Here is a 107,163-nt window from a genome sequence, read left to right as displayed (position 1 = left end):
GTTACGGTGCGGTGGCCCGTTCCCGACGTCGTGGGGGCCACCGTGCCGATCGTCGCCCGTCCGCCGCTGCTCGTGGCGCTCCTCGCGTTCGTGACGGCGGTGGTGACCGCGCCCGCGGTGAACGCCTCGCCCGCCGGGCGCACGCCGGTGGTCTTCGTGCACGGCCAGCAGGGGTCGGCGCAGCAGTGGCAGTCGACCGCGAAGCGGTTGTCCACCAACGGGTACCCCGACCGGCTGCTGCACGCCTACGAGTACGACACCAGCGTGGCCACCAACGACGCCGCGGTCGCCGGCCTCGACGGGTTCCTCGCGGACGTGCTGGCCCGCACCGGAGCGCGGTCGGTGGACGTCGTGGCGCACTCCCGCGGCACGACCGTCCTGCACGCCTTCCTGGGCACGCCCGAACGGGCGGCGCTGGTGCGCCGGTACGTCAACGTCGACGGCAGGTCCAGCGCCGCCCCGCCGGGTGGCGTGCCGACGCTCGCGCTGTGGGGAAGCCTGCAACCGACCGGCTCCATCGGCGGCGCGACCAACGTGTACCTGACCCACCTGGGGCACACGGAGACCGCGACGTCGGCGGAGAGCTTCGCCCACGTCCACCGCTTCCTCACCGGCCGGGACGCGGCCACCACCGACGTGCGGCCCGAACCGCCCGCGCTCGTCCGGATCGCGGGCCGGGCGGCGTACTTCCCGCAGAACCAGGGGGTCGCGGGCCGGCTGCGGGTCTGGGCGCTCGACGGCCGGACCGGGGCGCGCCGCGCCGTCCGGCAGAGCGTGGAGGTCGGGGCGGACGGCGCGTTCGGGCCGCTGCGGGTGAACGGCCGCGAGCACTACGAGCTGGTGCTCGAACGCGAGGGCGAGCGCACGTACCACTACTACTTCGAGCCGTTCGAGCGCAGCGACCTGTTCCTGCGCCTCCAGGTCTCCGGTCCGGGCGGCATCGGCGACCTGATCGACCAGTGCCCCGGCAGTTCGGCGTTCACCGTGCTGCGCAACCGGGAGTGGTGGGCCGACCAGCCGACCGACAACGACCGCCTGGAGTTCGACGGGGTCGACGTGCTGGCACCCGCCGTCGCGCCGCGCGCCCGGCAGGTGCTCGCGGGCTTCGTGTTCGACGACGGCTGCGACGGCGTGTCCGTGCCGGGGACCCCGCCCGCCCCGTTCGGCTCACTGCCGTTCCTGACCGGCGTGGACACCTACCTGCCGGCCCAGCCCAGCGGCACCGTCCGCCTCACCCAGACCGCGCGCGGAAGCGACGGCCGGTCGCGGACCCTCGCCGTGCCGAACTGGCCGTCGGACCTGCACACGATCAGCGTGCAGTTCAAGGACTACCTCGATCACGCGTTCGGCGACGGCCCGCACCGGTAGGGTCGGCCGGGTGGTCGACTGCGGAGACGTGCCCGCGCCCGTCCTGGCCCGGCTGCGGTCGCTGTGCCTCGGGCTGCCCGACGCCTACGAGGAACAGGCCTGGCGGGGCACGCGGTGGATGGTGCGCAAGCGGACCTTCGCCCACGTCCTCACGGTCGAACCCGAGCACCCGGCGGCGTACGCGAGGGCCTCGGGAGCGACGGAGCCGATCGTCGTCATGACGTTCCGGGCGCCCGGTTCCGAACTCGACGCGCTGGTCGGCACCGGCCACCCGTTCTTCAAGGCCGGGTGGGGAACCGACGTCGTCGGTCTGGTGATCACCGACGACGTCGACTGGGAGGAGGTCGGTGAGCTGCTGACCGACAGCTACTGCGTGCTGGCGCCGAAGAAGCTGGTCGCCCTGGTGGACCGGCCGGACTGAGCTACGCCACCCCCAGCACCAGCCCGCTGGTCGGCACGCCGGTGCCCGCCGTCACCAGCACGTGCCCCACGCCGCGCACCTGGTTCACCGCCGTGCCCCGCACCTGCCGCACCGCCTCGGCGATCCCGTTCATCCCGTGCACGTACGCCTCCCCGAGCTGGCCGCCGTGCGGGTTGAGCGGCAGTCCGCCGTCCAGCTCCAGCATCCCGTCCGCGATGAAGTGCCTGGCCTCGCCGCGCTCGCAGAACCCCAGCTCCTCCAGCTGCACCAGGACGAACGGCGTGAAGTGGTCGTAGAGCACGGCGACGTCCACATCGGACGGACCGAGGCCCGACTGGCGCCACAGCGCCGTCGCGACGACCCCCATCTCCGGCAGTCCGGTGAGGTCGTCGCGGTAGTAGCTGGTCATGGTGAACTGGTCGGCGCCGCTGCCCTGCGCGGCGGCCCTGATCACCGCGGGCGGCCTGCGCAGGTCGCGCGCCCGTTCCGCGCTGGTCACGACGATCGCCACGCCGCCGTCGCTCTCCTGGCAGCAGTCGAGCAGCCGCAGCGGTTCGGCGATCCACCGGGACGACTGGTGGTCCTCCAGGGTGATCGGGCGCTCGTGGAACCACGCCTTCGGGTTGGTGGCCGCGTGCTTGCGGTCGACGACGGCGACGCGGCCGAAGTCCTCGCTGGTGGCGCCGTGGACGTGCATGTACCGGCGGGCGAACATGGCGACCATCGCGGCGGGCGTGCCCAGACCCATCGGGTAGGACCAGCTGTTGTCGACCGAACCGGCCGCCGCCGTCCGCACCTGGCCGAACCGGTGCCCGGACCGCTCGTTGAACGCGCGGTAGCAGACGACCACCTCGGCCACCCCGGTCGCGACGGCCATCGCCGCCTGCTGCACCGTCGCGCACGCGGCGCCGCCGCCGTAGTGGACCCGGCTGAAGAACCGCAGCTCCGGTATCCCCAGTTCCCGCGCCACGGCGATCTCGGCGTTGGTGTCCATGGTGAAGCTCACCAGTCCGTCCACGTCGGACGGTTCGAGCCCGGCGTCGGCGAGCGCGTCGCGCACGGCCTCGGCGGCCAGCCCCAGCTCGCTGCGGCCGGAGTCCTTGGAGAAGTCGGTGGCCCCGATCCCGACGACCGCGGCGGCCCCGGACAGGCTCATGCGGGCACCTCGATCCGGACGGTGGCGACGACGTGGTCGCCGTGGGCGGTGCGGCCCACCACCTCGACCACGTAGCCGTCGTCGCCGAAGCGGTCGACGACCTGGCCGAAGAACTTCAGCGTGTCGTGGGCGTAGCAGGGAGCGCCGAGCCGGACGTCGACCGCGCGCACCAGCGCCGCCGGACCCGCCCAGTCGGTGACGTAGCGCTGCACCAGACCGGTCGTGGTGAGGATGTTGACGAAGATGTCCTTCGAGCCGCGCGCCACGGCGAGGTCGCGGTCGTGGTGCACGTCCTGGAAGTCCCGCGTCGCGAGGGCGGTGCTGACGACGAACGTCGGGGTGGCCTCGACGTGCACCTCCGGCAGCGAGTCCCCGAGGGTCGGTGTCCCGGTCATGAGCGGCCTCCCGCGCGTGGTCGCCAACTCGGCATGGTCAGGTCGTCGTCGACCCGCGTGAACACGACCTCGACGGGCAGGCCCACGCGGACGTCGTCCGGCGCGATCCCGGTCAGCTCGCCCAGCATCCGCACGCCCTCGTCCAGCTCGACCAGCGCGACGACGAACGGCGTCTCCCGGCCGGGCACGCGGGGGTGGTGGTGCACGACGTAGCTGTAGACCTCGCCGACGCCGTCGGAGACGAGGTGGGTCGGCTTGGTGGCGCCGCACTCCGGGCACATCGGCCCCGGCGGGTGCCGCAGCAGCCCGCACCCCCCGCACCGCTGGATCCGCAGCTCCCCCAGCGCCGTGCCCTCCCAGAAGTACTCGGTGTCGAGGGTGGTCGCGGGCCGGATCACCGGCGCGGGCGCGACCCGCGCCGTCTCGGCGGGTTCGGCGGCCGGGCGGAACTTCAGCACCCGGAACCGCATCTCCGCGACCACCTCGTCCCCGACGTACCAGGTGTTCCCGGTCGTCACGAACCAGCCCTCGCCCAGCGCCGTCCGCTTGGGCCCCACCACGTCCTCCAGCCGCGTCGTCACCGCGACGTGCTCGCCGTGCCGCAGGTAGCGGTGGTAGGTCTGGTCGCTGTTGGTCGCCACGACGGAGGTGAACCCGGCCTCGTCGAGCACGGCGATCATCGCGCCGAGCGGGTCGTCCGGGGCGCGCCGCCCGTGCAGGCCGCCCATCGTCCACACCTGGATCATCGCGGGCGGCGCGACCAGCCCTCCGTGCCCGGCCGCCACGGCCGCCCCCCGGTCGGTGTAGACCGGGTTCGCGTCGCCGAGGGCCTCCACCCAGTTGAGCACCATCGGCAGGTTCACCGGGTCGCGGGCGAACCGGCGTTCGCTCTCGCCCGCCGCGGCGATCCGGGCGGCCTCCCGCTCCACGGCGCTCATCGCGGCACCCTCGGCAGTCCCAGCCCGATGGACGCCACCAGCTCGCGCTGGACCTCGTTGACGCCGCCGCCGAAGGTGAGCACGAGGTTCCGCTTCGCCTGCACGTCCAGCCAGAGCGCCAGCTCGGCGGTCTCGGGGTCGGCCGGGTCGCCGTGCCTGCCGACGACCTCCTCCAGCACCCGCCCGACCCGCTGGGTCCTCTCGGAGGAGAACACCTTGGTCGCCGAGGCGTCGGCGACCTCCCCGCCGGGGGACGAGGCCACCTGCCAGTTCAGCAGCTCGTTGACCCGCACCACGGCCCGCACCTCCGCGAACGCCCGTCGCACGTCGGGTCGCGCGAGCAGCGGCCCGCCGTCCGGGCCCGTCCTGGTCGACGCCCACCGGCGTACCCGGTCGAGCTGCGCGGCGATCCGGCCCGCCGGTCCGAGCATGACCCGCTCGTGGTTGAGCTGGGTGGTGATGAGCCGCCAGCCCGCGTCCTCCTCGCCGACCCGCATCCCGACCGGCACCCGCACGTCGGTGTAGTAGGTCGCGTTGACGTGGTGGGCGCCGTCGCAGGTGATGATCGGCGTCCACGAGTAGCCGGGGTCGGTGGTGTCGACGATCAGGATCGAGATCCCGCGGTGCCGGGAGCCCTCCGCGCCGGTCCGGCACGCCAGCCACACGAAGTCGGCGTCGTGCCCGCCCGTGGTGAACGTCTTCTGGCCGTTCACCACGTAGTGGTCGCCGTCGCGAACGGCCCTGGTGCGCAGCGACGCCAGGTCCGTGCCCGCCTCCGGCTCGGTGTAGCCGATCGCGAAGTGCACCTCGCCGGACAGGATGCGCGGCAGGAAGAAGTCCTTCTGCTCCCGCGTCCCGTGCGCCTGCAACGTGGGCCCGACGGTCTGGAGGGTCACGTAGGGCAGCGGCACGTCCGCTCGCGCGGCCTCGTTGACGAAGACCTGCTGCTCGACCTCGCCGAACCCGCGTCCGCCGTACTCCTCGGGCCAGCCGACGCCGAGCCACCCGTCGCGGCCCATCCGGCGCACCAGCGCGCGGTAGACCTCGCCGTGGCGCTCGGTGAGCATCGCCGCGCGGTCGTCCGGGGACAGCAGCCCGGCGAAGTAGGCGCGCAGCTCGTCGCGCAGCGCGCGCTGGCCGTCCGTGAGGTCAACGAACACCGGGCTCCTCCTCGTGCCGGGCGAGCAGGTCCAGCCGGTGCTCCGCGCCGCCGACGAACCGGGTGAGGTCCTTGGCCAGCCCGTAGAACCGGTGCATCGGGTGGGTGATGTCCACGCCCAGCCCGCCGTGCAGGTGGTGGCACGTGTGCACGGCCACGAGCGCCTCGCCCGCGAGCCAGTGCGCGGCGGTGTCCAGGTCGAGGTCGGCGTCGCGGCCGGTCGACAGGCGCCAGCACGCGGCCAGCGCGGCCAGGTGCAGCGTGCGGGCGGCGACGTAGACGTCGGCGACCTGGCCCGCGACGGCCTGGAACGCCGACAGCGGCTTGCCGAACTGGTGCCGCGTCCCCACGTGCGCCACGGTCAGGTCGAGCGCGCCCGCCAGGACGCCGTCGCCGAGCGCGCAGGCGCCCGCGAGCGCGAACCGGCGCAGTCCGGTCACCGCGCCGTCGCCCAGCAGGGCCGCGGCGGGCACCCGGACGTCGTGCAGCCGCACGGTGGCCTCCGGCGCGCCGCCGGAGGAGCGGGTCGGCACCAGCGACACGCCGTCCGCCGTCGGGTCCACGACCAGCACGCCGGGTCCGTCCCGGAGCGTGGCCGTCACCAGGACGCGGTGCGCGGTCCCCGCGAACGGCACGCCCACCTTCGTGCCGGACAGCACGTACTCCGCGCCGTCGAGCCGGGCCGCGGTGCGGGGCTCGGAGGGCAGCGGGTCGGAGGGCTCGCTCTGCGCCGCGGTGAGCACACCGCCGTGCGCCGCCACCACCGGCAGGAGTTCGTCCTGCTGGTCGGGGGTGCCGTAGCGGACGACCGGCAGCACGCCCAGCGCCAGCGCGGCGAACGCGGGCACGGCCGCGGCCCGGCGGCCGACCTCGGTCAGCACCGCGGCGACCTCCAGGAGGCCCAGCCCGTCACCGCCGAGCCGTTCCGGCACCGCGAGCGCGGTCAGCCCTGCCTCGCCCATCGCCTTCCACGCCGCGTCGTCGTAACCGGGGTCGCCGCGCTCGCCGGTCTCCCGGTCCAGCACCCGCGCGCACAGGCCCCGCACCTCGTCCTGGGTCTCGTCGGGGGCAAAGTCCACGTCGACTCCTCGTCAGTGCGCGTTGTCCCTCGGCAGGCCGAGGATCCGTTCGCCCGCCAGGTTCAGCAGGACCTGCGTGGTGCCGCCCGCGATGCTGAGGCACCGGCTGAGCAGGAACTCGTGCACGGCCTCCCGCGCCGGGCCCTCGGTGGTCGCGCCGTCCGGTCCGAGCAGGTCGACGGCGAACTCCGCCACGGTCTGCCGGTGCCGCACACCGACCAGCTTGCGCACGCTGGACCCCGCGCCGGGGTCCTCGCCGCCCAGCCGCCGCAGGCTCGCCCGCAGGTCGAGCAGCGACACCGCGAGCCCTTCGCCGACCAGCGCTCCCACGCGTTCCCGCACGTCCGGGTCGTGGGCGGCGTCCCCGGCGAGGAGCCGTTCCAGCGACTCCCCCAGCGACGACCCGCGCCCCATCGCCACGCGCTCGTCGGCCAGCGTCGAGCGGGCGAGCTTCCAGCCGCCGTCCACCTCGCCCACCACGCGGTCGTCCGGCACGAACACGGCGTCCAGGAACACCTCGTTGAACACCGACTCGCCGGTGATCTCCCGCAGCGGCCGCACGTCGAGGCCCGGCGTGCGCATGTCCACCAGGAAGTAGGTGATGCCGCGGTGCTTCGGGGCCTCGGGATCGGTGCGGGCCAGGCAGATCGCCCAGTCCGCCTCCCTCGCCAGCGACGTCCACACCTTCTGGCCGGTCAGCAGCCACCCGCCGTCGGTCCGCACGGCCCTGGTGCGCAACGACGCCAGGTCCGACCCGGCCTCCGGCTCGCTGAACATCTGGCACCAGGTGATCTCGCCGAGCAGCGTCGGCCGCACGAACCGCTCGCGCTGCTCTTGCGTCCCGTGGCGCAGGATCGTCGGCGCCGCCCAGCCGCCGATGACCAGGTCCGGCCGCCGCACGCCGACGCGGTCCAGCTCCTCGTCGATCACCAGGAGCCGCGCGGGTGACGCGTCGAGCCCGTACGGCTCCGGCCAGTGGGGCACGAGGTAGCCGGTGTCGACCAGCCGGGCGCGCCGCCGCTCGGGCGGCAGCGCCGCGACCTGCTCGGCCACCGCGCGGGCGGCGGCGCGGTCCTCGGCGGAGTCGTCGTCGAGGTCGATGCGCAACGACCGGCGCGCGCCGCCGAGCACCAGGTCCGCGGCCCGCCTGCGCCACCTGGCGGAGCCACCGGCGAGCTGCCGCAGGGCCAGGGCGCGGCGCAGGTACCGGTGGGCGTCGTGCTCCCAGGTGAACCCGATGCCGCCGAGCACCTGGACGCAGTCCTTCGCGTTGTCGACCGCGGCGTCCAGCGCGACGGCGGCGGCGACCGCCGCGGCCAGCGGGTGCTCCGCGGGGGCCTCGTCGGCCGCGCGCGCCGCGTCCCACGCGACGGCGCTCGCCCGTTCCACCCGGCACAGCATCTCGACGCACAGGTGCTTGACCGCCTGGAACGACCCGATCGGCCTGCCGAACTGCTCGCGGTGGCGGGCGTGCTCGACGGCGGTGCGCAGGCACCACCCGGCGATCCCGCTCGCCTCCGCGGCGAACAGCGTGACGGCGAGGTCGAGCGGGTCGGGCGGGTCGACCAGGACGTGGTCCGGCGGCACCTCGACCCCGTCCAGGGTCACGCCGCCCAGCGGTCGGGAGAGGTCGACGGCCGCGCGCTCGGCGGTGGTCACGGCCTCGGCGGGCACGACGAACCAGACGTCCCCGTCGGTGAGCAGCAGGTGCGTGGTCGCGCCCGCGCCGAGGACGTGCTCCACCGCGCCGCTCACCACGAGTCCGCCGTCGGCGCGCCGCACCGCGTCCACCGCGCCGCCGGAGAGCGCCAGCCCGACCGTCGCGGTCCCGTCCGCGAGGCGCCGGGACAGCTCGGCCTCCCGGCACAGCACGCCCGCCAGCGCGGTGGGCAGGACCGGGCCGGGCACCAGGGAGTCCGCCGCCTGTTCGAGGACGGCCGCCAGGTCGACCACGCCGCCGCCCTCCTCGGGCCGCGTGAGGGAGAAGACCCCGAGGCGCGCGAGGTCGGGCCAGTGCACGGGGCGCTCGGCCTTGGCGGCCCACTCGCGCACGCCCGCCTGCGCCGCGCGCTGCTCGTCGGTCATCGCGATGGGCATGCGACCTCCTCCGGTACCCGAGGTCGACTATAGAACGTGTTCCAGTTTTGCCGACAGCCCCAGAACGGTAGAAAGTGGAACGAGATCGTCTCGAATAGTTCGCGGCAGAGAGGGTGACACAGGCCACCGCCCGGCTCGCGGGCGCGATGCGGTCAGGTATCATATTCGCACTACTGGAACAGGTTCCTATCAGACCGTGCAGGGGGATCACCTCGGTGGCAGCCGCATCGAAACCACGCGCGACCGGCACGGTCGCGCTCGGCACGCTGGCGGGCGAAGAGCTCGGGTCGGCCGCCCAGCGCGACCGGCGCAAGCGGATCATCGACGCGACCATCGCGCTGGCGTCCAAGGGCGGGTACGACGCCGTGCAGATGCGCGCGGTCGCCGATCGGGCCGACGTCGCCCTGGGCACCCTGTACCGGTACTTCCCGTCCAAGGTCCACCTGCTGGTGTCCAGCCTCGCCGCGGAGTTCGAGCGCGCCCAGGAGAAGATGGACCGCACCACGATCCCCGGCGAGAACCCCTACGAGCGCGTGCTCTTCGTCCTCGGCCGGATCACCCGCGGCCTCCAGCGCAACCCGCACCTCACCGAGGCGATGACCCGCGCGTTCACCTTCGCCGACGCCTCGGCGAGCGCGGAGGTCGACACCGTCGCGCTGCTCATGGAGCGCATGTTCACCGGCGCGATGAGCGACGAGGAGCCGACCGAGGAGCACAAGGCCATCGCCAGGGTGATCGGTGACGTCTGGCTGTCGAACCTGGTCGCGTGGGTGACGAGGCGGGCGACGGCCACGGACGTCGCCACCCGCCTCGAACTCACCGTTCGGCTGCTGCTCGCCTGACCGGCGCGTACTCGACCACACCGTCCACCACGGACGACTCCAGCTCGCCGCGGACCACCAGCACGTCCAGGTGCGCCCCGGTCTCGCCGGTCGCCAGGATCCGGTCGAACAGGCCCAGGTCCTCGAACCGGCGCTGCCTGCTGGTCCAGCCGAGCTTGCGCGCGGCCTCGTACGTCGTGACCGCGCCGGAGAGCACCGCCTCCAGCGTCGCCCCCAGGCGGTCCTCGTGGTGCGCCACCAGCTCGTCGACGCGGGCGTGCACGCTGGGCGCGACGGGCCCGTGCGCGGGCAGCAGCCGCATGTCCGGATAGGACCGCACCAGCCGCAGCGAGTCCAGGTAGTCGCCGAGCGGGAGCGCCGACCGCGCGGGCTCGAACCCGATGGACGGGGTGATGTGCGGCAGCACGTGGTCACCGGCGAAGAGCAGCGACGACCCGGCGTCGACGTAGACCACGTGGCCGTTGGTGTGGCCGGGGGTCGGCACCGCCCGCAGCACCCGGCTCCGCAGCGCCACGTCCACCGTGCCGTCGAGCCACTCGTCCGGCTCCTCGTACCCCCGCCGCGCCTCGTCCCGGTCGAAGTTCCGGTACGCCACCCGCAGTTCCTCGGCCACGCCCTCCGCGCCCCAGCGGGCCAGCTCGGCCAACTGGCCGTCCGCCTGACCGCTGAGGATCTTCGCCAGCGACGGCTGCTCGCCGATCCCCAGCGCGACCTTGGCCCCGAACAGCTTCCGGAGCGTGACCGCCATCGTGTAGTGGTCGCGGTGCAGGTGCGTGACCAGGAACCGGTGCACCTGCTCCAGCCCGTACCCGATGGCGTCGAGCGACTCCTCCAACCGCGCGCGGGCCTCGTCCAACGCCCACCCGGAGTCGATCAGCACGAGCCCGTCGCCGTCCTCGACGGCGTACACGTTCACCGCGCGCAGACCGTCCATCGGCAGGGGAAGCGGTATCCGGTGCACGCCCGGCGCCACCTCGTAGGTCCCCTGCTCCGTCCAGGCGTGCTTGGATTCCGGCATCCGCACCTCCGCGTCGTTCGGAGGCCGATGCTATCCGGGACCGGTGGCGCGGCACGGTGTCCGGACACGGGAAAACCTGGTGGGCGCGGTCGGGAACGCGCCCACCAGGCGTCGGGGACCCGGTCGTCTCAGCTGCCGGTCAGCGAGATGGCCAGGTCGGGGAACGCGAACGGGTGCCTCCCGATGGCGGTGGCCTCACCGTTGAGCAGGTTGACGCTGTACAGGCTCGTCGAGCCGTTGGGCGCCGTGAGGCTGGCGAACCCGAGCACCGAGGCGGCCTTGCCGCCGTTCAGGACGCTGAAGATGTCGAAGCCGGCCTTGAGGCCCGCGTCCACGGTGAGCGACCCGGTCGGGACCAGGCTCCCCAGGTTGGGCGGCGACTGGATCACGACCTGGTCCAGGATCGTGCCGATGTCGAACAGCGTGGTGGCGCTGTCGGGGTTCAGGTCGTTGTTGGTGTACGCGGCGGCGGTGACGCCCTTGGTCGTCGCGGGTGACGGCGGGGTGTTCAGGTTGCCGTCCTCGTCCGTGGTGTGGGTGGCCAGGTTGTGGCGCAGGTTCTGGCCGTTGTCGCTGATCACCCGCAGGCGGTCGGCCGCCGGGTTGAAGTCGACGCCGAAGGTCGTGCCGTACAGCGCGACCGACAGCTGCGACACCTTCGTGAGGACCGGTTCCGGGGTGAACTTGACCGTGTACACACCGCCCTTGTTGCCCACGACGTACAGCAGGCCGTCCTGCACCCGGTAGTCGAGCCCGATCGCGGCGTCGTCGCCGACGAAACCGACGATCTCCTTGACCCAGTCGAGCCTGTCCGGCCGGTCGGTGGTGTAGGTGGCCATCACCCTGCCGTCGGGCGAGATTCCGTACGCTCTCAGGCTGGGCACCGCGGCGGAGCTGCTGCCGGGGCTCCCCACGACCACCGCCGCCACCACCGACACCGCCACGGCCGCTGCCGTGAGCCCCTTCTTGATCCGTGCGTGCATGTCCCTCTCCCCTTCTCGGACCGTTCGCCGCCCGACGCTATTCGGCGCGACTGGACATCCGTTGGACGCCGGCGCGGCTACTCGGATCAGCCCCTTGTCCCCGTCCTGAGCCGGCACCACAGTGGAGTCACGAACCAGGAGGGGGACGTGCGATGAGGATCAGGCGAGGGGTGGCGGTGCTCGCGGGGTGCGCCGCGGTCCTGGCGGCAGCGGTGTCGCCCGCCGCGGGCAGCGCGCCCGGGGGTGCGGCCCTGACGTGCTCCGGGGACGTCAAGACCACCGGACCGCTGCCGATCGAGGACGCGTCGTGGACCTACGTCTACACGCTGACGTGGTGCGTGGAGGGCGGGAGGATCGTCGACGCGGTGCAGGAGGTGAGCCACGTCCTGCACACGGCGAGCTGCGCGTGGGTCGGGCGGAAGGAGGAGAAGATCGAGCCGGGCGTCGCGGCGTGGACCGCCTTCGACATGAGCGAGTTCCGGTGCGTGGACGGTGACGGCAAGACCGAGGGCGTGAACCCGTGGGTCGACGTGACCTTCTACCCGAACGGCCACTTCGACCCCGCCGACGGCGTCGAGCGGTCGGCGCGGTAGCCGGTGCCCGGCACCGGGTCAGACCGGGGACCGCCCCCGTGCCCGTTGGAGCAGGGCCAGGGTGCGGGCCGCGCCGCGGCGGTCACCGGTCCGGCGGTGGACGGCGAGCGCGCGACTGGCGTGCCGGAGCGCGGCTCGCCGTTCACCCGACGCCAGGAAGATGCCCGCGAGGGCGGTCATCGCCTGGCCCCGCAACGCCTGGAAGCCCGCCTCCTCGGCCAGCGCGAGGGCGTGCCGGGCCCGACCCGCGTCCCCGGTGACCGTCGCCAGACCGATGATGATGTCGACCTCGGGGTACCGGTCGCCGGTCTCGCCGATGAGGTCGAGCGCCTGCTGGTAGCGGTCGACGGCGTCCTTCCGGTGGCCGAGGTGGTGGTGCAGGGACGCGAGGGTGGCCAGCGCCTCCGCCTCGGTCCTGGGGTCACCGGTCTCCTGGGCGAGCGTGAGACCCGCGCGAGCGTGGTCCAGCGCCTCGGAGCGGCGGCCGAGGTCGAACAGGGCGGCCGCCAGCCTGCTGTTCGCCTCGGCCTCACCGCTGCGGTCACCGCCCTCGCGGTGCAGGGTGAGCGCCCTGGTGAGCAGGTCGGCCGCTTCCTCGGGCAGCCCTCGGGCCCGCTGCGCCTGCCCGAGGTTGCACAGGTTGATCGCCTCGCCGTACTGCGACCCGATCCGCCGGTACCGGCTCAGCGCCTGGCCGTAGTGCTCCGCCGCCAGGGAGAGCCTGCCCATCTCCCAGTGGACGAGCCCGAGGTTGCCGAGCGCGACGGCCTCGCCCGCGACCTGGCCGATCCCGCGGCTGAGCGCCAGCGCGCGCTCGAACCGGGCGGCGGCGACGCCCAGCTTCCCGGACTGCCAGTACACGCACCCGAGGTTGCCGAGCACGGCCGCCTCGGCCTCCACCCACCCGGCTCGGCGCGCGAGCAGCAGCCCGTGGGTGTAGTGCCGGACGGCCTGCCGGTACCGGCCCTGGCGGAAGTGCACGTCGGCGAGGCTGAGCCGGGCCGCCGCCCCCGCGCGGTGCTCGCCCGCCTCCTCGCCCGCGTCCTCGGCGGCGGCGAGCCCCGCCTCCGCGGTGGCCAGCCAGTCCACCCGCCGCATGCTCATCCAGAAGTAGCCGCGCAGGGCGTCGGCGAGCCGCCACGCCATGGGCCGGGGTCCGCTGCGCGCCGCCTCCCGGACGGCCGCGACGAGGTTGCCGCGCTCGGAGTCCAGCCAGTTCGACGCCGAGACCAGGTCCGTGACGGCGGAGGGCGTCCGCGCGCCGCTGTCGGGCGCGGGCAGCCGCAGCATGTGCGGGTAGAGCCTGCGGGCGGCGCTGTCCACCGCGTGCAGGTACCAGTCGTAGAGGCGGTGCAGGGCGGCGTCGCGGTCCTCCTCCGGCTCCCTGGCGTCCAGCTGTTCGGCCGCGTAGCGGCGGAGGAGGTCGTGGAAGCGGTGGCGGTCGGGTCCGTTGCGCTCGACGAGGTGCGCCGAGGCGAGCCGGTCCAGCAGCCGACCGGCGTGCTCCGGGTCCGCGCCGACGAGGGCGGCGACCGCCTCGGTGCTGAAGTCGGTGCCCGGCACCAGGCTCAGCAGGCGGAACAGCCGCCGCACGCCAGCGGGCAGCGCGGCGCAGGACAGGTCGAAGGCGGTGCGCACCGCGGCGTGCTCGTCGCCCCGCACCGACAGGGCCGCCAGCAGGTTGCCCTCCCGCAGCCGCGCGACGTAGTCCTCGACCCCGTGGCCGGGGTGGTCGGCGAGGTTGGCCGCCGCGATCCGCAGCGCGAGCGGGAGGTAGGCGCACAGCTCGGCCAGTTCGGCGGCCGCCGCGTGGTCGGTGCCGAGCACCGACGCCAGCAGCTCCAGCGCGTCGCCGGGGCTGAGCACGTCGAGCGTGAGCTGGCGGGCTCCGTGCGTGGCGACCAGGCCCGTCATCCGGTCGCGCCCGGTGACCAGCACCAGGGAACCGGGACCGGCGGGCAGCAGCGGCCGGATCTGGTCCGGCCCGACAACGTTGTCCAGCAGCACGAGCGTCCGGCGGTCCGTCATCAGCGTCCGGTACATCGCCGACGCGGTCTCCAGGTCGAACGGCACGCGCTCCGCCGGCACGCCCAGCGCGGACAGGAACTGCGCGAGCACCTCGACCGGCGTGGCCGCCGGGCCCGGCGTGTGGCCGCGCAGGTTGGCGTAGAGCTGCCCGTCGGGGAACCGGTCGCGGACGCGGTGGGCCCAGTGCACGGCGAGCGCCGTCTTGCCGACGCCCGCGGTCCCGGAGATCGCGGCGATCGTCACCGCGCCGCCCGTCCGCTCGCGGTCCAGCAGCAGGTCGTCCAACGTGGACAGCTGTGCGGTCCGGCCGGTGAACCCGGCGGGTTCCGCGGGGAGCTGCTTCGGGATCCGCAGCACCGACCGGGGTTCGGCGGTGCCCGTCGCGCTCGCGGTCGGGGCGCCGTTGTCGTGCAGCAGCGCCGTGTGGGCGTCGCGCAGCTCCGGTCCGGGGTCGATGCCGAGCTCGTCGACGAGCCGGTCGCGGACGTCGTGGTAGATCTGGAAGGCCTTCGCCCGCTGGCCCACGGCGTGGTAGGCGCGGATGAGGCGGGCCTGGGCGGGTTCGTCCAGCGGTTGCTCGGCCGCGGCCTCGGCGACCTCGGGGAGGATGTCGGCCGCCGATCCGATCTCGATCATCGCGTCGCCGTAGCGGGCGAGGACCTCCCACCGCTTGGCGACCAGCGCCACGACCTTCGGGTACGTGGACAGGAACGGGACGTCCGCCAGCGGGCGCCCCTGCCACAGCCGCAGCGCCTCGCCGAGCAGCGCCGCCACGCCGACCGCGTCGTCCTTGCGCTGCGCGATGCCCGCCTCGGCGACGAGCCCGCGGAACTCCACCAGGTCGATGTCCACCGCGTCCTGGTTCACCGCGTAGCCACCGCCGAGGTGCGGGAGGACCTCGCTGCTGGTCCGCCGCGGCCGGTCGGGCTCCAGCAGCCTGCGCAGGTGCTTGATGTGCGTCTGGAGCACGTTGACCGCGCTCCGCGGCGGGCGGTCGCCCCACAGCGCGTCGACCAGTTCGAGCTTGGTCATCGCCTCGCCCTCGGCGAGCACCAGCAGTCCCAGCACGGCTCGCCGGGCGGGTGGACCGAGGTCGACCTCGACACCGTCGTTCCACGCCCGCGACGAACCCAGCACCTGGATGCGCACAGACTTGGCCACTGGGCGGAACGTATCCAAACGACCGGACCCCGGCAAGAACATCTCGGTAAACCTCGTCGCCCCGAACGACATTGGGTCCGCTCAGGCTAGCGCCACCGCAACCGAGTGGTCCGTTCCGACCAGGGGCGGGCGGGGAGGAGGGGCGGTCGCCGGAGGAAGCCGACGGCCGCCGCCCCGAAGTATCCGGCATCCTCCCCCGCGCGACCACCCGCCCGCCGCCGGGGCGACCCGGTGCGGTGACCGCGATCCGCACCGGGTCCCGCGCGTCCCAGGTGGACTCCTCGCGCCGGGCGGCGCGGAACGGGGTCGGCGGCGACCGCGCTAGCGGCTGGCGACGAGGCCGTCCATCAGCAGGTCCAGCAGGCGTCCCGCCAGGTCCGGCTGGGGTGGTTTGCCGCACGTGACGGCGATGCCCATGAGGCTCGCGACGACGTCGGAGGCCGCGACGTCGGCCCGGAGGGCGCCGTCGGCGACCCCGGCCTCCAGCAGGGTCGTGACGGAGTCGCGCAGCATCTCGCCGGTGTGGTCGTACGGGTTGACGCCGGAGTCGACGAGCGAGCGGAGGGCGTCGGCCATGCCGATCTTGGCGTTCACGTAGTCCATGAACCGGCCCATCCACGCCCGCAGCGCCTCGCGCGGCGGGAGCGCGGCGAGGAGTTCACCGGCGGCCTCGCAGAGCTTGGCCAGCTCGCTGCGGTAGGCGGCCTCGATCAGCGCCTCGCGGGTCGGGAAGTTGCGGTACAGGGTGGCCGGGCCGACGCCCGCCTCCTTGGCGATGCGGTCGAGCGTGGCGTCGAGGCCGTCCCTGGCGAACATGCTGACGGCCGTGCAGAGGATCTTGTCGCGGTTGCGCTGGGCGTCGGCGCGCAGCGGGCGGCCCTCGATCCTGCCCATGCCGACCGTCCTCTCCTGCCCCACTTGCAAGTGGAGACTGCTATCACTTAGCCTCTCAAGTGAGAGCGATCTCCACTTTAGTCGGCGTGCGCCCTCTGAACACGCACGATGGGAAAAGGGGATCGCCCGACCCCTGAGAGGACATGCTGTGCCACCCACCACGCGCAGTGACATCTCGTTGCGGGTCAACGGGGAGACTCACGCGCTCACCGTCGACAACCGCACCACCCTCCTGGACGCGCTGAGGGAGAACCTCGGGCTGACAGGTACGAAGAAGGGCTGCGACCAGGGCCAGTGCGGCGCGTGCACCGTGCTGGCCGACGGCAGGCGGGCCGTCTCGTGCCTCCAGCTCGCCGTCGCGGCCGAAGGCTCCGACATCACCACGATCGAGGGAATCGCCGAGGGCGAGGACCTGCACCCGGTCCAGGAGGCGTTCCTCGAACTCGACGGCTACCAGTGCGGGTACTGCACCTCCGGCCAGATCTGCTCGGCCGTCGCCGTCATCCGGGAGCACGCGGCGGGCTGGCCGAGCGCGGCCACCGCCGACGTGCGGCCCGACGCGGAACCCGCCCCGCTGGACGAGGCGGAGATCCGCGAGCGCATGAGCGGGAACCTGTGCCGGTGCGGTGCGTACCCGGCCATCGTGCGCGCGGTCGCCCGCGCCGCCGACGGATCGAAGGTGACGGCGTGAAGGAGTTCGGCTACAGCCGCGCGACGGGGGTGCGGGACGCGGTCGCCCTGCTCGCGCACGAGCCCGAGGCCCGGTTCCTCGGCGGCGGCACCAACCTCGTCGACCTGATGAAGGCGGGCGTGGAGACGCCCGACCTGCTGGTCGACGTCCGCGGCCTGCCGCTCGGCCGGATCGAGGTGCGCGCCGACGGTGCCCTCACCATCGGCGCGACGGTCACCAACAGCGACCTCGCCGCGCACCCCGAGGTGCGGCGGCGCTTCCCGGCGCTGGCCGAGGCCGTGCTGGCGGGTGCGTCCGGCCAGCTCCGCAACGTGGCCACGGTCGGCGGCAACCTGCTCCAGCGCACCCGCTGCGGCTACTTCACCGACACCGCGTTCGCGTGCAACAAGCGCGAGCCCGGCAGCGGCTGCCCGGCCATCACCGGGGAGCACCACAACCACGCGATCCTCGGCGCGTCCGACCACTGCGTCGCCACGAACCCGTCCGACATGGGCGTGGCGCTCGCGGCGTTCGACGCGGTCGTGTCCTACGAGACCGTCGACGGCCCTGGCGAGCTGCCGCTGACCGGCTTCTACCCGCCGGTCGGCGACACCCCGCACGTGGAGACGGCGCTGCCCGCGGGCGCGCTGATCACCGCCGTCACGCTGCCCGCGGCCCCGGTCGCGGAGCGGTCGCGGTACCGCAAGGTCCGCGAGCGGGCGTCCTACGCGTTCGCCAACGGCTCGATCGCCGCGGCGCTGCACGTCGAGGACGGCGTGGTGCGCGACGTCCGGATCGCCTTCGGCGCCGTGGCGTCGCGCCCGTGGCGCGCCCACACGGCCGAGCGGGCGCTGACCGGTGGTCCCGCGACGGCCCAGGCGTTCGGCGCCGCGGCCGACGCCGAGCTGGCCGCCGCCGCACCGCTGGCGCACAACGGCTACAAGGTGCCGCTCGTGCGCAACCTCGTGGTCTCCGTGCTCACCGAACTCGCCGAGGAGGCGTCCCGATGACCGACCTGACGGACAGCCCCACCCGCACGTCACCCGGATCGATCGGCACGTCGACCGTGCGGCTGGAGGGCAGGGAGAAGGTCACCGGCGCGGCACGCTACGCGGCCGACGTCCCGTTCGAGGGCCTCGCGCACGGGTCGCTGGTGCTCGCGACGGTGGCGCACGGCCGGGTCCGCTCGGTCGAGGTCGCCCCCGTGCTCGCCATGCCCGGCGTGATCGGCGTGCTGCACCACGGCAACGCCCCGCGCCTCAACCCCGACGCAGGCATCTTCGGGATGCCCGACGGGACGCTCCAGCTCCTCCAGGACGACCGGGTGCCGCACGTCGGCAGGCCGGTGGCCCTGGTCGTCGCGGAGACCCTGGAGCAGGCGAGGGCGGGCGCGGACGCGCTGGTCGTCACCTACGACGAGGAACCGCACGACATCGCCTTCTCCGCCGACCACCCCGGTCTCCGCTCCCCCGCGTCGGCGCCGGTCGAGGCCAAGGGCGACGTGGACGCCGAGATCGCCGCCTCCCCGGTGGTGGTGGACCAGTGGTACGCCACGCCCGAGGAGCACCACGGGTCGATGGAGCCGCACGCCTCGATGGCCCGCTGGGAGAACGGCCGCCTGGAGGTGGTCGACTCCAACCAGGGCTCGTACCTCGTGTCGTCCGTGCTCGCCATGCTGTTCCACCTGGACGAGGGCGTCGTGCGGGTGCGCGCCGAGCACGTGGGCGGCGGGTTCGGCTCCAAGGCGGTCGGACCGCAGCTCATCACCGCGGTGATGGCCGCGACCACGTTCGACCGCCCGGTCCGGGTCGCGCTGACCCGCCGCCAGGTGTTCACCCTGACCGGCATGAGGCCCGCGACGCGGCAGCACATCCGGCTGGGCGCGGACTCCGCCGGACGGCTGCGGGCCGTCGACCACGAGACGGCCACCCACACGTCCACGATCCACGAGTACGTGGAGCGCGGCGGCGAGGCCACGCACGCGCTGTACGCCGCGGACGCCATCCGCATCAGCACCAAGCTGGTGCCGGTGAACCTGCCGACGCCCACGTGGATGCGCGCTCCGGGCTGCGCGCCCGGCTCGTTCGCGCTGGAGTCGGCGATGGACGAGCTGGCCGAGGCGACCGGGATCGACCCGGTGGAGCTGCGGCTGCGCAACGAGCCGCGGGTCGGGCCGATGACCGGTCTGCCGTTCAGCAGCCGCAACCTCGTGGGCTGCCTGACCGAGGGCGCCCGCCGCTTCGGCTGGGCCGACCGCGACCCCCGGCCGGGCGTCCGCCGCGACGGCCGGTGGCTGCTCGGCACCGGCATGGCCGCCGGGATCTACGGCGCGGGCTCGCTGCCGTCCACCGCGGCGATCAGGGCCGACGCCGACGGCGGGTACACGGTGTCCATCGCCGCCGCCGACATCGGCACCGGGGCGCGGACGGCGCTCGCGCTCGTGGCGGCGGAGGCGCTGGACGTGCACCCGTCGGCGGTGCGCATGGAGATCGCCGACAGCGACCTGGGCCAGGCCTGGTTCGCGGGCGGCTCCAGGGGCACCTCGTCCTGGTCGTGGGCCATCACGGCCGCCGCGGCCGACCTGCGCGACCGGCTGGTCGGCGTCGACCGGATCCCCGCCGAGGGGATCACCGGCCGCGCCGACACCGCCGCGCAGATCGCCGCCCTGGAGCAGCAGGAGCGGTACGCGCACGGCGCCCAGTTCGCCGAGGTGGCCGTCGACCCGCTGACCGGTGAGGTGCGGGTCAGGCGGATGCTCGGGATCTTCGCCGCGGGCCGGATCGTCAACCCGCTGACCGCGCGCAGCCAGCTCGTGGGCGGCATGGTCATGGGTCTGTCGATGGCGCTGCACGAGGAGGGCGTCCGCGACGGGCGGCAGGGCCGCCAGGTGAACGGCGACTTCGCCGGTTACCACGTCGCCGCGCACGCCGACGTGCCGGACATCGAGGCCGACTGGGTCGACGACCACGACCCGAGCCACCCCAGCGGCATCAAGGGGGTCGGCGAGGTCGCCATCGTGGGCACCGCGGCGGCGGTCGCGAACGCCGTGTGGCACGCCACCGGGGTCCGCCACCGCGAACTGCCGATCAGCGTCGGCCGGGTGCTCGCGCACCAGGCGTGAGGTCAGCGGTGGGCCCGACCGTCCGGGCCCACCCCTGACTCCGTGGAGGTCATCGTCGAAGAACCACCTCGACCCGGATCGCCACGCCGTTCTGCCTGCCGCGTCGGGGTTGTGGTCGACCGACACGGGCAGGTGTTCGCGAAGGCGTCGCGGAGACCTGCGAGCGGACCGCCGCTCCCCCGCCGGAACCGCCGCACTTCGCCGGGACGTCGGCGCCGCTGTCGGTCGACGCGACACCCACCCGGACCACGTCGATCGCCCGCCGCGGCGAGGCTGGCGGTGCGGAGTCCGCCGGCTCGGCCTCGCGGTACCCGTCGCCGAACACCACCGGGTTGTAGCGGGTCCGGGGTCGCCCGCGTCCACGATCCTCGTGGTCCCGACGACCCCGCCGTCCTCGGTGGTCACGAGCCACCTCCGAGCGGGAAGCGGGCAGGCTCCGTCGCACCCTCCGCCCAGACCCCGAGGTGGCCGTCGAGCTGGTCGGTCGGGGGCACGAGCACCTCGACCGCCTCCCGCGACCACACCCGCACCTCGCGGCCCCCGTGCTCGAAGACCAGCCGCACCGCCCGCGGCGCCGGTTCGTCCGACGCCGTGGGGTTCCCCTCTCCCGGCTCACCCCTCCCGGCGTTCCACCCCCGTTCCAGTCCGCTCCGCGGTCAGAGCACGAACCCCTCGGGGAACGGGTCGGTCGGGTCGAGGAGGTACTGGGCGGTGCCGGTGATCCACGCCCGACCGGTGATGGTCGGGACCACGGCGTCGACCGGTCCGACCCGCTCGGCGCGCACGAGCCTGCCGGTGAACCTGGTGCCCAGCAGGGATTCGTTCACGTAGTCCACTCCGAGGGCCAGTTCGCCGCGCGCGTGGAGCTGGGCGAGGCGGGCCGACGTGCCGGTGCCGCACGGGGAGCGGTCGAACCAGCCGGGGTGGATGGCCATCGCGTTGCGCGAGTCGCCGCCGTCCACACCGGGCGCGGTGAACTGGACGTGCTTGCAGCCCGAGATCGCCGGGTCGACCGGGTGCACGGGCCGGTCGACGGCGTCGATCGCGGCCATCACGTCCAGTCCCGCGGCGAGGATGCGGTCCTTCTCCGCGCGGTCGAACGGGATGCCGAGGTCGGCCAGCGGCAGGATCGCGTAGAAGTTGCCGCCGTAGGCCATGTCGTAGCGGACGGTCCCCAGGCCGGGCACGGCCACGGTCGCGTCCAGCCTGGTCGCGAACGACGGCACGTTCTCGATCGTCACCGACTCGGCGCGGCCGTCGCGCACGGCCACGCTCGCCTCGACGAGACCGGCCGGGGTGTCCAGGCGGACCACGGTCTCCGGCTCGGTCACGGGCACCATGCCGGTCTCCACCAGGACCGTCGCCACGCCGATCGTGCCGTGCCCGCACATCGGCAGGCACCCGGACACCTCGATGTACAGGACGCCCCAGTCGGCGTCGGGGCGGGTCGGCGGCTGGAGGATCGCGCCGCTCATCGCCGAGTGGCCGCGCGGCTCGTTGACCAGGAACCGGCGCAGGTGGTCGAGGTGCTCGACGAAGTGCAGCCGCCGCAGCGCCATCGTGTCGCCGGGGATCACGCCGACGCCACCGGTGATCACCCTGGTGGGCATCCCCTCGGTGTGCGAGTCGACGGCGGTCAGGCAGCGGGTCGAGCGCACGTCACGCCTCCCGCAGGTGGTCGAACGCCCGGCGCAGGTCCGCGTCGAGCACGTCCAGCTGGGCCTGGGACAGCGGTCCGCGCGGCGGCCTGCACGGGCCGCCGAAGCGCCCGGCCGCGTCCATCCCGCGCTTGATGGCCTGCACGAACTCCGTGCGGGAGTCCCAGCGGAACGCCGCGACCAGCGGTTCGTACAGCGCCCGCGCCTCCTCGACCCTCCCGGCGCGCGCCAGCTCGTAGAGCCGCGCCGACTCGGCCGGGAAGACGTTGGGGAACCCGGCGAACCACCCCGTCGCGCCCATCAGCAGCGACTCCAGCACCACGTCGTCCGCGCCCGCGACCACGGTCAGGCCCGGCGCGCGCTCGCGGATCTCCAGCACCCGCCGCACGTCGCCGGAGAACTCCTTGACCGCCACCACGCCGTCGATCGCGGCGATCTCGGCGAGCAGGTCGGGGGTGAGGTCGACCTTGGTGTCGAACGGGTTGTTGTAGACCATCACCGGCAGGCCGACCGCGGCCACCTCGGTGAAGTGGGCGACGACCTCGCGCGGGTTGGCCCGGTACATCGTCGGTGGCAGGCACAGCACACCGTCCGCGCCGTCCTCGGCGGCCAGTTCCGCCCAGTGGCGGGCCTGGTGCGACCCCGGTCCGTGCACGCCGACCACGACCACCGCGTCCGCTCCCACCGCGGCCACGGCGGTGCGCACGACCTCCCGGCGCTCGGCGTCGGTGAGCGAGGAGTACTCGCCGAGCGACCCGTTCGGGCCGACGCCGCGGCAGCCGTTGTCGACCACCCACCGGCAGTGCTCCGCGTAGCGGTCCAGGTCCGGACGCAGGCCCGCGGGCGCGCTCGGGTCCTCGGCGTAGGGCAGCGCGGTCGCCACGATCACGCCGTCGAGACGTTCGGTCACGGGTCCTCCTCGGGGTCCTGGGCCAGTTCGCCCAGCCGCAGCGGCGTGGCGAAGGGTCTGCGGTGGAACGCGTCGGCGTCGGGCAGCGGGTGCCCGAGCCGGGCGGCGGCCAGGTCGGCGACCTCCCGGCCGCACACCCGGCCCTGGCAGGAGCCGAGCCCGGCGCGGCTGACGAGCTTGAGGGTGCGGCCGTCGGCGGCACCGAGGTCGAGCGCGGCGTCCAGGGCGCGCGCGGTGACCTCCTCGCACCGGCACACCAGCGTGTCCGGGGTGAGCCAGCCGTGGCGGCCGGACGGGAGGGGGTGCGCGGCGGCCAGCGCGGCGGCGAACGCCCTCCCCCGCCGGACGGCCCGCAGCGCGCCCGGTGGCGGCTCCGGCGCACCGGCCGCCGCCGCGCCCGCCACGGCGCCCTCGGCGGCGGCGAGGGCGGCGCCACCGATGCCGGTGATCTCCCCCGCCGCGTACACGCCGGGGACGGTCGTCGCGCCGACGGCGTCGACCCGCACGAACCCGTCGCGCAGGGCGCAGCCCAGGCTGACGGCGAGGTCGAGGCGCGGGGTGAAGCCGTGGCCGACGCACACCGCGTCCACGGCGACCCTGGTGCTGTCGCGGACGGACCAGTCCGGGCGGAGCCGGGCGACGGTCACCCCGGTGACCCGGTCGGTGCCGTGCGCGGCCACCACGGCGGTCCTGGTGCGCACCCGGCGCAGCAGCGCCGCGTACCCGGCCAGCTCCCCCAGCTTGCCCGCCGCCGCCAGGGGGTGCCGCAGCCAGCCGCCGGGCCCGTTGGCCTCCAGCACGGTGACCTCCGAGCCGACCCGCAGCAGCGAGGCCGCCACGGGCAGCAGGAACGGCCCGGTGCCCGACACGACGACCCGCCTGCCGACCGCCACGCCGTGCTCCTTGGCCAGCGCCTGCGCCGCGCCCGCCGTGTACACGCCGGGCAGGTCCCAGCCGGGGAACGGGACCACGCGGTCGTGCGCGCCGGTGGCCAGCACGACGGCGTCGGCGTCGAGCACGCGGCCGGTCCGGTGTGGACTGTCGGCCGGACCGCGGCGCACGTGCAGCCGCAGGCCTTCCGCGGCCCACGCGGTGCTCTCGGCCAGGTGGCGCACCCCCTGGTCGACGGCCTGCGGGGTGCCCCGGTGGTACTGGCCGCCCGCGTGCCGCTCGGCGTCCACCAGCACGACGGCAGCGCCCGCCCGCGCGGCGGCACCGGCCGCGGCGAGCCCGGCGGGGCCGCCGCCCACCACGACGACCCTCATCCGGGCAGCTCCGCCCCGTGCTGGGTGCGCACGGCGTCGCCGTCGGAGGGCACCCGCTGGCACGCCCGCACGTCCGGCACGCCGTTCACCACCACCAGGCAGTCGAAGCACACACCGATGCCGCAGAACACCCCGCGCGGCCTGCCGCCGTTCCTGGTGGTGCGCCAGGACGACCGCCCGGCGGCGATCAGGACGGCGGCGATCGTCCGCCCCTCCGGCACGTCGTGCGGCTCGCCGTCGACGGTGATCCTCATGCGCACACCCCCGGTCTGTCCACTCGGAACGGTCGTGGGTCGACGTGCGGGTCCGCGCCGGTGACCAGCTCGGCGAGCAGCCGCCCGGTCGCCGCCGCGAGCCCGATGCCCGCGCCCTCGTGGCCGGTCGCGTGCCAGAGTCCGGGACGGCGCGGGTCGGCGCCGATGACGGGCAGGTGGTCGGGCGCGTACGGGCGGAACCCGCCGTAGGAGCGCAGGACGGGGACGTCCCGCAGCACCGGGAACAGCCCGACCGCGCGGCGGGCGAGCGCGCGCGGCACCTCGACCCGCGGCGACGCGTCGAAGCCGACCCGCTCGCGGCTCGACCCGATCAGGACGGTGCCGCCCGCCGTCGCCTCGACCACCGTCGAGACCTGGAGGTCGGCGTCGCCGCTCGCGACCGCGCCCACGTAGTCGGCGTCGTACACCTTGTGCCGCACGGTGCCCGGCGGCAGCGCGGCCGTCACGAGGACGACGCCCCGGCGCGGCAGCACGCTGACCGGCGCGCCGAACGCGGCCGACACCTCGCCGGACCACGGTCCGCAGGCGATCACCGCGGCGCCGCACGGCACGTCGCCGTCGGCGGTCCGCACGGCCGCGACCGCGCCGTGCGCCAGCCTGACCCCGAGCGCCCGCACGCCGGGCCGCAGCACCCCTCCCCGGCGGCGGACGGCCGCGAGCAGGGCCTTCGTCACGAGCACGGGCTGGACCTGCGCGTCCTGCGGGTAGTGGACGGCCGCGACCACGGCGCGGGTGAGGTGCGGTTCGAGGTCGAACGCCTCGGCGGGGGTGAGGGGCCGCGCGTCCACGCCCGCGCTCCGCTGGGCGGCGGCGAGGTCCAGCAGCGGCTCGACCGCCCCGGTGGCGACGACCAGGCCGCCCTTGGCGTCCCACTCCACGTCCGCGCCGAGGTCGGCGAGCAGGTCGGGCCAGCGGCGCAGCGACGCCAGCGCGAGGTCGAGTTCGGGGCCGGGCCCCTTGTCGGAGACCAGGACGTTGCCCTCGCCCGCGGCGGACGTGCCCGCGCCGAGCGGGCCGCGGTCGAGGACGGTGACCCGCAGTCCGGCCGCGCTCAGCGCCTCGGCGCACGCCGCGCCGATGACGCCCGCGCCGACCACGACCACGTCCGGGTTCCGCACTCGCACTCCAATCGTTCATTGAAGTGAACGATCCGAGCCTAGGCTCGGGGCAGGACCGGGGTCAATCCCCGTGCGAGGCGTGCACGCCGTCCGGGTACTCCAGCAGCAGCACGGACTCCACCGGCCCTCCGACGGTCTCGTAGGTGTGCGCCGCCCGCGCGGGGAAGCACACGTAGTCGCCCGGCCCCAGCTCGTGGGGCGCGTGCGCCGGGCCGACCCGGAGCGAGCCCGACGTGACCAGCACGTGCTCCCGACCGGGGTGGCCTGCCGAGTACTGGGTCTGGCCGGGGCGGACGCGCTGGTCGTAGACCTCGACGACCGTGTCGCCGAGCGTCAGCCTGCGGACCATGCGGAGGTCGACGGCGTTGCTGGAGAGCACGTCGAGGTCGGCGGCGCGCACCAGCACGACCTCCGAGTCGGCGGGCGCGGTCAGCAGGTCGGACACCGGCACCCCCAGTGCGTTCGACAAACTGAACACCGTGTCGATGGTGGGATTGCCCGACCCCGATTCGAGCTGGGACAGCGTGCCCTTGGCGATGCCCGACCGGCGCGCCAGTTCCGACAGCGACAGACCGCCGCGGTCGCGCAGCGCGCGCAGGTTCGCCGCGAGCACCTGACCGGCTTGCTCCCTGACCACCTCGGGACCTCCTCCTCGCAGGCGAGCACCGTACGGGTGATGGCGGGCGCCCGACCACCCGACGCCGTTGACCCGTCACTCTGCCTGTTGTAGTACAGGAGGACTCGACCTCCAGGAGCTGCCGTGGACGGGGAAGCGCGCGGACGCGTGCTCGGCGCGCTGCCCGCCGACGACGGCCCCCACCGGACGGGAACGTGGCGGGGGCGCCCGCCCGAGCGGGTGTCCGGCGGGACGCGCACGACGTGGGCGGCGGGCGCGGGGCCGCCGAACCGGCGGGAGGCGGACGATGCCGTTGCGGCCCTCGGTCTCTGACGACGTCACCGCCCTGCCCCGCGGCGGGCAGAACGCGATCGGCGTGGCGCTCGGGCTCCTCGGCGACGAGTGGACGCTGCTGGTGCTGCGCCACGCGCTGTCGGGCACGCGTCTCTACGGCGACTGGATGCGCGCGATGCCGATCTCGCACGCCGTCCTCGCGGGCAGGCTGGGGCGGCTCACGCAGTTCGGGCTGCTGGAGCGGGTCGTCTACTCCCAGCGGCCGGAGCGCTTCGAGTACCGGCTGACCCGCCGCGGCCGGGGGGTGTGGCCGATCCTGCTCGGCATCTGGTCGTGGGAGCTGACCCACGTGGAGCGGCACGCGGAGGAGCTGCCGAGGATGGGCCACCGCGGCCACGCCTTCGAGCCGGTGCTGGTGTGCGGCGGGTGCGCGGCCCCGGTCCGACCGCGCGACCTCGTCGGCGGGTTCGGGCCGAGCGGCACGTGGGCGCGGTCGATGCCGTCGGCCACGACCCGGCGCCGCTCCGCCGCCGCGCCCGGCCACCAGGACGGCTTCTTCCCCCAGACCACGGCGCTGGTCGGGAACCGGTGGTCGTGTGCGATGCTGGGCGCCGCCTTCCAGGGGGCGCGCCGGTTCGGCGACTTCGAGCGGCACCTGTCCGCGCCGCCCGTGGTGGTCGCCGACCGGCTGAGGACGTTCGCGGAGCTGGACGTCGTGACGGCCTCCGCGAACGGCGGCTACCGGCTCACGCCGAAGGGGCTGGCGTTCTTCCCCGTCGCCGTGCACACGATGGAGTGGGCGCAGCGGTGGTTCCGCTCCCCGGAGGGTCCCGCGCTGGCCTACCGGCACACCGCGTGCGGCGCCCCGTTCCACCCGCGCTACTCGTGCTCGGGGTGCGGGGAGCAGCTGCGCGGCAGCGCGGTCCAGCGGCTCGACCAGTAGGCCGCGCCCGACGACCCGGAGGACTCCGCGTGCACACCCGCCTCACCGCGTTCGGCAACCAGCTGATCGAGGTCCACGTCTGGCTGCGCGGACAGCTGGAGGACCTCCGCGACGACGTCGACGCCTACTTCGCGGGCGACGGGCTGCTCCCCCGCGACCTGCGGGCCCACTGCCTGTCGTTCTGCTCCGCCCTGACCCGCCACCACACCGGCGAGGACCGGATCGCGTTCCCGGAGATCGCCGAGGAGTTCCCCGAGCTGCGCCCGGTGATCACCCAGCTCAGGACCGACCACAACCGGATCGACTGGATCCTCGGCGCGCTGGACAAGCTGCTGACCGGCCTGCCGGACGAACCCGACCCGGCCGACAGGGCGCGGGTGGTGGCGGAGCTGGACGGGCTCTCGGCGATCATGGAGACGCACTTCACCTACGAGGAGAAGAAGCTGATCACCGTGCTCAACGGCATGGACCTGCCGGCGTGGCGGGCGGAGCGGCCCGACTTCCTGCTGTCCGACGAGGACTGAGCCCCTACCTGGCGAGCAGGTCGCGCAGCGCCTTCACGACCTCGCCGGGGGCTTCCTCGGCCATGAAGTGCCCGCACGTCACGGTCCGGTGGTCCAGGTCGGGAGCCCACGGCCGCCAGCGGGCGGCGGCGTCGAAGCCGAGCGCCGAGCCCCAGTCCTGCTGGAGCACCGCCACGGGCATCCGCAGGTGGTTGCCTGCCGCGCGGTCGGCCTCGTCGTGCTCGACGTCGACGGCGGCGGACGCGCGGTAGTCGGCGACGATCGACGGGATCGCCCCCCGGCACGCCGCCAGGTAGGCCGCGCGGACGTCGGCGGGGATCGCGTCGGGGTCGTTGGCCCAGAGGTCGAGGAAGTAGCCGAAGAACTCGTCGGGGGCACCCGCGATCAGCGCCTCCGGCAGGCCGGGCGGCTGGGCCATCAGGTACAGGTGGAAGGCGACGGCGGCCGAGGTGCCGTGCAGGACGTCCCACGTGTCCAGGGTGGGCAGGACGTCGAGGGAAGCCAGGTGGGTGATGGCGTCCGGGTGGTCGAGGCCCGCGCGGACGGCGACCAGCGCGCCCCGGTCGTGGCCCGCGAGCGCGAACCGGTCGTGGCCCAGCGCGCGGGCGAGCGCGACGACGTCGGCGGCCATCGTCCGCTTGGAGTAGGTCTGCCCGTCCAGGTCGGCGGGCTTGTCGCTGGCGCCGTAGCCGCGCAGGTCGGGGCAGATGACGGTGTGGTCGGCGGCCAGGTCGGCGGCGACGTGCCGCCACATCAGGTGGGTCTGCGGGAAGCCGTGCAGCAGCACGACGGGACTGCCGGAGCCGCCGACGGCGGCCGTGAGCGAGACGCCGTCGGCGACGGTGACGCGGTGCTGGGCGAACCCGGTGATCTGCGGTGCCACGTGGTGCTTCTCCCTGTGCTCGGTGCGTACCGGACCGACTCTGCGGGACGCCGATCAGCACCGGATCAGCAACGGCTCAGCACCGGCTCGGCACCGGCTCGGCCCGGCGCCCCGCGGCCCGGCCGCTAGGTTGTGCCGGTGGTGAGGTTCGGTGTGCTGGGCCCGGTGGAGGCCTCCGACGAGCGGGGACCGGTGAACCTCAGGGGGGCCAGGCACCGGGCCGTGCTGGCCCGGCTCCTGGTCGCCAGGGGGCGGACCGTGCCCGCCGCGGTGCTCGTGGACGACCTGTGGGACGAGCCCCCGGACGGGGCGCTCGGCGCGGTGCAGACGTTCGTCGGCGCGCTGCGCAAGGCGCTGGAGCCCGACCGTCCACCCCGGACGCCGTCGCGCCTGCTGGTCACCGCTCCCCCCGGCTACGCGCTGCGGGCCGAGCCGGACGCGGTGGACGCCCTGCGGTTCGAGGCCGCCGTCACCGAGGCCGCCGCCTCCCGGCCCGAAGCCGCGCTCGCGCTGCTGGACGACGCGCTGGGGCTGTGGCGCGGGCCCGCCTACGCGGAGTTCGCCGACCGGGCGTGGGCACGGGGCGAGGCCGCCCGGCTGGACGAGGTGCGGCTGCTGGCCGTGGCCCGCAGGGCGGAGGCCGCGCTCGCGCTGGGCCTGGCCGCGGAGTCGGTGCCCGACCTGGAGGCCCACGTCGCCGCGCACCCGCTGCACGAGGACGGCCGACGGCTGCTGGCGCTCGCGCTGTACCGGACGGGACGGCAGGGCGACGCGCTGGCGACGGTGCGCCGGGCCCGCGAGGCGCTGCTCACCGAACTGGGCGTCGACCCCGGCGAGGGCCTGCGGCGGCTGGAGGCGGACATCCTCGCCCAGGCCCCGCACCTCACGCCCCGAGCGCGGGTCGAGCACCCGTTCGTCGGCCGGGAGGCCGAGCTGGCCGACCTGGAGGACGCCGCCGCGACCACGTCCCGGCCCCGGCTGGCGCTGGTGTCCGGCATGGCGGGTGCGGGCAAGACCGCGCTGGTCAGGACCCTGGCCGACCGGCTGGCCGTTCGCGGGTGGACCACCGCGTGGGGCACGTGCCCCGAACTGCGCGGCGGGACGGCGCCGTGGACCGGGATGCGCGCGGCGCTCGGCGTGCCCGACGGCGGCGCGTTCGAGGCGCGCGAGCCGGTGCTGCTGGTGTTCGACGACCTGCACTGGGCCGACGAGGACACCCTGGCGGTGGTGACGTCGCTGGTCGCCGACCCCGGTACCGGGCCGGTGCTGGTCGTCGGCACCTACCGCTCGACCGACATCACCCCGGCGCTCGCCGACGCGCTGGGCCGCGCCGCCCGCGTCGAGCCGACCAGGGTCTACCTGGGCGGTCTGAGCAGGCCGCAGGTCGCCGAGGTGGTCAGGGCGACCACCCGGCGCGAGATGTCACCGGACGGGGTGCGGCTGGTGCACGCCAGGAGCGCGGGCAACCCGTTCTTCGTCCGCGAGCTGACGCGGCTGTGGGAGGCCGAGGGCGATCCGGGGCTGCTCGCCGTGCCCGCGGGGGTCCGCGACGTCATCCGGCACCGGCTCGCGGGGCTGTCCGAGACCACCAGGACGCACCTGCGGCAGGCCGCCGTCCTCGGCGACGAGGTGGACCTGGACGTGCTGGTCGCGCTCGCGGGCGACGAGGACGCGGTGCTCGACTCGGTGGAGTCCGCCGTGCGCGCCGGGTTCCTGGTGGAGCGCTCCGACCACCCCCGGTTCGCCCACGCCCTCGTCAGGGAGACCCTGTACGAGGACGGCACCCGCGCCCGGCGGACGCGGTGGCACGCGGCCGTCGCCGACGTCGTGGAGCGGACGCGGCCGGACGACGTGGAGACGATCGCCCACCACCTGCTGCACGCCGGGGGCCGGGCCGACGCGGACCGCACCGCGGGTTTCGCGCGTGCCGCGGCCGAGCGGGCGGAACAGCGGTCCGCTCCGCACGAGGCGGCCCGGCTGTGGCGGGAGGTCGTGGCCCGCACCGGGGCGGGCCGGGCGCGGCTGGAGGCCGTGATGGGTCTGGTGCGGGCGCTGGCGGTGACCGGCGACCTGCGGGAGGCGCGGGGGCTGCGCGCGGAGGCGACCGGCGCGGCGGAGGCGTTCGGCGACCCGGTGCTGACCGCGGGGGTGATCGGCTCGTTCGACGTGCCCGCGATCTGGACCGCCAACGACGACGAGGCCCTGTCGGCCCGCCTGGTGGCGACCGCGGAGCGGACCCTGGCGGCGCTGCCCGCCGACCGCACCGGCGACCGCGCCCGGCTGCTGGTCACCATCGCCGTGGAGCGGCGCGCCGACCCCGGTCCCGTGGGCGACCGGGCGGCGCGGGAGGCCGAGGCCCTCGCCCGCGACCTCGGCGACCCGACGCTGCTGGCGTTCGCCCTCAACGGGCGGTTCCTCCAGACGTTCCACCGCGCCGGGCTGGCCCCCGAGCGGGGTCGGATCGGCGCGGAGCTCCTGGAGGTGGCCCGCGCCCACCGCCTGGTCGTGTTCGAGGTGCTGGCGCACCTGATCGGGATCCAGTCGAGCGCCGCCGTGGGCGACCTCGCGACCGCCGACCGGCACGCGGCGGCGGCGGACGACCTCGCGGCCCGGCACGAACTCCCGGTCGTCGGGGTGTTCACGGCCTGGTACGCCGCGCTCCGGCTGGCGGTGACCGGCCGGACCGCCGAGGCCGTCACCGCCTACCGCGCCGCCGCCTCCCGCCTGACCGGCACGGGGATGCCCGGTCTTGAGGACGGTCTGCTGCCGTTCGCGCTGCTCGGGCTCGGGGTGCGGACCGCGGACGCGGACTGGGGACCGTACCGGCCGTGGACCGGCGACCAGGACGTCCCGGACTCACCGCGCGACCTGCTCCTCGAAGCCCGCACGTGCCTGCGCGCACAGGCCGCCCTCCGCTCCGGGGACCGGCCGACGCTGGAGCGCGTGCACGCCGACCTGCTCCCCGCCGCCGACGAGATCGCAGGCGCGGGCAGCGGACTCGTCGCGTTCGGGCCCGTCGCCCACCACCTCGGCGACCTCGCGACGGCGCTCGGCCGGAACGCGGAAGCCACCACCCACTACCGGCACGCGCTCCTCGTCGCCGAACGAGCGGGAGCACCCCACTGGGCGGCCGCCGCACGGGAAGCGTTGGAGCGCAAGCGATAACGGTGTTCAGCCGCCGAATCCCGCACGAATGTGGTGTCCGGTCACGAGAATCCTCAAGCCTTTCTCAAAAGGGGATCGGAACGGCGCGGAAAATCCTAATCTGCCGCTATGAGAATCCTCTTCTGGACCACCGTCCTCTGCGTCGACGCCGCCCAGGGGGCCCTGGCCCTCCCCGTGATCGCGGGCGCCGTCATCGTCGCCTGCGCCGACGCCCACGCGCACACCCGTCGTCGGGGCCGCTTCCCGAACCGCGCCCAGCAGTGGCACCAACCTCCCGACGTGGGAGCCGCGGTGTGAGCATCCGCCGATCGGCCCCTGCCGCCGGGCGGCCTCCCCCGCTACCGTCCAGACATGAAGCTTGTTCGCGTATCGCTGGCGGTCGTGGTGGTGGCCGGAACGGTGCTGGTGCCGTCCGCGAGCGCCGCGCCCGCGGAGCCGGACTGGGTCGGGCCGCTGAGCACCCGCGGGCGGTACGTGGTCGACGCCCGCGGTGACCGGTTCAAGCTGAGGTCGGGCAACTGGCACGGCGCGAGCGGGACGTGGAACGGGTCCGGCGACATCGCCGACCCGGCGAACCACCACGCGGGCGAGAAGGCCGACCAGGTGCCGCTCGGGCTGGACCGCGCGCCGGTGGACACGATCATCGACGGGTTCGCCGAACTGGGGCTCAACAGCGTCCGGCTGCCGTTCTCGAACCAGATGGTCCACGACACGGCCGTGCTGCCGGACGCCTCGGTCGCGGCCAACCCCGGCCTGCGCGGCAGGACCCCGTTGCAGGTCTACGACTTCGTCGTGGAACGGCTGACCGCGCGCGGCTTCGCGGTGATCCTCAACAACCACACGACCACCTCGCGGTGGTGCTGCGGCGTCGACGGCAACGAGCGGTGGAACACCGCGCAGAGCACGCGGCAGTGGCAGGACGACTGGCTGTTCATGGCCCGCCGGTACGCGGGGAACGAGCGGGTGGTCGGCGCGGACCTCTACAACGAGGTGCGGCGCTCCGTCTGGGACGACCCGAACTGGGGTTCCGGGGACGACCGCGACTGGCAGCGGGCCAGCCAGGAGGTGGCCGACCGGATCCAGCTGGAGGCCAACCGGAACCTGCTGATCATCGTGGAGGGCATCAACTGGACCGGCATCCCGGTCGACGGCCTGCCGCACGGGCGGCCGACGCTGGAACCGGTGCGGACGCTGTCGCACACGCTGGTCGACTCCGGGAAGCTGGTGTACTCCGCCCACTTCTACGGCTACACGGGGCCGAACCACTCCGGGGCCACCGGGATCGGCGAGACGACCGACCCGAGGTACCAGGACCTCTCCCTCGACGAGCTGCGGGAGGTGCTGCGGCGCCAGGCGTTCTACGTGTCGGCGGAGACGGGGGCGCACTTCACCGCGCCGGTGTGGATCAGCGAGTTCGGCGTCGGCGGGCGGGAGAACACCGACGCCAGGTCCAAGGTCTGGTTCTCGAACTTCGTCGACGAGCTGGTGCGGGCCGACGCGGACTTCGCCTACTGGCCGGCGGTCGGGTTCCACACCAACCGGACCGGGAACGGGTGGGCGCTGCTGCACTGGGACGCCGCGGGCAACCGGGTGGGCGTGTTCGACGGCGACGACTGGCGGGCCCCGGCGTGGTCCCGGCTGGTCGGCGCGGCGGGGAGGACCGGGCAGGTCGCGCAGGTCCCCCGGTGGTCGATGCTGAACCTGGACCACGGCGACTTCCAGCCGTCGCGGGCGGTCAGGGCGCGGCCCGACTGGAACCCCGGGGCGCGCAAGGGCGCCTGCCCGGACGGCCAGCGGGTGATCGGGTTGGCGCACACCGGCAACCGCGGGCTGTGCACCGGGGACTGGGCGGCGCCCACGTCGCTCGTGACCGTGCGGGACGAGTCCTTCGTGGACGTCGACTGGGCGTCCGGGTACACGAAGGTGCAGTGCCCCGCGGACCACTACCTGGTGGGGTACAGCGTGACCGGCGCCGCGTTCTCCGCCGGGCTGTGCGCGCGGGCGGCGGGCCCGCTGGGGCGCACCGGGCGCACGGTGTGGTTCGACCGCGGGGACAACCGGCCCTCGGGCGGGCCCGGCGGGGAGTTCGCGCTCCGGGCGTACAAGGGGCAGTGCTCGGCGGAGGAGTACGTGGCCGGGGTCGCCTACACCGGGCGCATCGGGTCGGCGCGCACGCCCGACGCGCTGCTCTGCCGCCGGTAGGGGCGGCCCGCGCGGTCGGAGCGGGTGGCGGTCGGAGCGGGTCGCGGTCAGACCAGGTCGCGCAGGCCGTCCCGGATCCGCTCCAGCAGCTCGCGGCTCGGCCGCGCGTCGACCAGGGCCGCGCCGTGCTCGACCGTGACCAGGCCCGCCTCGACGGCGTCGGCGATGAGGACCCTCGTGACGCCCACCGGCGCGTCCAGGTAGGACGACACCTCGGCCACCGACTGCGGCGCCGCGCGGCACAGGTCGCAGATGGAGAGCATGTCCTGGGTGAACGCGGGGTTCACCGGGTCGCGCTCGTGCAGCCCGGTGACCGACACCAGGGTTTCCAGGCGCAGGTCGTAACCCTGCGAGACCCTGCCGTGGGTGCGGATGTACGGGCGCACGACCAGGTCGTCGTCCGCCCACTGCGCGGCGGTGTCCGCGCCCTCCTGCTGCCGGGTCGTGACGGGTACCGGGCGGGGTGTCACGGGCTGCATGTCGACGGCGGTGAACGCCTCCCACACCGCGGGGTCGGGTTCCGGTTCCACCTCCGCGAACGCCTGCCAGCCCGGTGGTGACAGCGGTTCCGGCTCGGGTTCGGGTGCGGCGGGCTCGACCACGGGCACGCCCGCCCACATCGTGGTCGCGATCCGCTCGGTCCGCGGCTGCGGGGTCGGTTCCGGCTCGGGTTCGGGCTGGGACGGCGGTTCCGGGCAGGGGCGGAAGTCGTTGTCCGCCCACTGCTGGTAGTCCGGCCAGCCCCCGAACGCGAGGGGGTGGAACTTCGGTTCCCTGGCGCGCTTCTTCCGCCCGTGCGTGCTCATCGCCGGACCGATCCGCTCGGTGCTCGGGGCGTCACCGGGTGGCCGCCGCGCGCGGAACCGGTGTGGAGACCAGGCCCCCGGTCTCGACCTGGTCGTCCCGGCCCCTGCCGAACTTGAGCAGCACCGCCGCCACGACGAACGAGACGACGGTCGCGGCGGCGACACCGGCGACCACGCTCAGGTGACCGCCCTTCGGCGTGACCGCCATGAGCGAGATGATGCTGCCGGGCGACGGCGTCGCGATCAGGCCCGCACCGGTCAGGGTGAACACGAACACGCCCGCCGCGCCGCCCGCGATGGCGGCCAGCACGAGGCGCGGAGCGGCCAGCACGTACGGGAAGTAGATCTCGTGGATGCCGCCGATGAAGTGGATGATCATCGCGCCGGGAGCCGTGGCGCGCACCATCCGGTCGCCGAAGAGCGCGCAGGCCAGCAGGATGCCCAGGCCGGGGCCGGGGTTGGTCTCCAGCAGGAAGTGGATCGCCTTGCCGTGCGCGGCGGCGTCCTGCACGCCCAGCGGGGCGAGGACGCCGTGGTTGACGGCGTTGTTGAGGAACAGGACCTTCGCGGGCTCGATCAGGATCGCCACCAGCGGCAGCAGGTGGGCGTCGACCACGACCTGCACGCCGTTGCCCAGCGCCTTCGTCGCGACCTCGACCGCGGGACCGATGCTGAGCATGCTGACGAGGGCGAGAGCGCCGCCGATGATGCCCGCGCTGAAGTTGTCGACGAGCATCTTGAAGCCGGAGGACACCCGGCCGCCGACGTACCGGTCGAACACCTTGATGCACAGCGCGGCCAGCGGTCCCATGATCATGGCGCCGAAGAACATCGGGTTCTCGGTGCCGACGACCACGCCCATGGTGGCGATCGAGCCGACCACGCCGCCGCGCTGCCCGTGCACCAGCTTGCCGCCGGTGTAGCCGATCAGGACGGGCAGCAGGACCTTCACCATCGGGTCGACCAACTGCGCGAAGGTCGGGTTCGGCAGCCACCCGCCCGGAATGAACAACGCGGTGATGAGTCCCCACGCGATGAATGCGCCGATGTTCGGCATGACGATGCTCGCCAGGTGACCCCCGAGCCGCTGCACGGTGATCCTGGTCGGCCTCTTCGCGGGCTGATCTTCGTTGATCATCGGTTTCACGCACTTCCCTCGGCGCTGGTCAGGGATGCGGCCGGCTCAGGCATCGCGGGCGAATCTAGCGCCGTGGGTCGAGCACGGTCAATCGGAGATCGCGGAATGTTGCGCGCCCGAGATGACTTTCCGGAAAATCGTTCCACGGTGGGAAAAATTGGATAGCGAACACATGGACCACAGGGGTTGACAATCCAGTTCGGGGACCGTTTACAGGGGCGCACAGCCACATATAGGGGTGTCCAGACCGGACCGCGGTCCGCTCAGCCCGCCGCCGGGCCCGTGAGGTAGCGGGTGAGCACCGGAGCGATCCACGCCCGCAGCTCGTCGTGGCTCATCGCCACCAGCGGGGGCACCCGCAGGACGTAGCGCGACAGGGCCAGTCCCAGGATCTGGGTGCCGACGAGCGCCGCCCGTTCCGCGGGGCGGTCGACCGCGGCGGCGGCCAGCGCCGGGGACACCTGGCGGGTGAACAGCTCCAGCATCTTGTCGGCCGCGACCTTGCTCGTCGTCGCCGCGCGCAGCAGCGAGAGGAACCCGGCGCTGTCCTCCCACACGGCGAAGAACCGCGGCACCAGCGCGTCCGCGAGGTCCTCCGGCGCGACGCCGGTCAGGTCGGGCAGTTCCAGGTCGAACTCCGCGGCCTCGGTGAACAGCGCGTCCTTCGAGCCGAAGTAGCGGATCACCATCGCCGGGTCGACACCGACGTCGGCCGCGATCTCGCGAACGGTCACGCGGTCGAACCCGTCGGCGCCGAACCGGGCGCGCGCCGCGTCGAGGATCGCGGCACGGGTCGCGGGGGCGGAGCGGCGGCGGGGTTCGGGCAGGCGGCGGGGTTCGGGCATGAGCCCAGGATAAGTCAACAGTCATTGACTTAACTCGCCGACCCTGCCACCGTGGAAGTCAACAGCCGTTGACTTGAAGGAGGGGTGATGGACACCGTCGATGTCCTGGTCGTCGGGGCGGGTCCCACGGGCTGCACGGTCGCGGGCGAAGTCGCGATGGCAGGCCGCTCGGTGCTGGTGCTCGACAAGCACGGGGCACCGTCCCCGCTGAGCCGCGCGTTCGGCGTGCACGCGCGGACGTTGGAGGTCATGGACACCAGGGGGCTCGCGGGCGAACTGCGGAGCACCGGCACCGCCTCGCCCGGCCTCGCGCTGTGGCGCGGCGCCGAGGTCAACCTGACCACGTTGGCCTCGCCGTTCCCGTTCCTGCTGGTCACACCGCAGGTGAACGTGGACACCCTGCTGGAGGAGCGGGCGGTCGGCCTCGGCGCGAACGTCGTGCGCGGCGCGACGGCCACCCGGCTGACGCAGCAGGACGACGGCGTGGTCGTGCGGGCCACCACGCCCGACGGCGAGCGCGAGTGGAAGGCGTCCTACGTCGTCGGCGCCGACGGCGTGCGCAGCACGGTCCGCCACCTGGTCGGGCAGCCGTTCCCCGGTGAGGTGCTGCTGACGTCGATCGTGCTCGCCGACGTGCACCTGGCCGAGCCGCCGGACACCACCGTCGCGGTGAACGCCGCCGAGGACTGCTTCGCGTTCCTCGCGCCGTTCGGCGACGGCTGGTTCCGCGTCATCGTCTGGGACCGCCGCAACGAGGACGACGACGCGTTCCGGGGGGACGAGGCGATGGTGCGCGACGTGCTGCGGCGCGCCATGGGCACCGACCACGGCATGGGCGAGGTCCGGTGGCTCTCGCAGTTCCAGAGCGACGAGCGCCAGGTCGAGGCCTACCGCACGGGCCGCGTGTTCCTGGCGGGCGACGCCGCCCACGTGCACTCCCCCGCGGGCGGGCAGGGCATGAACACCGGCATCCAGGACGCGTTCAACCTCGGCTGGAAGCTCGCGGCCGTCCTCGGCGGCGCCGACCCCGCGATCCTCGACACCTACCACGACGAGCGGCACCCGGTCGGGAAGCTGGTGCTGCGCAGCAGCGGCGCCACGATCCGGCTGATGACCGTGCGCTCCCGGCTCGGCCGCACCCTGCGCCGCTACGTGCTGCCGTTCCTGCTCGGTCGGGACAAGGTCGCCCGCAAGGCCGCCGGGATGTTCTCCGGTGTCGGCATCGCCTACGGTCGCGGGCCCGGCGACCACAGGCTCGTCGGCACGCGCGCGCCGGACGTGCCGCTGGCCGCCTGCCGGCTGTTCGAGGCGTTGCGCGGCGGCGGGTTCGTGCTGGTGCTGGAGAACGACGCCCCGGCGGCCGACGGTCCCGTCCGCGTCGAGCGCCGCGTCGACGGCGGCCCCGGCCTGCTCGTCAGGCCCGACGGCTACGTCGCCTGGGCGGGCGACACCCGCACCGACGGCTGGCGCGCCGCGCTCGACCGCTGGACCACCTGACCAGGGGAGGGCTCCTCGTGCTCGTCATCACGATCCGCTTCACCGTCCGTCCGGAGTGGACGGACCGCTGGCCGGCCCTGGTGGCGGAGTTCACCAGTGCCACCAGGGCCGAGGACGGCAACGCGTGGTTCCGCTGGTCCCGCGACGTGGACGACCCGACCGTGTTCTACCTGATGGAGGGGCACCGGGAGAGCGGCGTCGAGGAGCACCTGCGGTCGCCGCTGATCCCGAAGATCCAGCGGGAGTGGCCGCGGGCGCTCGTCGACACCCCGGTGGTGATCAGGACGACGGTGCCGGGCGAGGGCTGGGAACCGCTCGACCTGCTCCCCGTCCCGGCGCGGTCGACCACGGACTAGCGCCGGGTCCCGCCAGGCCCAGCCCGGCAGTCCGCAAGGCCAGCGCCAGGCCCGGCCCGGCCCGGCCCGACGATCCACACGTCCAGCGCCGGGCCCGGCCGGACCGTCCGCACGCCCAGCGCCGGGCCTTGCCCGACCCGGCCCCAGCCGCGCGTCCGGCCTGCCCGCTAGCGGTGCGCCTTGGCCAGCGCGGCCGTGACGGCCTCGGCGTCGGCGGGCTGGGCGCCCGGCACGCCCAGTTCGTCGACCTCCGTGCCGGGCGCGGAGTAGATCACGCAGTACGCGGGCGCCCCGTTCTCGAACCGCCAGCTCTCCGCGAGGGTGCCCGCGTCGTGCGCGTCGTAGCCCAGGTCGTCCAGCAGCGCCGCGACCCGCGCCTTGGCGTCCGCGTCGTCGCCCGCGATCGGCAGGGTGCTGCGGTCGGGCGCGCCCGACGGCCGGGGCAGGTCGGCGAGGTGGCGGTAGTAGATGCTGTTGAACACCTTGACGACCTTCGAGCCCGGCAGGTGGGCCTGGAGCAGCCCGCTCGTGGTGGCCGACCCGTCCTCCAGCTCCGCGATCACCCCGTCCCGCTCGGGGTAGTAGTTGTTCGTGTCGATCACGACCTTGCCCGCCAACGGCTCCACCGGCACGTCCCGGTAGGCTTTCAGCGGCACCGTCACCACCACCACGTCACCGGCGTCCGCCGCCTCGGCGGGCGTGGCCGCGCGCGCCCTCGGCCCCAGTTCGGCGACCAGGTCGGCGAGCGTCTCCGGTCCGCGCGAGTTGCTCAGCACCACGTCGTGCCCCGCCGCCACCGCCAACCTCGCCACGGTCGTGCCGATTTTGCCCGCACCGATCAGTCCCACCGTCGACATCGCTGTTCCCTCACTCCTCGTGGTGTGCGCCGTTTCTGGCTCACACGGTCCACTATCCATGAATTTCTGGCTCGTGCAATCCAGAAATCTTGATAGGCTCCGCCCATGCCCCGCGAACTGACCACCAAGGGCCTCGCCACCCGGAGCCGCATCGTCGAGCACGCCGCCGCGGTCGCGCGCGACCGCGGCGTGGCGCAGACGAGCCTGGAGTGCGTCCGCGCGTCCGCGAAGGTGAGCAACAGCCAGCTGTTCCACTACTTCCCCGAGGGCAGGTCGGCGCTGATGCTCGCCGTCGCCCGGTACGAGGCCGACACGATCCTGGCCGACCAGGAGGCCAGGCTCAGCGGGGCGAAGACCTGGCGGGCGTGGGAGGAGTGGGCGGAGGCGATGTGCGCGCACTACGAGTCCCAGGGCTCCCGCTGCGACCTCACCACGCTGCTCAGCCAGCTCGACCCGGACAACCCCGGCGTCCAGGCGGTCCTGGTCGACGTGTTCGACCGCTGGGAGCGCGTGCTGGCCGACGGGATCCGCGCCATGCAGGCCGCGGGCAAGGTCCGGCCCGGCCTCGACGCCGACACCACGGCCCAGGTGGTCGTCGCGGGCGTCGTGGGCAGCACGATGCACATGGCCGCGACCGGCTCCACGGCCCGCCTCCGCACCACGCTGCGCGCGGCGCTCGCGGCGCTGCGGAGCTGACCACCCCGACGAGGCGACGGAGCAGCGGACGAGCGGACCGGTCGGGGCGTTCGCCCGCGACGGCGTCGTGCGCGTGACCGTGAACTACCGGCCGCGGAGGGGTTCCTGTTCCTCGACGACGGGATCGCGAACCCCGGTCTGCTGGACCGGGTCGCCGCGCTGGAGTGGGTGCGGGACACCATCTCCGCGGTCGGCGGCGACCCGGCGCGCGGAGTGGACCTCGTGCGGGTTCTGCCCGACGGCGGCGAACCGGCGTTCCACGTCGTCCAGCGCCGCGCGGATCTCGTGCAGGCCGGTGTCGGGGAAGTCGACCGCGCACTCCACCAGCCAGGCGTACCAGCGGAGCGGGTCCGACACGTCGCCCGAGGTGAACCGGTGCGGACGCCGGTCGTGCTGGAACAGGCGGTGGGTGACGTCCCACCGGCCGCGCAGCCGGTTGGCGTCGGCGAGCGCGCGGCGGGCCAGGTACGTCATCCGCGGTGCGTCGGCGGCGCCGGCCCTGACCACGACGGACTCCGGCGACCTGAGGCGCAGCCCCGAGTCCTGTTCGGCCAGTGCCTCGTTGAACGCGACCCGCAGCTCGAATCCCGTCGCCGGGGTGATCACAGCCGCAGAGCCCATGGCGTGCCGCGCGGGGGCGGAACCCGTTGCCGCGGCGGGGATCGGGCGGTGGCTACTGCCCGGCGAACGCCGCGAACCGGTCCACCAGCCCCTGCGGCGCGTCCGAGCGGAAGCACACCTCCAGGCTCTCGGCGGACATCGCCGCGGACGCCTCGGCGCGCGGGAACAGGGCGTCCTCGTAGACCGCCAGCGCCTTCTCCACGTCGTCGGGGTGCGCGAGCAGCGCGGCGGCGAGGTCGGCGCCGTCGACCATCGCCAGGTTGGCCCCCTCGCCCGCGAACGGGGACATGAGGTGGGCCGCGTCGCCCAGGAGGGTCACGCCGGGGACGCGGTCCCAGCGGTGGCCGATCGGGAGGGCGTGCACCTGGCGCGGCACGAGGGGTTCGTCGGTGTCGGCGATCAGGGCGCGGAGGCTGTCGTCCCAGTCGGCGAAGCCCGCCAGGACGTCGGGGGTGAGCGTGAGCGGGTCGATCCGGTCGAGCCAGTCGGCCGGGACCCTCAGCGCGCCGTAGACGTGCAGGCCGCCGTCCGGTTCGCGGTGGGCCAGCACGCCCCTGCCCCCTCCCAGCGCGAACAGGAAGCCGCCGCCGACCACGGCCGCGCTCGCGGGGTGGCGGACGTCGGCGTCGTGCAGCCGGGCCTCCACGAACGACAGGCCGGTGTAGGCGGGGACGGCCGAGGAGACGAGCGGGCGGACCCTGGACCACGCGCCGTCCGCGCCGACGAGCAGGTCGGTGGTGAGGGTGGTGCCGTCGGCGAGCACGACCTCGTGGCGGCCGTCGCCCAGCGGGACAGCGCCGGTGACCTTCGCGCCCCAGCGGACCTCGGGGACCGAGGCCAGCAGGATGTCGCGCAGGGTCCGGCGGTGGACCTCCGGGCGGTCGCCGTCGCCGTCGTCGGGGTGCTCGACGTGCACGACGGCGTGCCGGTCCAGCACGCGCAGCGCCTGGCCGCCCTGGTGGACGGCCGCGCGGAACTCCTCGTGCAGGCCCGCGGCGCGCAGGGCGACCTGGCCGGAGTCCTCGTGCACGTCGAGCATCCCGCCCTGCGAGCGGGCGGTGGGCGAGGCGTCGGCGTCGAGCACGGTCGCCTCGACGCCGTTCACGTGCAGGATCCGGGCCAGCACGAGGCCGCTCAGTCCCGCTCCGACGATGGTGGTGCGGTGGTGCATGGCGTGTTCTCCGTCCACGATCGCCGCCCGGTGCCGTGAGGCGGCTCCGAGTGGACCGGCGTCCTGCCACGAAGCTAACGAACATGTTCGTTCCGAACAAGTACGGAGCGAACATGTTCGTCATCACACCCTGGGCCCTACCGCGCGTCGTCCTCGTTGCTCGGCGTGACGCGCTGCCGCGGCGGCGGACCGCCCGGCAGGGCGTCCCGGCGCCGCCCGGTCTTCGCGGACTCCGCGAGGTGACGCGTGGCGACCCGCGCCAGGACGTCCAGCGCGGCGCGGACCTCCAGGTGGTCCAGCGCGTCCACGTCACCCGACAGCAGCGGACCGCCCAGGGTGGTCCAGCCGGTGCCGTCGGCACCGACCTCCAGGGTGGTCGTCGCGCCGGTCGGCGTCGTCAGGGTCACGACGGCGCCGTCCGCGACGGCGTGCCGCCCCGAGTGCAGGACCGAGCGGCGGCGCAGGTCGGCGTCCGCCACGAGCCGCTCCCGCTCCCCCGCGCCAGCCAGCGCGCGCAGGGCGTGGTGGGTCAGGTCGCCGCCCCGGTCGGCCAGGTCGCGCAGCAGTTCCGGCCGGGTCCAGCCCGGCCCCTGGTCGGTCGGCGGGTCCAGCACGTCCGCGACCAGCTCCAGCACGCCCGAGGCCACGTGGGCGGCACGGGTGACGGGGTCGGCGGGGTCGTGGCCGAACGCGGGCCGCGTGACGGCGTCGGCCACCTGCCCGACCGCCCGCACGGAGTCGGCCCGCAGCGGCGACCCCCGGCCCGCGAGCGGGCCGGCCCGGTCCGCGGCGCGGTCGCCGACGGCGACGTCGCGGGCGGCGAGGTCGGCGTAGACGGTGTCGCGGGAGACGCGGGCCAGCCGGGCGAGTTCGGCGACGTTCCGGGTGCCGGTGCGCCACGCCGCCGCCACGAGGTCGGCGCGGTCGGCCGACAGGCGTTCCCGCCGGTCGGCCCACCCGATGAGCGCGGCCAGTGCCGCGACGCGTGCTGGTTCGAGGTCGTCGTCCATGCCGCCACCCTATGTCGACTGACTCGACATGTCGAGTCAGTCGACATAGGGCGAGGGCGGCCGGTGCTGATCCACCCCACCCCGTACGGTCCACCGGGAAGCCAGGATGGAGGCCGAGCGCGGGAGCCGACCCGCGCGGCCGACGAGAGGAGCCCGATGACCGACCGGCCAACCGCCCCGTGGTGGACGTCCGCCGTCGTCTACCAGGTCTACCCGCGCAGCTTCGCGGACTCGACGGGTGACGGGGTCGGCGACCTCGTCGGCATCACGTCCCGGTTGGACCACCTCCAGCGGCTCGGCGTCGACGTGGTCTGGCTGTCGCCGATCTACCTCTCGCCGCAGGCCGACAACGGCTACGACATCTCGGACTACCAGGCCGTCGACCCGGTCTTCGGCACGCTGGAGGACTTCGACCGGCTGCTGGCGGAGGTCCACGAGCGCGGGATGCGGCTGGTCATGGACCTGGTCGTCAACCACACCTCCGACGAGCACCCGTGGTTCGTGGAGTCGCGCTCCAGCACCGACAACCCGAAGCGCGACTGGTACTGGTGGCGGCCCGCGCGCGAGGGCTTCACGGCGGGCGAGCCGGGTGCCGAGCCGACGAACTGGGAGTCGTTCTTCTCCGGGCCGACGTGGACGCTCGACGAGACCACCGGCGAGTACTACCTGCACCTGTTCGACCGCAAGCAGCCGGACCTCAACTGGGAGAACCCCGAGGTGCGCGCGGCCGTGCACGAGATGATGCGGTGGTGGCTCGACCGGGGCGTCGACGGCTTCCGGATGGACGTCATCAACTTCATCTCCAAGGACCCCGCGCTGCCCGACGGGCCCACGACCGGCACCGGCGGGCTCGGCAACGGCTTCGCGCACTTCGCGACCGGCCCCCGCGTGCACGAGTTCCTCCAGGAGATGCGCCGCGAGGTGTTCGCGGGCCGGACCGGCGACTTCCTGACCGTGGGCGAGATGCCCGGCGTCACGTGGCAGGACGCGCGCCTGTTCACCGATCCCGAGCGGGGCGAGGTGGACATGGTGTTCCAGTTCGAGCACGTCTCGCTCGACCACGGGCCGGGCGGCAAGTTCGACCCCAAGCCGCTGGACCTGCGCGACCTCAAGGCGTCGCTGGGCCGCTGGCAGACCGCGCTCGGCGAGACCGGGTGGAACAGCCTGTACTGGAACAACCACGACCAGCCCAGGGTGGTGTCGCGCTTCGGCGACGGCTCGCCCGTCTCGGCGACGGCGCTGGCCACCGTGCTGCACCTGCACCGGGGCACGCCGTACGTCTACCAGGGCGAGGAGCTGGGGATGACCAACGCCCCGTTCGCGGGCGTGGACGACCTGCGCGACGTGGAGTCGCTCAACCACCACCAGCGCGCCGTGGAGGCGGGCCAGGACCCGGAGGCGGTCCTGGCGGCGCTGCGCGCGATGGGCCGCGACAACGCCCGCACCCCGGTGCAGTGGACCGCGGGCCACGCGGCCGGGTTCACCAGCGGCACCCCGTGGATCGCCGTCAACCCGAACCACACCTGGCTCAACGCGGCGGCGCAGTACGACGACCCCGACTCGGTGTTCCACCACTACCGGCGGCTCGTCGAGCTGCGCCACACCCGCGCCGTGGTCGCGCTGGGCGACTTCACCATGCTGCTGGCCGACCACCCGCACGTCTACGCCTACGAACGGCGGCTGGACGACACCCGGCTCCTGGTCCTGGCGAACCTGCACGGCACCGAGCAGACCGTGGACCTGGCCCCCGAGTGGGCGGACGCGGCCGTCGTCCTGACCAACACCGCGGGGCACTCGCTGACCGCGGGCCGCGCGACCCTCCAGCCGTGGGCCGCGCTCGTGCTCGACCTGACCGGAGGGCAGTGATGACGACCGGGGCGAGGAACTGGGCGGGCAACGTCGTCTTCTCCGCCGAGCACGTGGAGGCGCCGACGACCGCCGAGCGGTTGCGCGAGGTCGTGGCGACCGCCGGGAAGGCGCACGTGCTGGGCGCGGGGCACTCGTTCAGCCGGATCGCGGACACCACCGGGACGCTGATCACCCTGCGGGACCTGCCCGCCTCGGTGGAGGTGTCGGCGGACCGGAGGTCGGCGCGGGTCGGGGCGGGCCTGCGGCTCGCCGAGGTGGCGACCCTGCTGGACGCGGAGGGCCTGGCGCTGCACAACCTCCCGTCGCTGCCGCACATCACCGTCGCGGGCGCCGTCGCCACCGCGACCCACGGGTCCGGCGACCGCAACGGGTCGCTGGCGAGCGCGGTCCGGTCGCTGGACCTGATCACGGCGGACGGGGGCACCACCACGCTGGCGCGCGGCGACGACCGCTTCGACGGGGCGGTCGTGTCGTTCGGGTCGCTCGGGGTCGTCACGAGCGTCGACCTCGACGTGGTGCCCGCGTTCGAGGTGGAGCAGCGCGTGCACGAGGGCCTGCCGTTCGAGGTGCTCGCCGAGCGGTCGGCGGAGCTGTTCGCGCAGGCGTACAGCATCAGCGTGTTCACCGACTGGCGGGAGTCGTTCTCCCCGTGGGTGAAGCGCCGCACCTCGGACGCCCCTGCCGACCTCGGCTGGACGGGCGCGCGCGAGGCGACCGGCGGGCGGCACCCGATCCCCGGTGCCTCGCCCGAGTTCTGCACCCGGCAGCACGGCGAGCCGGGGCCGTGGCACGCGCGGCTGCCGCACTTCCGCGCCGAGTTCACCCCGAGCGCGGGCGACGAGCTCCAGTCGGAGTACGCCGTGGCGCGGGAGCACACGGAGGGAGCGCTGCGGGCGCTCAAGGAGCTGGGCCCGGTGATCTCGCCGGTGCTGCTGGTGTCGGAGATCCGCACCGTCGACGCGGACCCGTACTGGCTGAGCCCGTTCCAGGGCAGGGCGAGCACGGCGTTCCACTTCACCTGGGTGCCGGACGCGCACGCGGTGCGCCCGGTGCTGACGCTGATCGAGCGGGCGCTGGCGCCGTACTCCGTCCGGCCGCACTGGGGGAAGCTGCACGAGACCGCTCCCGCCGACCGGTACGAGCACTGGTCCCGGTTCGCCGCGCTGCGCGACGGCCTCGACCCAGGGGGGAAGTTCCGCAACGAGGTGGTCGACCACTACTTCCCCGGCTGAGTTTCCGACATCATCGAGGCATGGCCTCGAAGATGTCGTGGCGCCACCACCTCGCCCACACCGTCCCGGTCACCGTCTACTGGTTCCCCGAAGAGGACGACTGGCGCACGGGCGCCGTGCGGAAAGCCCTGGGCGACGGCGCGTCCGGGCACCCGGTCGACCCGCAGGCGACCGAGGCCGAGACCGACGGGTGGTCCGCCGCGGCGACCGCGTACGTCGAGGAGGTCGCCGCGGCGGCGGCCGAGCTGGACCGGGTCGCCGCGCGGACGGCGAGGTGGCGGCGCACGCCGCTGGTGAGCCGGTGGGCCGCGGCGCGGCTCGCGGAGGCCCGAACGTCCTTCGAGGACAGGGTCTCGGCGGCGACCGCGCGCTACCAGCCGGTGCGGAAGGCCGTCGAGGACCGGCTCGCCGAGCAGGAGGAGACCCGGCGCCGCGAGGCCGAGGAGGAGCGGGAGCGGCGCGCACGGGCGTGGCGGCTGGCCGAGGGCCGGTTCCAGGCGTGGCAGCGCAGGCACGCCGTCGCCGACCAGGTGCTGCCCGGCGGGCGGACGCCGAGGCAGCTCGCGGCCGACGGCGGAGCGCCCGCCGAGTGGCCGGGGGAGGTGGTCGCGCTGGTCGGCGACGTCGACGAGTGGTGGGCGGGGCTGCGGGAGTCGGTCGTCAACCGGCGCGCCCGCGAGGCCGCCGTGCGCACGGTGGTCGACGCGGTCGACGCGACCACCGCCGCGCTCGACAAGGCGGGCAGGCCGGGCATCCAGCGGATCGAGGACCAGCCCCCGGTGCACCTGGACGGCTGGTGGGTCGAGTTCTCCTGGAAGGGCCTGCCGGGCGTCCAGCGGCTGAGCAGGCCGCCGGACATCCCCGTGGACCACCTGTGGCAGGGCGACTGGTGGTACGACCTCTACCTCTACGACCGCCTGGTGCTCACGCCGGGCTGGCGGGGCGACTACCGGTTCGCGACCGCCACGAGCAGCGAGATCGCCAACGGCATGGCCCGCCGCCACTCGTGGCTGATGTGGAGCGTGGAGGAGTTCGCCGACATGCTGTTCCCGGACATCGTGACCTACCGGCAGCGGTACCACTTCGAGGCGGACGACGTCGAGATCCCGATGACCGACTACGCGGACCCCGCCGTGTTCGTCCCGTACGTCGAGGCCGTCGCCCGGCGCGTGGTCGGCGTGTTCCGCGAGCTGGCGCGGGACTGACCCTCAGCGCGCGGCCGTGAACGCGTCGACCGGGGCGAGGTCGAGCGCCGCCACCCGCGCACCGCGGCGACCCGTGGTGGCGGTGACGTCGACCGCGACGCGGGCGGTCTCCGCGCCTGCCCGGTCGACCACGGGTCCCGGACACAGGTCGCCACCCGCCACTCCCCCGGCCGCCGCGGTGGTCGCGCCGAAGCTCACGCGCTCGCCCACGCGTCGCGCAGGAAGGCCGGGTAGCGGTCGCCGTACGCGCCGTGCGGCAGGATCTCGCGGACCAGGTCGAGGTCGGCGGGCGTGAGCACCAGGTCGACGGCGGCGGCGTTCTCGGCCAGCCTGGTCGTGCTGCGGGTGCCGGGGATGGGCACGAGGTGCTCGTCCTGGGCGAGCAGCCACGCCAGCGCCAGCTGGGTCACCGTGGCGCCCTTGGCCGCGGCGAGTTCGGTCAGGCGGGCCGTGGCCGCGACGTTCGCCGTGTAGTTGTCGCCCTGCCAGCGGGCGTCGAAGCGGCGCATGTCGCCCTCGGGGTACTCCGCTCCCGGCTTCACGGCCGACGTGAGGAAGCCGCGGCCGAGCGGCGAGTACGGCACAAAGCCGATGCCGAGGTCGCGCACCAGCGGCAGGACCTCGTCCTCCACCTCGCGCTCGAAGACGGAGTACTCGGTCTGGAGCACCGAGACGGGGTGCGTGGCGTGCGCGCGGCGGATGGTCTCCGGCCCGGCCTCGGAGAGCCCGAAGTAGAGGACCTTGCCCGCCGCCACCAGCTCGCCGACGGCTCCGGCGACGTCCTCGATCGGCACGGCCGGGTCGACGCGGTGCTGGTAGAACACGTCGATGTGGTCGGTGCGCAGGAGCCGCAGGCTCTCCTCGGCCACCTCGCGGATGTGCTCGGGCCTGCTGTTCAGCGCGGCGCCGACGGTGGCGGGGTCGCTGAGGTCGAAGCCGAACTTGGTCGCCAGCACCACCTCGTCGCGGAAGCCCTCGACGGCCTCGCCGACGAGCGCCTCGCTGGTGCCCTCGCCCATGCCGTACAGCTCGGCGGTGTCGATGAAGGTGATGCCGAGCTCGTGCGCGCGGCGGATCGTGGCGATGCCGTCGGCGCGGTCACCGCCGGGACCGTAGGCCATGGTCATGCCCATCGTGCCCAGTCCCAACGCGGAAACGGTCAGGCCCTGCGCACCGAGAGTTCGTGTCTGCATGGGTCCCACCCTGCGCCCGTGCTCGACGGCCCACCAGCTCCCGTCCAACCCGGGCACGGCATGACCAGGCAGGACCGGGACCGGGTTCGTAGAGTGGGTGGCGTGGCACAGGACAGAGCCGAGCTGGGCGCGTTCCTCCGCTCGCGGCGCGACCGGCTGACGCCCGCGCAGGCGGGGATCGAGCCGTTCCCCGGCCCGCGGCGGGTCCCCGGCCTGCGCAAGGAGGAGTTGGCGGTGCTCGCGGGCCTGAGCCCGGACTACTACAGCAGGCTCGAACAGGGGCGGCAGGCGAACATCTCGACCGCCGTGCTCGACGGGCTGGCCAGGGCGCTGCGGTTGTCCGACGTCGAGCGCGCCCACCTGGTCGACCTGGCCGAGCCGACGGCGCGGCGGCGGGCGACCACGGTCGTACCGGTGCAGCGGGCCGATCCGGGCCTGCTGCGGATCATGTCGGCCCTCGACCACCTCCCGGTGCTGCTGCTGGGCCAGCGCACCGACGTGCTGGCCACCAACGCCCTGTTCAGCGCCGTGCTCTACGACCTGGCGCCGGGCTCGTCGCTGGCCCGCTTCCTCTTCCTGGACCCGCTGGCGCGGGAGCGGATCGTCAACTGGCCGTACTTCGCCTCGAACACGGTGGCCACGCTGCGCCGCGAGGTCGCGCGCAGGCCGCAGGACGGAAGGCTCACCGCGCTGATCGACGAGCTGCGGGCCGCCGAACCGGACGCGGCCCGCTGGTGGGCCGACCACCAGGTGCGCGACCACGCGTCGGTGGCGAAGCTGATCCGCCACCCGGTCGGCGGCGACCTGGCGTTCGACATCGAGATCGTGTCCGCGCCGCAGGAGCCGGACCAGCAGCTGATCGTCTACACCGTGCAGCCCGACTCGCCCACGGCCAAGGTGCTGCCGCTGCTGGCGAGCTGGCACCGAGACGCAACAGTTTCGTAACCCCTAGTGGGCTCACGTCCACTTGACACGGATCCAGGCTGGGCCGGACGCTGTGAGAGCGCTTCCACCGACGGTGGTCGGCGGTGGCGCACCGTCCTTCCTCGCCTCCCGGCGGCGGTCCCCCCACCTCACCGGGAAGCGGTCCCTGCCCGCGTCACCGAGGAGATTCCTTGCGCACCACAACGAAGTGGTTGAGCGCGCTCACCGCGCTCGCCGTGGCGGCCTCCGTCGCCCTCGTCGCCAGACCGGCGGCGGCCATCGGCCCCGACCTGCTCCCCCTCACCGTCACCAACAACAGCGGCCGTTCCGACGCGGTGTACCTGTACGTCCTGGGCACCGACATCCGCAACGGGCGGCTCGGCTACGTCAACCAGGGCGGCGGCTTCACGCCGTGGCCCGCGGGCGGTCTCCCCCCGACGCCCGCCCCGGACGTGTCCATCGCGGGCCCCGGCAACGGCGGCAACGTGACCGTGCGCGTGCCGCGGTTCATCTCCGGCCGCGTCTACATGTCCTTCGGCGAGAAGCTGAAGCTCTCGCTCACCCCGGACGGCTTCGTCCAGCCCGCGCCCTGGGCGGGCGACGCCAACAAGAACATCCTGTTCGACTGGAGCGAGTTCACCTACAACGACGCCGGCCTCTGGCTCAACAGCTCGCAGGTCGACCAGTTCGCCGTGCCGCACGCGGTCACGGTGACCGGTGCCAACGGTGCCACCAAGCGGACCGGCGACCTGGTCGGCAACGGCCGCGACACCGTGATCAACGCCGTCCGCAACCAGGCGGGCTTCGGCAACTCGGTCGTGACGAGGTCCGACGGGACCGTGCTGCGCGTGCTCGCCCCGAGCAAGGCGGCGGGCGCCGGGCTGATGGACGCCAACTACCTCCAGCCCTACATCGACCAGGCCTGGGGCGCGTACTCGGGCAAGACGCTCACCGTCGTGCCGTTCGGCGACCAGCCGAACATCAAGTTCTTCGGCCGCACGTCCGGCACCACGATGAACTTCACCAACACCTCGGGCCAGCAGGTGGCGTCGTTCCAGAAGCCCACCACGGCCCACGTGTGGGGCTGCGACGGCAACCTGCACGCGCCCAACGACCAGGTGGTCGGCCCGATCGCCCGCACCCTGTGCGCGGCGCTGCACCGCTCCACCCTGGGCCGGATCGACACCCAGCCCGGCGGCGGCCCCGGCGACTTCTACCAGGGTTCGCTGACCGACCACTACTCGCGGATCATCCACCAGAACATGGTGGACGGCAAGGCCTACGGGTTCGCGTTCGACGACGTGCAGGCCCAGGAGTCCCTGGTCCACGACGGCGACCCGCGCGCGGCGGGCATCGTGCTCACCCCGTTCGGCGCGGGCGGCGGGGGTCCGCAGCCGACCGGCAACAGCATCGTCAGCAACTGGCACGGCAAGTGCGTCGACGTGCCGAACTGGAACTTCAACGACGGCCAGCGCCTCATCGTGTGGGACTGCACGGGTGGCACGAACCAGAGGTGGCAGTTCGTCGACGGCACCGTGCGCACGGAGAACAACAAGTGCATGGACGTGGCGTGGGGCGCGGTCACCAACGGCGCCGCCGTGCAGATCGCCACGTGCAGCGGCAACGCCGCCCAGCAGTGGGTGCTCAGCGGAGCGGGCGACCTGGTGAACCCGCAGTCGAACAAGTGCCTCGACATCGCCGAGTGGAACCCGAACAACGACGCCGTCCTGCACATCTGGGACTGCGTCGGCGGCGCCAACCAGAAGTGGCACCGCGGCTGACAGGATGAGGGGGTCGGGCCACCGGCCCCCTCACCCAGCCTGGTGACGCACGTCACCGCGAGGTGGTTCAACGTTGCGACCCGGTCGAGGAGTTTCCCGACCGCAACGCAACCACCTCGACAGAAGGGGACGACGTGCGGGACGGCTACGACCAGTTCGTCGCCGATCGTCTAGATCGGCTCTTGCGCTACGCCACCGCCCTCACCTGCGACAAGCACCTCGCGCAGGACATCGTGCAGGACGTGCTGGTGCGCGCCCGGTCCCGGTGGGGCCGCATCGGCGTGCTGGACGCGCCGTACCTCTACGTGCGGCGGATGGTGACCAACGAGTACCTGTCCTGGCGCCGCCGCCGCGCGCGCCGCGACGTGTCCACCACGCACGCCACCCTCGACGAGCTGTCGCCCGCCGTGCCCGATCCGGCTGTGCGGCACGCCGAGCGGGACGCCATGCGCGCGCGGATCGCCGTCCTCCCGCACAAGCAGCGGGCGGCGCTCGTCCTGCGCTACTACGAGGACGCCACGACCACCGAGATCGGCCAGGTCCTCGGCTGCACCGAGGGCACCGTGCGCAGCCACCTCTCCCGCGCCCTGCACACGCTGCGCGTCAACGAGACCAGCCCGTCGGAGGTGCTGCGATGACCGAGCAGGAAGCCCTCATCCGCGAGGCCATCGCCGCCGAGGCCGCCGAGGCGGTCGATTCGCGGGCCGTGCGGGCCGCGCTGAGCGCCAGGCAGTCCCGCCGCCGCCCGCTGGCCCTGCTGTCCGCGACCGTGCTCACGGCCGCCGCCGTCGCCACGGCGGTGGTCCTGGCGCCGTCCTCCCCCACCCGCACCGAGAAGCTGGAGGCCGCGGCGCCCATCGAGCCCAGGACCGTGCTGCTGGCGGGCCTGGACGACACCGGCCGCACCGACTCGGTGGTGCTCGCCCGCGTCGGCCTGGACGGGTCGGTCGACGCGGTCTCGCTCCCCCGCGACTCGTGGGTCGACATCCCCGGCCGGGGCGCGGGCAAGCTGAACTCCGCCTACGTCGCGGGTGAGGTGGGCGAGCCCCAGGACCTCGTGCGGACGGTCGAGGCCGTGACGGGCGCGCACGTGGACCACTACGCGACCGTCGACCTGGCGGCCGTGGCCGCGGTCAGCACGGTCGTGGGTGGCGTCGAGGTCTGCCTCACGGCCGCCGCGTCGGACGACCTCTCCGGGGCGAACCTGCCCGCGGGCCGGTCGACCGTGTCCGGTGACCAGGCGCTCGCGTTCCTGCGCCAGCGCCACGGCCTGCCGAACGGCGACCTGGACCGGGTGGTCCGGCAGCAGGTGTTCCTGCGGTCGCTGACCGCCAAGCTCCTCGACCCGGCCGTCCTGCGCGACCCGGACAGGGTCGCCGCGGTGCTCGACGCGCTCGGGACCGGCGTCCGCACCGACCCGGCCTGGAACCTGCTCGCGTTCGTGTCGACCCTGACCCCGAACGCGGGCATCACCACGGCCACCGTGCCGCACGGGCCCGCTACCGACGTCGGGAACGTTGTCGCGCTCCCCCTGGACCCGGCAGCGGTGCGCGCGTTCGTCGCCGGGTTCCTGTCCGACGCACCCCACGCGCCGGACCAGCCCGGCCCGCCGTCCGACGGCTGCGTGAACTAGCCGGGTGGCCGCGGGGTGGCCCGACCACCCCGCGGCCCCGGTCAGCCGGTCCGGATCCCCGCGCACACCACCCGCAGGTACAGCTCCGCCGACGTGGACGGGTCATCGTCGCCGATGGTCGCCGCGTACCCGACCCCGCACATCAGCCTGCGCAGGTCGCAGGCGTCGAGGTCGGCGCGCACCACGCCCGCCGCGCGCGCCGCCACCAGCAGGGCCGTGGTGATCGACTCCAGCTCGGCCTTGGCCGCCGCGATCTCCGGGTGGGTGTCGAAGGTGGCCGCGAGGACCTCTCGGACCTCGGCGTGCTCGACCTCCAGCCGCACCTGCTCGCGCAGCACCGATTCGATGGCGGTCCACGGGTCGGGCTCGGTGGTGGCGAGCCGAGCCGCGTCGAGCAGGCCCTGGAACCGCAGGACCGCCAGGGCCTCGACGAGGGCCTGGCTGGTGGCGAAGTGGCGGTACACGGTGCCCACGCCGACGCCCGCCCGGCGGGCGAGGTCGTTGAGCTGCAACGGGACCCCGTTCTCGACGAGCATCAGCCTGGCCTCGTCGAGCAGGCGGGCGCGGATGCGCAGCGAGTCCGCCCTGCGCGGCGGTTCGGACACTCGACCGGACGTCACGCGCCCACGCTACCGGGAGCGGATACCTCAACCTAAAGGATGAACTATCCGTTTCCGTGCTACGGTTCGGCCCAGCAGCGGATGAAGTATCCGCTCGAACCGGACAGGAGACCCCGTGCCCCACGACGTGACCGGCGTGCCCCACCTCCCCGAGGGCTTCACCGAGCGGTTCCGCAGCGAGTTCGTCGCGGTCGACGGCACCACCCTGCACGCGGTCGTCGGCGGCGACGGCCCGCCGCTGCTCCTGCTGCCGGGCTGGCCCCAGTTCTGGTACGGCTTCCGGCTGGTCATGCCCGCGCTGGCCGACCGCTTCACGGTGATCGCCGCCGACCCGCGCGGCACCGGCGCCTCGGACAAGCCCGCGACCGGGTACGACGCCGCCACGCTGGCCTCGGACGCGGCGGCGCTGATGACCGCGCTGGGGCACGAGCGGTTCGCGGTCGTCGGGTACGACGTGGGCATGATGATCGGCTACGTGCTGGCCGCCGACCACCCCGAGCGGGTCACGTCGCTGGCCGTCGCCGAGGCGATCCTGCCCGGCGTCACTCCGTCACCGCCGCTGCTGATGGACCCGGCGACCAACGAGCACCTCTGGCACTTCGCGTTCAACCGGCTCGCGGAGGTCAACGAGCGGATGGTCGCGGGCCGCGAGGAGGTCTACTTCGGACACCAGTTCGCGTCCAAGGCGGCCTCACCGGAGGCGATCCCCCAGGAGGCCGTGGACGTCTACGTGGACGTGCTGCGCGACCCGGCCGCGCTGCGCGCGAGCTTCGAGTTCTACCGCAGCGAGCGGAGCGGCCCCCAGGTCGTCGAGAGGACCCGGCGGGCGAGGCTCGCGGTGCCGGTGCTCGCGATCGGCGGTGAACACGCGTCCGCGGAGGAGGTCGAGCGGACCATGCGGGCCGTGGCCGACGACGTGACCGGGGTGGTGCTGCCCGGCGCGGGGCACTACGTGCCGGAGGAGGCTCCCGACGCGCTGCTCGACGCGCTCCTGGAGTTCCTGCGGTGACTCAGCTCGCGGTGAGCGCCCCAGCGGTGTCGGGGTAGAGCTTGAGCACCTTGTCCAGCGTCGTGAGGTAGAGCGGACCCGCCACGGCGCGGGCGGGAGCCACCGTGCGCAGCTCGACGCCCTCCAGCTCACCGCGGCCGTGGAACTCGACCAGGATGGCGAGCCCGACGGAGCCGAAGAACTCCACCCCGGTGAGGTCGAGCACGACCGAGGCCTTCTTCGCGGCGAACGCCTGCTCCAGCCAGCCGCGCAGCCTGGGCGCGGTGGCGACGTCCACCTCACCCTTCACGGTCACCAGCACGGCCTCGTCGCGGACCTCCTGGCTGCCGGTGATCGTCTCGTTCTCGGCCGTTCCAGCCTGTTCGGTCCCCATTCCCCGAACCTAGTACCGGTCTGGCCCGCTCGCACGCCGTGCGCCACCGCGCGTGGCGGGACTCACCGCCGGTCCGGGCCAGCGATGGGCACCGGGAGTGCGGGCTCCCCCACCGAACTATCGTGGAACCCGCACCGGGCGCGCCGGCGCCGGGTGAGCAGGAGGGTCACGTGGGGGATCGGTCCGGCCAGCCGCCACCGGACGCCGCGACGGCCGCGCTGCGGGACCCGGAGCGCCTCAGGGCGTTGCACGACACCGGTCTGTCGACGACCTCGGACTCGGTGATGGAGCGGTTCGCCGCCATGGTCCGGGTGCAGCTCCGGGTGCCGGTGGCGCTCGTGTCGCTGGTCGAGCGGGACCGGCAGGTCCTCCCCGGCCTCGCGGGTCTGGCCGAGCCGTGGGCCACGGCGCGCGAGACCCCGCTGTCGCACTCGTTCTGCAGGCACGTCGTCGCCGACGGACAACCGCTCGTGATAGCCGACGCGCGCGCGTCGGAGCGGGTGCGCGACAACCCCGCCGTGCAGGACCTGGGAGTCGTCGCCTACGCGGGGATGCCGCTGACCTCGCTCGACGGCGACGTGCTCGGCTCGCTGTGCGCGATCGACACCGAGCCCAGGGAGTGGACCGACGACGAGCTGGCCACGCTCGCGGACCTCGCCGCGATGTGCACGACCGAGCTGCGGCTGCGGCTCGCGACCCGCCACCACACGCGGGAGCGCGACCGCACCCTCGAACTGTCGGCCATGCTCGACGTCGCGCACGACCGCAACCAGATCCTGCTCACCGCCGCGCAGTCGCTGGCCAGCGCGCGGACGCTGGAGCAGATCCGGCACCAGGTCAGCGACCTCGTGTCCGGTGACAGCGCCCCGACCTACGTCGGCCTGGTGATCACCGAGCGGCACGGCGGGCTGCGGCGGGTCGCCGACCCCCGGCTGCCCCTCGACCTCGCCGTCGGCGAGTACGAGAGCTACGGGCTGGACGCCCCGCTGGTCACGGCCAAGGCGGTGCGGGAGCGCAGGCTCGTCTGCTACTCCGACCCGGACGCGCTCGCGGAGGACTTCCCGCCCGAGACCGTCGACCTCTACCGCAGGATGGGCCTGCACGCCACGGCCTGCGCCCCGCTGGTGGGGATGCGCGAGGTGGTGGGCGCGCTGGTGTTCGGCTGGGACGGACCGCACCCGCTCGACGCGGGCGAGCGCGAGGTGATCACGACGATCGCCGCCTACACGGGCCAGGCGCTCGAACGCGTGCGCCTCATCGAGCGCCGCGTCGGCGTGGCCCGCGAACTCCAGGAGGCGATGCTCTCGCCGCTGCCCGAGGTGCCGGGGCTGACGACGGCCGCGGCCTACCTGCCGTCCGATGTGGACGAAGCCGTCGGCGGCGACTGGTACGACGCGATCCCGCTGCCCGGCGGCAGGACGGTCGCGGTCACGGTCGGCGACATCACCGGCCACGACGTGCACGCGTCGACGTTGATGGGCCAGGTGCGCAGCATGCTCCGCCAGGCGGCGTGGTGCCTGCCCGTCGCCGGTCCCGCCAAGGCGGTGGAGGCGCTGGAGTCGGCGCTCGCGGGCATCCCGGTGCCCGCCCACGGCACCCTGGTGCACGTCCACCTCACCCCGCACGCCGACGGCTCCGGCCGGTGGACGATGGACTACAGCAACGCGGGCCACCCGGAGCCGGTCCTGGTCCGCCCGGACGGCACCGTGGACCTGCTGCGCGGCCACGACATGCTGTTCGGCTTCCCCGACTTCCGGTCGGGGCCGCGCGCGGACCACCGGGTGGTGCTGGAGCCGGGCAGCACCGTCCTGCTGCACACCGACGGGCTCGTGGAACGGCGCGACCTCGACTACGACGACTCGGTCGCGGACCTGTGCGCCCTGCTCGCGACCCTCGCGGGCAAACCTCCGCGCGCCGTCGTGGACACCGTCATCGCCGAACTCGTGCCGCCCGGCCAGGCCGACGACGACGTGGCGGTGCTCGCGATCGGCGTGTGACGTCGGACCGATCGGTCCGAGGGCGCTACGGGGCGAGCGGTCCGCGTTCGGCGCTGGCCCGGTCGGTCAGCCTCGGCGGCAGCAGGGTGAGCGCGGGCACCGGTTCCCCGTCGAGCTTGCGGCGCAGCAGCGCCACCGCCTCGTGCCCGAGTTCGTCCGCCGGGATGTTGACCGACGTCAGCGGAGGGCTGGTCCGCTCGGCGACGTCGTCCGGGCACAGCGCGACCACGGCGACGTCCTCGGGGATGCGGCGGCCGAGCGAGCGCAGGGACTCGACCACCAGAGGCAGCGCGGTCTCGTTGTGCACCACCAGACCCGTGACCGACGGGTGGTCGCGGAGCAGCTCGGTGACGAACCGCCGCACGGACGGGGCGTCGTGCTCGACCGGTGACGTGGTGATCGCGATGCCGCGCCGCATGGCCGCCGCGCTGAAGCCCGCCGTCGTGCGGTGGGCGAACCCGGTGTCCCTGCGGTAGACCGATCTGGGCGCGCCCAGCAGCGCGAGGTTGCGGTGGCCGAGGTCAGCGAGGTGGTCGACGCCCAGCGCGCCCGCCGCCGCGAAGTCCAGGTCCACGCAGGTGAGTCCGGTGGCGTCGGCGGGCACGCCGATGAGGACGGTGGGCCTGGCGAGTTCGAGCAGCACCGGCACGCGGTCGTCGTGCATCTCGACGTCCATCACGATCAGCCCGTCGACCCGGCCGCTGTCGGCGATCCGCCGCACCCCGTCGGCGCCCTCGTCGGCCGTCAGCAGCAGCACGTCCTGCCCGTGCCGCCGCGCGGCGCTGGCGACCGCGATGACGAACTGCGTCACCACGGGCATGTTCATGCCGTCCCGCAGCGGGAGGACCATCGCCAGCACGCCCGCCGCCGCACCGGTCGGGGTGCGGGTGGGCGTCGAGGAGCGGTACCCGAGCAGCCGGACGCTGGCGCGCACCCGTTCCTTGGTCGCGGCCGAGATCGACCGCCTGCCCGTGAGGACGTAGGACACGGTGCTCGGCGCGACGCCGGCATGTCGCGCCACATCGGCGATCGTGACCACGCGCGCCCCTCGCTACCGGTGAGTACCCAGTGATTGGTCTACCGAAGGCTACGGCTCGACCCGGCACGACCGTAAGCCCCCATTGGGAAGCGGCGGCACGCCCACGAGACGGTTTCACCCTGACGGACGCCCGGCCCCGCGGGCGGAACCGACCCGCTGAACGCGTTCGACGGACTTCGATTCGAATGGCGTCGAATGAATTGTCGAAAAATCGAATACCTCTGAATCGAGACTCAATTCATTGACGCAAAGCACACGCATTCGTAATATTCGTTTCACCAGTCTGGACGGCGTTCATATCCATGAATCAACCCCGGTCCGAACAACTCAGGAATGAGTTGTCCAGACCTCTGTCACGACCAGGAAAGGCACACCGCCATGCGGTTGAGGAGATGTGCGCTCGTGTTGTCCACGATGAGCGCGTTAGCGGTGGCCGTGCCCGCCGCGAACGCGTCGGGACCCGACCTCGGCAGGCAGGTGCTGCCCGCCGGGGACGGCTGGGCGTCCAGCGGGACGGGCACCACCGGCGGCTCGGCGGCGACGGCGGAGCACGTGCACACCGTCCGGAACCGGGCCGAACTCGTCGCCGCGCTGGCCGACACCGAGCCGAAGATCGTCTACGTCGCCGGGGTGGTCGACGCCGACACCGCCGCCGACGGCACTCCCCTGACCTGCGAGGACCACGCGGTCGACGGCTACACGCGGGAGGCCTACCTGGCGGCGTACGACCCGGCCGTCTGGGGTCGCGACCAGGACCCGTCCGGGCCGCTGGAGGACGCCCGCGCCGCGTCGGCGGCCAAGCAGGGCGCCACGATCGGCCTGACCGTCACCTCGAACACCACGATCGTCGGACTGGGCGGGGGCGCCGGGATCACCGGCGGCAGCCTGCGCGTCCACGGCGCGGACAACGTGATCATCCGCAACCTGACCTTCCGCGACACCGCCGACTGCTTCCCCCGGTGGGACCCGAACGACAACTCCCCCGGCGAGGCCCCCGGCAACTGGAACTCGCTGTACGACTCGGTGTCGCTGCAACGGGCCACGCACGTGTGGGTCGACGGCAACACCTTCACCGACCAGCCGAACCCGGACAGCGCGGCACCGGTCCACTTCGGACGCCCCTACCAGGTCCACGACGGCCAGCTCGACATCACCACCGGCTCCGACCTGGTCACCGCGTCGCGCAACCTCTTCACCGACCACGCCAAGACGATGCTCATCGGGTCCTCGAACACCTCGACCACCGACCCCGGCAAGCTGCGCGTGTCGGTGCACCACAACGTCTTCCGCGACGTCGGCGAACGCGCGCCCAGGGTGCGGTTCGGCCAGGTCCACGTCTACAACAACCTCTACGAGCCGCGCGAGCACCACGTCTACAGCTGGGGCGTCGGCGTGAACTCCGCGCTGTACGCGCAGAACAACCACTTCCGGTTCCGCGGCGGGGCGAGGCCCGAGCGGGCCGTGCACAACTGGGGCGGCACCGCGATGACCGAGCGCGGGACGCTCGTCGACGGCAGGCCGACCAGCCTCCTGGCCGCGTTCAACGCCGCGAACCCGACCGCCGCGCTGGGCACCGACGCGGGCTGGACGCCCGCGCTGGACCGGGGGCTGGAACCCGCGCACCGGATCGCCCACCTCCGGGCGGGTGCCCGGCCCCCCGGTGTCTCGGTCGAGGGCGTCGGCTCCTTCGCGACCGTGCAGTCGGCGATCGACGCCGCCCCCGCCGGGGCGGTGATCACCCTCCAGCCGGGCGTCTACCGCGAGGTGATCACCGTGCCCGCGAGCAAGAAGGGCCTCGTGCTGCGCGGCTCCACCGGCCGGGCGTCCGACGTGGTCATCGACTACGACAACGCGAGCGGCACCAGGAAGCCGGACGGCAGCACCTACGGCACGACCGGCAGCGCCACGGCGACGCTGGCGGCCACCGACTTCACCGCCCGCGACCTGACGTTCCGCAACTCGTTCGACCGCGCGAAGCACCCGGAGATCACCGCCACGCAGGCCGTCGCGGTGAAGGCCACCGGCGACCGGATGCTGTTCGACCGCGTGACCTTCCTCGGCCACCAGGACACCCTCTACGCCGACACCCCGGCCGTCGGCACGCGGGCGCGGCAGTACTACCGGAACTGCTCGATCAGCGGCGACGTGGACTTCCTGTTCGGCCGCGCGACCGCCGTCTTCGACCGCGCCACCATCACCGCGCTGGACCGGGGCGGCGACCCGAACGGCTACCTCACCGCCGCCAGCACCCGCCGCGACAACCCGTTCGGCTTCCTCATCGTCGACAGCACGGTGGTGAGCACCGCGAAGTCCCGCACCTACTACCTGGGCAGGCCGTGGCACCCCGGCGGCGACGTCGACGCCGTCGCCCAGGTCGTCGTCCGCGACACCGTGCTGCCCGCCGCGGTCAAGACCGCGCCGTGGACCGACATGTCCGGCTTCTCCTGGCGCGACGCCCGCTTCGCCGAGTTCCGCAACACCGGACCCGGCGCGGGCACCGGCACCGACCGGCCGCAGCTCTCCGAGGCCGACGCCGCCCGCCACACCGTGCGGACCTACCTCGCGGGCACCGACGGGTGGAACCCCTCGTGACGGCACTGGCGACCCGGCCGCTGCCGACACCGCCGCGCCGCCGCAAGCGGCGCGAGTGGGCGCCGTACGCGCTGATCCTGCCGACGGTGGCCGTGCTCGCGGCGTTCCTGGTCTACCCGATCGGCAGCGTCGTCTACTACAGCCTCCAGCGCTACAACGTGACGCAGCCGTGGAAGAACGGCTTCGCCGGGCTGGACAACTTCCACCGGATGCTCACCGACGACCCGCTGTTCTGGCAGAGCCTGCTGTTCAGCGCCAAGTGGGTCGTCGTGCAGGTCGGGCTGCAACTCCTGCTGGGCCTCGCGCTCGCGCTGATCGTCAACGAGACCTTCATCGGCCGGGCCGTGGCGCGGTCGCTGGTGTTCTCCCCGTGGGCGGTGTCCGGCGTGCTGACCACCGGCATCTGGATCCTGCTGTACAACCCGTCCACCGGGGTGTTCCAGGAGCTGGCGAACCTCGGGATCGGCGACCACGGCACGTCGGTGCTGGGCAACCCGGACACGGTCTTCGCCGCCACGGTGGTCGCCGAGCTGTGGCGCGGTGTGCCGTTCTTCGCCATCCTGCTGCTCGCCGACCTCCAGACGATCCCGAAGGACCTCTACGAGGCGGCGTCCGTGGACGGCGCGAACCGGTGGCAGCGGTTCCTCAGCGTCACGCTCCCCCACCTGCGCGACGCGATCGTGCTGTCCACGCTGCTGCGCGCGGTGTGGGAGTTCAACAACGTCGACCTGATCTACACCCTCACCGGCGGCGGTCCCGCCAACCAGACGACCACGCTGCCGCTGTACGTCGCGCGCAAGGCCGTGGACTCCCACGACTTCGGCTACGGCTCGGCGCTGACGGTCGTGGGCTTCGTGATCCTGCTGTTCTTCTCGATCCTCTACCTGCGGGTGTCCAAGTTCGGGAGCCGACGATGACCGAGACCCTCATCAGGCGGGTCGAGGTCGACCCGCCCAGCCGGAACACCCCGCCGCGCCCGAAGCGCCGCGGCGAGCCGGGCCGGAGCTGGCGGCTGTACCTGCCGCTGGGCCTGTACCTGCTGTTCACGCTGGTGCCGTTCTACTGGATGCTCGTCTTCGCCTTCCGCCCCACCGGGTCGACGGCGCTGGTGCCGTGGCCGATCACGTTCGAGCACTTCGACACGGTGTGGAACGGCCTCGGGTTCGGGGTGTTCTTCGCCAACAGCCTCGTCGTGGCCGTCGGCACGCTCGGCGTGGTGAGCGTGCTGGCGCTGATGGGCGGCTACGCGCTGGCGCGCTTCCGGTTCCGCGGCCAGCGGGTGTTCCTGCTCGCGCTGCTGTGCACCCAGTTCGTCCCCGGCGCGATGATGCTCATCCCGCTGTTCGTGATCTTCAAGAACGCGGGTCTGCTCAACAGCCTCACCGGCCTGATCATCGCCGACACCGCCTTCCAGCTCCCGCTGGCGCTGATCCTGATGAGCGGGTTCGTGCGCAACATCCCGGTGGAGCTGGAGGAGGCCGCGATGGTCGACGGCTGCTCCAGGCCGCGCGCGTTCTTCGCGATCACCCTGCCCCTGCTGCGGCCCGCGCTGGTCGCCGTCGGGTCGTTCGCGTTCATCGGGGCGTGGAACAACTTCCTGTTCGCGCTGATGTTCGCGAGCAGGCAGGACAAGTTCACCCTGCCGGTCGGGCTCAGCTACGCGCTCGGCGAGTTCAACACCGACTTCGGGGCGCTGGCGGCGGGCGGCGTGGTCGCCGCGGTGCCGGTCGTGCTCGTGTTCGCCGTCGTCCAGCGGTTCCTGGTGCAGGGACTGAGCGCAGGGGCGGTCAAGGGTTGACGTCCTCCCCCGGAAAGGCGGGGATTCCCATCCCCTCACAGCGAACGGTTCCTGTTTCCTCTCCCCCGGAAGGGAGGTTCCGACAGATGCCCCACCGACCACTGGCACCGGTTCGGTCCGACTCCGTCCCCGCGGGCAGCGACCGCCCGTCCGGCGGCCGGGATGTCCCGTGCGGCGGTGACGTCCCGGTCGTGGACCTCACCGCGACCGGGACAGGTCCACTCCCGCACGCCCGAAGGCGGCGTGTCGAGCACGCGCCGGCATCGCGAGCAGGTCTTGCCGGAGGGGTGCCACCGGTCCACCGCGATCACCGTGCGGCCGCACCAGGCGGCTTCGCGGGTCAGCACGGACCGGACCCCCGACCAGGACGCGTCGCTGATGGCGCGGGCCGAGGAGCGGTTGCGGACCGTGTTGCGGACCGCGAGGTCCTCGACCACGATCGCCGGGTTCCCACGAACGAGTCGAGCGGTCGGCCTGCGCGGCGGATCCCGCCGCCTGCCGGCGATCCGGGCGTGCACGCGGGCCACCGCGGTGCGAGCCTCGTCCCGGTTGTCGGAGCCCTTGGCCTCGCGAGCCGGGTCCCGTCGCGCACGGGCCGACGCCACCCGCTCGCGGCGCTCCTGCCTCGGGTTGGCGATCGCCTCCCCGGTGGACGGGGTCAGCAGGGGCGTGAGCCCGGCGTCGACGCCGATCGCGGTCGTCAGCGGTGCGAGGTGGCCGATGCTGGTCTCGACCAGCATCGACGCGTGCCACCGACCGGCCGGGTCCCGCGACACGGCCACCTGCTGGTGCCGCGGGCACTGCTGCGACGGCAGCGGGGACACCTCGTTCGGAACACCGAGTTCGTCGGTCCGCTTCCCCGCGGTGATCGACGCCGACGTGTCGCCGCAACCGACCCGCCGCCGCTCCTGGCTCCACGCGGTGGTGCGGACCTCCAACGCCCGGTTGCAGACCAGCCGGACGCAGCCGAACGTCCGCGACGACCCCACCGCTCGCTCCTGGTCGGGGTAGAGGCGGTCGCGGTGCGCACGCTCCACCACCGCCCCCGACACGCCCCGCGGACCACCCGGCCCATCGGCGGCGACCGGTGTCGCCCGTCCACTCCGGACCCGGGACCCAGCTGCACCATCCGCAGATCGACTCCTCCTCGGCTTGAAGACCGGGGTATCCACCGATTGGGGTTTCGATGAGAATCCGTCGCGCGGCAGCGGTCGTCCTGTCCCTCGGCCTCGCGCTCGCGGGCTGTTCGGACGCGGGCGGGGGCAGCGGTGGTGGCAACGCCACGATCACGTTCTGGGACAACAACGGCGGACCCGGACGGACGCCGATCTACGAGGAGCTCATCAAGCGGTTCGAGGCGAAGAACCCGACCATCGAGGTCGAGTACGTCGGCATCCCCAGCGCGTCCGTGCAGCAGAAGTACGACACCGCCATAGCGGGCGGGTCGGTGCCGGACGTCGGTGGTGTGACCACGTCGTACCTGGCGAACCTGGTCGGGCAGGACGCGCTCGAACCGCTCGACGAGCGCGTCGACTCCGGTCCGCTGAAGGGGAAGCTGCTGCCGAGCCTGGTCGAGACCGTGCGGCAGACCGCGCCGGACGGCAAGCTGTACTCGGCCCCCTCGTCGGGCAACCTGGACGTGATCTGGTTCCGCAAGGACTGGTTCGAGGCCGCGGGGCTGGCGCCGCCGACCACGTGGGACGAGCTGGTCGACCGGGCGACGAAGCTGACCGACCTCGGCGCCAACCGCTACGGGTACACGATCCGCGGCGGCGCGGGCTCGGTGTTCCAGCTCCTCACCGAGACCTACGCCTACTCCGGCGTGGAGTCGTTCTTCGAGGGCACGACCAGCACGGTCGACGACCCCGCGAACGCCGAACTGCTGGGCAAGGTCGCCTCGCTGTACAAGAAGGCCACGCCCGAGGCGGACGTGAACAACAACTACACGCAGATGGTCGCCCAGTTCACCGGTGGCTCGGTCGCGATGATGCACCACAACCTCGGCTCGTACTCCGACGTCACCAAGGCGCTGGGCACCGACAAGGTCGGCGCGATCAGCCTGCCGGTGGGGCCGTCGGGCAAGAAGACCGTCGTGCCGAACCCCACCGACGGGTTCGCGGTCTTCAAGGGGAGCAAGAACACCGACGCGGCCTGGAAGTTCGTCGAGTTCCTGGTGTCGCAGGAGTCGAACAGCTACTGGAACGAGAAGGTGGGGCAGATCCCGGCCAACACCGACGTGCGGTCGGAGAAGTGGATCGAGGCCAACCAGCCGGTGCGGATGGCGCTGGGCGTGCTGGAGGACCCGGCCACCAAGCTGGTCCCCGCCCCGGTCTACCTGCCCGAGTACTCCTCGATCACCAAGACCGACAGCGAGCCCGCCTACCAGAAGGTGCTGCTCGGGGAGCTGTCCGCGCAGGACTTCCTCAAGGGGCTCGCGGAGAAGCTGACCAACGCCCAGAAGGAATGGGAGCAGCGGAAGTGATCAGGTCGATCCGGGTCCGGGTGTTCACGACCACCGCGCACACCGCCGTCGACGAGGCGGGCCACCGCCACCCCAGCGAGCCGCACGAGGTGCGCGAGGCGCTGCTGGAGATCACCGACGCCGACGGGGTGACCGGGTACTGCCAGGTGCAGCCCGACCAGGTGCGGCCCGCCGTGCTGGACAAGCACGTCCGCCCGGTGCTGCTCGACCAGGACCCGTGGGACCGGGAGCGGCTCTGGCGCGAGATGGCGCACCGCCAGCGGGGCGCGCACGGCGGGTTCACCGACCGGGCGCTCGGCTACGTGGACCAGGCGCTCTGGGACCTCGTCGGACGCCGGGTCGACCTGCCGGTGTGGAAGCTGCTGGGCGGTGCCCGCGACCGGGTTCCGGCCTACGCCAGCACGATGTGCGGCGACACCACGCCGGGCGGGCTCGCCACGCCGCAGGACTACGCGGCGTTCGCGAAGCGCCTGGTGGGGCTGGGGTACCGGGCGATCAAGCTGCACACCTGGATGCCGCCGGTGCCGGGCGCGCCCAGCGTGCGGATGGACGTCGAGGCGTGCGAGGCGGTGCGCGACGCCGTCGGCCCCGACGTCGAGCTGATGCTGGACGCGAACCACTGGTACCGCAGGACCGAGGCGCTGGAGCTGGGCCGGGCCGTGCAGCGGCTGGGCTTCTCCTGGTTCGAGGAGCCCATGGAGGAGGCGTCGGTCGGGTCGTACCGCTGGCTGGCCGAGCAGCTCGACATCCCGGTGATCGGCCCGGAGGTGGCGTGGGGCAAGCACATGACCCGCGCGGAGTGGGTCTCCTCCGGGGCCTGCGACATCCTCCGGGCGGGCGCCAACGGGTGCGGGGGGATCACGCCCGTGCTCAAGGTCCTGCACCTGGCCGAGTCGTTCGGGGTGGACTGCGAGGTCCACGGCAACGGCTCGGCGAGCCTGGCGCTGCTCGGCGCCTCCGACGCGAGCCGGTGGTACGAGCGGGGCCTGCTGCACCCGCACGTCGACTTCGACCTGGTCCCACCGCACCTGCACTCGATCGTGGACGAGTTGGACGAGGACGGTCTCGTCGCCCTGCCCACCCTGCCGGGGCTGGGCGACGACTGGAACCTCGACCACATCGCCACCCACGTCGTCGATTCGTGGTGATCGCGGATCGTCCCTGCCGGGAACGATTTCCATCCTGAGGAAAGAAATACCAGTACTGGACCGCCGACAACTGCCGCCAGCACTTGTCCGAAAGCGGGATCGACCGTCGACGACGACGGTCACCGAAATCCAGGAGAGGTACCGAATGTTCCCCAACATCACCAGGAAGCCGTGGCGCGCGGCGCTGCTCGCCGCGGCCGTCCTCGTGGGCACGGCGACCGCGGCCCTGCCCGCGAACGCCGCACCGTTCGATCTAGCGGGCTGGGCGACCCAGGGCGGCGGCACGACCGGCGGCGGCAGCACTCCGCCGGTCACCGTGAGCGACGCGACGGCGTTCACCAACGCGGCCAAGTCGACGAGCCCCGCCGTCATCCGCGTCTCGGGGACGATCACCCTGTCGTCCATGACGAAGGTGGCGTCCAACAAGACGATCATCGGTGTCGGCTCCGGCGCGACGATCACGGGCAGCGGTCTGAACATCGCCAACGCCTCGAACGTCATCGTCCGCAACGTGAACTTCCGGAACTGGAACGACGACGCGATCAACGTGCAGTACTCGACGCGCGTGTGGCTGGACCACAACTCCTTCTCCAACGGCTACGACGGCGCTCTCGACATCAAGCGCGCCTCGGACTACGTCACGGTGTCGTGGAACAAGTTCTCCAGCCACGACAAGACGATGCTGCTGGGCCACAGCGACGACAACGCGTCCGAGGACTCGGGCAAGCTGCGCGTCACCTACCACCACAACTGGTTCGACGGCACCAACCAGCGCCACCCGCGGGTGCGCTTCGGCAACCCCGTGCACGTGTACAACAACTTCTACGGCGGCGTGACGTCCTACGGCGTGGCCTCCACGAAGGAAGCGGGTGTCCTGGTCGAGGGCAACTTCTTCGAGAACACCGACGACCCGTTCCACCGCGGCGAGGGCAGCTCTCCCGCGGCGAACCTGGTCGCCAGGAACAACCACTTCGTCAACTCGGGTTCGGGTGACGCCGGTGGCAGCGTGAAGTCCATCCCGTACTCCTACACGCTGGACGCGGCGAGCAGCGTCAAGTCGAGCGTCACCAGCGGTGCGGGCACCGGGAAGATCTGATCGGAGGAGGGTGTGGGGGCCACTGCGCGGCGGCGGTCCCCACACCCGCCCCCAGTTGTAGCACGCTCACAATGTCCGGTACCAGCAGGTCGCCCGCATGCTCTGAGCTGGGACCTTCGACGATTCACGGCCGCTGTTCGACGGCATTCGACGGCGGTGGGAGACGGGATTCCCCGGATACGTTTCGGCAACGGTGAACCGGTCGCATTTTCGGTCCGTACTCCACAACGAACCGAGAACGATCTGCGCCACCCCCGGAAGTTTCGCACCGGCGCGGCCCCCCGATCCCTGTGAGGTGTTGCGATGTCCCACGTCTTCCCCGAGCACAAGAAACGTCGTGTCGCGCTGGTAGGACTCGTCGGCATCGCCGCGCTCACGACGGCGCTCACCGCCGCCGCGCTCGCCAGCGGCGGCGACGGGACCGGGTCGGCGCAGGTCATCTCCTGCCCGAGTCCGGTCGACGCCATCCCGGCGGTGCCCGCGGCCGCTCAGGCGGAGGTCACGCGGGAGCTGGGAAACCTCGACAAGCAGATCGCCGAGGCCAACCAGCGGTTGATCGACACCGCCGGACAGGGCGGCGCGAACTTCGTCGACAACGCCATCCTCGGACCGCTGGAGGACAAGCGCGTCGCCGCCCTCAACCGCATCGAGACCGCCATCGGCCGCCAGGCCGCCAAGCCCGAGGGCCTGGAGCGGTTCGCCCCGTGCGCGCTGGGCGCTCCGGGCCAGGCCGCACCGCCGCCGAACACGACCACGACCAGCGCGGCGGACGCGCCCGAGGCCGGTGACCAGGCCATCGCCTGCCCCAGCCCGGTCGACGCCATCCCGGACGTCCCCGCGGGCGCCCAGGCCGAGGTCACCAAGGAGTTGGAGAACCTCGACAAGCAGATCGCCGAGGCCAACCAGCGACTGGTCGACACCGCCGGACAGGGCGGCGCGAACTTCGTCGACAACGCCATCCTCGGACCGCTGGAGGACAAGCGCGTCGCCGCGCTGAACCGCATCGAAACGGCCATCGGCCGCCTCGCCGCGAAGCCGGAGGGCCTGGAGCGGTTCGCCCGCTGCGAGCTGGGCGACGCGGGCGGGGAGGCCCCCGAGACGAGCGCGGGCGCCCAGCCGACGTCGAGCGCGCCCGCCGCGGGTGGGGCCATCGCCTGCCCGAGCCCGGTGGACGCCATCCCGGCGGTGCCCGCGGGTGCCCAGGCCGAGGTGACCAGGGAGCTGGAGAACCTCGACAAGCAGATCGCCGAGGCCAACCAGCGGTTGATCGACACCGCCGGACAGGGCGGCGCGAACTTCGTCGACAACGCCATCCTCGGACCGCTGGAGGACAAGCGCGTCGCAGCCCTCAACCGCATCGAAACGGCCATCGGCCGCCTCGCCGCGAAGCCCGAGGGCCTGGAACGATTCGCGCCCTGCGCGCTGAGGTAGGAATTCCGTGTCGGGACCCGCGGCGCACGCGGGTCCCGACCGATCGGTCCCGCGGAGGAATCGGCGATACGGCGAGATGACGTATTGACGGCGAACATGTTAACGCTAACACTGACGTGGTCGCCCTGCGGACTCCTCGGGAAGGGGCACCTTGCTCCCCACACCACGAAGGCCGATCCTGCGACGGCTGGCCACCACGCTCGCCGTCGCCGCACTCACCCTGTCGCTGACCCCGTCCGCCGCCACCGCGTCGCCCGCGCGCTACACGAACCCGCTCGTCGAGAAGCGGGCCGACGCGCACATCTCGCGGCACACCGACGGCTACTACTACTTCACCGCGTCCGTCCCGGAGTACGACCGGGTCGTCCTGCGCCGGGCGACCACCCTCCAGGGGCTCACGACCGCGCCGGAGACGGTGATCTGGCGCAAGAACTCCAGCGGTGAGCTGAGCGCCAACGTCTGGGCGCCGGAACTCCACTCCATCGGCGGCAAGTGGTACGCCTACTTCGCCGCCGGACGCGCCGACGAGCCGTTCCGCATCCGCATGTACGTCATGGAGTCGTCGTCGGCCAACCCGCTGACCGGCACCTGGTCGGCCCCGACGCGGATCACCACGGCGTGGGACACCTTCGCCCTGGACGCCACGACGTTCGAGGCGGGCGGCGTCCGCTACCTGGCCTGGGCCCAGTCGGAGCCGGGCATCGCCACCAACTCGAACCTCTACATCGCGAGGATGGCCGGTCCCAAGGCCATCAGCGGGACGCCGGTGCGGATCGCCGTGCCGACGCGGGACTGGGAGACGCGCGGGTTCAAGGTCAACGAGGGCCCGGCCGTGATCCAGCGCAACGGGCGGATCTTCCTGACGTTCTCCGCCAGCGCCACCGACGCGAACTACTGCCTCGGCCTGCTCACGGCCTCGGCGTCGAGCAACCTGCTCGACCCCGCGTCCTGGGTGAAGAGCCCCGACCCCGTGTTCACCAGCAACGCGGCCACCAGCCAGTACGGGCCGGGCCACAACTCGTTCACCACGTCGGAGGACGGCCGCAACGACGTCCTGGTCTACCACGACCGGTCCTACCGGGACATCGTCGGAGACCCGCTGTACGACCCGAACCGCCGCACCCGCGTGCAGAAGCTGTACTGGAACGCCGACGGCACGCCGAACTTCGGCATCCCGGTCGCCGACGGCCCGACCCCGGTCCGGCTCCAGTCCTACAACTACCCCGACCGGTACGTACGGCACTGGGAGTTCAAGGCCCGCGTCGAGGCCAACGTGACCAACCTGGCCGACTCGCAGTTCCGCGTCGTCACCGGCCTCGCGGGCGGCGGCTCGGTGTCGCTGGAGTCGACCAACTTCCCCGGCTACTACCTGCGGCACCGGAACCACGTGCTGCACGTGGAGAAGAACGACGGCACGGCCACCTTCCGCGGTGACGCGAGCTTCCAGCAGCGGGCGGGACTGGCGGACGGGTCGGCGGTGTCGTTCGAGTCGACCAACGCCCCCGGCCGGTACGTCCGGCACACCGGCGTCGACGTGCTGCTGCAACCGGTGTCCGACGCCGTGGGCCGGGCCGACGCCACCTGGGTCCTCCAGTGAGGGCCGTGGCGGCGGCGCTCGCACTGGTCCTGGTGGGCGGCGCGCCCGCCGTGGCGGAACCGGTCGCCCCGCTCGCGACCGAGGCGTCGCGGTACACGATGACCGCGTTCACCAACAGCAGCGAGTCCAACATGTACGTCTACCGCTCCTCGGACGCGGTGAACTTCGAGCTGGCCAAGGGCCCGGCCTACACGCCGCCGACGGGCCTCATCCGCGACCCCAGCGTCATGCGGCACACCGACGGCCGCTACTACCTGACCTACACCACCGGCTGGACCGGCAACACCATCGGCTTCGCCCGCAGCGACAACCTGGTGGACTGGACGTTCCTGCGCACCGTCACCCTGCCGACCGCGAACCTCACCCGCACCTGGGCGCCGGAGTGGTTCACCGACTCCGACGGCAGCGTCCACGTGGTCGTGTCGCTGTCCGTCGACGGCGGCGCGTCGTTCCGCCCGCACGAGCTGCGCGCGCTGGACCCCGCGCTGTCGACGTGGAGCACCCCGGTCCCGCTGAGCGGACTCGGCCCCAACCACATCGACACGTTCGTGGTGAAGATCGGCTCGACCTACCACGCGATGGTGAAGAACGAGACGACCAAGTACATCGAGTACGCCACGGCGGGCAGCCTCACCGGCCCGTACACCTTCCGGGGCACCGGGAACTGGGCGGGCTGGGGCTCCTCGCTGGAGGGTCCGGCCCTGGTGCGGCTGGACAACGGCGGCTGGCGCCTCTACTTCGACGCCTACACCTCGGGCCACTACTACTACACCGACAGCCACGACGGCTTCGGCACCTGGACGCCGAAGGCCGACCTGCCCGGTGGCCTCTCGGGCTTCGTCCGGCACCTCACGGTGCTGCGCGAACCGGCGGGCTCGGCCCCCGCCCCCACCGTCGGCGCGAAGGTCTCCCTGCGCTCGACCAACTTCCCCGACCGGCACGTCCGGCACCGGGACCTGCTCGGCCACCTCGACCAGGTCGGCGCCTCCAGCCCGCTCGCGACCAGGCAGGACGCCACGTTCACCGTCCGCGCCGGTCTGGCCAACCCGTCCTGCTACTCGTTCGAGTCGATCAACCCGACCGGCCGCTACCTGCGGCACTGGGACTTCCGGGTCCGGCTCGACGCGAACGACGGCACGGCGGTCTTCCGCGGCGACGCCACGTTCTGCGCCAGACCGGGGCTGACCGGGACGGGCGCGTCGTTCGAGTCGTTCAACCTCCCCGGCCGCTACCTGCGCCACCAGGACTACGCGATCCGCGTCGACCCGTACCAGTCCTCCGGCACGACGAAGGCCGACGCCACGTTCGTCCTGGCGGCGCCGCTGGCCTGACTCAGGGGGCGAACACGACCCCGAGCCGGTCGACCTCGTCACCGGCCCGGCCGGTGAACCCGACGACCCGCCAGCCGGGTGGCGCGGTGTACGTCACCGCGTCACCCGTCGGCGTGCCCGCGCTGATGACCGTGCCCCGGTCGGTGACCAGCCGGGCCGAGAACACCCGCGTGCGGTTCCGGTGCTCGCCCCTGGTCAGCGTGACCCACCAGGCGTTCCCCGTCGGCGAGGCGCACCACCGACCCGGTGCCGCCGGTCCCGCCGTGGCGCACCGGGCGTCCGTCGGCGAAGTCGAGGCCGACGGCGTCGAGCCTGCTGCCGCCGCGCAGGACCACCGTGCGGGGTTCGGCGCCGCCCGCCACCGCGGGCAGGTCGGTGAACGGCGTGCCGTGGGGCCCGCCGAACTCCTCGCTCACCCGGAGCCCGTCCGCGAGCCGCCACCGGAGGTCGACGGTGTGCGGGTGGTGGTCGGACAGCGGGACGCCCTTCGCGTCGAGGAACACCGCGTTGTCGTTGTGGTAGCGCACGGCGTCGAGCTGGACGAGCGCGTTGCCGCGGTAGAGGACCTCGTCGACGACCTCGCAGTCGTCCGTGACGGCGTCCGGGTCGCACAGCAGGGCGGGAGCGCCCGCCGCGGGTGGCGTGCCGCCGCGGACGTTCCGCACCCAGGCGGGTGCTGGTGTCGCCCGCGACCACCACGGCGTTGCCCGCCGAGTTCGCCGCGACGAACCGGGAGAGCTGGGTGGTGTTGGCCCGCCGCGCCGCGAGGTCGGCCGGTGCGGTGCCCGCGTTGGGGTGGGCGTTGCAGAGGTCGACGGTCACGCCCTCGGCGAGGCGGACCCGCGCGGACGTGAACCCCTCGGGGGTCAGGCAGTCCGTGCCGTCGCAGGTGTCCCAGCGGTGGCGCGCGGCGTCGCCGACGGGGAAGTTCGAGAGCGTGTTGAGCCCGTCGCCGAAGCCCGCTCCCCCGCTGGTCGCCGTGCGGTGCGGGTGCCGGTCACCCGCGTACAGGGCCGCGTGGTGGTTGAAGTCCTCCTGCACGTCGACCACGTCGTACGCGCCGAGCCTCGGGCTGATCAGCGGGGTGTTGACCGCCGGGTGGCCGGAGGACAGGCCCTCCGGCAGGCCGGCGACGTTGTAGGTCAGCAGTGAGGACCAGCCCGACGTCGGTGGTTCCGCGACGGCGGCGGGCCCCGGCAGCAGCGCCGGGGCGGTGGCCGCGACGAGGAGCGGGACGCCGGTCCTCCGGTGCGGGCGCGTGGCCCCGTCCTCCTCTTCCGTCCGGGATCACCGTCGTGCGATCACGCGCTGGAGGACGATGAACGCGAACAGCAGGCCGCCGATCACGATCTTCGTCCACCACGAGCTGAGGGTGCCGTCGAAGTCGATGAGCGTCTGGATCATGCCGAGCACCAGCACGCCCAGCACGGTCCCGAGCACGTACCCGGAGCCGCCGGACAGGATCGTCCCGCCGATGACGACGGCCGCGATGGCGTCCAGCTCGGTCCCGATGGCGCTCAGCGGGTCGCCGGACAGCTTGTAGAACACCAGCAGCAGCCCGCCGAGCGCCGAGCAGAACCCGCTCAGGGCGTACACGGACACCTTCGTCCGCGCCACCTTCAGCCCCATGAGCACGGCCGAGGACTCGCTCCCGCCGACCGCGTACACGGTCCGCCCGAACCGGGTGTGGTGCAGCAGGTAGGCGGCCAGGCCCACGACCGCCAGCGCGATCAGCACGCTGATCGACACGTGCGAGTCGCCCGGCAGCGGGACCTGGGTCTGCGCCACCGTCGTGAAGAACGCGTTGTCGATGGACGGGGCCTCGGTGCTGATCGTCAGGCACAGGCCGCGGGCGAAGAACAGCCCCACGAGCGTGGCGATGAACGGCTGGATCTCGAAGTAGTGGATCAGCGCGCCCATGCCGGTGCCCAGCAGCAGACCGACCGCGAGCACCACCACGATCACGACGGGCGCGGGCCAGCCGCGTTCGCCCAGCAGTTCCGCCGAGAGCACCGTGGACAGCGCCACGACGGACCCCACGGACAGGTCGATCCCGCCGGTCAGGATCACGAACGTCATCCCGACGGCGACCACCAGCAGCCACGAGTAGTTGATGAACAGGTTGAACACGACCTGCCCCGACCCGAACGCCGTGTACTGCGACGCGCCGTACACGTAGGCGCCCACGAGCAGCGACAGGGTCGCCAGCATGGGCAGGTGCCGCTGCTGCGGTCGGTAACCGGTCACACGGTCGAGCGCGGTCATGCGGACACCTCCACGGCGCGGGCGGGTTCGGCGGGCGACACCGGAGGACGACGGCGCCTGCGCACCCTCGCCCGGAAGACGGGCGACTGCACCAGGCACACCAGGAGCACGACCAGCGCCTTGACCAGCAGCGTCGCCGTGTCGGGGATGCCGAGGGTGTACACGGTCGTGGTCAGCGTCTGGATCAGCAGCGCACCGATCACCGTGCCGCCCAGCGAGAACCGGCCACCGGTCAGCTTCGTCCCGCCGATCGTGAGCGCGAGGATCGCGTCCAGCTCGATCCACAGCCCCGCGTGGTTGGCGTCGGCACCGGGGGTGTTGGCGGCGATCATCAGCCCGGCGACCCCCGCGCACAGGCCTGCGAACACGTAGACCAGCCAGGTCAGCCGCCCGGACCGGAGGCCGGACAGCCTGCCGGCCTCGGGGTTGCCGCCCACCGCCTCCAGCAGCAGCCCCAGCGCGGACTTGCGCACCAGCAGCGTGCTGAGCACGAACACCGCCATGGCGATGAGGATCGAGACGGGCAGCAGGAACAGGTAGCCGCTCCCGAGCGCCCGGAACGGGGCCGACGTGATCGTGATGATCTGCCCGTCCGTGATGAGCTGCGCGATCCCGCGCCCCGCGACCATCAGGATCAGCGTGGCGATGATCGGCTGGATGCCCAGCACCGACACCAGGAACCCGTTCCACGCCCCCAGCGCCAGGCACAGGCCGAGCGCCATCCCGATGGCGGCGACGGTCCCGCCGACGGCGTCCTGGTCGGGCAGCCCGCTCAGGTGCAGGCAGGCCAGCGCGCCGCTGATCGCGACCACCGACCCCACCGACAGGTCGATGCCGCGGGTGGCGACCACCAGGGTCATGCCGATCCCGACCAGGATCAGCGGGGCCCCGAGCCGCAGGATGTCTATCAGGCTCCCGTACAGGTGCCCGTCGCGCAGCTCGATCTTGAAGAACGACGGCTTCGCGACGAGGTCGACCAGCAGCAGCGCGAGCAGCGCGGCCACGGGCCAGAACAACCGGTGCTTGGTCACGCCGGGCTCCCCTCGGCGATGACCGCCATGATCTCGTCGGCGGTGAGCGCCTCGTTGTCCCGCTGCGCCACCACCTCCCGGTCCCTCAGCACGACCACGCGGTGGCTCAGGCGGAGCACCTCCTCCAGTTCGGCGGAGATGAACAGCACGGCCACGCCGTCGTCGGACAGCGTCGCGACGAGCCGCTGGATCTCCGTCTTGGCGCCGATGTCGATGCCGCGGGTCGGCTCGTCCAGGATCAGCAGCCTCGGCTCGGTGATGAGCCACCTGGCGAGCAGCACCTTCTGCTGGTTGCCGCCGCTGAGGTCGCGCACCAGCGCCTCCGGGGCGGCGGGCCGGATGTCCAGCGCGTCGATGTAGCGGGCGGCCAGCTCGTCCTGCCTGCGGCGCGACAGCGGCCGGGTCCAGCCGCGGGCGGCCTGGAGGGCCAGCACGATGTTCTCGCGCACGGTCAGCTCCTCCACCAGGCCCTCGGTCTTGCGGTCCTCCGAGCAGTACGCGACCCGGTGCTCCATGCCGTTGCGAGGCGTCCGCATCGACACCGGCTTCCCGTCGACGCGCAGCGTGCCGCCGTCCGCGTGGTCGGCGCCGAACAGCAGCCGGGCCAGCTCCGTGCGGCCGGAGCCGAGCAGCCCGGCCAGGCCGACGACCTCGCCCGACCGGATCTCCAGCGAGAACGGCGCGATGGCGCCCTTGCGGGTCAGCCCGTCGGCCTGGAGGAACACCTCGCCGCCGGAGTGGCGGTGGGTGGCCTCCTCGATGTCCTCCAGCGCCTCCAGCTCCTTGCCGATCATCTTCGTGACGAGGTCGACCGGGGTGATGTCCTCGGTGCGGTACTCGCCGACCAGCTTCCCGTTGCGCAGCACGGTCATCCGGTCGGCCACCGCGAACACCTGGTCGATGAAGTGCGAGACGAACAGGACGGCCATCCCCTCGTCGCGCAGGGTCCGCACGACCTTGAGCAGCCGCTCGACCTCGCCCGCGTCGAGGCTGGACGTCGGCTCGTCGAGCACGAGCACCCGCGCGGACACGTCGAGCGCCCGCGCTATCGCCACCATCTGCCGCACGGCGATCGACTGCGTGCCCAGTTCCGCCGAGACGTCGAGGTGGAGGTCCAGCCCTTCCAGCAGGACCTCCGCCCGACGTCTCGTGGCCTTCCAGTCGATGCGGCCGAAGCGGCGCGGCTCGCGGCCGATGAAGATGTTCTCCGCCACCGAGAGGTTCGGCAGCAGGTTCACCTCCTGGTAGACCGTGCTGACGCCCGCCCGCTGCGCCTGCGACGGCCCGGCGAACGCCACCGGCTCGCCGCCCAGCACGATCGTGCCCGCGTCGATCCCGTGCACACCGGTCAACGTCTTGATGAGCGTGGACTTCCCGGCGCCGTTCTCGCCCATCAGGGCGTGCACCTCGCCGGGGAACATCCGGAAGTCCACGCCGTCGAGGGCGACGACGCCGGGGAACTCCTTCCGGATGCCGGTCATCTCCAGGATCGCTCGGGGGTCCGTCATCACACTGGCCGTCCTCGACTCGGATCAGTACTGGCGCTGCGGCAGGGCTTCCTTGGCCTTCGCCTGGTCGAACTCGGTCTCCTGCGTCTCGATGCGCGCCGGGACCTCCTCGCCCGCGGCGACCTTCTTGACCAGGTCCATGAGCTGCGGTCCGAGCAGCGGGTTGCACTCGACGATGTAGTTGATCTTGCCGTCGGCGAGGGCCTGCATGCCGTCCCTGACCGCGTCGACCGACACGATCTTGATGTCGGTGCCCGGCTTCTTGCCCGCGGCCTCGATGGCCTCGATCGCGCCGAGCGCCATGTCGTCGTTGTGCGCGTAGAGCACGTCGATCTTGCCCTGGGACTTCAGGAAGGCCTCCATGACCTCCTTGCCCTTGGCGCGGGTGAACTCACCGGTCTGCGAGGCGACGACCTTGATCTTCGCCGTGCCCGCGATGGCGTCGGCGAAGCCCTTCTTGCGGTCGTTGGCGGGCGCCGACCCCGTGCTGCCCTGGAGTTCCACCACGTTCACGTCACCGGTGGCCGAGGCGGACTCCTTGACGAGCCACTCCCCCGCCTTCTTGCCCTCCACCACGAAGTCCGAGCCGAGGAACGTCTTGTAGAGCGTCTTGTCCGCGGAGTCCACCGAGCGGTCGGTGAGGATCACCGGGATGTTCGCGGCCTTCGCCTCCTTCAGCACCGTGTCCCAGCCGGACTGGACCACCGGCGAGAACGCGATGACCTTCACCTTCTGCTGGATGAACGACCGGATCGCGGTGATCTGGTTCTCCTGCTTCTGCTGCGCGTCGGAGAACTTCAGCTCGATCCCGGCCGACTTGGCCGACTCCTGGATGGACTTGGTGTTCGCGGTCCGCCACCCGCTCTCCGCGCCCACCTGCGAGAAGCCGAGGGTGATCGCCCCGCCTCCCCCGCTGTCCGCCGCGCCGCCGCATCCGGTCAGCAGCGTCACGCCCAGGACACCGACCGCCAGTGCGGCCCACTTCTTTCCGAACACGGTCACTCCTCGATCGACGTTGATCATTTGTTAGCGTTAACATCATCGGTCGCCCGCGTCGGGGCAGGGTGTTCGAGATCTATCCCGCTCCCCGGCCGCACACCCCGGACGGCCAACCGGAACCGACTCTCACGGGGTCACGCGGTCCCGCCCCGGTCACGCCCGCCCCGCCCGCTACGGCCCAACGCCGGAAAAGTCCGGATCGCCCACTGCCGACCACTGCTGACTCCCCCCTCGCCGACCACGGCGTCAGGCCGTCACCCCAGCGTGACGAGTGGGAGCAAGTGTTAGCGATAACACACTAGGGGTCAAGCCTCAGGGCGATAACGATCCACGGTGACTTCGGTACGGCGTTGAGCTGCGACGACGGTCGACGCGACACGGGCGGGTGGTCGCGACGGGGAGGGAACGTCGTGGGGCAGCGGCCTGTCCCAGGAGGGTTGCCGTGCCGGCGGCGGAGGACGAGCGGTGCCTCCACCTGGAGAGCGTGGGGCGGGACGGGCCGGGTGGAGCGGGCAGGACACAGGGAGGCCGGGGCACCTCGGGCGCGCCCCTCCCGGCCCGCGCGTCCCTCCCGGCCCGCGCGTCCCTGCTGCCGTCGCGTACCCCTCCCGTGGAGGCGGGGCGCGCACCGTCACGAGTCCGAGCGCCCCACCGGGTACCGGGTGGAGATCGCCTCGACCGACGCCCGGACCACCCGACCGTCCGCCGGGTGGACGTCGGCGCGGTCGGCCGCCCGCCGCACCAGCCCCTCGGCCCGCCGGTCGGGGGCGATGGCGGACCTCATACCGTCCACATCGGACACGGGGTCGACGTGCACCGTCGTGCCTGCGCCGTCGACCTTCTCGCTCGCCCCAGCCCCGCACCCGACTTCCCGTCCATCCCCACGCGACCACGCGGAGCCGCGCGAGCGGGACGTGGACGGCGGAGTCGAGCCAGTGCCCGCCAGGCGGCCGTCGGCGACGCGCGGCAGTTCGCCGTCGGCGGGGGTTGACCGGACGCGCCCACGGGTATCCGGTCGGGACTCCCGAAGACCACGAGGGGCACCACCATGCGTTCGTTCACCTGCCCGGCCTGCGGGAACCTGCTGTTCTTCGAGAACTCGTCGTGCCTGGCCTGCGGCACGGCCGTCGGCTACTCGCGTCCGGACCGGGCGCTCGTCGCGCTCGACGGGCGGCGGCGCTGCGCCAACGCCGCCATCGCGGGCTGCAACTGGATCGCGGGCGACGCGGGCCCGCTGTGCGACTGCTGCGCGCTGACCAGGACCCGCCCCGCCGACGGTGACGCGGAGGAGGCGTTCGCGCGGGCCGAGGCGGCGAAGCGCCGCCTGGTGCACCAGCTCGACGACCTCGGCCTGCCGACCGACGGGGTCGTGTTCGACCTGCTGTCCAGCGAGGCCGAGCACGTGGTCACCGGCCACGCGAGCGGGGTGATCACGATCGACCTGGCCGAGGGCGTGGACAGCCACCGCGAGGCGGTGCGGGCGCGGCTCGCCGAGCCGTACCGGACGCTGCTCGGGCACTTCCGCCACGAGGTCGGCCACTGGTACTGGGAGGTGCTGGTGGAGCGGGCCGGTCGGCACGACGGGTTCCGCGCGGTGTTCGGCGACGAGCGCGCCGACTACCAGGAGGCGTTGCGGGAGCACTACGCGGGCGATCCCGACCCGGACTGGAACAGGTCGTACGTCAGCACCTACGCGGCGGCGCACCCGTGGGAGGACTGGGCCGAGACGTTCGCGCACCTGCTGCACGTCCGCGACACGGTGCAGACCGCGGGCGCCTACGGCGTGCTGGTCGCGGGCCGCGCCATCGCGCCGCACCCGGACGCCCCGGTCGACGCCGAGCCCGCCGAGGACGGTGCCGGGTTCGACGAGCTGGTCGACACGTGGGTGCCGCTGTCGCGGGCGGTGAACCAGCTCAACCGCAGCATGGGCAAGGACGACCTGTACCCGTTCGTGCTGGCCCCGGACGTGCTCGCGAAGCTGCGGTTCGTCGACTCGCTCGTCGCCGGTGCCGGGCGCGCCGAACCCGGTACGGTCCGCTGACAGGCGCTGTCCCGGACCGACAGGAGACCCATGAACTTCCCCGGCGTCCTCCCCTCACCCCTGGCCGCCATCGGCGGCACCCCCCTGGTCGAACTGCGGCACGTCGTGCCGGACGGCGCGGCGCGCGTGCTGGTCAAGCTGGAGGGCGGCAACCCGACCGGCAGCTACAAGGACCGGATGGCGCTGGCGATCGTCGAGGCCGCCGAACGGCGGGGGGAGCTGCGGCGGCGCGGTCGGCGGCTGGTGGAGTTCACCGGGGGCAGCACGGGCTCGTCGCTGGCGTTCGTGTGCGCGGTGAAGGGCTACCCGCTGTCGCTCGTGTCGTCGGACGCGTTCTCGGCGGAGAAGCTGAGCACGATGCGGGCGTTCGGCGCCGAGCTGACCGTGGTGCCCAGCGAGGGCGGCCGGATCACGCCGGACCTGTTCGTGCGGATGCGCGCGGAGGTGGACCGGATCGTCGAGCGCGAGGGAGCGCTGTGGACGGACCAGTTCCGCAACACCGACGCGCTGGCCGGGTACGCGGTGCTGGGCCGCGAGATCCTGGAGCAGGCGGGGACCGTGGACGCGTTCTGCGCCGCCGTCGGCACCGGCGGGATGCTCCACGGGGTCGCGTCGGTGTTGCGCGAGGCCGCGAGCGGGGTGCGGGTCGTGGCGCTGGAACCGGCGTCGTCGCCCGCGCTGACCGAGGGCAGGGGCGGACCGCACACGGTCGAGGGCACCGCGACCGGCGTGGTCCCGCCCCTGCTGACGCCGGGTGTCCACGACGAGGCGCTGGCCCTGGACGAACCCGAGGCGCGCGGGCTCGCCCTCCGGCTGGCCAGGGAGGAGGGCATCTTCGCGGGCACGTCCAGCGCGCTCAACGTGCTCGGCGCGCTCCGGGTGGCCCGCGACCTCGGGCCGGGCCGCACCGTCGTGACGGTCGCGTGCGACACCGGCCTGAAGTACCTCGCGGGCCCGCTGTTCAGCCCGCCAGCAGACGCGCCCTGATGTCGGTCTTGAGCACCTTGCCCACCGTCGAGCGGAGCAGGTCGGCCCACACGTGCACCTGCTTCGGCGCCTTCACGCTCCCGATCCGCGCCTTGACGAACGCCACCAGCTCGGCCGGGTCGGCCGTCGCGTCCGGCTGGGCCTGCACGACGGCCACGACCCGCTCGCCCCACTTCTCGTCGGGCAGACCGACGACCCCGCGGTCCCGCACGGCCGGGTGGGCCATGAGCGCCTGCTCGACCTCGGCCGAGTACACGTTGTACCCGCCCGTGATGATCATGTCCTCGGCCCGGTCGACGATGAACAGGTAGCCCTCCTCGTCGAGGTAGCCGATGTCGCCGGTGTGGTGCCAGCCGAACCGCGACGCCTCCGCCGTGGCCTCGGGGTTCCGGTAGTAGCCGCGCATCACGAGCGACCCGCGCACGACGATCTCGCCCCGCTCACCGGTCCCCAGCGGCCGACCCCCGTCATCCATGATCCCGACGGTGACCAGCGGCCCCGGCCGCCCGGCCGACGCGAGCCGCTCGCGCGCCACCGTTCCGTCGGCGTGGAAGTGCTCGGCGGGCGGCAGCGACGAGACCATCATCGGCGCCTCGGACTGGCCGAAGAGCTGCGCCATCACCGGCCCGATCGCGGTCAGCGCCCGCTCCAGCCGCTCCGGCGACATCGGCGCGGCGCCGTACCAGAAGCACCGCAGCGACGTGAGGTCCGCCGTGGCCAGCCGCTCGTGGGCGAGCAGCGCGTAGATCAGCGGCTGGAGCACTAGTACGAACCCAGAACCTCCCGCAACCGGACCACGAACCCGGCCGGGTCCTCGACGAACCCGATGTGATCGCCGGGGAACATCGTCGGAACCACCCCCAGCACCTCCCCCAACGCCCGAGAAGTCCGATCGCAGATCTGCCCACCGGACTCCTCCCCGATCCCCACCACGACCCGCCCGGCCACTCCCCGCAGCCGCTCCGCATCCGGCACCCACCGCACCGTGGGAAGCATCATGCGCTCGTGCTGGAACAGGTCATCGGCGATCTGCTGAGCATCCCTCTCCCCACCGAACACCACCTGGAAGACCTCCTCGGGCATCTCGATGTTCGCCTGCGCCAGGAACTTCCGCATCGCCCCCACCGCATCCCCGCCCACGTGCATCGCGATGATCTCCCGAGTACCTGCCACCAACTCCTCCCGGTCCTCCAGCAACTCCACCAACGGCGGCTCGTGCGCGACGACGACCCGCACCAGATCCGGCCGAGCGGCGGCCAGCGCCAGCGCGCTCACCGCCCCACCACTGGACCCGAACACCACCGCGGGCCCGACGTCGACGTGCTCGATCAACCGGGCCAGGTCGTCGGCCCGCATCTCCGGCGTCGAATCCGCGGACGGGTCGTCCACCCGGCTCCGGTTGATCCCGCGCGGATCCGTGGTCAGCACCGTGTGATCCCCGGCGAGCAGGTCCGCGAGCCCCTCGAACGCCCGGGCGTCCATCGGCGCACCCACGAGCACGACCAGCGGCCCGCTCCCCCGCAGCTCGTGGTGCAGCAGCGCGTCGGGGACGCGCAGGGTGTCGACGGTCAGCGGCTTGGTCATCGTTCCTCCTGGTACCGAGCGTGCACAGCGTGTTCGGAGACAAGTGACCGACACCGTGGGGCAGAATCATCGGTCGTGAGCGAACTTTCGCCGGGACCAGTGGAACCGGCCGCGGACGTGGCCGAGGACCCCGACCTGGCCAGGGCCAGGACGGGCGACAACGCCGCCTTCACCAGGCTCCTGGAGCCGCTGCGCCGCGAACTGCACGCCCACTGCTACCGGATGCTCGGCTCCACCCACGACGCCGACGACGCCCTCCAGGACGCCCTCCTCCGGGCGTGGAAGGCCCTGGCCCGCTTCGAGGGCCGCAGCTCGCTCCGCTCCTGGCTGTACACCGTCGCGACCCGCACCTGCCTGGACGCCGTCGCGAGCCGCCGCAGGCGCGCGCTCCCCGTCGACCTGGGACCATCCAGCGATCGTGCCGTGGTCGGCCAGACCCCGCTCACCGACGTGGCCTGGCTCGGCCCGTACCCCGACACCGGTCTCACCACCGGCCCAGCGGCTCCCGAGGCGCGCTACGAGCAGCGCGAAGCGGTCGAGCTGGCCTTCGTCGCCGCGCTGCACCACCTGCCCGGCAACCAGCGCGCCGCCCTGCTGCTGTTCGAGGTCCTCGGCTTCTCCCCCGCCGAGATCGCCGCGACCATGGACACCACCGTCGCCTCGGTCAACAGCGCCCTGCAACGGGCCCGCGCCACGGTGTCCGGCAAGATCCCGGCCCGCAGCCAGCAGCTGACGCTGCGCATGATGGACGACGCCCGCGTCCAGGGCATCGTCGCCGAGTACTCGTCCGCGCTGGAGCGCGGCGACGCGGACGCCCTCGTCGCACTCCTCACCGAGGACGTCACCTGGTCCATGCCCCCGATGCCGCACTGGTACCGCGGCATCGACGCCGTCATGGACTTCGCCACCACCGTCCCGCTGACGTCGTGCGGCTCGTGGCAGCACCTCCCGGCCACCGCCAACGGTCAACCCGCCGTCGGCTGCTACCTGTGGAACGAGGCGGCTGGCGCGCACCGGGCGTGGGCGGTCAACGTGCTGACCCTGCGCGACGACCGGATCGCCGACGTGACCTCGTTCATCGGCCTGGAGCACTTCACCGCCCTGGGCCTGCCCGCGTCGGTGACCTGACCCGGCCCAGCCGCCCGGCGGCCCGTCACCCGTCCGATCCGCCGCTCACCCGACCACCGGGTGAGCGGCGGATCGTTGTTACACGCACCGCGACCACTCGGTAACGCGGGGAAACCTCACGTTCACCGCACGACGCGGTCCCGGAAACACCCGGTTCCTAGGTTCCGCAGTGAATACAGCCGTGTCGACAGCGCTGTACACAGCCCCACCCCGCACGTCGCCCCCTGGCGAGCCCGGCCCCGTCCACACCCCACCGGAAGCCCTCCCCCGAAAGGCGCAACCGTGAACACTGGACTCCGACGCGCGACGCGCGTCACCGCCCTCCTCTCCGCAGGCGTGCTGCTCGTCAGCGCGTGCGGCAGCCGCACGTCCGACACGAGCACCGGCGGTGGTTCCGGCCCGGCGTCCTGCGTGGACACCTCCGGCGACTCGGTCAAGATCGGCCTGCTCAACTCCCTGTCCGGCACGATGGCCATCAGCGAGAAGACCGTCAACGACTCCCTGAACCTGGCCGTGGAGCAGATCAACGCCAAGGGCGGCGTGCTGGGCAAGAAGCTCTCGGTGGTGACCGAGGACGGCGCGTCCGAGCCCACCGTGTTCGCCGAGAAGGCGACGAAGCTGATCAGCTCCGACTGCGTGGCCGCGGTGTTCGGCGGCTGGACGTCGTCCTCCCGCAAGGCGATGCTGCCGGTGTTCGAGGGCGCGAACGGCCTGCTGTTCTACCCGGTGCAGTACGAGGGCCTGGAGTCCTCGCCGAACATCTTCTACACCGGCGCGACCACGAACCAGCAGATCGTGCCCGCGCTCGACTACCTCAAGGAGAAGGGCGTCACCACGCTCTTCCTGGTCGGCTCGGACTACGTGTTCCCGCGCACCGCCAACAAGATCATCCAGGCCTACGCCAAGGCGAACGGCATCGAGGTCAGGGGTGAGGAGTACGCGCCGCTCGGCCACACCGACTTCGCCACGATCGTCAACAAGCTCAAGGGTTCCGGCTCGGCGGCGGTGTTCAACACGCTCAACGGCGACTCGAACGTGGCGTTCTTCAAGGAGTACAAGAACGCGGGCCTCACGGCGGCGACCACGCCGGTCGTGTCGGTGTCGATCGCCGAGGAGGAGGTCGGCGGCGTCGGCGTCGACAACCTGGTCGGCCAGCTCACGGCGTGGAACTACTACCAGACCGTGGATTCCCCGGCGAACAGGACGTTCGTCGAGGCGTTCAAGGCGAAGTACGGCGCGTCCCGCGTGACGTCCGACCCGATGGAGGCCGCCTACACCTCGCTGTTCCTCTGGCAGGCCATGGTCGAGAAGGCGAGGTCGTTCGCGCCGGACGACGTGAAGAAGGCCGCGGGCGGCGTGAGCTTCGACGCGCCGGAGGGCGCGGTCACCGTCGACGGCGAGAACCACCACATCGCCAAGACCGCGCTCATCGGCAAGGTCGGCGCGGACGGGCTGATCCACACCGAGTGGAGCTCCGAGAAGCCGATCGAGCCGGACCCGTTCCTCAAGAGCTACGCCTGGGCCACCGGTCTGTCGGGCTGAGCCGCCCCGCCCCGGAAGGAGAACCACGTGGAAGCGTTGTTCGGCCAGCTCTTCGCGGGCCTGTCCCTGGGGTCGGTGCTGCTGCTCGCCGCGCTCGGCCTGTCCCTGACGTTCGGCCAGATGGGCGTCATCAACATGGCGCACGGCGAGTTCATGATGGCGGGCGCCTACACGGTGTTCGTCGTGCAGGGCTTCATCGCCGACGCGGGTCTGGCGCTGGTCGTGTCGATCCCGCTCGGGTTCCTGGTCGGCGGCCTGCTCGGGCTGCTGCTGGAGGTGCTGCTCATCCACCGGATGTACCACCGCCCGCTCGACACGCTGCTCGTCACGTGGGGCGTGGCCCTGATCCTGCAACAGGTCGCGCGCGACGTGTTCGGCGCGCCCAACGTGGACGTCAAGGCCCCGACCTGGCTGTCCGGCGGGGTCGACCTCGGCTTCACCCAGGTCCCCGCGGCCCGGCTGTTCATCCTGGCGCTGTCGGTCGCGGCCGTCGGCGTGCTCGCGCTCGTCCTCACCAGGACCTCGCTCGGCAGGCGCGTCCGGGGCGTCGTGCAGAACCGCGACCTCGCCGAGACGGTGGGCATCTCCACCAGGGCCACCGACCGGCTGACGTTCTTCATCGGCTCGGGCCTGGCGGGCATCGCCGGTGTCGCGCTGACGCTGCTCGGCTCCACCGGCCCGACGCTGGGCACCAACTACATCGTCGACGCCTTCCTGGTCGTGGTGGCGGGCGGCATCGGGCAGATCAAGGGCACGGTGATCGCCGCTTTCGGCCTCGGCCTGATGCAGGCGACCTTCGAGTACTCCACCACCGCGAGCCTCGCGAAGGTGGCGGTGTTCGTGGTGGTCGTCGTGTTCCTCCAGGTCCGGCCGCAGGGGATCTTCAGCATCCGGACGAGGAGCCTGGCATGAGGGGTGAGCACGGCAAGGTCGCGGGGTTCATCGTCCTCGCGCTGGCGCTGCTGGTGCTCGCACCGGCCGTGCTGTCGGACTTCCGGCTCTCGCTGCTGGGCCGGTTCGTCTGCTACGGCATCGTGGCCGTGGGGATCGGTCTCGCCTGGGGTCGCGGCGGGATGCTGACGCTGGGCCAGGGCGTGTTCTTCGGCCTCGGCGCGTACGTCATGGCGATGCACCTGAAGCTGGCCGACGCGGGCCCGAACGGCGTGCCGGACTTCATGAAGCTCTACGGGTCCGGTGTGGTGCCGGTCTGGTGGGAACCGTTCCGCGACCCCGTGGTGACGGTGGTGGCGATCGTGCTGGTCCCGGCTCTGGTGGCGTACGGGCTCGGCATGGCGGTCTTCCGGAGGCGGGTGCGCGGCGCGTACTTCGCGATCCTGTCGCAGGCGCTCGCGGCGGCGTTCGCGATCCTGCTGGTCGGCCAGCAGGCCACGATCGGCGGCACCAACGGGCTCAACGGGTTCCGGTCGTTCTTCGGCTTCAACCTGTTCGACCCCGTCAACAAGCGGATGCTGTTCTACATCGCCGCGGGCACGCTGCTGGCGGTGCTGCTCGTCGTCTGGCAGCTCTACCGCTCCCGCTACGGCGAACTCCTGATCGCCGTGCGCGACCAGGAGGAGCGCGTCCGGTTCCTCGGCTACGACCCGGCGAACGTCAAGGTCGTCGCCTACGTGGTCGCCGCGGTGGTGGCCGGTGTCGCGGGCGCGCTGTTCGTGCCGATCGTCGGCATCATCTCCCCCGCCAGCGTCGGCGTGGTGCCGTCGATCGCGTTCCTGATCGGCGTCGCGATCGGCGGCCGGTCGACGCTGTTCGGCCCGGCGCTGGGCGCCATCGCCGTGGCGTGGGCGCAGACGTCGCTGTCGGAGAGCTTCCCGTCGTTCTGGATCTACTTCCAGGGCGCGCTGTTCGTGCTCGTCGTGGCGTTCCTGCCGCGCGGGCTGTCCACCGTGGGCTCGATCCTCACCCGGCGCAGGGAGACAGCGTGAAGTCCGACTACCTCGAACTGACCGACGTCCGGGTCTCCTTCGACGGGTTCGTCGCCGTCGACGGCGTGACCACGACCGTGCTCCAGGGCGACCTGCGGTTCCTCATCGGCCCGAACGGCGCGGGCAAGACCACGCTGGTCGACGCGATCACCGGCCTGGTCCCGGCGACCGGGTCGGCCGCGTTCGGACGCACCGAGCTGCTCAACCGCAAGGTGCACCGGATCGCCAGGCTCGGCGTCGGCCGGACGTTCCAGACGGCCAGCGTGTTCGAGGAGCTGACGGTCCTCCAGAACCTCGACATCGCCGCGGGCGCCGGACGCGGACCGCTCACCATGCTGCGCCGCCGGTCGTCCACACCGCCGGAGGTCGAGGCGGCGCTGGAGGTCGTCGGGCTCACCGACCTGCGCGACCGGCAGGCGGGCGTGCTCGCGCACGGGCAGAAGCAGTGGCTGGAGATCGGGATGCTGCTCGTGCGGGACTCGAAGGTGCTGCTGCTGGACGAGCCCGTGGCGGGCATGAGCGCCGAGGAGCGCCAGCAGACCGGCGAGCTGCTCCAGCGCGTCGGTGAGAACTGCGTGGTCGTCGTGGTCGAGCACGACATGGACTTCATGCGCTCGTTCGCCACGTCGGTGACCGTGCTGCACGCGGGCCGGGTGCTCAGCGAGGGCACCGTCGCCCACGTGCAGGCCGACCCGCTGGTCCAGGAGGTCTACCTGGGCCGCGCGGAGGTGGGGGCGTGAAGCTGGACCTGGTGGACGTCACCGTCGGGTACGGGCGCTCGACCGTCGTGCACGGCGCGACGGTCGAGGTCCCGTCGGACTCGGTGGTCGCGGTCATGGGCCACAACGGCGCGGGCAAGACCACGCTGCTGCGCGCGGCGGCGGGACTCCTGCGGCCCACGAGCGGTCGGGTGCTGATGGACGGCGAGGACGTGACGCGTCTTCGCCCGAACGAGCGGGTGAAGCGCGGGCTCGCCTACGTGCCGCAGGGCCAGCAGTCGTTCCCGCAGCTCACGGCGGAGGACAACCTCAGGCTGGTCGCCGACGCCCGCAAGGACGGCAAGCGGCTGCTCGCCGGGGCGCTGGAGGTGTTCCCGGCGCTGGTCCCGGTGCTGGGCAGGCGCGCGGGCCTGCTCTCGGGCGGGCAGCGCCAGCAGCTCGCCATCGCGCGGGCGCTGATCACCCGGCCGGAGCTGCTGGTCCTGGACGAGCCGACCGAGGGCATCCAGCCGTCCGTGGTCGCGGAGATCGAGGAGACGATCAGGACCCTGTCCACGAGCGGCGGCCTGTCCGTGCTGCTGGTCGAACAGCACATCGGCTTCGCCCTGAGCACCGCCGACCGCTACTACGTGCTGGAGGCGGGCCGGATCACCGCCACGGGCGCGGGCGGTACCGCGGCGCTCGACGGCGTCCGCGCCGCGATGGCCATCTGAGGGACCGACCATGACCGGTTCCCTCCGCGACCAGGTGTACCTGCGGCTGCACGACGCGGTCCTCGGCGGGGGGTGGGGGGCGGCCGAGCGCTTCACCGAGCCGAAGCTCGCCAAGAAGCTCGGCGTCTCCCGCACCCCCGTGCGGGAGGCGCTGACCCGGCTGGAGGCGGACGGACTGGTGCGCAGGGAGGACTACGGCTACTCGATCGTCGTGCCGGACCTGACCACGATCAGGGACCTCCACGAGGTGCGGATCGCCGTGGAGCTGCGGGGCATCGCGCGGTCGATCGAGAACCCCTCCGTCCGGCACTCGGTGCGGGCGCTGGAGGCGGAGCTGGAGCACTGGTACGGCCTGCGCACCGACCCCCCGGCCCCTCGGCCGGAGTTCGTGCTGGAGGACGAGCGGTTCCACGCGGCGCTGCTCGGCGCGTCCGGCAACCCCGAGCTGGTGGCCGCGCTGGTCGCGGTGAACCACCGCACCCGCACGGCGCGGATGTACGACTTCACCGTCGAGGGGCACGTCGAGACGGCCATCGCCGAGCACATCGAGATCATGGAACGCGTGCGCGAGGGGCGGTTGGAGGAGGCGCTGGTCCTGCTGCACGAGCACCTCGGCGCGTCGCTGGAGGTCGTGGTCGAGCGCGCGGGCCGCGCGCTCGCCGCACGGCACAGCACGCGGGTCGAGTGAGTCCCGCCGGGGCGGGCGCCCCGACGGGCTCGGCTCACGGGTGCGGCCCCGGCCCGTCCACGGCCGGGAGCAAGGACGCCGGCGGGAGACCCGCGTCGCCCCCGCCCCCAGCCCGGTGCACGGGTGCAACCCCGGCCCCATCCGCAGCCCGGTGCAGGGGTGTCAGCGCCGGACCCGCGTCGCCAACACCCGCCCAGCTCACCGGTCCGACCCCCAGCCCGCCCACAGCCGGGAGCAAGGCAGCCGGCGGGAGACCCTCGTCATCCCCGCCGGCCCGGCTCACGGACGCGGCCCGGTCCCATCCGCAGCCCGGTGCAAGAGCGTCGGCGGGAGACCCGCGCCGCCCCCGCCGGCCCGGCTCACGGGTGCAACCCCGGCCCTTCCACAGCCGGGTGCAGCGGCGTCGGCGTGAGGTCCGTGTCGTCCTCGCCCGACTCCAGCAGCGTCGCCGCGGCGCCCACGATCCGCGGATCGGGCTTCCCGACGACCTCGTCGTCGCGGTCCGGGTAGTCGAACCGGACCAGGAGGCTGCGCATCGCCTCCAGCCGGGCGCGCTTCTTGTCGTTGCTCTTCACCACCGTCCAGGGCGCCTTCTCCGTGTCGGTCTCGCGGAACATCGCCACCTTCGCGGTCGTGTACTCGTCCCACTTGTCGAGCGACTCCAGGTCCATCGGGCTGAGCTTCCACTGCCGCACCGGGTCGACCTGGCGGATGGCGAACCGCGTGCGCTGCTCCTCCTGCGACACCGAGAACCAGAACTTCACCAGGTGCACGCCGTCGTCCACCAGCATGTTCTCGAACACCGGCGCCTGCTGGAGGAACCGCTGGTACTCCTCGTCGGTGCAGAAGCCCATCACCCGCTCGACGCCCGCGCGGTTGTACCAGGACCGGTCGAACAGCAGCATCTCCCCCGCCGACGGCAGGTGAGCGATGTACCGCTGGAAGTACCACTGGCTCCGCTCGCGCTCCGACGGCTTCTCCAGCGCCACCACGTGCGCGCCGCGCGGGTTCAGGTGCTCGGTGAACCGCTTGATCGTGCCGCCCTTGCCCGCCGCGTCGCGCCCCTCGAACAGCATCACCAGCCGCTGCCCGGTCTCCTTGATCCAGTACTGGAGCTTCAGCAGCTCGATCTGGAGCAGCCGCTTGTCCTGGTCGTACTCGGCCCTCGTCATCCGCTCGTCGTAGGGGTAGTTCTGCCGCCAGGTGTCCACCGGCGTGCCGTCGTGGCGCAGCAGCACGGGATCGTCCTCGTCGGTGTGGTCGACGCGGAACTCGGCGAGCAGGCTGGGGACATCGGACAACTGGTGCATAACTCGGACATACCCCCTCGGTCCCGCGGTTACGCGCGTCGCGGTGAACAATGGCGGTCGTCACGGGAACCGACGGACGGAGCACGGCGATGGGCGAGCACCAGCGGAACGAGCTGCCTGCGATCGAGGCGGAGCTCGTCGACGAGCCCGAGTCCGCCCCGCCGGTCGTCCCGGCCTTCGACTACACCGAGTCGGGGGTGCCGAACTTCGACTACGTGCGCGACAGGATCGAGACCAGGGTCGGCACGGCCGCCGCGGCGACGGAGCTGTCCGGCGACGTGCCCGAGGCGAAGTCCGTCGAGGAGCGGATGGCCGAGCGCGACCAGGCGGGCCGCGACCGGCTGGAGGAGATCCGCCGGTCGATGCGCGGCGAGTAGAACCGGTGCGGCGCTGAGGTTGTCGGCGGTTTCGCCGATCGGGGCAACCGACTCGCGCGGTCCGGCGTGTTCGCGCCGTGAAGCGAACCAGATGGATCACCCTGACCGCCGTCGCGGGAGTGCTGTGCGGCCTGCTCACCACCGCACCGCAGTCGTTCGCCGCGACGGACACCGACCGGGCCGCCACGCCGGCCGTGACGTGGAGCGACTGCGCGGACGGCTTCCTGTGCGGCACGGCGGCCGTGCCGCTGGACTACGACCAGCCAGGCGGCGCCGCGATCGACCTGTCCCTGATCAAGCTGCCCGCGACCGGCCCCGGCACGCGCATCGGCACGCTGTTCGTGAACTTCGGCGGCCCCGGCGCCTCCGGCGTGGAACGGCTGCGCGCCCGCGGCCAGTGGCCGTGGCTGTTCTCGCCCGAGCTGCGCGCCCGGTTCGACGTCGTGTCCTGGGACCCCAGGGGGATCGGCCGCAGCGCCACCGTGCGCTGCTTCGACACCGAGGCCGAGCAGCAGCGGTTCCTCGGCGGCCTGCGCGACTTCCCCGCGACCCCCGCCGACGAGCCCGCCTTCTACGCGGGCTACGACGAGCTGGCCCAGCGCTGCTCCGAGCACGCGGGCAGCCTGCTGGAGCACGTCTCGACCGCCAACACCGCCCGTGACCTCGACCTGCTGCGCCGCGCGGTCGGCGACGCCAAGCTGACCTACCACGGCATCTCCTACGGCACCCACCTCGGCGCGATCTACGCGAACCTGTACCCGAACCGCGTGCGCGCCATGGCGTTCGACGGGTCGATGGACTTCGTGGGCAACGCCACCGGCCACGGGAACCAGGGCACGACCGTCCCGCTGGACACCCGGCAGGACGTGCCGCGCGGCGCGGCCGAGACGTTCGACTCGTTCCTCCGCCAGTGCGCCGCGCCCGGCGCGGACTGCGCGTTCGCGGGCGGCGACCTGAAGGCCAAGTGGGCCGCGCTGGTCGCTCGCGTGCGCCAGTCGCCGATCACGGTCGACGGCGAGACGTTCGACCACACCGCCCTCATCGCGCGGGTCAACGGCGACCTGGCCCAGCCGGAGCTGTGGAAGGACACGGCCCGCACGCTGCAAGCGCTGCACACCGCTCCCGCGCGGCGAACGCTCGCGGAGCCCTACATCACCAACCGCACCGAGGCGTTCAACGCGATCCAGTGCTCCGACAGCGCGTTCCCGCGCGGCACGGCCGCCTACACCGCCTACGGCGCCTCGGAGGAGCTGCGGGTGCCGTACTGGGGCCGCATCGCGGTGTTCGACATGATGGCCTGCGCGACCTGGCGCCACCAGGACGCCGACCGCTACACCGGCCCGTGGAACCGCTGGACGGCGGCGCCGATCCTGGTGATCAACAGCCGCTTCGACCCGTCCACCCCGCTGCACGGGGCGCTGGACGGCGCGGCGGAACTCGCCAGGACCCGCGTCCTCACCGTCGAGGGCTCCGGCCACAGCACCATGTTCGTGCGCAGCGCGTGCGCGGAAACGGCCAAGCGGAACTACCTGATCTCGGGCACGCTGCCCGCTGTCGGGGCGACCTGCGGAATCGACCGAGCACCGTTCTCCGCCTGAGTCGACAATGGTGCCGCGGGGAGCGTTCGAACTCCCCGCGGCACCACTCCTAGCCCATTCGACAAAAGAACGCACGCCATTTTCCCGCCGAGCGTCGACCTCAGTCGCGCGGACGGCGAAAAACCCTGGTCAGCGCCCGGTGAACGCGCCGAAAGGGCTGCGCCAACGCGGCGGCCAAGCGCCCCGCCGACTCCTCCTCGGCCCGGATCTGCGATTCGCTCTTGTGCGTGAGAATCCAGTGCGACGACACGGGATCGGACACCCATCCCTCCTTCCCCCACAGAAAACGGGTGGTCCGGGCAGTGTGGCGCACCGGAGCGCGCGAACGCACCCGATTAATCCCCGCGCGAATCGCACTCGTCCGGAACTCCGGTCCCGCACGGCCGCGACGGGCCGCCCAGTCGCACCCCTGCGCACCACCGAATGGACCAGAACGCGCCGGAAGCAGTGGGGGCGGAGCGCTGTCAATAGCGTAGACACATCCTGTCCGGACAATTCGGGTCCGCCGCCCGCGCCGCGCTTCTTTACGGGTGAACCACAGGGTTCTCCACCCGGAAGAGCTGCGATGATGACTTCTTCCGGATCGTGCGGGAAAAGGAGTCGGAATGCGGAGAACCACCAAGTCGTTCGGCCTGCTCGCCGCGGGCGTCGCGCTTTCCCTGGCCACCGTCGGCACCGCCTGGGCCGACATCCCGTTCGACCAGCCGATCAACGGCAGGAGCACCTACTACGACGCCGTGGGCTTCGGCGCCTGCGGCACGCCGATCGACGCCAGGACCGAGCTGCTGGTCGCCGTGCCCGCCGCGTACTGGACCTCGGCGAACCCCAACGACGACCCGCTGTGCCGCGGCGTGTCCGTCCAGGTCACCCACAACGGCCGCACCGTCACCGCGCCGGTCAGGGACAAGTGCGCGGGCTGCGGCAGCACGCACGTCGACCTCAGCGCGCCCGCGTTCTCCTCGCTGGCCGACACCGGTCTGGGCACCATCCCGGTGACGTGGTCGTTCGTGCGCCGATGACACCCCGATCCCCTGGAGAACGGAGAGGAACCACGATGTCCACTAGGGTCGCGCGGGTCCTGCTCGCACTGCTGGTGACGGCGTCGGCGCTGACCACGGGCACGGCGGGCGCCGCGGCCGACCACACCGTCACCTTCGTCAACCGGTCGGGGCGGACCGTGTGGGTGGGCAGCACGGTCAACGCCGACGGGTCCGTGAACCTCACCTCCCTGCCGGTGCTGGCGAACGGGCGGTCGGCGACGGTCACGGTCCCGGAGTCGGCGGCTCCGGGGCACTGGCGCGGGAAGTTCTTCGCCAGGCAGGGGTGCACCGGCACGTCCGGGCGCGACTTCCGCTGCACCGTCGGCGACTGCGGCGTCCAGGCCGACCGCTGCACCACCGGCGAACAGCCCGCGAGCCTCGCCGAGTTCAACTTCGACACCCGCGACGGCCTCGCCCCCTGGTACAACGTCAGCCACGTCAACGCGTTCTCCCTGCCGATCACCATCGAGGCCGTGGGAGCGACCGTGCCACCGGGCTCGAACTCCTGCGCCTCGGCGGGCTGCACGACCGACGTCCTGCCCTTCTGCCCGCCCGAGCACGTCCGCTACGCGCCCGACGGCTCCCGGATCAACTGCGTCAGCCCGAACCGGGACGCGCCGACGAACTACAGCGACGCGGTCAAGGCCCGGTGCCCCAGGGCCTACGCGTGGTCCGGGCACGACACCGAGCCCGGCAACCAGACCGTGTTCCAGTGCGCCTCCTGCCGGGGGTTCACGGTCACCTTCCACGGCGGCTCCTGACCACCGGCACGGCTCGGCCGGGCGGTGGAGGACCACCGCCCGGCCGGGTTCTCGTCGATCAGCCGCGTTCGGCCGTGTAGAGGGCGGTCACCTCCTGGTCGGTGAGCACGCGGTCGTAGGCGTGCACGGCGTCGATCGAGCCGGACCAGTAGTCGCCCTTGGTGCCCGCGAACTTCGCGCGGCCGACGGCGAGCGGGCCGGTGCTGGTGACGTCCGGACCCGCCGGGTTGGTGGCGACCTTCTGGCCGTCCACGTAGAGCCGGACCTCACCGGTGGCGTGGTCGCGGACGCCGACCAGGTGGTACCAGCGGTTGAGCTCCGGCGTCGTGACGAGCCGGGCGCGGTTGCCGCCCGGCGTGCTGAACGCGAAGGCCCCCTGGCCGTACTGGAGGTAGAAGGGGCTCTCCTGGCGCCTGCCGTCCTGGCTCACGGCGGTGGCGTAGTTGCCGGGTAGCTCGTCCAGCGTCACCCACGCCGCGACGGTGTAGTCCTTCGCGGTGTCCAGGACGGGCGCGGCGGTCTCGGCGGAGTCGTCGACGCCGTCGAACTTGAGCGCCGACCCCTTGACGCCGGGCGCCCAGGTGGTGCCGCCCTGGAGCGTGAGCGGGCTGCGGCCTCCGCTGAGGTCGACCGACGTGGTGCCCTTGTTCTCGTCCAGCGGCCAGTCGCCCTTGCCGGGGAACGTGGCGTCCTTGCCCGCCTCCGCCCCCGCCTTGATGACCTTGCGGTTGATGTCGCGGACCGGGCCGGGGTCGACCTTGATCTCGCGGCGGTCGTAGGTCCACAGGCCGTTCAGCTCGGTCTCCAGGTCGGTCACCTGGGTGTAGACCGAGCCGGACAGCTCCGCGCCCGCCGCTTCGAGGTAGAAGGTGGCGGTGTTGTCGACGTACTTCGCCGTCAGCGCCGCCTTGTCCTTGACCCCGCTGTAGATCGCGGCGGGCGGTCCGGGCCACATGTGGCCGGGGGTGCGGAGGGTGAAGCCGCCGTGCTCGCCGTCCATCGCGACGCGGGTCGCGTCCGGGAACGCCGGGTCGGTGTTGTTGTAGTCGTGGTGGTCGATGACCTCGCCCTTGCCGGAGTCACCCTTGGAGTTGCAGCAGTTCACGCCGCTGTGGGCGTTGACGATCCGCGACGGGTCGGTCGCCTTCACGCGCTCGGCGATCCGGCCGGTCTCCTCGCGGTTCCACTCGCCCCAGCCCTCGTTGAACACGATCCAGCCGATGATCGACGGGAAGTTGTGCAGCTGCTCCATCGCCCGGTCGCCCTCGGTGAGGAACGCCTGCTGGCCCTCGGGGGTGGTGTAGTCGCCGGACACGAAGTCCTGCCACACCAGCAGACCCAGCTCGTCGGCGTGCTTGTACCAGCGGGCGGGCTCGATCTTGATGTGCTTGCGGACCGCGTTGAAACCGAGGTCCTTCTGGGCCTTGAGGTCCCAGCGCAGCGCCTCGTCGCTCGGCGCCGTGTACAGGCCGTCGGGGAAGAAGCCCTGGTCCAGCATGGAGAGCGAGAACACCGGGTTGCCGTTGAGGACGAGCTTCGGGAAGCCGCCCACGTTCTGCACGGCGATGGAGCGCATCCCGAAGTAGCTCTCGACCTCGTCCTTGCTGCGGCCCTGGCTCAGCTCGACGTCCAGGTCGTAGAGGTACGGGTCGTCCGGGCTCCACAGGCGGGGCTTGTCGATCTTCAGCGTGAGCTGCTGGTTGGCCGTGCCGCTGACGGTGCCGACCTTGCGGCCCTTGGCGTCACGGGCGGTCGCGGTGACCTTCGCGGTGGAGGACGCCGACGTCACCCGCACCTGGAGCGCGCTCTTCGCCAGGTCGGGCGTGGTGACGACCGAGTCGATCGCCACGTCCGGGACGGGCTCCAGCCACACGGTCTGCCAGATGCCGGAGTTCTGCGTGTAGACGATGCCGCCGGGGTTGCGCGACTGCTTGCCGATCGGCTGGTTGGGGCCGGTGGTGTCGGTGACCGCGACGACGATCTCCTGCTTGCCGGAACCCTTGAGCGCGTCGGTGATGTCGGCGGTGAACGCGCTGTAGCCGCCGAAGTGCTCGGCGACCTGCTTGCCGTTCACGAAGACCCGCGCGTGGTGGTCCACCGCGCCGAAGTTCAGCTTCAGCCGCTGCCCCGACCCGATCTTCCAGTCGCGCGGCACGCTGACGAGCTTGCGGTAGAACATGTGGTCCTCGTGGCGTTCCAGCCCGGAGAGCTGGGACTCCACCGGGAACGGCACGGTGATCCTCTCGGCGAGGGTCTTGCCGAAGACCGGCAGCTCCCCCTCCTTCGCGCCCGCGAACTCCCACTGGCCGTTGAGGTTCAGCCAGTCGTCGCGGACCTGCTGCGGCCGCGGGTACTCGGGCAGCGGGTTGTTCTTGTCGAGCTTGTCGCCCCACTCGGTGGTCAGCCGGTGCTTCGAGGCGTTGGCCGCCGACCGGATGATCTGCGGCACGGTCTCGCCGCCGACCACGAGGCCGCCGGTGCCGTCGTAGGAGAACTTGACCCGCTGCCCCTTCTGCACCGGCTGGGACAGGGTGATCACGAGCTTGGACCTGTCGCGCCGGTCCACGGCGACCTTCGACACCGGGAACGGGGTCGTGTCGACCTCGACGCCCAGGTGCGCGGCGGCCTGGCCCAGGTCGGTGATCGGCTGCTCGAAGTCCGCGACGACCTTCAGGCCGTCCTCGGCGACGCTGGGCTCGACCGGGAACACCTGGAAGCCGTCCGGCGGCGTGAACGCCGACTCGGGCACGATCTCCTTCGCCAGCTGCGGCGTGGACCAGCGGAGGAACGCGTTCGCGCCGCCGATGTCCTGGAACAGTTCCAGCTTGAAGTCGTGGGCCTCACCGGCGACGAGGCGCACCGGCCCGCTGTGCTGCTCGACGTCCCAGTCGCCGACCCAGTGGTCGATGACCGGCTGCCCGTCCAGGAAGAACCGGAAGCCGTTGTCGCCGATGAGGTGGAACGTGTAGTCGCCGGTGGTCGGCGCGGTGAGCTTGCCGGTCCAGCGGGCGGTGGTGTGCTCGGACTGACCGGTCAGGGACGCGAAGGTGCCCGCGAGACCCGGCAGGTCGATGTTGGGGTCGAGCATCACGCCGCCGAGCTGGGCGAAGTCGCGAGCTCCTGGAGCGGACATCCGGTAGTACTCGCCCTTCAACCCGTGCACGACGGCAGCGGGTTCGGGGGCGCCCGCCGCGGCCACGCCTGTCGGCGTGACCACGGAGAGGACCAGCAGCAGCGCCAACGTGAGCGCCCGCAGGTGTGGTCGAGGCATCGAGCTTCCCTTCCTGGCGGCCAGGCCGTGAGTCACCTCACAGAAAACAGCTCGATTACTAACATGTTTCAACAGAGAACAACAGCACCGCACACAAATTTGTCTGATCGGACGAAGCGGACAGGGCAAGCCGAATCCCGTCCAGTGGACGTCGTGGCCACCGCCGGACCGGGGGGCTACGGTCGCGGGGCGTGATCGGGTCCGGCGGAGTGGCCGAGTGGTTGAGGCACAGGCCTGCAAAGCCTGCTACACGGGTTCAATTCCCGTCTCCGCCTCGTGGGGGACCGGCGTGGAGGGTGGCTCCACGCCGGTTCGCACAGGTCAGAAGCTCAGGTCGCCGGGCGGTCGAGCAGCGCCGAACAGGTCGCCCGACGCCAGGTCGGCGCCCGCGGAGCGCCACGACTCCGCCTGCTCCTCGCCGTTGACACCACCGACGAGGACCGACGCGCCCACACCGTGCACCAACGCCGCCAACTCGGTCGCGAACGGTGACGACGCGAGCCGCACCGACCGCACCGGCAACTCCCCCAACAGCGCCAGGTCGTCCGCACCACCGCCGAAGCCGTCGAGCATCGTCGCCACGCCCATGTCGGCGAGCACGCCGAAGTTGTCCGCCGCCTCGGGCACGCGCAGCGCCCGCACGGGCATCCCGATGGTCAACTGCCCCGGCCGCAGCCCGGTCTCCCTGAGCACGCGGACCACGCGGGTCGACAGGTCGGCGTCGGCGGACTGGTACCCGGTGAGGCCGACGACGAGCGGCACGTTCTTCCACCACACGGCCTGGCCGCTCGACACGCGCAGCAGCCACTCCCCCAGCGGCAGGATCAGGCCGGTCTGCTCGGCCAGGTCCGCGCAGCGCTCGTGGTCCAGCGGGCCGAGGTCGGGGTGGAACCAGCGCAGCAGCGCCTCGACGCCCGCGGTCGCGCCGTCCGCGAGCCGCGCCACGGGCCGGTAGACCGCGACGACCTCGCCCTGCTCCCACGCGCCCGGCATCGACACCGCGAGCGCCTGCTCCTCGCGGTCCCGCGCGTCCTGGTCTGGGTGGTAGAGCTCCCACTGGCCGCGCCTGGTCTTGGCGCGGCGCAGCGCGAGGTCGGCCGCGCGCAGCAGATCCGTGGGGTCGAGGTCCGGCGACGGGCGGTGCACCACGCCGACGCTCACCGACACCGCGAGCCCGCGACCGTCCACGAAGGTCGGTTCGGCGAGTTCGGCGTTGATGCCCGCCACGATGGTGGCGACGTCCGGGGTCGTGGCCGAGTTCTCCAGCAGGACGCCGAACTCGTCGCCGTCGAACCGGGCGATCATGGCCTTCTCCCCCGCCAGCACCACCTTCAGGCACTGGGCGACGTGGACCAGCAGCCGGTCACCGGTCTGCCTGCCGAGGCTGTTGCACACCATGCCGAACGCGTCGAGGTCGAGGTGCAGCAGGGTGACGCCGAACTCCGGGTCGGCCCGCCGCAGCGCGGCCTCCAGGTTGCTGCCGAAGTACTGCCGGTTCGGCAGGCCGGTCAGCACGTCGTGCAGCACCTGCCGCTTCAGCTCGCCCTGGAGCAGCATCAGCTCGGTGCCGTCCTCGACCACGATCACGAGGTGGTTCGGCTCGTCGTCCGGGCCGCGCAGCAGCGAGGTGGTCAGCGAGATCCTGGCCGTGTCGCCGTTCTTGCGGAGCAGGCGCTGCGACTGGCGGATCCGCGTCTCGGTGCCGTCGAGCAGCTGCCGCATCGCGTCGCGCAGGACGTCCGCGGAATCGGGGTGCACGAGGTCGAAGAGCGTGGTGCCGGTCAGCTCGGCCGGGAGGTACCCGAGGATCTCGCCGATGGCGGCGTTCGCGCGCACGAGCTGGCCGTCCAGGCTGATGATCATGATGCCGCTCGTCGAGGACGTGGCCACCTCGTCGAAGCGCGCCTCGCTCTCGCGCAGGTTCGTCTTCGCGTCCCGGACCGCCTTGAACAGCGAGAGCTGCATGCTCTCCTGCTGCTCGATCACGGCCCGCTGGTTGGCGGCGAGGAAGCCGACCGCCAGCGCGCCGAGCCCGAGCACGATCCGCTCGGCGTTCGCCTCGACGGGGTGGAACTCCGACAGCGACAGCAGGCCCTTGCCGAGGACGTCCAGCGTGCAGCGCAGACCCGGTTCGCCGACGTAGCCCAGGTCGGCGAGCCGTTCGCCGACGCGTTCGAGCACCGCGGGGTCGAACGGCCCCGGCCCGAGCCCGTCGCACACCGCGTCCAACTGCTCGCTCAGCTCGCGGTCCAGCTCCTCCGCGGTCAGCGGTACGACGACGACGCCGCTGAGGAGGTAGGTCCACTTGCGGGCGAGCGCCCGGCGCCTGCGCGGCGGATCGGGCTGCGGCTGCGGGGAGTCCGGATTCCGGCCTGGGTTGGACATGGTCGTTGGCCTACTCGGATGTCGGGGTGCGCGGGGAGTTTACCCACTGGCCGTCTTCCACCATTCGACCGAGAGCGTGAAGCCCGACCACACGATCGTGAGAAAAATACCGATTCGGTGACCCTGCGCTAGGGAGCGGACTTCACCCCAACGGCCGCGTAGACCAGCATGTTCATGTCCGGCGAGTCGGAGATGTCCGCGGGGCCCTCCGGACGCCACTCGCCGCAGCCGACCAGACCCGGCTCCAGCAGGTCGAACCCGGTGAGCAGCTCGCCGATCTCGGCGCGCGTGCGCAGGTTCATCTGGTCCTGGCTCCTGCTGCGCCTGATCACCTCGGTCGCGTCGGTCACCTCGTCCCCCTGGTGGTCGCCGGAAGCGTGCGTGACGGCCAGGTGGCTGCCGGGCGCGAGCGCGGCGCGGTAGCGGGCCAGCAGGCCGGGCGGGTCGGACTCGTCGTCGACCCAGTGCAGCATCAGCAGCATGAGCAGGCCGACCGGCTGGTCGAGGTCCAGCAGGCGCCGGACCTCGGGGCTGTCCAGGATGCCCTCCGGGTCGCGCATGTCGGCGTGCACGACCGCGGCGCGGTCGTTGCCGGAGAGCATCAGCTCGCTGTGCGCCACCGCGACGGGGTCGCGGTCCACGTAGACGACCCGGCACTCCGGGTCCCGCGACTGCGCGACCTCGTGCACGTTGTTCACCGTCGGGATGCCGGACCCGATGTCCAGGAACTGCCGGACACCCCTGTCCACCATGAAGCGCACCGCCCGCCCGAGGAACGCCCGGTTCACCCTGGCCGCCTGCCTCAGTCCCGGCATGATCCGCTCGATCTGGACACCGACCGCGCGGTCGACCGCGAAGTTGTGCCCACCCCCGAGGATGTAGTCGTAGGTCCTCGCCATGCTCGGAACGGAAATGTCGATGTCCTGGGGAACCCAGTCCCTTTGCCGTGCCACGGTCGCACCTCATTCGGCTGCTGGAGCGACGATCCTAGCCCCCGAACACCCGATGTGGAGCCCCGGCAACGGTGTGAAGGAAAGCCACCCGATCGGGTGCTGTGCGTTTCCGCCGAATAGCCCCTAGGGTGAGCGACTCCATTCGCCTTCCCTTCGAGGAGCGATGATGTCCGTCCCGGTGGCTCACGGCCGCTGGCCTTTCGTCGGACACACACCGTCGATGCTCAGGCAGCGGTTCCGCTTCACCTCGTCGCTGCGCGCCGAGGGCGAGGTCGTTCGATTATTCCTCGGTCCGATGGAAACGTATTTCGTGACCAGCCCGGAACTGGTTCACGAGGTGCTGGTGACCCGTGGTGCCAATTTTCGCAAGGGCGCGATGTTCGACAAGTTCCGCCCCTACCTCGGCAACGGGCTCGTGCTGTCGAACGGCCCGTTCCACCGCAGGCAGCGCAAGCTCGTCCTGCCCGCGTTCCACCGCGAGCGGATCGCGGGCTACGCGGCGACCATGGTCGCCGCGGCCTCGGACCTGATCGGGTCGTGGACGCCGGGCGAGGTGCGCCTGGTCGAGGAGGACATGCAGGCCCTGGCGGTCACGGTAGTCGGCGAGGCGCTGTTCTCCACCGAGGTGGGCCTGCGCGCGGTCGACGAGATCCGCCGCTCCATCTTCGTGGTGATCAAGCAGGGCATGGTCCGCGCGCTGTCCCCCGGTTTCCTGGAGCGGCTGCCCATCCCGGCCAACCGGGAGTTCGACCGGGCGGTCGCGCGGATGCGCGCGATCGTGCTCGACCTGGTCGCGAGCAGGCGCGCCGACGGCCGGGACCACGGCGACGTGCTGTCGATGCTGCTCCTCGCCCAGGACGACGCGGGCTCCGGCATGACCGACCAGCAGACCTACGACGAGGTCCTGACGCTGCTCACCGCCGGGATCGAGACGACGGCGCTGGCCCTGTCGTGGGTCTTCCACGAGATCGCCCGCCACCCCGAGGTCGAGCGGCGACTGCTCGCCGAGGTCGACGAGGTGCTGGGGGGCCGCCCGGTGTCCGCCGACGACGTCGCGCACCTGGTGCACACCCGCCGGGTGGTCGACGAGGTCCTGCGGATGTACCCGATCTGGTTCCTGATGCGCCGCGCCACCGCGGCCGTCGACATCGGCGGTGTGCGCATTCCCGAGGGCGCCGAGGTGATCGTGAGTCCGCACGCGCTGCACTTCGACCCCGATTCCCATCCCGACCCCGAGCGGTTCGATCCGGACCGGTGGTCACCCGAGCGTTCCCGCGACGTGCCGAAAGGCGCTTTTATTCCATTCGGCGCGGGCACGCGCCAGTGCGTCGGGAACGTGTTCGCGCAAACCGAGATCGTCATCACCGTGGCCACCGTGCTCGCGAAATGGCGATTGGTGCCGGTACCGGGACAGCCGGTTCGCGTGAAGTTCACCTCCGCCGCCTATCCCGTCGGGCTGGCGATGAAAGCAGTTCCCCGTCACTAGTTGGAGGTTGTTCTCCGTGCGTTCGCTGTTCTTCCGCCGGTTGTGCGTCGGCGTGCTGCTCACCGCCGGGACGTGCCTCGCCGCGCCCGCCCTCCCGGCGGGCGCGGCGCCCGTCACGTGCGAGGAGGTGCGTGTTCCGGTCACGGTCGCGGGCACGGCGCAGAGCGTGTTCGGCAAGCTGTGCACGCCGCTCGGCGCGACCGCGGTGCAGGTGCTCATCCCCGGCGGCACCTACAACGGGTCGTACTGGGACGTCGAGTACGCACCCCAGACCCGGTCGTACCGCCGGAGCATGAACGACGCCGGGTACGCGACGCTGGCCGTGGACCGGCTCGGCACCGGGCGCAGCTCCAAGCCCCTCAGCGCGCTCGTCACCGCGAGCGCCCAGGCCTCCGCCGTGCACCAGGTGGTGCGGACGCTCCGGCCGCGGTTCACGACGGTGTTCATCGGCGGCCACTCCATCGGCGCGGCGATGGCGATGATCGAGGCCGGCACCTACCAGGACGTCGACGGCGTGATCGTCACCGGCATGACGCACCGGATGAACCTGGTGACCGTGGTCCCGGTGCTGGCGAACATGATCCCGGCGGCGCTGGACCTGAAGTTCCTCGGGACGACGCTCGACCTCGGCTACCTGACGACCGCCCCCGGCACGCGCTACCGGGCGTTCCACAGCCCCGGCCCGGAGGTCTCGGACGCGATGGCCCACGACGAGGCCACCAAGGACGTCTTCGCGGCCACCGAGGCCGTGGACACGCTCCTGCTGACCAACGTGCTGATCCCGTTCACCCAGCGGATCAGCGTGCCGGTGCTGGTCGTCGTCGGCGACGGCGACACGCACTTCTGCGGTCGGCCGCTGGGCAGCGACTGCTCGTCGGCCGCCGCGCTGCGCGCCTCGGAGGCCCCGTTCTTCGCCGAGGCGGCCCGGTTGCAGGCCTACGTGCTCGACGGCTACGGGCACTCGATCAACTACGCGCCGAACGCCCCGACCTACCACCGGGTGGTCGCGGACTGGGCCCGCACCGTCGGCTGACCGCTCGCCGGGTGGCGCGGTCCGCGCCACCCGGCGGCCGTCAGGAGCGCTCGTGGGGCAGCTTCTCGCCCGCCTCCACGGCGAACGGGAGCCGGTTGCCCTCGGGCGGCAGCGGGCACGTGGCGAAGTCGGTGAACGCGCACGGCAGGTTGACCGCCCGGTTGAAGTCGAGCACCACCCCGCCGTCCTCGTCCGGCGCCCCCACGCCGATCGACCGGTTCGCCGCGTACGTCGTGACCCCGCTGGTGGCGTCGGTGAACAGGATGCTGAGCCCGCCCGCCTTGCCGTTGAACGCGGTCAGCGCGTGCTCGACGCCGCCGTGGGTGAACCGCACCACGCCGGGCGCGGTGTACACGTGGCTCAGGCCCGCGACGACCGCGCCCACCGTGGTGGGGCGGGGCTCGTCGAACGGCTCGAACCGCCCCCGCAGCACCCAGTCCGGGTCCGGCTCGTACGACGGCACGCCGCGGAAGTCCCGCAGCACCGGCGCCTTCGGGTCGTGCACCCGCACCAGGTAGCCGGACCGGTTGGCCACCTCGACCTCCACGTCGCCCGCCGACACCCGCGTTCCCGCGCCGCTGTTGACGAGCGCGAAGCGGCGCACGCCGACGACGGGTTCGCCCTCGTGGACCAGGTCGGCCCCCTGGGGGGCGAGGTAGGCGGCCTCCGCGTCCTGCCACCACAGGCCGGGCACGTCCCCGTAGCGCCTCGGGGTGTCGTCCAGCCAGTCCAGCGACACCAGGGCCAACCAGCCGTGCGGGTCGGCCAGGTCCCTCTCCCGCTCGGCCTTCCAGTCCCTCCACTCGTCCGCGAACAGCCGCGCGCCCATCACCGTCTCCGTCCGTCGTCGTGCCACACCGTCCACCCATGCCAACGACGGGCCGTCGCTCCTGTTCCGCGTTCCACCCAGTGGACCCCGTACCGGAAACCGACCGGGTCCACAGTGGATTCTTCGGGCGGGATTTCACCTGGTGGGACAGTCGATCTTACTCTCCACCGCACGGCCCTCCGTCGCTAGGTTCGCCGCTGCACCGACCACCCGCACGGGGAGAACCCGATGGCACAGCAGAACTCCGGGGACCCGACCGCGTCCCCTCCACCCACCCGGAGGCTCGACGAGGACTGGCTGGCGGTCGTCGTCGGCCTGGTACTGGTCGCGCTCGCCCTGCTCGGCGTGATCCCGACCGGGCTGGTGCCGTGATGACGGCGTCGACGGGCACGACCCGCAGATCCCCGCTGCTGTGGGCGCTGCTCGGCGTCGTCGCGGTGCTCGGGCTGTCCGCCGTCGTGCGCCTGCTGTCCAAGGCGGTGCCGACGTGGACGGAGGGCACCGGCCTGGAGGGCGTCGGCGCGGCGGTGGAGTACCCGGTCTACGCGATCCTGCTGGGGCTGCTGGGCAACGCGGTCCTGGGCGCGACCGGCCTCCGCGACCGGCTCTCCGGCGGTTTCCGCACCGAGTTCTTCATCAAGACCGGCCTGGTGCTGCTGGGCGCGTCGATCAACCTGTCCGTCATCGCCCAGGCCGCCGGTCCGGCGCTGGCCCAGTCGGTGCTGCTGATCTCCATCGTGTTCGGCTTCGCCTGGTGGCTCGGCGGGCGCGCGGGCCTGGACGACAAGCTGCGGGCACTGCTCGCGTCGGCCGTGGCGATCTGCGGTGTGAGCGCGGCCATCGCCGCGGCCGGTGCGGTGCAGGCGAAGAAGGAGCAGCTCGCCTACAGCGCGAGCCTGGTCATCGTGTTCGCGCTGCCGTCGATCTTCCTGGTGCCGTGGCTGGCCGGGCTCATCGGCCTGCCCGCCGCGGTCGCGGGCGCGTGGATCGGCGGCAACATCGACACCACCGCCGCCGTCACGGCCGCGGGCGCGCTGGCGGGCGAGCAGCAGCTCCAGATCGCGACGATCGTGAAGGTCACGCAGAACGCGCTGCTCGGCGTCGTCGCCGTCGCCCTCACCGCGTACTTCGCCCTGCGCGTCGAGCGCACCACCGCGTCGACCGAGCCGGTCGCGCGCCAGCTGTGGCGGCGCTTCCCCAAGTTCGTGCTGGGTTTCCTCGCCACGTCGGTCATCGCGACGGTCTACCTGGCCGCCGTTCCCGCCGCGGAGGGCAAGGCCGCCATCGGTGTCGTGAACGACCTGCGGACGTGGTTCCTCATCCTCGCGTTCGTCTCGATCGGACTGGAGTTCCGCGTGTCCGCGTTGCGCCGGGCGGGGTGGCGGCCCGTCGGCGTCTTCGCCGCGGCGACGGTGGTGAACCTGCTGGCAGCACTGGGTTTGGCGGCCCTGCTGTTCTGGAACTTCAGCGCCTGAAACGACTTCCCCGATGTCCGGCGACCGCGAGGTTCGCCGGACATCGGCGTTTCAGCGGTGATCGACACGGGTATGCCCACCCTCCCGGGAGACAAGGAGTGAACCGTGCACCTCGCGACGTACGTGGGTCTGCTCGACACCGCCGAACGCTCGCTCGCCGACGCCTTCCGGCTCGTCGCGACGAACGACGCGGTCGAGCCGGACGTCGCGCGCACGTGCGAGAGCCTCGCCGCCGCCAGCGACCGCCACGTCGAGAGGCTGGCGCCGGTCGTGGCCCGCTACGGCCACCGCGACGGCGTCGACGCGCGTCCTCCCGGCCTGGCGACCACCCACCACGGCGGACCCGGTCTGCTGCGCGACCTGCTGGACGTCTACGTGCTCGCCTCCTTCGTGGACCTGACGTGGACGATCGTGGCCCACGCCGCCCGCGGTCTGCGCGACAGCGCGCTGCTGGACGTGGCGGAGTCGTGCGAGCAGGACACGGACCGGCAGCTCGTGTGGCTGCGCGCGCGGGTGAAGCACTCCGCGCCCCGAGTGCTCATCCCCGCGAGGTGACGCGCCACGCGGTGGTGCAGGCGGGCAAGTGCGCGCTGGTGGCGGTGCTCGCCTGGCTGCTCGCGGACCGCGTGCTCGGCCTGCCCCAGCCGTTCCTCGCGCCGTACGCCGCCGTGCTGATGATCGACTCGACCGTGTACCGGTCGGTGAAGGGGTCCGCGCAGCACCTCGCCGCCACGGCGTCGGCGGTGCTGGTGGCGTTCCTGGCGTCCCGGATCATCCCGGAGGCGTCCGCGGCGCTGGGTGTCGCGGTGCTGGTGGGCACGCTGCTCGGCCGCTGGTCGGTCTACGGCTCCGGCGGCCGGTGGCTCGGCGTCACGGCGGTGCTGGTCCTCACCACCGGCGGCGCCCTGGAGGGCGTGCTGCTGCTCGACCGGCTGGTGGAGACCGCGCTCGGTGCCGTGATCGGGACGGTGGTCAACGCGCTCGTCCTCCCCCCGACCTACTCGCGGTGGGCCGGGTCGGCGACGTCCGACCTCGTCCACGAGCTGCGGGAGGTGCTGACCGCGTTGGCGAAGGCGCTGCGCGACACCGAGGAACCGCTCGACCCGCAGGCCTGGGTGCGGCGGATGCGGCGGTCGGAACGGCTGGTCCGCGGTGCCGAGGAGGCCGTGGGCTGGAGCGACGAGGCCGACCGCCTGAACCTGCGCCGCCGTCGCCGCGACCGCCGCACCTCCGACACGGCCGAGGCCCGGCTCCGCGAAGCCTGGCCGCGCCTGGTGCAGATCACCGAGGCCGTGCGCTCCAGCGCCGACTCCGGACAGGTCGCCCACTACCCCGGCCACGAGTCGCGCGCGGAGTACGCCGACCTGCTCGACGCGCTGGCGGACGTGCTGGGCGGGGTGCAGGAGCCGGACGAGCGGTTCCACGACGCGGTCACCCGCGCCCAGCACCTGTTCACGGTCCTGGACCAGCGCGTCACCGACGGCCCGGCGGAGTCGCCGGGAACCGCGCGGGGGCTCAGCGGGATGCTCCTGCCGACGCGGGAGGCGCTGGCCGCCCTGACGCGGGACTAGCGCGACCTACGCGATCGACGGCCCGCAGGCCACCTCCGCCCAGATCGTCTTCCCCCACGACCGCACCGCGCTCCCCCACCGCTGCGCCAGCTGGTCCACCAGCACCAGCCCACGACCGCGTTCCGCCCCGAACCGGGACAGCCCGAGCACCGGGAGGTTGACCGGGTCCGAGTCGGCCACCTCCAAGCGCACCAGCTTGCCCGCGTCCGGCGTCCACAGCCGCGCGTAGAGCGGCCGGAAACCGTGGTCGTAGGCGTTGGTGACCAGCTCGGTGGCCAGCAGCTCGACGTCCTCCGCGCACTCCACGGCCTCGTCGGCCAGCATCGCGCGGATGTCCGCGCGCAGAGCGGCCAGCGGCGGCGTCGCGTGGCGCTGGAGGTCCACGTCGATCCGCGCCACGTGAGCCCTAGATCCCGTCATCGCACTTCGACCTCACGCCCGTCGTCCCCCAGTGGTTCCCGCACCGAACCGCTCTCCCCAGAGCGGCAGGCCGGTTCGTCGTGCTCATCGGACGGTCGGGACGGCCGCCCCGTTCCGGGCGGGCGGCAGCACCGAAAGAAACGGGGTTCCCCGCCGTGCGCCGGTCAAACCTGCCGGGGCCGTCGACCTCACCGAAGGGTGCGGATCCACACCGATCGGAGTACCCGTTCGCCGTCGCCCGGTGTGGAACGCCGCGGAACCGGGTAACCCCTGTCCGAAGGCGGGTCGAGGCGACCACGACGTCCCCAGGACGGTCCGGTGATCTCCGGCACGTGTGGGAACTGCCCCGTCGGGTATGCCCCCGCCAAGCACCACAACGGAAA

General features: G+C 72.8%; 99 protein-coding genes, 1 tRNA gene and 2 pseudogenes. 55 read left to right on the top strand and 47 right to left on the bottom strand.

Features of this window, described 5'->3' with window-relative positions; all coding sequences use genetic code 11:
- A pseudogene (locus AC156L_RS03280) lies at nt 1-1,368 on the top strand (hypothetical protein); the annotation flags it as partial.
- A 10-nt stretch (nt 1,369-1,378) separates the two neighbouring features.
- Entirely contained in the window at nt 1,379-1,789 is a 411-nt protein-coding gene (locus tag AC156L_RS03275) for an MmcQ/YjbR family DNA-binding protein (protein WP_330874816.1), read from the top strand.
- A 1-nt stretch (nt 1,790) separates the two neighbouring features.
- Here the strand turns inward: AC156L_RS03275 and AC156L_RS03270 are convergent, their stop codons facing one another.
- From AC156L_RS03270 to AC156L_RS03245, 6 genes are read right to left on the bottom strand one after another with little or no spacing between them, the layout of a single operon-like run.
- On the bottom strand, nt 1,791-2,945 hold the full coding sequence (locus tag AC156L_RS03270) for a lipid-transfer protein (RefSeq protein WP_330874815.1): 1,155 nt from the start codon (nt 2,943-2,945) through the stop codon (nt 1,791-1,793).
- Entirely contained in the window at nt 2,942-3,340 is a 399-nt protein-coding gene (locus AC156L_RS03265; RefSeq protein ID WP_330874814.1) for a MaoC/PaaZ C-terminal domain-containing protein, read from the bottom strand. Before AC156L_RS03265 ends, AC156L_RS03270 begins: the two co-directional genes overlap by 4 nt.
- Entirely contained in the window at nt 3,337-4,278 is a 942-nt protein-coding gene (locus AC156L_RS03260) for a bifunctional MaoC family dehydratase N-terminal/OB-fold nucleic acid binding domain-containing protein (protein ID WP_330874813.1), read from the bottom strand. The genes AC156L_RS03265 and AC156L_RS03260 overlap by 4 nt, the downstream gene beginning before the upstream one ends.
- Nucleotides 4,275-5,438, bottom strand: a complete 1,164-nt coding sequence (locus AC156L_RS03255) for an acyl-CoA dehydrogenase family protein (RefSeq protein WP_330874812.1) — start codon at nt 5,436-5,438, stop codon at nt 4,275-4,277. Before AC156L_RS03255 ends, AC156L_RS03260 begins: the two co-directional genes overlap by 4 nt.
- Nucleotides 5,428-6,516: an acyl-CoA dehydrogenase family protein gene (locus tag AC156L_RS03250; protein ID WP_330874811.1), complete on the bottom strand. Its 1,089-nt coding sequence runs from the start codon at nt 6,514-6,516 to the stop codon at nt 5,428-5,430. The genes AC156L_RS03255 and AC156L_RS03250 overlap by 11 nt, the downstream gene beginning before the upstream one ends.
- A 12-nt stretch (nt 6,517-6,528) precedes the next feature.
- Nucleotides 6,529-8,613: an acyl-CoA dehydrogenase family protein gene (locus AC156L_RS03245; protein ID WP_330874810.1), complete on the bottom strand. Its 2,085-nt coding sequence runs from the start codon at nt 8,611-8,613 to the stop codon at nt 6,529-6,531.
- 215 nt (nt 8,614-8,828) lie between these two features.
- On the opposite strand from AC156L_RS03245, the gene kstR reads away from it, so the two are divergent.
- The gene (kstR, locus tag AC156L_RS03240) at nt 8,829-9,455 is read left to right on the top strand and encodes a cholesterol catabolism transcriptional regulator KstR (RefSeq protein WP_330874809.1); all 627 of its coding nucleotides are present in this window, start codon (nt 8,829-8,831) and stop codon (nt 9,453-9,455) included.
- Here the strand turns inward: kstR and AC156L_RS03235 are convergent.
- Both AC156L_RS03235 and AC156L_RS03230 read right to left on the bottom strand, forming a co-directional pair.
- Complete coding sequence (locus AC156L_RS03235; protein WP_330874808.1) at nt 9,430-10,473, bottom strand: MBL fold metallo-hydrolase; 1,044 nt, start codon at nt 10,471-10,473, stop codon at nt 9,430-9,432. The two genes, kstR and AC156L_RS03235, sit on opposite strands and share 26 nt — an antisense overlap.
- 128 nt (nt 10,474-10,601) lie before the next feature.
- Complete coding sequence (locus AC156L_RS03230) at nt 10,602-11,456, bottom strand: DUF4394 domain-containing protein (RefSeq protein ID WP_330874807.1); 855 nt, start codon at nt 11,454-11,456, stop codon at nt 10,602-10,604.
- A 152-nt stretch (nt 11,457-11,608) separates the two neighbouring features.
- Here AC156L_RS03230 and AC156L_RS03225 point away from each other — a divergent pair, with 152 nt between their 5' ends.
- Nucleotides 11,609-12,049, top strand: a complete 441-nt coding sequence (locus AC156L_RS03225) for a hypothetical protein (RefSeq protein ID WP_330874806.1) — start codon at nt 11,609-11,611, stop codon at nt 12,047-12,049.
- Between the two features lie 18 nt (nt 12,050-12,067).
- Here the strand turns inward: AC156L_RS03225 and AC156L_RS03220 are convergent, their stop codons facing one another.
- Nucleotides 12,068-15,238: an AfsR/SARP family transcriptional regulator gene (locus AC156L_RS03220; protein ID WP_330874805.1), complete on the bottom strand. Its 3,171-nt coding sequence runs from the start codon at nt 15,236-15,238 to the stop codon at nt 12,068-12,070.
- A gap of 321 nt (nt 15,239-15,559) precedes the next feature.
- Entirely contained in the window at nt 15,560-16,132 is a 573-nt protein-coding gene (locus tag AC156L_RS03215) for a TetR/AcrR family transcriptional regulator (RefSeq protein WP_330874804.1), read from the bottom strand.
- 148 nt (nt 16,133-16,280) lie between these two features.
- Between AC156L_RS03215 and AC156L_RS03210 the strand changes: the two genes are divergently transcribed.
- Genes AC156L_RS03210 through AC156L_RS03200 form a run of 3 tightly spaced genes read left to right on the top strand, consistent with a single transcriptional unit; the run spans nt 16,281 to nt 19,923 of the window.
- Nucleotides 16,281-16,823 carry a 2Fe-2S iron-sulfur cluster-binding protein gene (locus AC156L_RS03210; RefSeq protein ID WP_330874803.1) on the top strand — a complete coding sequence of 181 codons (543 nt, stop codon included), beginning with the start codon at nt 16,281-16,283 and terminating at the stop codon, nt 16,821-16,823.
- Entirely contained in the window at nt 16,820-17,812 is a 993-nt protein-coding gene (locus AC156L_RS03205; protein WP_330874802.1) for an FAD binding domain-containing protein, read from the top strand. The genes AC156L_RS03210 and AC156L_RS03205 overlap by 4 nt, the downstream gene beginning before the upstream one ends.
- A complete protein-coding gene (locus AC156L_RS03200) occupies nt 17,809-19,923 on the top strand; it encodes a xanthine dehydrogenase family protein molybdopterin-binding subunit (protein WP_330874801.1) in 2,115 nt (704 codons plus the stop codon). Before AC156L_RS03205 ends, AC156L_RS03200 begins: the two co-directional genes overlap by 4 nt.
- Before the next feature lie 401 nt (nt 19,924-20,324).
- Here the strand turns inward: AC156L_RS03200 and AC156L_RS03195 are convergent, their stop codons facing one another.
- The 7 genes from AC156L_RS03195 to AC156L_RS03165 all read right to left on the bottom strand — a co-directional run bounded on the left by AC156L_RS03195 (nt 20,325) and on the right by AC156L_RS03165 (nt 25,786).
- On the bottom strand, nt 20,325-20,486 hold the full coding sequence (locus AC156L_RS03195; RefSeq protein ID WP_330874800.1) for a hypothetical protein: 162 nt from the start codon (nt 20,484-20,486) through the stop codon (nt 20,325-20,327).
- Between the two features lie 93 nt (nt 20,487-20,579).
- Nucleotides 20,580-21,581 carry a proline racemase family protein gene (locus tag AC156L_RS03190; RefSeq protein WP_330874799.1) on the bottom strand — a complete coding sequence of 334 codons (1,002 nt, stop codon included), beginning with the start codon at nt 21,579-21,581 and terminating at the stop codon, nt 20,580-20,582.
- 1 nt (nt 21,582) lies between these two features.
- Entirely contained in the window at nt 21,583-22,491 is a 909-nt protein-coding gene (locus AC156L_RS03185; RefSeq protein WP_330874798.1) for a dihydrodipicolinate synthase family protein, read from the bottom strand.
- Nucleotides 22,488-23,756, bottom strand: a complete 1,269-nt coding sequence (locus AC156L_RS03180) for an FAD-dependent oxidoreductase (protein ID WP_330874797.1) — start codon at nt 23,754-23,756, stop codon at nt 22,488-22,490. The genes AC156L_RS03185 and AC156L_RS03180 overlap by 4 nt, the downstream gene beginning before the upstream one ends.
- Entirely contained in the window at nt 23,753-24,010 is a 258-nt protein-coding gene (locus tag AC156L_RS03175) for a (2Fe-2S)-binding protein (protein WP_330874796.1), read from the bottom strand. The genes AC156L_RS03180 and AC156L_RS03175 overlap by 4 nt, the downstream gene beginning before the upstream one ends.
- Entirely contained in the window at nt 24,007-25,149 is a 1,143-nt protein-coding gene (locus AC156L_RS03170; protein WP_330874795.1) for an NAD(P)/FAD-dependent oxidoreductase, read from the bottom strand. Before AC156L_RS03170 ends, AC156L_RS03175 begins: the two co-directional genes overlap by 4 nt.
- 61 nt (nt 25,150-25,210) lie before the next feature.
- Nucleotides 25,211-25,786 (bottom strand): helix-turn-helix domain-containing protein, encoded by a 576-nt coding sequence (locus AC156L_RS03165; RefSeq protein WP_330874794.1) that lies wholly within the window; start codon nt 25,784-25,786, stop codon nt 25,211-25,213.
- 123 nt (nt 25,787-25,909) lie between these two features.
- On the opposite strand from AC156L_RS03165, the gene AC156L_RS03160 reads away from it, so the two are divergent.
- From AC156L_RS03160 to AC156L_RS03150, 3 genes are read left to right on the top strand one after another with little or no spacing between them, the layout of a single operon-like run.
- On the top strand, nt 25,910-26,098 hold the full coding sequence (locus AC156L_RS03160) for a hypothetical protein (RefSeq protein ID WP_330874793.1): 189 nt from the start codon (nt 25,910-25,912) through the stop codon (nt 26,096-26,098).
- Nucleotides 26,073-27,002 carry a winged helix-turn-helix transcriptional regulator gene (locus tag AC156L_RS03155; RefSeq protein ID WP_330874792.1) on the top strand — a complete coding sequence of 310 codons (930 nt, stop codon included), beginning with the start codon at nt 26,073-26,075 and terminating at the stop codon, nt 27,000-27,002. Before AC156L_RS03160 ends, AC156L_RS03155 begins: the two co-directional genes overlap by 26 nt.
- Nucleotides 27,003-27,031: 29 nt before the next feature.
- Nucleotides 27,032-27,526: a hemerythrin domain-containing protein gene (locus AC156L_RS03150; RefSeq protein WP_330874791.1), complete on the top strand. Its 495-nt coding sequence runs from the start codon at nt 27,032-27,034 to the stop codon at nt 27,524-27,526.
- A 4-nt stretch (nt 27,527-27,530) separates the two neighbouring features.
- Here the strand turns inward: AC156L_RS03150 and AC156L_RS03145 are convergent, their stop codons facing one another.
- Nucleotides 27,531-28,409, bottom strand: coding sequence for an alpha/beta fold hydrolase (locus tag AC156L_RS03145; RefSeq protein ID WP_330874790.1), 879 nt, complete (start codon nt 28,407-28,409; stop codon nt 27,531-27,533).
- Between the two features lie 138 nt (nt 28,410-28,547).
- On the opposite strand from AC156L_RS03145, the gene AC156L_RS03140 reads away from it, so the two are divergent.
- From AC156L_RS03140 to AC156L_RS03130, 3 genes are all read left to right on the top strand, one after another.
- Entirely contained in the window at nt 28,548-31,574 is a 3,027-nt protein-coding gene (locus tag AC156L_RS03140) for an ATP-binding protein (RefSeq protein WP_330874789.1), read from the top strand.
- 108 nt (nt 31,575-31,682) lie between these two features.
- Entirely contained in the window at nt 31,683-31,871 is a 189-nt protein-coding gene (locus AC156L_RS03135; protein ID WP_330874788.1) for a hypothetical protein, read from the top strand.
- A 54-nt stretch (nt 31,872-31,925) separates the two neighbouring features.
- Nucleotides 31,926-33,776: a glycoside hydrolase family 5 protein gene (locus AC156L_RS03130; protein ID WP_330874787.1), complete on the top strand. Its 1,851-nt coding sequence runs from the start codon at nt 31,926-31,928 to the stop codon at nt 33,774-33,776.
- Between the two features lie 47 nt (nt 33,777-33,823).
- Here AC156L_RS03130 and AC156L_RS03125 read toward each other — a convergent pair whose 3' ends face one another.
- The 3 genes from AC156L_RS03125 to AC156L_RS03115 form a co-directional block, all read right to left on the bottom strand.
- On the bottom strand, nt 33,824-34,582 hold the full coding sequence (locus AC156L_RS03125) for a DUF742 domain-containing protein (protein ID WP_330874786.1): 759 nt from the start codon (nt 34,580-34,582) through the stop codon (nt 33,824-33,826).
- A 31-nt stretch (nt 34,583-34,613) separates the two neighbouring features.
- A complete protein-coding gene (locus AC156L_RS03120; RefSeq protein WP_330874785.1) occupies nt 34,614-35,720 on the bottom strand; it encodes a PTS mannitol transporter subunit IICB in 1,107 nt (368 codons plus the stop codon).
- Nucleotides 35,721-35,983: 263 nt separating this feature from the next.
- Nucleotides 35,984-36,565, bottom strand: coding sequence for a TetR/AcrR family transcriptional regulator (locus tag AC156L_RS03115; protein WP_330874784.1), 582 nt, complete (start codon nt 36,563-36,565; stop codon nt 35,984-35,986).
- A gap of 87 nt (nt 36,566-36,652) precedes the next feature.
- On the opposite strand from AC156L_RS03115, the gene AC156L_RS03110 reads away from it, so the two are divergent.
- Nucleotides 36,653-38,062: an FAD-dependent monooxygenase gene (locus tag AC156L_RS03110; RefSeq protein WP_330874783.1), complete on the top strand. Its 1,410-nt coding sequence runs from the start codon at nt 36,653-36,655 to the stop codon at nt 38,060-38,062.
- 17 nt (nt 38,063-38,079) lie between these two features.
- On the top strand, nt 38,080-38,418 hold the full coding sequence (locus tag AC156L_RS03105; protein WP_330874782.1) for a putative quinol monooxygenase: 339 nt from the start codon (nt 38,080-38,082) through the stop codon (nt 38,416-38,418).
- A gap of 167 nt (nt 38,419-38,585) precedes the next feature.
- On the opposite strand, the gene AC156L_RS03100 is transcribed toward AC156L_RS03105, so the two are convergent.
- Nucleotides 38,586-39,335, bottom strand: a complete 750-nt coding sequence (locus AC156L_RS03100; RefSeq protein ID WP_330874781.1) for an NADPH-dependent F420 reductase — start codon at nt 39,333-39,335, stop codon at nt 38,586-38,588.
- Nucleotides 39,336-39,380: 45 nt separating this feature from the next.
- On the opposite strand from AC156L_RS03100, the gene AC156L_RS03095 reads away from it, so the two are divergent.
- Nucleotides 39,381-39,971 carry a TetR/AcrR family transcriptional regulator gene (locus AC156L_RS03095; protein ID WP_330874780.1) on the top strand — a complete coding sequence of 197 codons (591 nt, stop codon included), beginning with the start codon at nt 39,381-39,383 and terminating at the stop codon, nt 39,969-39,971.
- Between the two features lie 84 nt (nt 39,972-40,055).
- On the opposite strand, the gene AC156L_RS03090 is transcribed toward AC156L_RS03095, so the two are convergent.
- From AC156L_RS03090 to AC156L_RS03080, 3 genes are all read right to left on the bottom strand, one after another.
- Nucleotides 40,056-40,577: a hypothetical protein gene (locus AC156L_RS03090; RefSeq protein WP_414719828.1), complete on the bottom strand. Its 522-nt coding sequence runs from the start codon at nt 40,575-40,577 to the stop codon at nt 40,056-40,058.
- 67 nt (nt 40,578-40,644) lie between these two features.
- Entirely contained in the window at nt 40,645-41,763 is a 1,119-nt protein-coding gene (locus tag AC156L_RS03085) for an FAD-dependent oxidoreductase (RefSeq protein WP_330874779.1), read from the bottom strand.
- Between the two features lie 137 nt (nt 41,764-41,900).
- The gene (locus AC156L_RS03080) at nt 41,901-42,773 is read right to left on the bottom strand and encodes a hypothetical protein (protein WP_484406564.1); all 873 of its coding nucleotides are present in this window, start codon (nt 42,771-42,773) and stop codon (nt 41,901-41,903) included.
- Nucleotides 42,774-42,929: 156 nt separating this feature from the next.
- Here AC156L_RS03080 and AC156L_RS03075 point away from each other — a divergent pair, with 156 nt between their 5' ends.
- From AC156L_RS03075 to AC156L_RS03065, 3 genes are read left to right on the top strand one after another with little or no spacing between them, the layout of a single operon-like run.
- Entirely contained in the window at nt 42,930-44,639 is a 1,710-nt protein-coding gene (locus tag AC156L_RS03075) for a glycoside hydrolase family 13 protein (protein WP_330874777.1), read from the top strand.
- Entirely contained in the window at nt 44,639-45,874 is a 1,236-nt protein-coding gene (locus tag AC156L_RS03070; RefSeq protein ID WP_330874776.1) for an FAD-binding protein, read from the top strand. The genes AC156L_RS03075 and AC156L_RS03070 overlap by 1 nt, the downstream gene beginning before the upstream one ends.
- Before the next feature lie 20 nt (nt 45,875-45,894).
- The gene (locus tag AC156L_RS03065; RefSeq protein WP_330874775.1) at nt 45,895-47,079 is read left to right on the top strand and encodes a hypothetical protein; all 1,185 of its coding nucleotides are present in this window, start codon (nt 45,895-45,897) and stop codon (nt 47,077-47,079) included.
- Between the two features lie 3 nt (nt 47,080-47,082).
- On the opposite strand, the gene AC156L_RS03060 is transcribed toward AC156L_RS03065, so the two are convergent.
- Entirely contained in the window at nt 47,083-47,289 is a 207-nt protein-coding gene (locus AC156L_RS03060; protein ID WP_330874774.1) for a hypothetical protein, read from the bottom strand.
- Nucleotides 47,274-48,272 carry an aldo/keto reductase gene (locus AC156L_RS03055; RefSeq protein WP_330874773.1) on the bottom strand — a complete coding sequence of 333 codons (999 nt, stop codon included), beginning with the start codon at nt 48,270-48,272 and terminating at the stop codon, nt 47,274-47,276. The genes AC156L_RS03060 and AC156L_RS03055 overlap by 16 nt, the downstream gene beginning before the upstream one ends.
- 102 nt (nt 48,273-48,374) lie before the next feature.
- On the opposite strand from AC156L_RS03055, the gene AC156L_RS03050 reads away from it, so the two are divergent.
- The 4 genes from AC156L_RS03050 to AC156L_RS03035 all read left to right on the top strand — a co-directional run bounded on the left by AC156L_RS03050 (nt 48,375) and on the right by AC156L_RS03035 (nt 52,610).
- Entirely contained in the window at nt 48,375-49,217 is an 843-nt protein-coding gene (locus AC156L_RS03050; protein WP_330874772.1) for a helix-turn-helix transcriptional regulator, read from the top strand.
- A gap of 170 nt (nt 49,218-49,387) precedes the next feature.
- The gene (locus AC156L_RS03045) at nt 49,388-50,977 is read left to right on the top strand and encodes a beta-1,3-glucanase family protein (RefSeq protein WP_330874771.1); all 1,590 of its coding nucleotides are present in this window, start codon (nt 49,388-49,390) and stop codon (nt 50,975-50,977) included.
- Between the two features lie 134 nt (nt 50,978-51,111).
- Nucleotides 51,112-51,615 carry a SigE family RNA polymerase sigma factor gene (locus AC156L_RS03040; protein ID WP_330874770.1) on the top strand — a complete coding sequence of 168 codons (504 nt, stop codon included), beginning with the start codon at nt 51,112-51,114 and terminating at the stop codon, nt 51,613-51,615.
- Complete coding sequence (locus AC156L_RS03035; protein ID WP_330874769.1) at nt 51,612-52,610, top strand: LCP family protein; 999 nt, start codon at nt 51,612-51,614, stop codon at nt 52,608-52,610. The genes AC156L_RS03040 and AC156L_RS03035 overlap by 4 nt, the downstream gene beginning before the upstream one ends.
- Before the next feature lie 41 nt (nt 52,611-52,651).
- Here the strand turns inward: AC156L_RS03035 and AC156L_RS03030 are convergent, their stop codons facing one another.
- Nucleotides 52,652-53,230 (bottom strand): TetR/AcrR family transcriptional regulator, encoded by a 579-nt coding sequence (locus AC156L_RS03030; protein WP_330874768.1) that lies wholly within the window; start codon nt 53,228-53,230, stop codon nt 52,652-52,654.
- 115 nt (nt 53,231-53,345) lie between these two features.
- Between AC156L_RS03030 and AC156L_RS03025 the strand changes: the two genes are divergently transcribed.
- Nucleotides 53,346-54,239 (top strand): alpha/beta fold hydrolase, encoded by an 894-nt coding sequence (locus AC156L_RS03025; protein ID WP_330874767.1) that lies wholly within the window; start codon nt 53,346-53,348, stop codon nt 54,237-54,239.
- Nucleotide 54,240: 1 nt separating this feature from the next.
- Here AC156L_RS03025 and AC156L_RS03020 read toward each other — a convergent pair whose 3' ends face one another.
- Complete coding sequence (locus AC156L_RS03020) at nt 54,241-54,612, bottom strand: STAS domain-containing protein (RefSeq protein WP_330874766.1); 372 nt, start codon at nt 54,610-54,612, stop codon at nt 54,241-54,243.
- Between the two features lie 170 nt (nt 54,613-54,782).
- Here AC156L_RS03020 and AC156L_RS03015 point away from each other — a divergent pair, with 170 nt between their 5' ends.
- A complete protein-coding gene (locus tag AC156L_RS03015) occupies nt 54,783-56,609 on the top strand; it encodes a SpoIIE family protein phosphatase (RefSeq protein ID WP_330874765.1) in 1,827 nt (608 codons plus the stop codon).
- A 25-nt stretch (nt 56,610-56,634) separates the two neighbouring features.
- On the opposite strand, the gene AC156L_RS03010 is transcribed toward AC156L_RS03015, so the two are convergent.
- A complete protein-coding gene (locus tag AC156L_RS03010) occupies nt 56,635-57,630 on the bottom strand; it encodes a LacI family DNA-binding transcriptional regulator (protein WP_330874764.1) in 996 nt (331 codons plus the stop codon).
- A gap of 432 nt (nt 57,631-58,062) precedes the next feature.
- Between AC156L_RS03010 and AC156L_RS03005 the strand changes: the two genes are divergently transcribed.
- Genes AC156L_RS03005 through AC156L_RS02995 form a run of 3 tightly spaced genes read left to right on the top strand, consistent with a single transcriptional unit; the run spans nt 58,063 to nt 62,038 of the window.
- Nucleotides 58,063-60,240 (top strand): pectinesterase family protein, encoded by a 2,178-nt coding sequence (locus AC156L_RS03005; protein ID WP_330874763.1) that lies wholly within the window; start codon nt 58,063-58,065, stop codon nt 60,238-60,240.
- Nucleotides 60,237-61,157: a carbohydrate ABC transporter permease gene (locus AC156L_RS03000; protein WP_330874762.1), complete on the top strand. Its 921-nt coding sequence runs from the start codon at nt 60,237-60,239 to the stop codon at nt 61,155-61,157. Before AC156L_RS03005 ends, AC156L_RS03000 begins: the two co-directional genes overlap by 4 nt.
- The gene (locus AC156L_RS02995; RefSeq protein ID WP_330874761.1) at nt 61,154-62,038 is read left to right on the top strand and encodes a carbohydrate ABC transporter permease; all 885 of its coding nucleotides are present in this window, start codon (nt 61,154-61,156) and stop codon (nt 62,036-62,038) included. Before AC156L_RS03000 ends, AC156L_RS02995 begins: the two co-directional genes overlap by 4 nt.
- A gap of 35 nt (nt 62,039-62,073) precedes the next feature.
- On the opposite strand, the gene AC156L_RS02990 is transcribed toward AC156L_RS02995, so the two are convergent.
- Nucleotides 62,074-63,090 carry an RNA-guided endonuclease TnpB family protein gene (locus AC156L_RS02990; RefSeq protein WP_330874760.1) on the bottom strand — a complete coding sequence of 339 codons (1,017 nt, stop codon included), beginning with the start codon at nt 63,088-63,090 and terminating at the stop codon, nt 62,074-62,076.
- A 134-nt stretch (nt 63,091-63,224) separates the two neighbouring features.
- Here AC156L_RS02990 and AC156L_RS02985 point away from each other — a divergent pair, with 134 nt between their 5' ends.
- The 6 genes from AC156L_RS02985 to AC156L_RS02960 all read left to right on the top strand — a co-directional run bounded on the left by AC156L_RS02985 (nt 63,225) and on the right by AC156L_RS02960 (nt 71,123).
- Nucleotides 63,225-64,520, top strand: a complete 1,296-nt coding sequence (locus AC156L_RS02985; protein ID WP_330874759.1) for an ABC transporter substrate-binding protein — start codon at nt 63,225-63,227, stop codon at nt 64,518-64,520.
- Nucleotides 64,517-65,668, top strand: a complete 1,152-nt coding sequence (locus AC156L_RS02980) for an enolase C-terminal domain-like protein (RefSeq protein ID WP_330874758.1) — start codon at nt 64,517-64,519, stop codon at nt 65,666-65,668. Before AC156L_RS02985 ends, AC156L_RS02980 begins: the two co-directional genes overlap by 4 nt.
- Nucleotides 65,669-65,813: 145 nt before the next feature.
- Nucleotides 65,814-66,764 carry a pectate lyase family protein gene (locus tag AC156L_RS02975; RefSeq protein WP_330874757.1) on the top strand — a complete coding sequence of 317 codons (951 nt, stop codon included), beginning with the start codon at nt 65,814-65,816 and terminating at the stop codon, nt 66,762-66,764.
- A 303-nt stretch (nt 66,765-67,067) separates the two neighbouring features.
- Complete coding sequence (locus AC156L_RS02970) at nt 67,068-68,195, top strand: hypothetical protein (protein WP_330874756.1); 1,128 nt, start codon at nt 67,068-67,070, stop codon at nt 68,193-68,195.
- A 151-nt stretch (nt 68,196-68,346) separates the two neighbouring features.
- A complete protein-coding gene (locus AC156L_RS02965; protein WP_330874755.1) occupies nt 68,347-69,792 on the top strand; it encodes a family 43 glycosylhydrolase in 1,446 nt (481 codons plus the stop codon).
- 5 nt (nt 69,793-69,797) lie between these two features.
- Complete coding sequence (locus tag AC156L_RS02960) at nt 69,798-71,123, top strand: glycoside hydrolase family 43 protein (protein WP_330874754.1); 1,326 nt, start codon at nt 69,798-69,800, stop codon at nt 71,121-71,123.
- A gap of 1 nt (nt 71,124) precedes the next feature.
- Here AC156L_RS02960 and AC156L_RS02955 read toward each other — a convergent pair whose 3' ends face one another.
- On the bottom strand, nt 71,125-71,289 hold the full coding sequence (locus AC156L_RS02955) for a jacalin-like lectin (protein WP_414719825.1): 165 nt from the start codon (nt 71,287-71,289) through the stop codon (nt 71,125-71,127).
- On the bottom strand, nt 71,225-71,788 hold the full coding sequence (locus AC156L_RS02950) for a jacalin family lectin (RefSeq protein ID WP_330874753.1): 564 nt from the start codon (nt 71,786-71,788) through the stop codon (nt 71,225-71,227). Before AC156L_RS02950 ends, AC156L_RS02955 begins: the two co-directional genes overlap by 65 nt.
- Before the next feature lie 14 nt (nt 71,789-71,802).
- Here AC156L_RS02950 and AC156L_RS02945 point away from each other — a divergent pair, with 14 nt between their 5' ends.
- Nucleotides 71,803-72,264, top strand: a complete 462-nt coding sequence (locus AC156L_RS02945) for a hypothetical protein (RefSeq protein ID WP_330874752.1) — start codon at nt 71,803-71,805, stop codon at nt 72,262-72,264.
- A gap of 146 nt (nt 72,265-72,410) precedes the next feature.
- On the opposite strand, the gene yjfF is transcribed toward AC156L_RS02945, so the two are convergent.
- The 5 genes from yjfF to AC156L_RS02920 form a co-directional block, all read right to left on the bottom strand.
- Nucleotides 72,411-73,388, bottom strand: coding sequence for a galactofuranose ABC transporter, permease protein YjfF (gene yjfF, locus AC156L_RS02940; protein ID WP_330874751.1), 978 nt, complete (start codon nt 73,386-73,388; stop codon nt 72,411-72,413).
- On the bottom strand, nt 73,385-74,419 hold the full coding sequence (locus AC156L_RS02935; protein ID WP_330874750.1) for an ABC transporter permease: 1,035 nt from the start codon (nt 74,417-74,419) through the stop codon (nt 73,385-73,387). The genes yjfF and AC156L_RS02935 overlap by 4 nt, the downstream gene beginning before the upstream one ends.
- Nucleotides 74,416-75,927, bottom strand: a complete 1,512-nt coding sequence (locus AC156L_RS02930; RefSeq protein WP_330874749.1) for a sugar ABC transporter ATP-binding protein — start codon at nt 75,925-75,927, stop codon at nt 74,416-74,418. The genes AC156L_RS02935 and AC156L_RS02930 overlap by 4 nt, the downstream gene beginning before the upstream one ends.
- A gap of 24 nt (nt 75,928-75,951) precedes the next feature.
- Nucleotides 75,952-76,950 carry an ABC transporter substrate-binding protein gene (locus tag AC156L_RS02925; RefSeq protein ID WP_414719823.1) on the bottom strand — a complete coding sequence of 333 codons (999 nt, stop codon included), beginning with the start codon at nt 76,948-76,950 and terminating at the stop codon, nt 75,952-75,954.
- A 607-nt stretch (nt 76,951-77,557) separates the two neighbouring features.
- Nucleotides 77,558-77,710: a hypothetical protein gene (locus AC156L_RS02920; protein ID WP_330874747.1), complete on the bottom strand. Its 153-nt coding sequence runs from the start codon at nt 77,708-77,710 to the stop codon at nt 77,558-77,560.
- Between the two features lie 264 nt (nt 77,711-77,974).
- Here AC156L_RS02920 and AC156L_RS02915 point away from each other — a divergent pair, with 264 nt between their 5' ends.
- Both AC156L_RS02915 and AC156L_RS02910 read left to right on the top strand, forming a co-directional pair.
- Nucleotides 77,975-78,967, top strand: coding sequence for a zinc-binding metallopeptidase family protein (locus AC156L_RS02915; RefSeq protein WP_330874746.1), 993 nt, complete (start codon nt 77,975-77,977; stop codon nt 78,965-78,967).
- A gap of 30 nt (nt 78,968-78,997) precedes the next feature.
- Nucleotides 78,998-79,954 (top strand): PLP-dependent cysteine synthase family protein, encoded by a 957-nt coding sequence (locus tag AC156L_RS02910; RefSeq protein ID WP_330874745.1) that lies wholly within the window; start codon nt 78,998-79,000, stop codon nt 79,952-79,954.
- Here the strand turns inward: AC156L_RS02910 and AC156L_RS02905 are convergent.
- Together AC156L_RS02905 and AC156L_RS02900 are read right to left on the bottom strand one after the other, a co-directional pair.
- Nucleotides 79,929-80,705: pseudogene (locus AC156L_RS02905) on the bottom strand (AMP-binding protein); the annotation flags it as partial. The gene AC156L_RS02910 and the pseudogene AC156L_RS02905 sit on opposite strands and share 26 nt — an antisense overlap.
- Before the next feature lie 11 nt (nt 80,706-80,716).
- Entirely contained in the window at nt 80,717-81,538 is an 822-nt protein-coding gene (locus AC156L_RS02900) for an alpha/beta fold hydrolase (RefSeq protein ID WP_330874744.1), read from the bottom strand.
- 75 nt (nt 81,539-81,613) lie between these two features.
- Between AC156L_RS02900 and AC156L_RS02895 the strand changes: the two genes are divergently transcribed.
- The 7 genes from AC156L_RS02895 to AC156L_RS02865 all read left to right on the top strand — a co-directional run bounded on the left by AC156L_RS02895 (nt 81,614) and on the right by AC156L_RS02865 (nt 88,271).
- On the top strand, nt 81,614-82,666 hold the full coding sequence (locus AC156L_RS02895; protein WP_330874743.1) for a sigma-70 family RNA polymerase sigma factor: 1,053 nt from the start codon (nt 81,614-81,616) through the stop codon (nt 82,664-82,666).
- Nucleotides 82,667-82,948: 282 nt separating this feature from the next.
- Nucleotides 82,949-84,208 carry an urea ABC transporter substrate-binding protein gene (urtA, locus tag AC156L_RS02890; RefSeq protein WP_330874742.1) on the top strand — a complete coding sequence of 420 codons (1,260 nt, stop codon included), beginning with the start codon at nt 82,949-82,951 and terminating at the stop codon, nt 84,206-84,208.
- A 27-nt stretch (nt 84,209-84,235) separates the two neighbouring features.
- Nucleotides 84,236-85,120, top strand: a complete 885-nt coding sequence (gene urtB, locus AC156L_RS02885; RefSeq protein WP_330874741.1) for an urea ABC transporter permease subunit UrtB — start codon at nt 84,236-84,238, stop codon at nt 85,118-85,120.
- Nucleotides 85,117-86,151: an urea ABC transporter permease subunit UrtC gene (gene urtC / locus AC156L_RS02880; RefSeq protein ID WP_330874740.1), complete on the top strand. Its 1,035-nt coding sequence runs from the start codon at nt 85,117-85,119 to the stop codon at nt 86,149-86,151. Before urtB ends, urtC begins: the two co-directional genes overlap by 4 nt.
- Nucleotides 86,148-86,891: an urea ABC transporter ATP-binding protein UrtD gene (gene urtD / locus AC156L_RS02875; RefSeq protein ID WP_330874739.1), complete on the top strand. Its 744-nt coding sequence runs from the start codon at nt 86,148-86,150 to the stop codon at nt 86,889-86,891. Before urtC ends, urtD begins: the two co-directional genes overlap by 4 nt.
- Entirely contained in the window at nt 86,888-87,583 is a 696-nt protein-coding gene (urtE, locus tag AC156L_RS02870; RefSeq protein WP_330874738.1) for an urea ABC transporter ATP-binding subunit UrtE, read from the top strand. The genes urtD and urtE overlap by 4 nt, the downstream gene beginning before the upstream one ends.
- 10 nt (nt 87,584-87,593) lie before the next feature.
- Nucleotides 87,594-88,271, top strand: a complete 678-nt coding sequence (locus AC156L_RS02865) for a GntR family transcriptional regulator (protein WP_330874737.1) — start codon at nt 87,594-87,596, stop codon at nt 88,269-88,271.
- A 359-nt stretch (nt 88,272-88,630) separates the two neighbouring features.
- On the opposite strand, the gene ppk2 is transcribed toward AC156L_RS02865, so the two are convergent.
- Nucleotides 88,631-89,581: a polyphosphate kinase 2 gene (gene ppk2, locus AC156L_RS02860; protein WP_330874736.1), complete on the bottom strand. Its 951-nt coding sequence runs from the start codon at nt 89,579-89,581 to the stop codon at nt 88,631-88,633.
- An 89-nt stretch (nt 89,582-89,670) separates the two neighbouring features.
- Between ppk2 and AC156L_RS02855 the strand changes: the two genes are divergently transcribed.
- Both AC156L_RS02855 and AC156L_RS02850 read left to right on the top strand, forming a co-directional pair.
- Entirely contained in the window at nt 89,671-89,958 is a 288-nt protein-coding gene (locus tag AC156L_RS02855) for a hypothetical protein (RefSeq protein ID WP_330874735.1), read from the top strand.
- Nucleotides 89,959-90,035: 77 nt separating this feature from the next.
- Entirely contained in the window at nt 90,036-91,556 is a 1,521-nt protein-coding gene (locus tag AC156L_RS02850; protein WP_330874734.1) for an alpha/beta hydrolase, read from the top strand.
- Nucleotides 91,557-91,656: 100 nt separating this feature from the next.
- On the opposite strand, the gene AC156L_RS02845 is transcribed toward AC156L_RS02850, so the two are convergent.
- The gene (locus AC156L_RS02845; RefSeq protein WP_330874733.1) at nt 91,657-91,818 is read right to left on the bottom strand and encodes a hypothetical protein; all 162 of its coding nucleotides are present in this window, start codon (nt 91,816-91,818) and stop codon (nt 91,657-91,659) included.
- A gap of 343 nt (nt 91,819-92,161) precedes the next feature.
- Between AC156L_RS02845 and AC156L_RS02840 the strand changes: the two genes are divergently transcribed.
- Nucleotides 92,162-92,575, top strand: a complete 414-nt coding sequence (locus tag AC156L_RS02840; RefSeq protein WP_330874732.1) for a cysteine/serine endopeptidase inhibitor — start codon at nt 92,162-92,164, stop codon at nt 92,573-92,575.
- Between the two features lie 35 nt (nt 92,576-92,610).
- Nucleotides 92,611-93,357 carry a thaumatin family protein gene (locus tag AC156L_RS02835; RefSeq protein WP_330874731.1) on the top strand — a complete coding sequence of 249 codons (747 nt, stop codon included), beginning with the start codon at nt 92,611-92,613 and terminating at the stop codon, nt 93,355-93,357.
- Between the two features lie 58 nt (nt 93,358-93,415).
- Here AC156L_RS02835 and AC156L_RS02830 read toward each other — a convergent pair whose 3' ends face one another.
- Complete coding sequence (locus AC156L_RS02830; RefSeq protein WP_330874730.1) at nt 93,416-96,628, bottom strand: LamG-like jellyroll fold domain-containing protein; 3,213 nt, start codon at nt 96,626-96,628, stop codon at nt 93,416-93,418.
- Nucleotides 96,629-96,831: 203 nt separating this feature from the next.
- On the opposite strand from AC156L_RS02830, the gene AC156L_RS02825 reads away from it, so the two are divergent.
- A tRNA-Cys gene (locus AC156L_RS02825) sits at nt 96,832-96,903 on the top strand.
- Between the two features lie 46 nt (nt 96,904-96,949).
- Here AC156L_RS02825 and AC156L_RS02820 read toward each other — a convergent pair.
- Nucleotides 96,950-99,013 carry a putative bifunctional diguanylate cyclase/phosphodiesterase gene (locus AC156L_RS02820; RefSeq protein ID WP_330874729.1) on the bottom strand — a complete coding sequence of 688 codons (2,064 nt, stop codon included), beginning with the start codon at nt 99,011-99,013 and terminating at the stop codon, nt 96,950-96,952.
- Nucleotides 99,014-99,141: 128 nt separating this feature from the next.
- The gene (locus AC156L_RS02815) at nt 99,142-99,912 is read right to left on the bottom strand and encodes an SAM-dependent methyltransferase (protein WP_414719822.1); all 771 of its coding nucleotides are present in this window, start codon (nt 99,910-99,912) and stop codon (nt 99,142-99,144) included.
- A 220-nt stretch (nt 99,913-100,132) separates the two neighbouring features.
- Here AC156L_RS02815 and AC156L_RS02810 point away from each other — a divergent pair, with 220 nt between their 5' ends.
- Nucleotides 100,133-101,452: a cytochrome P450 gene (locus AC156L_RS02810; protein ID WP_330874727.1), complete on the top strand. Its 1,320-nt coding sequence runs from the start codon at nt 100,133-100,135 to the stop codon at nt 101,450-101,452.
- A 16-nt stretch (nt 101,453-101,468) separates the two neighbouring features.
- Nucleotides 101,469-102,485, top strand: coding sequence for an alpha/beta hydrolase (locus AC156L_RS02805; protein ID WP_330874726.1), 1,017 nt, complete (start codon nt 101,469-101,471; stop codon nt 102,483-102,485).
- A 40-nt stretch (nt 102,486-102,525) separates the two neighbouring features.
- Here AC156L_RS02805 and AC156L_RS02800 read toward each other — a convergent pair whose 3' ends face one another.
- Nucleotides 102,526-103,314 (bottom strand): DUF1684 domain-containing protein, encoded by a 789-nt coding sequence (locus AC156L_RS02800; protein ID WP_330874817.1) that lies wholly within the window; start codon nt 103,312-103,314, stop codon nt 102,526-102,528.
- A 228-nt stretch (nt 103,315-103,542) separates the two neighbouring features.
- Here AC156L_RS02800 and AC156L_RS02795 point away from each other — a divergent pair, with 228 nt between their 5' ends.
- The 4 genes from AC156L_RS02795 to AC156L_RS02780 all read left to right on the top strand — a co-directional run bounded on the left by AC156L_RS02795 (nt 103,543) and on the right by AC156L_RS02780 (nt 106,360).
- Nucleotides 103,543-103,686 carry a hypothetical protein gene (locus AC156L_RS02795; RefSeq protein ID WP_330874725.1) on the top strand — a complete coding sequence of 48 codons (144 nt, stop codon included), beginning with the start codon at nt 103,543-103,545 and terminating at the stop codon, nt 103,684-103,686.
- The gene (locus AC156L_RS02790; RefSeq protein ID WP_330874724.1) at nt 103,686-104,789 is read left to right on the top strand and encodes a YeiH family protein; all 1,104 of its coding nucleotides are present in this window, start codon (nt 103,686-103,688) and stop codon (nt 104,787-104,789) included. The genes AC156L_RS02795 and AC156L_RS02790 overlap by 1 nt, the downstream gene beginning before the upstream one ends.
- 105 nt (nt 104,790-104,894) lie before the next feature.
- Nucleotides 104,895-105,344, top strand: a complete 450-nt coding sequence (locus AC156L_RS02785; RefSeq protein WP_330874723.1) for a hypothetical protein — start codon at nt 104,895-104,897, stop codon at nt 105,342-105,344.
- Nucleotides 105,341-106,360, top strand: coding sequence for an FUSC family protein (locus AC156L_RS02780; RefSeq protein ID WP_330874722.1), 1,020 nt, complete (start codon nt 105,341-105,343; stop codon nt 106,358-106,360). Before AC156L_RS02785 ends, AC156L_RS02780 begins: the two co-directional genes overlap by 4 nt.
- 6 nt (nt 106,361-106,366) lie before the next feature.
- Here the strand turns inward: AC156L_RS02780 and AC156L_RS02775 are convergent, their stop codons facing one another.
- Complete coding sequence (locus tag AC156L_RS02775; RefSeq protein ID WP_330874721.1) at nt 106,367-106,780, bottom strand: ATP-binding protein; 414 nt, start codon at nt 106,778-106,780, stop codon at nt 106,367-106,369.
- Nucleotides 106,781-107,163 lie beyond the last annotated feature (383 nt).

It is taken from the genome of Umezawaea sp. (assembly GCF_057122925.1).
This window is presented reverse-complemented; position numbering and strand designations above follow the sequence as displayed.

What these genes read in the sequence shown, in the direction of transcription:
- AC156L_RS02985 (WP_330874759.1), top strand. Translation starts at nt 63,225, where the DNA reads ATGAGAATCCGTCGCGCGGCAGCGGTCGTCCTGTCCCTCGGCCTCGCG.
- AC156L_RS02910 (WP_330874745.1), top strand. Translation starts at nt 78,998, where the DNA reads ATGAACTTCCCCGGCGTCCTCCCCTCACCCCTGGCCGCCATCGGCGGC.
- AC156L_RS02830 (WP_330874730.1), bottom strand. Translation starts at nt 96,628, where the DNA reads ATGCCTCGACCACACCTGCGGGCGCTCACGTTGGCGCTGCTGCTGGTC.
- AC156L_RS03095 (WP_330874780.1), top strand. Translation starts at nt 39,381, where the DNA reads ATGCCCCGCGAACTGACCACCAAGGGCCTCGCCACCCGGAGCCGCATC.
- AC156L_RS02815 (WP_414719822.1), bottom strand. Translation starts at nt 99,912, where the DNA reads ATGGCGAGGACCTACGACTACATCCTCGGGGGTGGGCACAACTTCGCG.
- AC156L_RS03065 (WP_330874775.1), top strand. Translation starts at nt 45,895, where the DNA reads ATGGCCTCGAAGATGTCGTGGCGCCACCACCTCGCCCACACCGTCCCG.
- AC156L_RS02790 (WP_330874724.1), top strand. Translation starts at nt 103,686, where the DNA reads ATGACGGCGTCGACGGGCACGACCCGCAGATCCCCGCTGCTGTGGGCG.
- AC156L_RS02970 (WP_330874756.1), top strand. Translation starts at nt 67,068, where the DNA reads ATGTCCCACGTCTTCCCCGAGCACAAGAAACGTCGTGTCGCGCTGGTA.
- AC156L_RS03235 (WP_330874808.1), bottom strand. Translation starts at nt 10,473, where the DNA reads ATGCCGGAATCCAAGCACGCCTGGACGGAGCAGGGGACCTACGAGGTG.
- AC156L_RS03200 (WP_330874801.1), top strand. Translation starts at nt 17,809, where the DNA reads ATGACCGACCTGACGGACAGCCCCACCCGCACGTCACCCGGATCGATC.
- AC156L_RS03085 (WP_330874779.1), bottom strand. Translation starts at nt 41,763, where the DNA reads ATGCACCACCGCACCACCATCGTCGGAGCGGGACTGAGCGGCCTCGTG.
- AC156L_RS02975 (WP_330874757.1), top strand. Translation starts at nt 65,814, where the DNA reads ATGTTCCCCAACATCACCAGGAAGCCGTGGCGCGCGGCGCTGCTCGCC.
- AC156L_RS02840 (WP_330874732.1), top strand. Translation starts at nt 92,162, where the DNA reads ATGCGGAGAACCACCAAGTCGTTCGGCCTGCTCGCCGCGGGCGTCGCG.
- AC156L_RS03125 (WP_330874786.1), bottom strand. Translation starts at nt 34,582, where the DNA reads ATGAGCACGCACGGGCGGAAGAAGCGCGCCAGGGAACCGAAGTTCCAC.
- AC156L_RS02920 (WP_330874747.1), bottom strand. Translation starts at nt 77,710, where the DNA reads ATGAGGTCCGCCATCGCCCCCGACCGGCGGGCCGAGGGGCTGGTGCGG.
- AC156L_RS03180 (WP_330874797.1), bottom strand. Translation starts at nt 23,756, where the DNA reads ATGAGGGTCGTCGTGGTGGGCGGCGGCCCCGCCGGGCTCGCCGCGGCC.
- AC156L_RS03005 (WP_330874763.1), top strand. Translation starts at nt 58,063, where the DNA reads ATGAGCGCGTTAGCGGTGGCCGTGCCCGCCGCGAACGCGTCGGGACCC.
- AC156L_RS03225 (WP_330874806.1), top strand. Translation starts at nt 11,609, where the DNA reads ATGAGGATCAGGCGAGGGGTGGCGGTGCTCGCGGGGTGCGCCGCGGTC.
- AC156L_RS03100 (WP_330874781.1), bottom strand. Translation starts at nt 39,335, where the DNA reads ATGGATAGTGGACCGTGTGAGCCAGAAACGGCGCACACCACGAGGAGT.
- urtC (WP_330874740.1), top strand. Translation starts at nt 85,117, where the DNA reads ATGAGGGGTGAGCACGGCAAGGTCGCGGGGTTCATCGTCCTCGCGCTG.
- AC156L_RS03115 (WP_330874784.1), bottom strand. Translation starts at nt 36,565, where the DNA reads ATGCCCGAACCCCGCCGCCTGCCCGAACCCCGCCGCCGCTCCGCCCCC.
- AC156L_RS02855 (WP_330874735.1), top strand. Translation starts at nt 89,671, where the DNA reads ATGGGCGAGCACCAGCGGAACGAGCTGCCTGCGATCGAGGCGGAGCTC.
- AC156L_RS02795 (WP_330874725.1), top strand. Translation starts at nt 103,543, where the DNA reads ATGGCACAGCAGAACTCCGGGGACCCGACCGCGTCCCCTCCACCCACC.
- AC156L_RS02800 (WP_330874817.1), bottom strand. Translation starts at nt 103,314, where the DNA reads ATGGGCGCGCGGCTGTTCGCGGACGAGTGGAGGGACTGGAAGGCCGAG.
- AC156L_RS03120 (WP_330874785.1), bottom strand. Translation starts at nt 35,720, where the DNA reads ATGATCAACGAAGATCAGCCCGCGAAGAGGCCGACCAGGATCACCGTG.
- AC156L_RS03020 (WP_330874766.1), bottom strand. Translation starts at nt 54,612, where the DNA reads ATGGGGACCGAACAGGCTGGAACGGCCGAGAACGAGACGATCACCGGC.
- AC156L_RS03245 (WP_330874810.1), bottom strand. Translation starts at nt 8,613, where the DNA reads ATGCCCATCGCGATGACCGACGAGCAGCGCGCGGCGCAGGCGGGCGTG.
- AC156L_RS03055 (WP_330874773.1), bottom strand. Translation starts at nt 48,272, where the DNA reads ATGCAGACACGAACTCTCGGTGCGCAGGGCCTGACCGTTTCCGCGTTG.
- AC156L_RS03075 (WP_330874777.1), top strand. Translation starts at nt 42,930, where the DNA reads ATGACCGACCGGCCAACCGCCCCGTGGTGGACGTCCGCCGTCGTCTAC.
- AC156L_RS03035 (WP_330874769.1), top strand. Translation starts at nt 51,612, where the DNA reads ATGACCGAGCAGGAAGCCCTCATCCGCGAGGCCATCGCCGCCGAGGCC.
- AC156L_RS02865 (WP_330874737.1), top strand. Translation starts at nt 87,594, where the DNA reads ATGACCGGTTCCCTCCGCGACCAGGTGTACCTGCGGCTGCACGACGCG.
- AC156L_RS03080 (WP_484406564.1), bottom strand. Translation starts at nt 42,773, where the DNA reads ATGGACGACGACCTCGAACCAGCACGCGTCGCGGCACTGGCCGCGCTC.
- AC156L_RS03110 (WP_330874783.1), top strand. Translation starts at nt 36,653, where the DNA reads ATGGACACCGTCGATGTCCTGGTCGTCGGGGCGGGTCCCACGGGCTGC.
- AC156L_RS03155 (WP_330874792.1), top strand. Translation starts at nt 26,073, where the DNA reads ATGCCGTTGCGGCCCTCGGTCTCTGACGACGTCACCGCCCTGCCCCGC.
- AC156L_RS03270 (WP_330874815.1), bottom strand. Translation starts at nt 2,945, where the DNA reads ATGAGCCTGTCCGGGGCCGCCGCGGTCGTCGGGATCGGGGCCACCGAC.
- AC156L_RS03230 (WP_330874807.1), bottom strand. Translation starts at nt 11,456, where the DNA reads ATGCACGCACGGATCAAGAAGGGGCTCACGGCAGCGGCCGTGGCGGTG.
- ppk2 (WP_330874736.1), bottom strand. Translation starts at nt 89,581, where the DNA reads ATGCACCAGTTGTCCGATGTCCCCAGCCTGCTCGCCGAGTTCCGCGTC.
- AC156L_RS03260 (WP_330874813.1), bottom strand. Translation starts at nt 4,278, where the DNA reads ATGAGCGCCGTGGAGCGGGAGGCCGCCCGGATCGCCGCGGCGGGCGAG.
- AC156L_RS03215 (WP_330874804.1), bottom strand. Translation starts at nt 16,132, where the DNA reads ATGGGCAGGATCGAGGGCCGCCCGCTGCGCGCCGACGCCCAGCGCAAC.
- AC156L_RS02835 (WP_330874731.1), top strand. Translation starts at nt 92,611, where the DNA reads ATGTCCACTAGGGTCGCGCGGGTCCTGCTCGCACTGCTGGTGACGGCG.
- AC156L_RS03265 (WP_330874814.1), bottom strand. Translation starts at nt 3,340, where the DNA reads ATGACCGGGACACCGACCCTCGGGGACTCGCTGCCGGAGGTGCACGTC.
- AC156L_RS02930 (WP_330874749.1), bottom strand. Translation starts at nt 75,927, where the DNA reads ATGACGGACCCCCGAGCGATCCTGGAGATGACCGGCATCCGGAAGGAG.
- AC156L_RS02810 (WP_330874727.1), top strand. Translation starts at nt 100,133, where the DNA reads ATGTCCGTCCCGGTGGCTCACGGCCGCTGGCCTTTCGTCGGACACACA.
- AC156L_RS03070 (WP_330874776.1), top strand. Translation starts at nt 44,639, where the DNA reads ATGACGACCGGGGCGAGGAACTGGGCGGGCAACGTCGTCTTCTCCGCC.
- yjfF (WP_330874751.1), bottom strand. Translation starts at nt 73,388, where the DNA reads ATGACCGCGCTCGACCGTGTGACCGGTTACCGACCGCAGCAGCGGCAC.
- AC156L_RS03175 (WP_330874796.1), bottom strand. Translation starts at nt 24,010, where the DNA reads ATGAGGATCACCGTCGACGGCGAGCCGCACGACGTGCCGGAGGGGCGG.
- AC156L_RS03130 (WP_330874787.1), top strand. Translation starts at nt 31,926, where the DNA reads ATGAAGCTTGTTCGCGTATCGCTGGCGGTCGTGGTGGTGGCCGGAACG.
- AC156L_RS02820 (WP_330874729.1), bottom strand. Translation starts at nt 99,013, where the DNA reads ATGTCCAACCCAGGCCGGAATCCGGACTCCCCGCAGCCGCAGCCCGAT.
- AC156L_RS03135 (WP_330874788.1), top strand. Translation starts at nt 31,683, where the DNA reads ATGAGAATCCTCTTCTGGACCACCGTCCTCTGCGTCGACGCCGCCCAG.
- AC156L_RS02925 (WP_414719823.1), bottom strand. Translation starts at nt 76,950, where the DNA reads ATGATCAACGTCGATCGAGGAGTGACCGTGTTCGGAAAGAAGTGGGCC.
- AC156L_RS02915 (WP_330874746.1), top strand. Translation starts at nt 77,975, where the DNA reads ATGCGTTCGTTCACCTGCCCGGCCTGCGGGAACCTGCTGTTCTTCGAG.
- AC156L_RS02900 (WP_330874744.1), bottom strand. Translation starts at nt 81,538, where the DNA reads ATGACCAAGCCGCTGACCGTCGACACCCTGCGCGTCCCCGACGCGCTG.
- AC156L_RS02775 (WP_330874721.1), bottom strand. Translation starts at nt 106,780, where the DNA reads ATGACGGGATCTAGGGCTCACGTGGCGCGGATCGACGTGGACCTCCAG.
- AC156L_RS02995 (WP_330874761.1), top strand. Translation starts at nt 61,154, where the DNA reads ATGACCGAGACCCTCATCAGGCGGGTCGAGGTCGACCCGCCCAGCCGG.